104 protein-coding genes and 3 pseudogenes (2 of these 107 only partly in view) are annotated in these 114,112 nt (G+C 72.2%); 41 read left to right on the top strand and 66 right to left on the bottom strand.

Annotation, left to right across the window (positions count from 1 at the left end):
- The 4 genes in view from NYF13_RS04020 to NYF13_RS04035 are tightly spaced (at most 43 nt apart) and all read right to left on the bottom strand, a layout consistent with a single transcriptional unit that may run on beyond the window.
- Positions 1-415, bottom strand: partial view of a nucleotide disphospho-sugar-binding domain-containing protein gene (locus NYF13_RS04020; protein ID WP_315657192.1) — the start only. It extends 770 nt beyond the left edge of the window; the window shows 415 of its 1,185 coding nt (coding positions 1-415); the start codon lies at positions 413-415; its stop codon lies off the left edge, out of view.
- A complete protein-coding gene (locus NYF13_RS04025; protein ID WP_315654231.1) occupies positions 415-1,608 on the bottom strand; it encodes a nucleotide disphospho-sugar-binding domain-containing protein in 1,194 nt (397 codons plus the stop codon). Before NYF13_RS04025 ends, NYF13_RS04020 begins: the two co-directional genes overlap by 1 nt.
- 1 nt (position 1,609) lies before the next feature.
- Positions 1,610-2,728 (bottom strand): glycosyltransferase, encoded by a 1,119-nt coding sequence (locus NYF13_RS04030; RefSeq protein ID WP_315654232.1) that lies wholly within the window; start codon positions 2,726-2,728, stop codon positions 1,610-1,612.
- Between the two features lie 43 nt (positions 2,729-2,771).
- Positions 2,772-3,926 carry a nucleotide disphospho-sugar-binding domain-containing protein gene (locus NYF13_RS04035; protein ID WP_315654233.1) on the bottom strand — a complete coding sequence of 385 codons (1,155 nt, stop codon included), beginning with the start codon at positions 3,924-3,926 and terminating at the stop codon, positions 2,772-2,774.
- Positions 3,927-4,117: 191 nt separating this feature from the next.
- On the opposite strand from NYF13_RS04035, the gene NYF13_RS04040 reads away from it, so the two are divergent.
- Positions 4,118-5,251, top strand: coding sequence for a glycosyltransferase (locus NYF13_RS04040; protein ID WP_315654234.1), 1,134 nt, complete (start codon positions 4,118-4,120; stop codon positions 5,249-5,251).
- 71 nt (positions 5,252-5,322) lie between these two features.
- Here NYF13_RS04040 and NYF13_RS04045 read toward each other — a convergent pair whose 3' ends face one another.
- The 5 genes from NYF13_RS04045 to NYF13_RS04065 all read right to left on the bottom strand — a co-directional run bounded on the left by NYF13_RS04045 (position 5,323) and on the right by NYF13_RS04065 (position 10,376).
- Positions 5,323-6,132 carry an ABC transporter permease gene (locus tag NYF13_RS04045; RefSeq protein WP_315654235.1) on the bottom strand — a complete coding sequence of 270 codons (810 nt, stop codon included), beginning with the start codon at positions 6,130-6,132 and terminating at the stop codon, positions 5,323-5,325.
- Positions 6,129-7,049: an ABC transporter ATP-binding protein gene (locus NYF13_RS04050; RefSeq protein WP_315654236.1), complete on the bottom strand. Its 921-nt coding sequence runs from the start codon at positions 7,047-7,049 to the stop codon at positions 6,129-6,131. Before NYF13_RS04050 ends, NYF13_RS04045 begins: the two co-directional genes overlap by 4 nt.
- A 56-nt stretch (positions 7,050-7,105) precedes the next feature.
- On the bottom strand, positions 7,106-7,936 hold the full coding sequence (locus NYF13_RS04055; protein ID WP_315654237.1) for a methyltransferase domain-containing protein: 831 nt from the start codon (positions 7,934-7,936) through the stop codon (positions 7,106-7,108).
- Positions 7,937-7,946: 10 nt separating this feature from the next.
- Entirely contained in the window at positions 7,947-9,125 is a 1,179-nt protein-coding gene (locus NYF13_RS04060; RefSeq protein ID WP_315654238.1) for a nucleotide disphospho-sugar-binding domain-containing protein, read from the bottom strand.
- Between the two features lie 75 nt (positions 9,126-9,200).
- Positions 9,201-10,376, bottom strand: coding sequence for a nucleotide disphospho-sugar-binding domain-containing protein (locus tag NYF13_RS04065; protein WP_315654239.1), 1,176 nt, complete (start codon positions 10,374-10,376; stop codon positions 9,201-9,203).
- Between the two features lie 203 nt (positions 10,377-10,579).
- On the opposite strand from NYF13_RS04065, the gene rfbH reads away from it, so the two are divergent.
- Entirely contained in the window at positions 10,580-11,887 is a 1,308-nt protein-coding gene (rfbH, locus tag NYF13_RS04070) for a lipopolysaccharide biosynthesis protein RfbH (protein WP_315654240.1), read from the top strand.
- Between the two features lie 489 nt (positions 11,888-12,376).
- Positions 12,377-14,233, top strand: coding sequence for a BTAD domain-containing putative transcriptional regulator (locus NYF13_RS04075; RefSeq protein ID WP_315654241.1), 1,857 nt, complete (start codon positions 12,377-12,379; stop codon positions 14,231-14,233).
- 156 nt (positions 14,234-14,389) lie between these two features.
- Here the strand turns inward: NYF13_RS04075 and NYF13_RS04080 are convergent, their stop codons facing one another.
- The 18 genes from NYF13_RS04080 to NYF13_RS04165 all read right to left on the bottom strand — a co-directional run bounded on the left by NYF13_RS04080 (position 14,390) and on the right by NYF13_RS04165 (position 28,431).
- Positions 14,390-15,502 (bottom strand): nucleotide disphospho-sugar-binding domain-containing protein, encoded by a 1,113-nt coding sequence (locus NYF13_RS04080; protein ID WP_315654242.1) that lies wholly within the window; start codon positions 15,500-15,502, stop codon positions 14,390-14,392.
- A gap of 31 nt (positions 15,503-15,533) precedes the next feature.
- On the bottom strand, positions 15,534-17,888 hold the full coding sequence (locus tag NYF13_RS04085; RefSeq protein ID WP_315654243.1) for a PEP/pyruvate-binding domain-containing protein: 2,355 nt from the start codon (positions 17,886-17,888) through the stop codon (positions 15,534-15,536).
- Complete coding sequence (locus tag NYF13_RS04090; protein ID WP_315654245.1) at positions 17,885-18,754, bottom strand: NAD(P)-dependent oxidoreductase; 870 nt, start codon at positions 18,752-18,754, stop codon at positions 17,885-17,887. Before NYF13_RS04090 ends, NYF13_RS04085 begins: the two co-directional genes overlap by 4 nt.
- A gap of 5 nt (positions 18,755-18,759) precedes the next feature.
- Positions 18,760-19,143 (bottom strand): SchA/CurD-like domain-containing protein, encoded by a 384-nt coding sequence (locus tag NYF13_RS04095; protein ID WP_315654247.1) that lies wholly within the window; start codon positions 19,141-19,143, stop codon positions 18,760-18,762.
- An 18-nt stretch (positions 19,144-19,161) separates the two neighbouring features.
- Positions 19,162-19,881: an SDR family NAD(P)-dependent oxidoreductase gene (locus tag NYF13_RS04100; RefSeq protein WP_315654249.1), complete on the bottom strand. Its 720-nt coding sequence runs from the start codon at positions 19,879-19,881 to the stop codon at positions 19,162-19,164.
- 10 nt (positions 19,882-19,891) lie between these two features.
- The gene (locus NYF13_RS04105; RefSeq protein ID WP_315654251.1) at positions 19,892-20,329 is read right to left on the bottom strand and encodes a DUF1772 domain-containing protein; all 438 of its coding nucleotides are present in this window, start codon (positions 20,327-20,329) and stop codon (positions 19,892-19,894) included.
- Between the two features lie 9 nt (positions 20,330-20,338).
- A complete protein-coding gene (locus NYF13_RS04110) occupies positions 20,339-20,644 on the bottom strand; it encodes an antibiotic biosynthesis monooxygenase family protein (RefSeq protein WP_315654253.1) in 306 nt (101 codons plus the stop codon).
- Positions 20,641-20,967, bottom strand: coding sequence for an antibiotic biosynthesis monooxygenase family protein (locus NYF13_RS04115; protein WP_315654255.1), 327 nt, complete (start codon positions 20,965-20,967; stop codon positions 20,641-20,643). Before NYF13_RS04115 ends, NYF13_RS04110 begins: the two co-directional genes overlap by 4 nt.
- A gap of 10 nt (positions 20,968-20,977) precedes the next feature.
- Positions 20,978-21,712, bottom strand: coding sequence for an SDR family NAD(P)-dependent oxidoreductase (locus NYF13_RS04120; RefSeq protein ID WP_315654257.1), 735 nt, complete (start codon positions 21,710-21,712; stop codon positions 20,978-20,980).
- An 18-nt stretch (positions 21,713-21,730) separates the two neighbouring features.
- Positions 21,731-22,180 carry an anthrone oxygenase family protein gene (locus NYF13_RS04125; RefSeq protein ID WP_315654258.1) on the bottom strand — a complete coding sequence of 150 codons (450 nt, stop codon included), beginning with the start codon at positions 22,178-22,180 and terminating at the stop codon, positions 21,731-21,733.
- A 4-nt stretch (positions 22,181-22,184) separates the two neighbouring features.
- Positions 22,185-22,652: an SRPBCC family protein gene (locus NYF13_RS04130; RefSeq protein ID WP_315654259.1), complete on the bottom strand. Its 468-nt coding sequence runs from the start codon at positions 22,650-22,652 to the stop codon at positions 22,185-22,187.
- Position 22,653: 1 nt separating this feature from the next.
- Positions 22,654-22,899, bottom strand: a complete 246-nt coding sequence (locus NYF13_RS04135; protein ID WP_315654260.1) for an acyl carrier protein — start codon at positions 22,897-22,899, stop codon at positions 22,654-22,656.
- A 26-nt stretch (positions 22,900-22,925) separates the two neighbouring features.
- Positions 22,926-24,128 carry a ketosynthase chain-length factor gene (locus NYF13_RS04140; protein WP_315654261.1) on the bottom strand — a complete coding sequence of 401 codons (1,203 nt, stop codon included), beginning with the start codon at positions 24,126-24,128 and terminating at the stop codon, positions 22,926-22,928.
- Positions 24,125-25,384, bottom strand: a complete 1,260-nt coding sequence (locus NYF13_RS04145) for a beta-ketoacyl-[acyl-carrier-protein] synthase family protein (RefSeq protein ID WP_315654262.1) — start codon at positions 25,382-25,384, stop codon at positions 24,125-24,127. The genes NYF13_RS04140 and NYF13_RS04145 overlap by 4 nt, the downstream gene beginning before the upstream one ends.
- Positions 25,381-25,800, bottom strand: a complete 420-nt coding sequence (locus NYF13_RS04150) for a cupin domain-containing protein (RefSeq protein WP_315654263.1) — start codon at positions 25,798-25,800, stop codon at positions 25,381-25,383. Before NYF13_RS04150 ends, NYF13_RS04145 begins: the two co-directional genes overlap by 4 nt.
- Positions 25,800-26,096, bottom strand: a complete 297-nt coding sequence (locus tag NYF13_RS04155; protein WP_396286519.1) for a TcmI family type II polyketide cyclase — start codon at positions 26,094-26,096, stop codon at positions 25,800-25,802. Before NYF13_RS04155 ends, NYF13_RS04150 begins: the two co-directional genes overlap by 1 nt.
- A 177-nt stretch (positions 26,097-26,273) precedes the next feature.
- Positions 26,274-26,828: a PadR family transcriptional regulator gene (locus tag NYF13_RS04160; RefSeq protein WP_315654266.1), complete on the bottom strand. Its 555-nt coding sequence runs from the start codon at positions 26,826-26,828 to the stop codon at positions 26,274-26,276.
- 124 nt (positions 26,829-26,952) lie between these two features.
- Entirely contained in the window at positions 26,953-28,431 is a 1,479-nt protein-coding gene (locus tag NYF13_RS04165; RefSeq protein ID WP_315654267.1) for an oligopeptide:H+ symporter, read from the bottom strand.
- 175 nt (positions 28,432-28,606) lie between these two features.
- On the opposite strand from NYF13_RS04165, the gene NYF13_RS04170 reads away from it, so the two are divergent.
- On the top strand, positions 28,607-29,623 hold the full coding sequence (locus tag NYF13_RS04170; RefSeq protein ID WP_315654269.1) for a methyltransferase: 1,017 nt from the start codon (positions 28,607-28,609) through the stop codon (positions 29,621-29,623).
- On the top strand, positions 29,620-31,209 hold the full coding sequence (locus NYF13_RS04175; protein ID WP_315654270.1) for an FAD-dependent monooxygenase: 1,590 nt from the start codon (positions 29,620-29,622) through the stop codon (positions 31,207-31,209). Before NYF13_RS04170 ends, NYF13_RS04175 begins: the two co-directional genes overlap by 4 nt.
- A 114-nt stretch (positions 31,210-31,323) precedes the next feature.
- On the opposite strand, the gene NYF13_RS04180 is transcribed toward NYF13_RS04175, so the two are convergent.
- Both NYF13_RS04180 and NYF13_RS04185 read right to left on the bottom strand, forming a co-directional pair.
- Positions 31,324-32,889, bottom strand: a complete 1,566-nt coding sequence (locus NYF13_RS04180) for an FAD-dependent oxidoreductase (RefSeq protein ID WP_315654271.1) — start codon at positions 32,887-32,889, stop codon at positions 31,324-31,326.
- Positions 32,886-33,899: a tyrosine-protein phosphatase gene (locus NYF13_RS04185; protein WP_315654272.1), complete on the bottom strand. Its 1,014-nt coding sequence runs from the start codon at positions 33,897-33,899 to the stop codon at positions 32,886-32,888. Before NYF13_RS04185 ends, NYF13_RS04180 begins: the two co-directional genes overlap by 4 nt.
- Before the next feature lie 249 nt (positions 33,900-34,148).
- Here NYF13_RS04185 and NYF13_RS04190 point away from each other — a divergent pair, with 249 nt between their 5' ends.
- Genes NYF13_RS04190 through NYF13_RS04205 form a run of 4 tightly spaced genes read left to right on the top strand, consistent with a single transcriptional unit; the run spans position 34,149 to position 37,832 of the window.
- Entirely contained in the window at positions 34,149-35,015 is an 867-nt protein-coding gene (locus NYF13_RS04190) for an LLM class flavin-dependent oxidoreductase (protein WP_315654274.1), read from the top strand.
- Positions 35,012-35,668: an SDR family oxidoreductase gene (locus tag NYF13_RS04195; protein ID WP_315654275.1), complete on the top strand. Its 657-nt coding sequence runs from the start codon at positions 35,012-35,014 to the stop codon at positions 35,666-35,668. Before NYF13_RS04190 ends, NYF13_RS04195 begins: the two co-directional genes overlap by 4 nt.
- Positions 35,669-35,676: 8 nt before the next feature.
- The gene (locus NYF13_RS04200; RefSeq protein WP_315654277.1) at positions 35,677-36,885 is read left to right on the top strand and encodes a cytochrome P450; all 1,209 of its coding nucleotides are present in this window, start codon (positions 35,677-35,679) and stop codon (positions 36,883-36,885) included.
- The gene (locus NYF13_RS04205) at positions 36,882-37,832 is read left to right on the top strand and encodes a Gfo/Idh/MocA family oxidoreductase (RefSeq protein ID WP_315654278.1); all 951 of its coding nucleotides are present in this window, start codon (positions 36,882-36,884) and stop codon (positions 37,830-37,832) included. Before NYF13_RS04200 ends, NYF13_RS04205 begins: the two co-directional genes overlap by 4 nt.
- Before the next feature lie 60 nt (positions 37,833-37,892).
- Here the strand turns inward: NYF13_RS04205 and NYF13_RS04210 are convergent, their stop codons facing one another.
- Positions 37,893-38,618: a class I SAM-dependent methyltransferase gene (locus NYF13_RS04210; protein ID WP_315654279.1), complete on the bottom strand. Its 726-nt coding sequence runs from the start codon at positions 38,616-38,618 to the stop codon at positions 37,893-37,895.
- A gap of 55 nt (positions 38,619-38,673) precedes the next feature.
- Positions 38,674-39,624: an NAD-dependent epimerase/dehydratase family protein gene (locus NYF13_RS04215; RefSeq protein ID WP_315657194.1), complete on the bottom strand. Its 951-nt coding sequence runs from the start codon at positions 39,622-39,624 to the stop codon at positions 38,674-38,676.
- A gap of 138 nt (positions 39,625-39,762) precedes the next feature.
- Here NYF13_RS04215 and NYF13_RS04220 point away from each other — a divergent pair, with 138 nt between their 5' ends.
- The 5 genes from NYF13_RS04220 to NYF13_RS04240 all read left to right on the top strand — a co-directional run bounded on the left by NYF13_RS04220 (position 39,763) and on the right by NYF13_RS04240 (position 44,684).
- Positions 39,763-40,821, top strand: a complete 1,059-nt coding sequence (locus tag NYF13_RS04220; protein ID WP_315654280.1) for an NAD-dependent epimerase/dehydratase family protein — start codon at positions 39,763-39,765, stop codon at positions 40,819-40,821.
- A 1,196-nt stretch (positions 40,822-42,017) separates the two neighbouring features.
- Entirely contained in the window at positions 42,018-42,344 is a 327-nt protein-coding gene (locus tag NYF13_RS04225; protein ID WP_315654281.1) for a hypothetical protein, read from the top strand.
- A gap of 216 nt (positions 42,345-42,560) precedes the next feature.
- A complete protein-coding gene (locus tag NYF13_RS04230; RefSeq protein ID WP_315654282.1) occupies positions 42,561-42,788 on the top strand; it encodes a DUF397 domain-containing protein in 228 nt (75 codons plus the stop codon).
- Positions 42,789-42,831: 43 nt separating this feature from the next.
- The gene (locus NYF13_RS04235) at positions 42,832-43,707 is read left to right on the top strand and encodes a Scr1 family TA system antitoxin-like transcriptional regulator (protein ID WP_315654283.1); all 876 of its coding nucleotides are present in this window, start codon (positions 42,832-42,834) and stop codon (positions 43,705-43,707) included.
- Between the two features lie 92 nt (positions 43,708-43,799).
- Entirely contained in the window at positions 43,800-44,684 is an 885-nt protein-coding gene (locus NYF13_RS04240; RefSeq protein ID WP_315654284.1) for an SAM-dependent methyltransferase, read from the top strand.
- A gap of 69 nt (positions 44,685-44,753) precedes the next feature.
- On the opposite strand, the gene NYF13_RS04245 is transcribed toward NYF13_RS04240, so the two are convergent.
- Together NYF13_RS04245 and NYF13_RS04250 are read right to left on the bottom strand one after the other, a co-directional pair.
- On the bottom strand, positions 44,754-45,557 hold the full coding sequence (locus NYF13_RS04245) for a hypothetical protein (RefSeq protein WP_315654285.1): 804 nt from the start codon (positions 45,555-45,557) through the stop codon (positions 44,754-44,756).
- Positions 45,557-46,228 (bottom strand): papain-like cysteine protease family protein, encoded by a 672-nt coding sequence (locus NYF13_RS04250; RefSeq protein ID WP_315654286.1) that lies wholly within the window; start codon positions 46,226-46,228, stop codon positions 45,557-45,559. The genes NYF13_RS04245 and NYF13_RS04250 overlap by 1 nt, the downstream gene beginning before the upstream one ends.
- A 174-nt stretch (positions 46,229-46,402) precedes the next feature.
- Here NYF13_RS04250 and NYF13_RS04255 point away from each other — a divergent pair, with 174 nt between their 5' ends.
- Positions 46,403-49,003, top strand: coding sequence for a LuxR C-terminal-related transcriptional regulator (locus tag NYF13_RS04255; protein WP_315654287.1), 2,601 nt, complete (start codon positions 46,403-46,405; stop codon positions 49,001-49,003).
- A 364-nt stretch (positions 49,004-49,367) separates the two neighbouring features.
- On the opposite strand, the gene NYF13_RS04260 is transcribed toward NYF13_RS04255, so the two are convergent.
- The 4 genes from NYF13_RS04260 to NYF13_RS04275 form a co-directional block, all read right to left on the bottom strand.
- A complete protein-coding gene (locus NYF13_RS04260) occupies positions 49,368-50,048 on the bottom strand; it encodes an endonuclease V (RefSeq protein WP_315654288.1) in 681 nt (226 codons plus the stop codon).
- Positions 50,041-50,403 (bottom strand): hypothetical protein, encoded by a 363-nt coding sequence (locus tag NYF13_RS04265; RefSeq protein ID WP_315654289.1) that lies wholly within the window; start codon positions 50,401-50,403, stop codon positions 50,041-50,043. Before NYF13_RS04265 ends, NYF13_RS04260 begins: the two co-directional genes overlap by 8 nt.
- Complete coding sequence (locus NYF13_RS04270) at positions 50,396-55,117, bottom strand: RHS repeat-associated core domain-containing protein (RefSeq protein WP_315654290.1); 4,722 nt, start codon at positions 55,115-55,117, stop codon at positions 50,396-50,398. The genes NYF13_RS04265 and NYF13_RS04270 overlap by 8 nt, the downstream gene beginning before the upstream one ends.
- Positions 55,118-55,380: 263 nt before the next feature.
- Positions 55,381-56,325 (bottom strand): lysyl oxidase family protein, encoded by a 945-nt coding sequence (locus NYF13_RS04275; RefSeq protein ID WP_315654291.1) that lies wholly within the window; start codon positions 56,323-56,325, stop codon positions 55,381-55,383.
- A gap of 136 nt (positions 56,326-56,461) precedes the next feature.
- On the opposite strand from NYF13_RS04275, the gene wecB reads away from it, so the two are divergent.
- Entirely contained in the window at positions 56,462-57,601 is a 1,140-nt protein-coding gene (gene wecB / locus NYF13_RS04280; protein WP_315654292.1) for a non-hydrolyzing UDP-N-acetylglucosamine 2-epimerase, read from the top strand.
- An 11-nt stretch (positions 57,602-57,612) separates the two neighbouring features.
- On the opposite strand, the gene NYF13_RS04285 is transcribed toward wecB, so the two are convergent.
- Both NYF13_RS04285 and NYF13_RS04290 read right to left on the bottom strand, forming a co-directional pair.
- The gene (locus NYF13_RS04285; protein ID WP_315654293.1) at positions 57,613-58,932 is read right to left on the bottom strand and encodes an FAD-dependent oxidoreductase; all 1,320 of its coding nucleotides are present in this window, start codon (positions 58,930-58,932) and stop codon (positions 57,613-57,615) included.
- Between the two features lie 7 nt (positions 58,933-58,939).
- Complete coding sequence (locus NYF13_RS04290) at positions 58,940-59,755, bottom strand: glycosyltransferase (RefSeq protein ID WP_315654295.1); 816 nt, start codon at positions 59,753-59,755, stop codon at positions 58,940-58,942.
- Positions 59,756-60,078: 323 nt separating this feature from the next.
- Between NYF13_RS04290 and NYF13_RS04295 the strand changes: the two genes are divergently transcribed.
- Positions 60,079-61,506, top strand: coding sequence for an exopolysaccharide biosynthesis polyprenyl glycosylphosphotransferase (locus NYF13_RS04295; RefSeq protein ID WP_315654297.1), 1,428 nt, complete (start codon positions 60,079-60,081; stop codon positions 61,504-61,506).
- Positions 61,488-62,828 (top strand): putative glycoside hydrolase family 15 protein, encoded by a 1,341-nt coding sequence (locus NYF13_RS04300; RefSeq protein WP_315654298.1) that lies wholly within the window; start codon positions 61,488-61,490, stop codon positions 62,826-62,828. The genes NYF13_RS04295 and NYF13_RS04300 overlap by 19 nt, the downstream gene beginning before the upstream one ends.
- Here the strand turns inward: NYF13_RS04300 and NYF13_RS04305 are convergent.
- The 12 genes from NYF13_RS04305 to NYF13_RS04360 all read right to left on the bottom strand — a co-directional run bounded on the left by NYF13_RS04305 (position 62,815) and on the right by NYF13_RS04360 (position 75,663).
- Complete coding sequence (locus NYF13_RS04305) at positions 62,815-63,942, bottom strand: glycosyltransferase family 4 protein (RefSeq protein ID WP_315654299.1); 1,128 nt, start codon at positions 63,940-63,942, stop codon at positions 62,815-62,817. The genes NYF13_RS04300 and NYF13_RS04305 overlap by 14 nt on opposite strands.
- Positions 63,939-65,033 (bottom strand): glycosyltransferase, encoded by a 1,095-nt coding sequence (locus NYF13_RS04310; protein WP_315654300.1) that lies wholly within the window; start codon positions 65,031-65,033, stop codon positions 63,939-63,941. The genes NYF13_RS04305 and NYF13_RS04310 overlap by 4 nt, the downstream gene beginning before the upstream one ends.
- An 11-nt stretch (positions 65,034-65,044) precedes the next feature.
- A complete protein-coding gene (locus tag NYF13_RS04315) occupies positions 65,045-66,481 on the bottom strand; it encodes an oligosaccharide flippase family protein (RefSeq protein ID WP_315654301.1) in 1,437 nt (478 codons plus the stop codon).
- Positions 66,478-67,788, bottom strand: coding sequence for a glycosyltransferase 87 family protein (locus NYF13_RS04320; protein ID WP_315654302.1), 1,311 nt, complete (start codon positions 67,786-67,788; stop codon positions 66,478-66,480). The genes NYF13_RS04315 and NYF13_RS04320 overlap by 4 nt, the downstream gene beginning before the upstream one ends.
- The gene (locus NYF13_RS04325) at positions 67,785-68,663 is read right to left on the bottom strand and encodes a hypothetical protein (RefSeq protein ID WP_315654303.1); all 879 of its coding nucleotides are present in this window, start codon (positions 68,661-68,663) and stop codon (positions 67,785-67,787) included. Before NYF13_RS04325 ends, NYF13_RS04320 begins: the two co-directional genes overlap by 4 nt.
- A complete protein-coding gene (locus NYF13_RS04330; protein WP_315654304.1) occupies positions 68,660-69,727 on the bottom strand; it encodes a glycosyltransferase in 1,068 nt (355 codons plus the stop codon). Before NYF13_RS04330 ends, NYF13_RS04325 begins: the two co-directional genes overlap by 4 nt.
- Entirely contained in the window at positions 69,702-70,937 is a 1,236-nt protein-coding gene (locus NYF13_RS04335; protein ID WP_315654305.1) for an O-antigen ligase family protein, read from the bottom strand. The genes NYF13_RS04330 and NYF13_RS04335 overlap by 26 nt, the downstream gene beginning before the upstream one ends.
- On the bottom strand, positions 70,934-71,920 hold the full coding sequence (locus NYF13_RS04340) for a polysaccharide deacetylase family protein (RefSeq protein ID WP_315654307.1): 987 nt from the start codon (positions 71,918-71,920) through the stop codon (positions 70,934-70,936). Before NYF13_RS04340 ends, NYF13_RS04335 begins: the two co-directional genes overlap by 4 nt.
- Positions 71,917-72,756, bottom strand: a complete 840-nt coding sequence (locus NYF13_RS04345; RefSeq protein WP_315654308.1) for a hypothetical protein — start codon at positions 72,754-72,756, stop codon at positions 71,917-71,919. The genes NYF13_RS04340 and NYF13_RS04345 overlap by 4 nt, the downstream gene beginning before the upstream one ends.
- Positions 72,757-73,085: 329 nt before the next feature.
- Positions 73,086-73,436, bottom strand: coding sequence for a hypothetical protein (locus NYF13_RS04350; protein ID WP_315654309.1), 351 nt, complete (start codon positions 73,434-73,436; stop codon positions 73,086-73,088).
- 293 nt (positions 73,437-73,729) lie between these two features.
- Complete coding sequence (locus NYF13_RS04355) at positions 73,730-74,650, bottom strand: hypothetical protein (protein WP_315654310.1); 921 nt, start codon at positions 74,648-74,650, stop codon at positions 73,730-73,732.
- A gap of 167 nt (positions 74,651-74,817) precedes the next feature.
- Positions 74,818-75,663, bottom strand: a complete 846-nt coding sequence (locus NYF13_RS04360; protein WP_315654311.1) for a hypothetical protein — start codon at positions 75,661-75,663, stop codon at positions 74,818-74,820.
- 375 nt (positions 75,664-76,038) lie between these two features.
- On the opposite strand from NYF13_RS04360, the gene NYF13_RS04365 reads away from it, so the two are divergent.
- Together NYF13_RS04365 and NYF13_RS04370 are read left to right on the top strand one after the other, a co-directional pair.
- The gene (locus tag NYF13_RS04365) at positions 76,039-76,815 is read left to right on the top strand and encodes an N-acyl homoserine lactonase family protein (RefSeq protein WP_315654312.1); all 777 of its coding nucleotides are present in this window, start codon (positions 76,039-76,041) and stop codon (positions 76,813-76,815) included.
- A 27-nt stretch (positions 76,816-76,842) separates the two neighbouring features.
- Positions 76,843-77,463 carry a TetR/AcrR family transcriptional regulator gene (locus NYF13_RS04370; RefSeq protein ID WP_315654313.1) on the top strand — a complete coding sequence of 207 codons (621 nt, stop codon included), beginning with the start codon at positions 76,843-76,845 and terminating at the stop codon, positions 77,461-77,463.
- 2 nt (positions 77,464-77,465) lie between these two features.
- On the opposite strand, the gene NYF13_RS04375 is transcribed toward NYF13_RS04370, so the two are convergent.
- The 3 genes from NYF13_RS04375 to NYF13_RS04385 form a co-directional block, all read right to left on the bottom strand.
- Positions 77,466-78,743: a GGDEF domain-containing protein gene (locus NYF13_RS04375; protein ID WP_315654314.1), complete on the bottom strand. Its 1,278-nt coding sequence runs from the start codon at positions 78,741-78,743 to the stop codon at positions 77,466-77,468.
- A 188-nt stretch (positions 78,744-78,931) separates the two neighbouring features.
- Positions 78,932-80,146, bottom strand: a complete 1,215-nt coding sequence (locus tag NYF13_RS04380; protein WP_315654315.1) for an MFS transporter — start codon at positions 80,144-80,146, stop codon at positions 78,932-78,934.
- A gap of 70 nt (positions 80,147-80,216) precedes the next feature.
- On the bottom strand, positions 80,217-80,654 hold the full coding sequence (locus NYF13_RS04385) for a VOC family protein (RefSeq protein ID WP_315654317.1): 438 nt from the start codon (positions 80,652-80,654) through the stop codon (positions 80,217-80,219).
- Between the two features lie 150 nt (positions 80,655-80,804).
- Between NYF13_RS04385 and NYF13_RS04390 the strand changes: the two genes are divergently transcribed.
- The 8 genes and pseudogenes from NYF13_RS04390 (at position 80,805) to NYF13_RS04425 (ending at position 86,514) form a co-directional block, all read left to right on the top strand.
- Entirely contained in the window at positions 80,805-81,995 is a 1,191-nt protein-coding gene (locus NYF13_RS04390) for a lipid-transfer protein (protein WP_315654318.1), read from the top strand.
- An 18-nt stretch (positions 81,996-82,013) separates the two neighbouring features.
- Complete coding sequence (locus NYF13_RS04395; RefSeq protein WP_315654319.1) at positions 82,014-82,448, top strand: SRPBCC family protein; 435 nt, start codon at positions 82,014-82,016, stop codon at positions 82,446-82,448.
- The gene (locus NYF13_RS04400) at positions 82,441-83,286 is read left to right on the top strand and encodes a MaoC/PaaZ C-terminal domain-containing protein (RefSeq protein WP_315654320.1); all 846 of its coding nucleotides are present in this window, start codon (positions 82,441-82,443) and stop codon (positions 83,284-83,286) included. Before NYF13_RS04395 ends, NYF13_RS04400 begins: the two co-directional genes overlap by 8 nt.
- 13 nt (positions 83,287-83,299) lie before the next feature.
- Positions 83,300-84,169 (top strand): SDR family oxidoreductase, encoded by an 870-nt coding sequence (locus tag NYF13_RS04405; protein ID WP_315654322.1) that lies wholly within the window; start codon positions 83,300-83,302, stop codon positions 84,167-84,169.
- A 103-nt stretch (positions 84,170-84,272) separates the two neighbouring features.
- Positions 84,273-84,437, top strand: a pseudogene (locus NYF13_RS04410) (acyl-CoA dehydrogenase family protein); the annotation flags it as partial.
- A 110-nt stretch (positions 84,438-84,547) separates the two neighbouring features.
- Positions 84,548-85,021, top strand: a complete 474-nt coding sequence (locus tag NYF13_RS04415) for a hypothetical protein (protein ID WP_315657353.1) — start codon at positions 84,548-84,550, stop codon at positions 85,019-85,021.
- Between the two features lie 46 nt (positions 85,022-85,067).
- Positions 85,068-85,850: pseudogene (locus NYF13_RS04420) on the top strand (alpha/beta fold hydrolase); the annotation flags it as partial.
- Positions 85,851-86,019: 169 nt separating this feature from the next.
- Positions 86,020-86,514, top strand: coding sequence for an alpha/beta hydrolase (locus tag NYF13_RS04425; protein WP_315654323.1), 495 nt, complete (start codon positions 86,020-86,022; stop codon positions 86,512-86,514).
- Here the strand turns inward: NYF13_RS04425 and NYF13_RS04430 are convergent.
- On the bottom strand, positions 86,503-86,712 hold the full coding sequence (locus NYF13_RS04430) for a helix-turn-helix domain-containing protein (RefSeq protein ID WP_315654325.1): 210 nt from the start codon (positions 86,710-86,712) through the stop codon (positions 86,503-86,505). The two genes, NYF13_RS04425 and NYF13_RS04430, sit on opposite strands and share 12 nt — an antisense overlap.
- A gap of 53 nt (positions 86,713-86,765) precedes the next feature.
- Between NYF13_RS04430 and NYF13_RS04435 the strand changes: the two genes are divergently transcribed.
- Positions 86,766-87,890, top strand: a complete 1,125-nt coding sequence (locus NYF13_RS04435; RefSeq protein ID WP_315654326.1) for an FAD-dependent monooxygenase — start codon at positions 86,766-86,768, stop codon at positions 87,888-87,890.
- Positions 87,891-87,894: 4 nt separating this feature from the next.
- Here NYF13_RS04435 and NYF13_RS04440 read toward each other — a convergent pair whose 3' ends face one another.
- Entirely contained in the window at positions 87,895-89,376 is a 1,482-nt protein-coding gene (locus NYF13_RS04440) for an alpha/beta hydrolase (RefSeq protein ID WP_315654327.1), read from the bottom strand.
- A 273-nt stretch (positions 89,377-89,649) separates the two neighbouring features.
- Between NYF13_RS04440 and NYF13_RS04445 the strand changes: the two genes are divergently transcribed.
- Entirely contained in the window at positions 89,650-91,239 is a 1,590-nt protein-coding gene (locus NYF13_RS04445; protein ID WP_315654328.1) for an alpha/beta hydrolase, read from the top strand.
- Between the two features lie 792 nt (positions 91,240-92,031).
- Here the strand turns inward: NYF13_RS04445 and NYF13_RS04450 are convergent.
- The 3 genes from NYF13_RS04450 to NYF13_RS04460 form a co-directional block, all read right to left on the bottom strand.
- Entirely contained in the window at positions 92,032-92,430 is a 399-nt protein-coding gene (locus NYF13_RS04450; protein WP_315654329.1) for a DUF427 domain-containing protein, read from the bottom strand.
- Positions 92,431-92,574: 144 nt separating this feature from the next.
- On the bottom strand, positions 92,575-92,985 hold the full coding sequence (locus NYF13_RS04455; RefSeq protein WP_315654330.1) for a hypothetical protein: 411 nt from the start codon (positions 92,983-92,985) through the stop codon (positions 92,575-92,577).
- A complete protein-coding gene (locus NYF13_RS04460) occupies positions 92,969-93,334 on the bottom strand; it encodes a hypothetical protein (protein WP_315654332.1) in 366 nt (121 codons plus the stop codon). Before NYF13_RS04460 ends, NYF13_RS04455 begins: the two co-directional genes overlap by 17 nt.
- Positions 93,335-93,782: 448 nt before the next feature.
- Between NYF13_RS04460 and lanKC the strand changes: the two genes are divergently transcribed.
- Positions 93,783-96,326 (top strand): class III lanthionine synthetase LanKC, encoded by a 2,544-nt coding sequence (gene lanKC, locus NYF13_RS04465; protein ID WP_315654334.1) that lies wholly within the window; start codon positions 93,783-93,785, stop codon positions 96,324-96,326.
- Between the two features lie 281 nt (positions 96,327-96,607).
- Here lanKC and NYF13_RS04470 read toward each other — a convergent pair whose 3' ends face one another.
- On the bottom strand, positions 96,608-96,865 hold the full coding sequence (locus NYF13_RS04470; protein ID WP_315654335.1) for a DUF2695 domain-containing protein: 258 nt from the start codon (positions 96,863-96,865) through the stop codon (positions 96,608-96,610).
- A gap of 286 nt (positions 96,866-97,151) precedes the next feature.
- Here NYF13_RS04470 and NYF13_RS04475 point away from each other — a divergent pair, with 286 nt between their 5' ends.
- Positions 97,152-97,691, top strand: coding sequence for a DinB family protein (locus NYF13_RS04475; RefSeq protein ID WP_315654336.1), 540 nt, complete (start codon positions 97,152-97,154; stop codon positions 97,689-97,691).
- 222 nt (positions 97,692-97,913) lie between these two features.
- Positions 97,914-99,590 (top strand): lyase family protein, encoded by a 1,677-nt coding sequence (locus NYF13_RS04480; RefSeq protein WP_315654337.1) that lies wholly within the window; start codon positions 97,914-97,916, stop codon positions 99,588-99,590.
- A 153-nt stretch (positions 99,591-99,743) separates the two neighbouring features.
- Here NYF13_RS04480 and NYF13_RS04485 read toward each other — a convergent pair whose 3' ends face one another.
- The 3 genes from NYF13_RS04485 to NYF13_RS04495 form a co-directional block, all read right to left on the bottom strand.
- Entirely contained in the window at positions 99,744-100,490 is a 747-nt protein-coding gene (locus tag NYF13_RS04485; protein WP_315654338.1) for a DUF4383 domain-containing protein, read from the bottom strand.
- 642 nt (positions 100,491-101,132) lie between these two features.
- Positions 101,133-102,344, bottom strand: a complete 1,212-nt coding sequence (locus NYF13_RS04490) for an alpha/beta hydrolase-fold protein (protein WP_315654339.1) — start codon at positions 102,342-102,344, stop codon at positions 101,133-101,135.
- 138 nt (positions 102,345-102,482) lie between these two features.
- Entirely contained in the window at positions 102,483-103,445 is a 963-nt protein-coding gene (locus tag NYF13_RS04495; RefSeq protein WP_315654340.1) for an alpha/beta hydrolase, read from the bottom strand.
- Between the two features lie 154 nt (positions 103,446-103,599).
- Here NYF13_RS04495 and NYF13_RS04500 point away from each other — a divergent pair, with 154 nt between their 5' ends.
- Together NYF13_RS04500 and NYF13_RS04505 are read left to right on the top strand one after the other, a co-directional pair.
- On the top strand, positions 103,600-104,073 hold the full coding sequence (locus tag NYF13_RS04500) for a MarR family transcriptional regulator (protein WP_315654341.1): 474 nt from the start codon (positions 103,600-103,602) through the stop codon (positions 104,071-104,073).
- Between the two features lie 57 nt (positions 104,074-104,130).
- Entirely contained in the window at positions 104,131-104,979 is an 849-nt protein-coding gene (locus tag NYF13_RS04505; RefSeq protein WP_315654342.1) for an SAM-dependent methyltransferase, read from the top strand.
- 27 nt (positions 104,980-105,006) lie between these two features.
- Here NYF13_RS04505 and NYF13_RS04510 read toward each other — a convergent pair.
- Both NYF13_RS04510 and NYF13_RS04515 read right to left on the bottom strand, forming a co-directional pair.
- A pseudogene (locus tag NYF13_RS04510) lies at positions 105,007-105,847 on the bottom strand (IS5 family transposase).
- Between the two features lie 44 nt (positions 105,848-105,891).
- A complete protein-coding gene (locus tag NYF13_RS04515) occupies positions 105,892-106,821 on the bottom strand; it encodes a patatin family protein (protein WP_315654343.1) in 930 nt (309 codons plus the stop codon).
- Positions 106,822-106,934: 113 nt separating this feature from the next.
- Between NYF13_RS04515 and NYF13_RS04520 the strand changes: the two genes are divergently transcribed.
- The 4 genes from NYF13_RS04520 to NYF13_RS04535 all read left to right on the top strand — a co-directional run bounded on the left by NYF13_RS04520 (position 106,935) and on the right by NYF13_RS04535 (position 110,872).
- The gene (locus NYF13_RS04520) at positions 106,935-107,537 is read left to right on the top strand and encodes a PadR family transcriptional regulator (RefSeq protein WP_315654344.1); all 603 of its coding nucleotides are present in this window, start codon (positions 106,935-106,937) and stop codon (positions 107,535-107,537) included.
- Complete coding sequence (locus tag NYF13_RS04525) at positions 107,534-109,540, top strand: NADPH-dependent 2,4-dienoyl-CoA reductase (protein WP_315654346.1); 2,007 nt, start codon at positions 107,534-107,536, stop codon at positions 109,538-109,540. The genes NYF13_RS04520 and NYF13_RS04525 overlap by 4 nt, the downstream gene beginning before the upstream one ends.
- Before the next feature lie 22 nt (positions 109,541-109,562).
- A complete protein-coding gene (locus NYF13_RS04530) occupies positions 109,563-110,546 on the top strand; it encodes a prephenate dehydrogenase (protein ID WP_315654347.1) in 984 nt (327 codons plus the stop codon).
- An 80-nt stretch (positions 110,547-110,626) separates the two neighbouring features.
- Positions 110,627-110,872: an antitoxin gene (locus NYF13_RS04535; protein ID WP_315654348.1), complete on the top strand. Its 246-nt coding sequence runs from the start codon at positions 110,627-110,629 to the stop codon at positions 110,870-110,872.
- A 133-nt stretch (positions 110,873-111,005) separates the two neighbouring features.
- Here NYF13_RS04535 and NYF13_RS04540 read toward each other — a convergent pair whose 3' ends face one another.
- Positions 111,006-112,970 carry an FUSC family protein gene (locus tag NYF13_RS04540; protein ID WP_315654349.1) on the bottom strand — a complete coding sequence of 655 codons (1,965 nt, stop codon included), beginning with the start codon at positions 112,968-112,970 and terminating at the stop codon, positions 111,006-111,008.
- 74 nt (positions 112,971-113,044) lie between these two features.
- Between NYF13_RS04540 and NYF13_RS04545 the strand changes: the two genes are divergently transcribed.
- Both NYF13_RS04545 and NYF13_RS04550 read left to right on the top strand, forming a co-directional pair.
- A complete protein-coding gene (locus tag NYF13_RS04545; RefSeq protein ID WP_315654350.1) occupies positions 113,045-113,497 on the top strand; it encodes an SRPBCC family protein in 453 nt (150 codons plus the stop codon).
- A gap of 81 nt (positions 113,498-113,578) precedes the next feature.
- Positions 113,579-114,112 carry the 5' portion of a polysaccharide deacetylase family protein gene (locus NYF13_RS04550; RefSeq protein ID WP_315654351.1) on the top strand. Its footprint extends 225 nt past the window's final position, so 534 of the gene's 759 nt are visible here — the first part of the coding sequence; its start codon is at positions 113,579-113,581; the stop codon falls past the right edge of the window.

The following is a 114,112-nucleotide window of genomic DNA, read 5'->3' on the forward strand; positions in this document are numbered from 1 at the left end:
AGGTGTGCCGGAGGGCGGGCACACCGAGCAGGCGTGCCACGATCGGCCCGGCGTACGTCGTCGCCTCGAACACCACCAGGTCCGGCCGCCAGGCGCGGGCGAAGTCGTGGAGCCCGCCGGTCATCGCCTCGGCCGCCGCGACCCCGAGCCAGCAGTTGCGCGGACCGAACCGGCGCAGCTGCGCCCATTCCACGAGCTGGGCGTCGTGCCGCCGCGCGCGCTGCACGTACTGCCCCATCATCGCGGCGGTTTCGACGTCGGCGCCGACCGCCACCACGGGCAGCCCGGTGCGCCGCACTTCGGGCACCAGCCCCGGCTGGGTCGCCACGACCACCTCGTGCCCCGCCGCGCGCAACGACCACGCCAGCGGCACCATCGGGTAGAGGTGGGTGGTCCAGTTCCACAAGGTGAACATCACTCGCACAGGTCGCTCCCCTTCACCCCGGCCAGTTCCGGCAGTCTGGTGACCACTTCGGACAGGGACGGCTGGGCGGCGGCTTCCCCGGCCAGTCCCGCCGCGGCCCGTTCGTGCGAAGCCGAACCGAGCACCCGTTCGACGGCGGCCCGGACGGACTCCGCGGTCGCGGCGTCGAGCGGGACCAGCTCTCCCGCGCCGGCGTCGGCGATCGCCCGGCTGTTGAGCACGTGCTCGCCGAAGTGCGGCACGCACACCTGCGGCACCCCCGCCGTGACGGCCGACGCGACCGCACCGGCGCCCCCCTGGGAGACGATCAGGTCGCAGCGGGGCAGCAGCAGGTGCAGCGGCAGGTTCTCGGCCACCCGGACGTTCGCCGGGAGCGCGCCGAGCCGCGCTCGGTCCCGGGGTGACACCGCGCAGACGACCTCGGCGTCGACCCCGGCGAAGGCGCCCAGCACCCGGTCCACCCCGAACGCGCGCTCGCCGAGCACGTGCGCGATCGTGCCCCAGGTGACGCAGATCCGCTTGCGGCGCTTGGGTTCGAGCACCCAGCGCGGCACCACGCCGGAACCGTTGTAGGGCAGGTGGCGGGCGAAGACCCGGTGCACTTCGTCGCGGCGCTGCACGCTCGGTGGGCACGGGTCCAGCGTCGCCACCCCGAGCACGTCGACCTCGCCGAGGCCGAGTGCGGCCCGGTGCCCGGCCAGCGCCCGCGGCGCGAACCCGGTGAGGTACGAGCTGTAGTCGGCCCCCCAGATCTGGCGCACCGCGGGCACCCCGGCCGCGGCCGCGGCGAGCGGACCGGCGTAGGTGACCGCGTCGAACACCAGGAGGTCGGGTTTCCACCGGCGGACGAGCGCGACCAGGTCGTCCTGCATGACCTTCGCGATGAGCGCGTAGACCGCCAGCGGCTGCTCGCCCGCGGCGCGCGCGGCCGCCCAGTCGGTCAGCTCGCCCGCCGCGGCCTGCTCGGCCAGCGGCGAGGCCCAGTAGTACTTCTCGATGATCGGCAGCACGTCGAAGTCGGCGCCGACCGCCACGGCCGGCAGCCCGCCCCGGGTCACCCCGGGCACCGCGCCGGGCGGCACCGCGACGAGCACTTCGTGCCCGGCGGCCCGCAGGGACCAGGCGATCGGCGTGAGCCAGAAGTAGTGCGTGGGCCAGGCCCACGACGTCAGCAGGACGCGCACGTCAGCCCCCCACCGCGGCGAGCAGCCCGGCGCCGGGGTCGGGCAGCGCGCGCGACTGCTCGCGCAGCGCGGCCGCGGCGGCGGCGAACGACGGGTCGTCCAGGAGCTCGGTGAGCGCGTCCCGGATCTGCCCGGTGCTCGCGCCGGCCGCGCCGACCCGCGCCCCCGCGCCCGCCCGGACCAGCTGGGCCGCGTTCGTCTCCTGGTCCGGGATGAGCGGCAGGCACACCTGCGGCAGTCCGGCGAGCACGGTGGTCAGGGCGCTGCCCGAACCCCCCGGGTGGACCACCAGGTCGCAGTCCGGCAGCACCAGGTTGAGCGGCTGCATCACCACGGTCTGCCAGTTCGGCGGGTACCGCGGGCCGAACGCCTCGGCCCCCGAGGTCGCGAACACGAGGTCGAGCCCGAGGTCGGCGGCGGCGGCGAAGACGAGCTCGGGCAGCGAACCGGCCGCGCCGAACTTCCCGCTGGTCGTCCCCCAGGTCACGCACAGCCGGGGGGCGTCGCCGCGGCCGCGGAGCCCGCGTTCGCAGACCCCGGTGCCGTTGTAGGGCCGGTAAGCCGTCCGCACCGGGGTGTAGTCCACCGGCAGTTGCAGGCCCGGCGGGCACGGGTCGAGCGTCGGAGTGGACCCGCTGACCACGCACGCGCCGGCGCCGAGGCGGTCGTAGAGCTCGGTGAAGGCCGCCTCCTCGAACACCCGCAGCGGGTAGGTGAAGTCGATCCCCCACAGGTGCCGCACCGAAGGCACCCCGAGCGCGGCGGCGACGGCGGGGGCGGCGTAGGTCGTCGGGTCGTGCACGATGACGTCCGGGCGCCAGTCGCGGGCGAACCGGAGCAGGTCGCCGGCCATCGCGTCGGCGACCGGGACGAACAGGTCGAGCGGCGTCCGCCGCTCACGGCGGGGCCGGGCACCGTCCATGAAGGACTTCATCCGCGGCGTGAGGTCGACGTCGGTGCCGACCCGGGCCACCGGCAGCCCCGTGCGGCCGGCCACCGGCGCCAGCGACGGCGGGCAGGCGAGCACCACCTCGTGCCCGGCGAGCCGGAGCCCCCACGCCGTCGGGACCATCGGGAACAGGTGCGAGGGCCAGGCCCACGACACGAACAGCAAGCGCATGCGGTCTCCTCGGCCGGCCACGGCCCTCGGGTGGGTCACGGGGTCACCGGCTGCCCGCCAGCGAAAGCAGCTCGCCGACCGTCTCGTCGAGCGAAGCCTGCGCGGCCACTTCGGACCGCAGCCGCCGGGCGGCCGCGGCGGCCGCCTCGTCGGCGAGGAGCAGGTCCAGCGCGGCCCGTACCGGCTCCGGTTCGTCGTCGGCGACGAGCACGCCCGCGCCGGTGGCGGCCAGCCGTTCGGCCGGCACGACGTCCGAGAAGTACTCGGGCACCACGACCTGCGGGACCCCGGCGCTCACCCCGGTCATCATGGTTCCGGCGCCCCCACGGGAGATCATCGCCGCGCAGCCCGGGAGCACCAGGTGCAGCGGCAGGTTCTCGACCACGCGGACCCCGGCGGGCCGGTCCTCGCCGAGCCGCAGGGCGCCCGGCACCGCGACCACGAGGTCGAGGTCCGGCCGGGCGATCGCGGCGACGAGCTCCCGCATCCGCCCGGCCCCGGCCGCCCATTCCCCCGGCCCCTTGAACCGGGGCGAGACACCCCAGGTGAGCAGCACCCGGGGCCGCCGCGGCTCGGTCCACAGCCAGTCCGGCACGGCGCCGGTCCCGTTGTAGGGCACGTACCTCGTGCGCAGCACCCGGCCGGGCACGTCGACCTGCAACGACGGCGGGCACGGGTCCACGGTCAGCGTGCCGGCCGAGTCGAAGCCGTCGATCCCGAGCTGCCGGCACAGCTCGGCGAAGGCCACGCCTTCGAAGGCCCGGGCCGGGGAGTGGAAGTCGATCCCCCACAGCACCCGCACGTGGGGCAGGCCGAGTTTGGTGGCCACCAAGGGCGCGGCGTAGGTCGTCGGTTCGTAGAGCACCAGGTCGGGGGCCCAGCCGCGGCAGAGCGCTTCGAGGTCGCCGGCCATGTCCTCGGCGAGCGCGACCGACAGGCCGAGCCGCTTCCCGTTGCCGCGGGCCGGGGCCGGACCGGGACCCGGCCGGATCGGGCGCGTGGCGTGGGCCACCAGCGCGGTGTGGTCAGCGCGGCCGCCCACCGACACCGCGGGCAGCCCCGCGCCGAGCACCGCGCCGGCCAGCCGGGGCTGCGTGGCGAACCGGACGTCGTGGCCCGCCGCGCGGAAGGCCCACCCGATCGGGACCAGCGGCCGCACGTGCGACGGCCAAGCCCACGAGACCAGCAGCACCCGCACGCCGGTTCACCTCCGCCCCGTCCCCGATCCGGCCACGACCCGGCCGACGTGGCCGTGGCCGCGGCCGGATCGGCGGCGATCGACCCAGTAGTCCGGTCACCGTCGCGAGACCGGGTGGAGTCCGGGTCCAGGATCGGTGGGCCGGAAGCGGGTTCGAGCCGTTCCCGAGGCGGGGAAGGGACCCTGCGGGCATGCGCATTCTGTTCTGCACGTGGGCGTGGCCGACGCACTACCAGCCCATGGTGACCCTGGGTTGGGCTTTCCGCGCCGCGGGCCACGACGTCCGGATCGCGAGCCAGCCGTCCCTCGGGCCGGTCATCCGGGCTTCCGGGCTGCCCGCGGTGGCCGTCGGGCGGGACGAGGAGATCGAACCGGTGGTGGCGGGCCTGCTGGCGGTGGACCCCCGGGTGCGCGGCTCGGGCCGGGAGTCCCGCACGGTGTCCGCCTACGCCGGGATCGCCGGGAAGATGGCCGGCCCGCTGCGGGCGCTGATGCGGTCCTGGCGACCGGATCTGGTGGTGTTCGAGGAAAGCACCTACGCCGCGGCCCTGGTCGCGGCCGCGCTGGGCATCCCCGCCGTGCGCCACCTGTGGGGCGTGGACATCCTCTCCTACGTCCGGTCCTTCGAACCCGCCGCGCTCTCGGCGACCGCGGCCGGCCTCGGACTGTCCACAGTGGATGTTTCGGGCGCGGTGACGGTGGACCACTGCCCGCCCGCCCTGCAGGTGCCCGGCGACTTCCCCCGCCGTCCCATGCGGTACGTCCCGTTCAACGGCGCGACCGTGCTGCCCGCGTGGGCGGCCCGGCCGCGGACCCGGCCGCGGATCTGCGTCACCTACGGCACGACCAGCTCCCAGCTCGCGTTCTACGAATGCGTCGTCGACCGGCTCGTCCACGCGGCGGCGGCCCTGCCGGTCGAGGTGGTGGCCACGGTGGCCGGGGACGACCTGGCCGCGCTCGGCCGGGTGCCGGACAACGTCCGGATCGTCGAGCGGATCCCGCTGCACACCCTGCTGCCCAGCTGCGACCTGCTGATCTCGCAGGCCGGTCCGAGCACCGCGCTGACCGCGGTGTCCTGCGGGACACCCCAGCTGATGATCCCGCAGCTACCGGACCAGCGGCTCATCTCGACCCTGGTGGCGGCGGCCGGGGCGGGGACCAAGCTGGAGCTCGGCGAGGCGGACCCCGACGCGATCCGGACCGCAGCGGCCACGATCCTCGGCGACGTCGCCTACCGCGAGGCCGCGGCCGCGCTGGCGCGGGAGAGCCGCGCCCAGCCCAGCCCGGCCGAGGTCGTCGAAGGGCTCGTCGCCCTGGCGGCCTGAAGCACCCGGCGTCGCAGGGCACCTTCCGCCCGGTTCCGGGGGAAGGTGCCCTGCGGTCGCACGGGGCCGGCTCAGCCCACCACCGCCCGCTGGAACGCCCGCAGCCCGAACCAGCCCACACCGGCCGTGCCGCCCAGGAGCACCACCAGCACCACCCAGGCCGACAGGTGCGGCACGTCCGGGGTCAGCGCCGCCCGCAGCGCCTCGCTCAGGTACACCACCGGGTTGGCCAGGACCGCGATCTGCAACCAGCGCACCGAGCCCAGCGCCGCCCACGGGTAGTACACGCAGCCGAGCATCATCAGCGGGATCATGATGATGCTGAACAGCACGTTCACCTGGGCGGCTTCCACCACCGAGCCGAGCAGCAGGCCGAGGGCGGCGGAGAACACCGAGCCGAGCAGCAGCATCAGCACCAGCAGCGGCCAGTGCGCGTAGGACAGGTCCGGGGCCCGGCCCGGCGCGTGCAGGAACGTCACGATCGGCAGCACCAGCACCGCCGCGAACAGCGACTGCACCGCGCCGCTGACGACCCGCTCCACCCCCACCGCCCACACCGGGACCGGGGTGAGCAGCCGGTCCTGGATGGACTTGGGGTAGGAGAGCTCGGTGATCAGCGGCACGGTCACGCCGAGCAACCCGGCGAACAGCATCGAGTTGGCGAGGATGCCCGGGGCCAGCACGGTGCCCGAGGTCCCGCCGATCCCCCCGGAGATCGAGGGCAGCACGTAGGAGAACACGAACACCGTCAGCAGCGGCTGCACCAGCACCCGCCCGAGCAGCCCACCGAGCTGCTTGCGGAACACGACGTGGACGTCCCGCGCGAGGAAGGCGAGGAACACCCGGGCCGGGGACACCGCCGGCGTCCTGAACGTGGTCATGCCCGGTACGCCCTTCCGGTCAGGGTGAGGAACGCGCTTTCCAGGCTGGGCCGGGCCGTGCTCACGTCCAGCAGCCGGCGGCCCGCCGCGGCGCCCAGGGAGACCAGTTCCGCGATCAGCCCGTCGGTCGCCGCGGTGGACACCCGCACCGAGGCGTCGTCCCGCACCACCGGCAGCGGGCCGAAGTCGATTTCGGCCACCGGCCCGTCGTAGGTCGCCGTCACCACCGAAACCCCGCCCGCGGAAGCGATCAGCGCCGACACCTCGTCGCACACGAGCACCCGCCCGCCGTCGATGATCGCCGCCCGGCGGCAGAACCGCTCGGCCTCCTCGATGTTGTGCGTGGTGAGCACGATGGTCTGGCCCGAGGCGTGCAGCTCGCCGAGCACGTCCCAGACGTTGACCCGGCTGTGCGGATCGATGCCCGCGGTGGGTTCGTCGAGGAACAGGATCTCCGGACGCTGCACCAGCGCCCGCGCGATCATCATCCGGCGCAGCTGCCCGCCGGAGAGCTGGTAGAACAGCGCGCCCCGGCGGTCGCCGAGGCCGAACTGCTCCAGCAGCTCGTCCGCGCGCCGCCGCGCCGCCGCACGGGTGCCGCCCCAGTACCGGGCCCGGTAGCGCAGGTTCTCCTCGACGGTCAGCTCCCGGTCGACGGAGTTGGTCTGGCTCACCAGGCTGATCCGCCGGCGCACCTGGACCGGCTCGCGCGCGGTGTCGAAACCGGCGATGCGCACGCGGCCGGAGGTGGGCCGCACCAGCGTCGTCAGCATGCCGATCGTGGTCGACTTCCCGGCGCCGTTCGGGCCGAGCAGACCGAAGAACTCCCCGGCGCGGACGTCGAGGTCGATCCCGGCAACCGCCTCGACCGGGCCCCGTTTCGCCGGGTAGACCTTCCGCAGCCCGGTCGCCGTCACGACGGACTCCGTCCGCCCGGCCACGACGGGCCGGGCGGGGGTTCGCAGTCCCGCCATCACACGGGCTTGCGCAGCACGAGGGACTGGCTCATCACCGGGTACATCCCGGAGACCAGCACCTCCGGCAGCGACTTCACCACGTGCTCGAAGTCGAACTCCGGGGTGCCGAGCAGTTCCCGCGGGTCGCCGGCCGCCAGCTCCAGCCCGCTCGCCTCGATCAGCGCGCCGACGTCCTGGTTGATGCCCCACATGTTCTTCTCCAGCACGCCGAACGGCCGGAGGTCGAGGAAGGCGTCCACCGTCAGGACCAGCTTGCCGCCCGGCTTCAGCAGCCGCGTGCTCGCCCGCACGATGTCGGCCCCCTCGGCGAGGTCCACGTGCTCCAGGACGGACAGGCACAGCACCCGGTCGAACGACTCCGGCTCGAGGTCCGCGTCCTGCAGCCGGTCCGCGACCAGCTCCACGTCGGTCCCGAAGGTGGTGTTGAGCAGCTGGTGCTCGCGCGGCGACAGCGGCAGGTAGCCCGGGTCGGTCCAGACGTTGTAGTCCTCGCGGGCCGACGGGTCGACGTTGACCACCGAGCAGCCTTCGAGCGCGGCGACGAACTGCAGGCCGCTCAGCCCGCTGCCGACGTCGAGCACCCGCAGGCCCGGGGCGAACTCCGCGACGGCGAACGCCCACGGGTACTCGTGCACCCGCGTGCCGCTCGCGTACTGGAAGGCGAACGGGCCGTAGTCCGGGTTCGCCGGATCGGCCAGCGCCTCCAGCGGCCGCTGCATCGGCCGCTTGCCCTCGGCGAGCCGCCGCGCGGACCGGTGTCCGTAGGGCGCGCCCCACTTCTCGTTCCAGGTCTCGAACTCGGCGGGAAGATCCTTGCGTGCCAGCATGGTGCACCTCTCAGACGGGGGCGGGCTCGCGTGCGGCCAGACGTTCCAGCACCGGCACGATCTCGGTCGGCGCGGGCTGGGCGTTGGCCTCGTCGGCCAGCCGCCGGGCGTCGGCGCGCCACTGGGGGTTCTCGAGCAGGTCGGTGACCAGCCCGCGGACGGTGTCGGGACCGGCGTCCTCGGGCAGCAGCACCGCGGCCGCCCCGGTCGGCGCCAGCTGGTTGGCCACGAACGCCTGGTCGGGGAACTGCGGCACGATGAGCTGCGGGACGCCGTTGACGACCCCGGTCATCGTGGTGCCGTTGCCGCCCTGGTGGATCATCAGTTCGCAGGTCGGCAGCAGCAGGTGCAGCGGCAGCGCGTCGACCACCCGGATGCCCTCGGGGATCGGGCCGAGGTGTTCGCGGTGCGAGGGCGCGACGGTGACGACGACCTCGGCGTCGATCCCGGCGACCGCCTCCAGCATCTGCCCGGCCAGCACCAGGTTCGGGTTCACCTTGGCCAGGGTGGTGCCCCAGGTGATGCAGACCCGGCGCCGGGACGGCGGCTCCAGCAGCCACGGCGGCACCTCGGCCGGACCGTTGTAGGCGATGTAGCGCATGAGCTGCTTGGGGTAGTCGGTCGGGAGCTGGATGCTCGGCGGGCACGGGTCGACCGTGAGCGTCCCTTGTGGACTGAACTCGGTGACGCCGAAGCGCTCGGCCAGCGGGCGCAGGAGCACCGGCTCGATGTCCCGGCCGCGGTGGGCGATGTCCGGCGCCATCAGCACCCGCACGTTCGGCACCCCGACCGCGGCGGCGGCGATCGGGCCGGCGTAGGTGGTCGGGCCGTGCACGACGAGGTCCGGCTGCCAGGCGCGGGCGAACTCGACCAGTCCGTCGACCATGGTCTCGGCGATGTCGGCGAACATCCGCAGCGCGCGTTCGCCCTTGGGCTTGCGCAGCTGCTTCCACAGCTCCACCGTCGCCGGCGCGTCCCGGTCGAGGTGCATCGTGTCGCGGGTCAGCTGGCTGAAGTCGCAGTCCTCACCGACTTCGACGGCGGGCTGTCCGGACATGGTGATCGCCTCGGCGAGCGCGGGCGGACCGGCCACCCGGATCTCGTGCCCCGCGTTGCGCAGCGCCCAGGCCAGCGGAACCATCGGGTAGTAGTGCGGGGGCCACGCCCACGCGGAGAACAGCACGCGCATTCGCGTACTTCCTTTCTGAGACGCCGGATGGGGCTGAACCTGACAGCCGGGCCTGGGGCACTGCTGGAGGATCGGTCACCTCCCGGCGAGCAACCGCAGCGATCCCACGAGGTCGGCCGGGGCCGGCCGGTCTTCGTTCTCCAGCCGGGCCCGGCGGGCCACCGCGGCGAAACCGTCCCGCTGCACCACGTCGAACACCGCACCGGCGACCGCGGCCGGGCTGAACTCCGCCGCCGCCAGCGCCCGGCCCGCCCCCGCGGCCTCGAGCCGCCGCGCGATCGCCAGGTGGTCCGGTAGCTGCCCGATGGCGACCTGGGGCAGCCCGGCGGCGAGCCCGGTGAGCACGCTGCCGGCGCCGCCCTGGGACACCAGCACGTCGCAGTGCGCGAGGACCTGGTCGAGCGGCGGGTCGACGAACACCGACACGTTGGGCGGCAGCGTGCCGAGCAGCGCGCGCTGCCGCGCCGAGATCGCCAGCACGACGTTGACGTCCAGTTCGGCCACCGCGCGGGCGGTCTCGCCCGCGAGGAAGTACTGCGGGCCGAGCAGTTCCATCGTGTGTCCCCAGGTGACGCAGACCCGGGGCCGCGGGGCCGGGCCCAGGATCACCTCGGCCCGCTCCGGACCCGAGCACGGCAGGTAGCGCACCAGCCGCCGGGGCAGGCTGCCCGGCGCGTGCAGGCACGACGGGGTCGGGTCGATCGTGGTGCCGCCGAGCGGGTCGACCGGACCGACCCCGAGCCGTCCCCCGATCGGCTCCAGGAGGGCGGGCAGGAAGCGGGCGGCGCCCGCCACCAGGTCGGGCCCGTAGAGGTGGCGGACCGACGGGATCCCGAGCGCGGCCGCCACCAGCGGTCCGGCGAACGCCGTCGGTTCGGCGACCACCAGGTCGGGCCGCCAGGACTGGGCGAACCGGACGGCGTCGGCGGCCATCTCGCCGGCCAGCCGGGCGAACAGCTTCAGCGCCCGCGGCACCCCGTCGGCCGGTGGCCGCGGCGCGGGCCGGCCCTCGACGGGCAGGACGAACTTCCGGAACTCGGGCAGCACGTCGAGGTCGGGGCCGGCCGCGACCGCGGTCAGCCCGAGCTCGGTGATCGCCGGTCCGAGCCCGGGCTGCCCGAGCACTCTGACCTCGTGCCCGGCTCCGCGCAGCGCCCACGCGAGCGGGGCGACCGGATGCAGGTGGGAGCGCCAGCCCCACATGACGAACAGCACGCGCAGCGGCTTCGGCCGCCGGCCGCCAGTGCTCACGCTTCCTCCCGCAGGTCACGTCCGCGGCGTCCTGGCCCGCGGAAGCGATCGATCATGACCACACCGGACCAAGCCGCCGTCGGGCCGCACTGGATTCGCCGTCCAGCCACCCCCCGCGAGCCGGGGTCGAGCGGGTCTATAGGCGCCACCGAGACACTTCGGCCGCTTCTCGACAACCCGCTCTCGAGCGCAGGGGATACGAAATGGTCGACTCAGCGAGATCGCTCCTGCTGGAGCAGGTCCGCGGCTACCACGACGAACAGCTCCCCGGGCCGGCGAAGTTCGTCCCCGGCGAGACGCCGATCCTGTCCTCGGGCGCGGTGCTGGACGCCGAGGACCGGGTGGCCCTGGTGGCGGCGGCGCTGGACCTCCGGATCGCCTCCGGCGGCCTCGCGGCGAAGTTCGAGTCGTCGTTCGCCCGGACCCTCCAGCGGCGCAAGGCGCTGCTGACCAACTCGGGCTCCTCGGCGAACCTGCTGGCGATCAGCGCGCTGTGCGCCCCCCAGCTCGGCGACGCCCGGCTCCGGCCCGGGGACGAGGTGATCACCGTCGCGGCCGGGTTCCCGACCACGGTGAACCCGATCCTGCAACACGGCCTGGTGCCGGTGTTCGTCGACATCGAGCTGGGCACCTACAACACGACGGCCGAACGGGTCGAGGCCGCGTTCTCGCCGCGCACCCGGGCGATCATGATCGCGCACACCCTCGGCAACCCCTTCCCGGTCGCGGAGATCGCCGAGCTCGCCGAGCGCCACGACTGCTACCTGATCGAGGACAACTGCGACGCCGTCGGCTCGACCTACGCCGGGCGGCCGACCGGGACGTTCGGCCAGTTCGCCACCGTGTCCTTCTACCCGGCGCACCACCTGACCATGGGCGAGGGCGGCTGCCTGCTGACCTCGGACCTGAAACTGGCCCGGCTGGCCAGGTCCCTGCGCGACTGGGGCCGCGACTGCTGGTGCGAGCCCGGCGAGGACGACCGCTGCCTCAAGCGGTTCGGCTTCTCCCTGGGCACGCTGCCCCCCGGTTACGACCACAAGTACGTGTTCTCCCAGCTCGGGTACAACCTCAAGAGCACGGACCTGCAGGCCGCGCTGGGGCTGAGCCAGCTGGCGAAGCTGCCCGCCTTCGTCGAGGCGAGGAAGCAGAACTGGCGGCAGTTGCGAGACGGCCTGGACGGCCTGCCCGGTTTCCTGCTGCCCGAGCCGACCCCGGGCAGCGACCCGAGCTGGTTCGGGTTCGTGATCACGGTGCGGCCCGACGCGGGCTTCACCGCCGGCCAGGTCATCGCCCACCTGGAGGGCCACGCGATCCGGACGCGGCGGCTGTTCGCCGGCAACCTCACCCGGCACCCGGCCTACCTCGACCGGCCCCACCGCATCTCCGGCGAGCTGACCAACAGCGACGTCGCCGCCGAGCAGACGTTCTGGATCGGCGTGTACCCGGGCATCACCCCGGAAATGATCGAGTTCGTCATCGGCACGCTCAAGGAGTTCGTCGCCACGCACTGATCGCACCACCCCCGGCGCCTCTCGGAACACCGCGGTGTTCCGAGAGGCGCTTTTCGTTTTTCACCACGGAGAGAAAACTTAAGATAGAATTGATATTCGCAGCAATGGCCTCACCTGAACACTCCCAGTGCATTTCCCTTCGCCACTCACCACCCGGCCGATATTCGGATAAATCGGATCTATCGGTGATCGAGGTTGAATGCGCGCGAACCCGCCAGGAGCCTTTCGTCGCTGCTCACCGGGCTGCCCCGGGACCCGGCGCCGATCATCGGACGCCCCCCGACCACCGCTTGGGCCTCCTCGGGAAATCTTGACACCGCCACAAGTGCGGAATAGTGTCAACCCCACGGTGCAAGAGCACGATATCTGGGGTGGGTGCCGCCTTTTGCGCCAAACTGGGGATGTAGATCGGCTATTTCGCCGTCGCGCGCGACAGTCCATTCACCATCCGCGGTTCGCCCGTTCTTATGCCTACCGCTGGGGGAAGTCATGAGATTCAATACCCTGGGCACCTTCGAGGTGACCCATGAAGACCGCGTGCTCACACCGACCGCGCCGAAGCAGCGCAGCGTCCTGGCGCTGCTCGTCCTCTGCCACGGCGGCCTGGTGCCGGTGACCTCGCTGATCGAGGAGATCTGGCCGGAGAACCCGCCGGCGAGCGCGCTGACCACGTTGCAGACCTACATCTACCAACTGCGCAAGCTGTTCTGCGCCGCGGGCAACAGCCACGACGGCGTGCTCGTCACCAAGCCGCTCGGCTACCTGGCCCGGATCGCCCCGGGCAGCGTCGACTCCGACGAGTTCGACCAGATCGCCGGCGACGCCAAGCACGCGCTGGAGACGGCCGACCCGCTCCGCGCCTCGCAACTGCTCCACCGGGCGACCGCGCTGTGGCGGGGTGACGCCCTGTGCGATGTCCAACGTGGACCGCTGCTCGACGCGCACGCCGCGAAGCTCAACGAGGCCCTGCTGCAGGCGCTGGCCATGCGGGTCGAGGCCGACCTGCAGATCGGGCGGCACCACGAGCTGGTCGGCGAACTGCGCGGGCTGATCGCGAAGTACCCGCTGCACGAGGACCTGTACGCGAAGCTGATGCTCGCGCTGTACCGCTGCGACCGGCGGTCGCAGGCGCTGCAGGTCTACCACGAGGTCCGGCGCTGCCTCGACGACGAGCTGGGCATCGACCCGTCGCCGACCCTGCAGCGGCTGCACCAGAACGTCCTGTCGGACTCCCCCTCGCTGCGCCGGGTGGCCCCGGCGGTGCGCGCGGGGGCCGCGGCGGCCCCGGGGCCGAACCTCGTCCAGGCGCAGTTGCCCGCCGACCTGTCGGACTTCACCGGCCGGACCGCCGAGCTGGCCGAGCTGGACCGGCTCCTCACCCCCGAGGGGGCGGCCGGACGGACGTTCGCGGTGACCGGGATGACCGGGGTGGGCAAGACGGTGCTCGCGGTGCGGGCCGCGCACGCGGCGCGGTCCCGGTTCCCGGACGGCCAGCTGTTCGCCGAGTTCGACCGGTTCACCGAGCCGGCCGAGGTGCTCGGCGGGTTCCTCACCGACCTGGGCGTGCGCGCGGCGGACCTGCCCGAGGGCGAGGCCGAGCGGGCCAAGCTCTTCCGCACCAGGACCGCCGGCGGCTGCGGGCTGATCCTGCTCGACGGCGTCTCGTCGGCCGCGCAGGTCCGGCCCCTGCTGCCCGGTGGTCACTGGGTGGTGCTGGCCACCGGCCGCCGGCTCACCGGCTCGCTGCCGGGGGTGGTGCCGATGCGGCTGGAGCCGATGTCCACCGAGGACGGGGTCACGCTCATGTCCAAAGTGGTCACTTCCCGCAACATCCTGCACGAGCGCGGCACGGTGGCCGCGGTGGTCCACCGCTGCGGCGGCCTCCCGGTGGCCCTGCGCGCACTGGGCGAGCGCCTGTCGGTCAACCGCCACTGGCCGGTGACCAAGCTGGCGGCCCGCGTCACCGACCACGACGGTCTCCGCCCGGAGCTGCAGGCCGCGGGCGTCGACCTGGACGGCCCGTTCCGCGAGGACCTGGCCGCCCTCGAACCGCGGGACCGGCTGGTCCTGGCCCGGCTGTGCGAGTCCGGATTGGACTGCTTCACCGCGAAGAACGCGGTCGCGGTGGTCGAGGTGAGCGAACGCGAGGCCGAGGACGCCCTCGACCGGCTGGTGGCCGCGAACATGCTGCGGGTTCGCGGGCCGGCCGACGGTCCGGAGTTCCACTACTGCCTGCCGCCGCTGTTCATGGACTTCTTCGACCGGGCCGAGCGGCCGTCGGGCCTGCTGCAGATGGTCGCCCCCATCCCACGAGAAGCGGAGGCGGGGCTCGCCGTCCCCGGCTGAACCGCGGTCACCCGGGCCCGGCCGGGCGGTCCTCGACGGGCCGCTCGGCCGGGCCCGGTGCTTCGAGGATTCCCGCTGCGGCAACGCAAATCCCGCTCCGGCATTTACGCCGGATCCTGATCCACTGGGGGCCGCCTCCCGGGCGGCCACCCGGGCTCACCGCGTCAGGGATTCCAGCCGCCGCACCAGTTCCACCGGAGCCGGACGTGCGCGGTTCTCCGCCGCGACACCCGCCGCCCGCCGGGCGTAACCCGCGTCGCCGAGCACCTCGAGCGCCGCCGAGGCGACCGCCTCCGGGGTCAGCTCCGCCGCCGGGAGCAGAACGCCCGCACCCGCCGCCGCCACCCGGCCCGCGTGGGTCAGCTGGTCCCCCTTGAACGGGACCACCACCTGCGGCACCCCGCAGGCCGCCGCGGTGAGGGTCGTGCCCGCGCCGCCCTGGTGCACCACCAGCGCGCACCCGGGCAGGATCGTGTGCAGCGGCACCGATTCCAGCACCCGGACGCCGGCGGGCAGCTCACCCAGCAGCTCCCGCTGGCCGCGCGCGACCGCGACGACCACCTCCACCTCGACCCGCCCGAGACCCGCCAGCGCCACCCGGACCGGGTCCAGGTGGCCCGCGGTGCCGCCGAACGAGGCGCCCCAGGTCAGGCCCACCCGGGCCCGGCCGGACGGGCCCGCGAGGGCGGGGAGCAGGGCCGAGCCGTTGTAGGGGATGGTCCGCAGCGGCCACGACGCCGCCGGGGTCTCGAGCTGCAGGGCCGCCGGGCAGGGGTCGATGGTCACCGTGCCCACCGGGTCCGGCTCGCCGAGACCCCACTCGTCCCACAGCGGGGCCAGCAACGGCCACTCCGCCGCGCGCTCGGCGTAGGTGTGGTCGACCCCGTAGAGCACCCGCGCCGACGGGATGCCCGCCACCGCGGCCGCGACCGGGCCCGCGTACTCCCGCGGATCGAACAGGACGACGTCCGCCCAGTCACGGGCGAGCGCCACCAGCGCGGCGGCCCGGCCCTGCGCGGTCAGCCGGAACATCCGCATGGTCCGGGCGGTGCGGTCGCCGGCGCGGGGGTCGAACCCCGCCCAGGCCACCGTTGCGTCGACGTCCTCGCCCCGGGGCAGCACCGGGAGCCCGGTCCGGCCCGCGGCGGTCGCGAACGACGGCGCCGCCGCCACCCGGACCTCGTGCCCGGCGGTCCGCAGCGCCCAGGCCAGCGGCACCATCGGGTAGAGGTGGGAGACGGCGGGATAACTGCTCACCAGTATTCGCATGTCCACTCCGGAGACAGGAAGGGCGGGCCGGTCACGACGCGTCGAGGACTTCGACCGCGCCGGTCGTCCCGTCCACGGTGACGAGCTGGCCGTCGTGCAGGACCTCGGTCGCGTTGCCGGTGGCCACCACCGCCGGGATGCCGTGCTCGCGCGCGAGGATCGACGGGTGCGAGAGCAGCCCGCCGGTGTCGGTGACCAGCGCGCCGATGCCGCCGAAGAGCACCGACCACTGGGGGGTGGTCTCCGGGCAGACCAGCACGTCGCCGGGGCGCAGCTTCGCGAACTCGCGTTCGCTGATCACCACGCGCACGACGCCGGTGTACCGGCCCGCCGACGCCGCCGTGCCGCGCAGCAGCCGGTCCCCCGCCGACGCCCGGTGCCCGGCGCCCAGCTCGGACACCGAGTCGATCCACAGCATCGGCTCCAGCACGCCGCGGTCGGCCGGGCTGAGCTCGGCCAGCACCGGCTCGCGGTCGGGTCCGGCCTGGTGCTCGCCGTAGGTCAGCGGGCCGAGGTGGGCCTGCGACCACGCCTGCTGTCCCGCGCGCAGCCGCACCAGCTCGTGCTGCGCCGCGCCGTCGGTGAAGGCGGCCCGCGCCTCGTCCAAGGTGAGCAGGAAGACGTCGTCGACCGCGGTCAGCCACCCGCTCGAAACCAGGCGGGCGGCCAGTTCCCGGAGAGCGTACCGGACCTGCGCCCAGGCGACGTGCGCCTCGAAACCGGTGTCGTCGCGCAACGGGAACGCCCGCTGCGCACGGACCAGCGCGCGGTCGAACCGGGCGAGATCCGCTCCGGACAGCTTCGCGCGGGCTTTCGCGACGGTCTCCTCGCGCTCGGCGACCGCTGCCACCGACGCGGCCGCCGGGTCGGTGCCTGCGTCGAGCTGGTCCGAGATCAGGCTCAGCACCAGCCGGGGCTGCTCCGCCAGCGACGGCTCGGCGAGGTCCGCGCCGAGGCAGCGCTGGCCGTACTCGACGAGGTAGGTCTCGAACGCTTCGGCGAAGTCGCCGGCCGGCTCGCGGAGCACGCCGGGGTCGCGCGCGGCGAGGCGGGCCAGGCGGGCCAGCTCACGCGCGGGTTCGGCCGCCTTGCCCGGGAGCCCGGTCAGCATCGGCAGGATCCCGGCGGCGTCCCAGCCGAGCCGGTCCCGGCAGACGACGCCCAGCTCGCCCCAGACCATGCTGGACACCCCGCCGACGAGGAAGTGCAGCCGCTGCGCCTCGTGGGCCAGCTCGACCCGCCGGTCCAGCTCCGCGACCAGCTCCGGACCGGACAGCGCGCCGAGCGCCACCGCCCGGACTTCGGCCACGGCGGCGCGCAGGCCCGGGAGCCATTCGGCGTACCAGCGGTCGACGATCTCGCCGGGCCGGTCGGCCCGGGCGGCCTCGACCACCTTCCGGGCCCGCGCGCGCACCTCCGCCACCGAGGCCAGCGGCACGATCCGCACGTAGGACCAGCCGCCGAGGTTCAGCACCTCGACCCGCTCGCCGAACGCGTAGGTGAACAGGTTCGAGCTGGTCCGGTTGACCGCCCGGATCAGGGTCGAGGTGTTCATCGGCGACAGCGGCTTGAGCGTGTAACCGCCGCGGAGCCAGAACCCCGGCGGCACCTCGAACTCCACCGGCACCGGCGCCGGGCCGGCGGCGGGCAGGGCCGTGATCGGGCGCGCCTGCAGCAGGACGACTTCGCCGGTCCACGCCCATTCGATGTCCTGCGGCGAACCGGCTTCCGCCGCCACCCGCCGCGCCAGCTCGGCCACGCGGGCGGCCTGCTCCGCGCTCAGCACCCGGTGCGGACCGCGGACCAGGACGGGCGCGTCGCCCACCGCCCACTCGTCCGGCGCGACGCGGCCGGAGACCAGCTCATCGCCGAGCCCCGGCACCGCGTCGACGCGGACCGTGTCACGCGCACCGGTGACCGGGTCGGCGCTGAACGCCACCCCGGCGGCGACGGCCGGGACCAGGGGCTGGACCAACACGGCCAGCCCCGGCCGGTCCGCGCCACCGCGGTATTCGCGCAGCCGGGCCCCGTCGGCCGAGCGCCAGCAGGTGCGCACGGCCTCGACCAGGGCGTCGAAACCGGACACCCCGAGCACGGTCTCGTACTGACCGGCGTGGGAGCGCTCGTCGCCGTCCTCGGCGACACCGGAAGACCGCACCGCCAGCGCGACGGCACCGAAGTGGTCCGCCACGAACCGCAGCGCGGCCAGCACGCCGGCCGAGAGCTCCCCCGCTTCGAACGCGGCGACGGTGAGCACCAGCCCCGGCGGCACCGGGAACCCGGCTTGGCGCAGCTCGGCCAGCCGGGCGGCCTTGCGCCCGGCCTCGGCCACCTCGAGGCCCGGCTCGTCCAGCGACCGGACGAGTGCGGGCTGGGTGAGCGTCACGCGGGGCCTCCCGGGGTGTCGATGAGGACCGCCGCGTCGGCGTCGCCCGCACCGGCCTCGACCACGGCCTGGTAGGCCCGCGCGGCCGCCGTCAGCACCGGCGTCGCGACCCCCGCTTCGGCCGCCGCCCCGGTGCCCAGCCTCAGGTCCTTCGCCATCAGCGCCGACCGGAACGCGGCCGGCTCGTACCGGCGCGACCGCATGAGGTCCGCCCGGAACGACAGCACCTTCGAGCTGAAGCCGCTGGCGCCGATCGCCGTCAGCAACCGGTCGCGGTCGAGTCCCGCCGCCACGCCGTAGTTCACGGCCTCGGCCAGCGCCGCGACCTGGCCGCCCAGCAGGAGGTTGAACACCAGCTTCGTGGTGGCCGCGTTGCCGACCGGGCCGAGGTAGGACACCTCCCGGCCGATCGCCGCCAGCACGTCGCCGGCCGACTCGACCGCCGGCCGGGCCCCGGCGGCGAGCACCCGCAGCTGCCCGGACGCGGCCTGCGCCGGGTTGCCCAGCACGCACGCCTCGATCCGGGTGACGCCCGCGCTCGCGAGCCGGGCGGTCAGCGCCCGGGAGTACTCCGCCGAAACCGTCGACGTGTCCACGATGACCAGCCCGGCCCGGAGCGCGGGCCCGGCCGCGGCCAGCACCGCGTCCACCGCCGGCTCGTCGGCCAGGCTCAGCAGCACGCGGTCGGCGCCGGCCACCGCGGCCTCGGCCGAGGCGGCGAGTTCGGCGCCCCGCTCGAGCAGCGGTGCCGCCTTCCCGGCGGTGCGGTTGTGCACCAGCACCCGGTACCCGTGGCCGAGCAGGCTCGTCGCCAGGCCCGAGCCCATCACGCCGAGGCCGAGAACGGCGATCGTCTTGGTCTCCACCGGCCTCAGCTCGCGGCGAACGCGGCGGGCGGCACGGAGATCTGCGAGATGCACCGCATGACGCTCTGGGCGAAGTGCTGCCGGAAGCCGTCGGCGGTCCGGGTGTTGCGCTCCGAAGCGAGGTAGGGCTTCAGCGCCTCCTCGATCAAGTGCACCCCCTCCTGACGGGCCATGTGCCGGCCGATCTGCGAGAAGTCGCCTTCGTAGTGGATGAACCGGACCAGTTGCGCGTCGCGGATGAACACGGCGGTGCCGAGGAGCCGGCCGACTTCGGCGCCGCTCTCGTCCCGCACGATCGGCGAGTCCGCCCGCTTGAAGTTCGCGAAGACCTCGGCGATCTCGTCCTCGAAGCCGGGTTTGACGTCGTAGGTGATGGCTGCGTAGGGCATGGCAAAAACCTCCTGGGTTCACATTCCGCCGTCGACGGCGAGCAGTGCGCCGGTGACGTAGGTCGACAGGTCGCCGGCGAGGAACAGCACCGCGCCGGCCACCTCTTCCGGGGTGCCCAGCCGGCCCAGCGCGGTCATCCGCTTGACCCGCTCGGCGACCGGCGGCGGGAGCTCGTCACCGGTGTCGATCACGCCCGGGGCGATCGTGTTGACCCTGATCCCCCCGAACTCCTTGCACAGCGACCGGGTCAGGCCGACCACGCCCGCCTTCGCCGCGGTGTAGTGCGCCGTGCCCGCCATCCCGCGGAACGCCGCCGAAGCACCCACGTTGACCACGCTCGCGCCTTCGGCCAGCAGCGGGACGCACGCCTGGGTGACCAGGAACATCGACGTCAGGTCGGTGTCGATCAGCCGGGTCCACTCGGCCAGGTCCAGCTCGGCCAGCGGGGTGTGCCCGTGCACCCCCGCGTTGTTCACCAGCACGTCGAGCCCGCCCAGCTCCGTCCGGCAGGTCTCGGCGAGGCGCGCCACGTCGGCCGCGACGGTCACGTCCGCGTGCGCCACGGTGCCGCCGAGGCCGGACAGCTCCTTCCGCAGCGATTCCGCGTCTTCGTTGTCCTCCCGGTTCACCGCGACCACGGTCGCGCCGGCCGACGCCAGCCCGAGGGCGACCGCCCGGCCGATCCCGCGGGTGCCCCCGGTGACCAGCGCCCGCTTGCCCTTGAATCCCAGCTCCACGATGTGCCTCCTATCCGGCCGCGACCACGGCGACCGCGTTGACCAGCAGCGCGGCGATCGCGAGACCGGTCCGCAGCAGGTTCCAGTTGCGCCACCGCGGGCGCGGGTCGTCCCAGGTGGACGGAATGGTGTCGAGTGACTTGACCAGCCGGTTGATCGGCACGTTGGCCAGGTGTGAAACCGCGGACACGCCCAACAGCAGCCCCGCCGCGAGTCCGAAGAGGACGGACGAACGGAGGACCGCCAGCGCGGCGTCGGCCACCACGGTCCCCAGCACGGTCAGCGGCATCACCGGGTCGTAGTTCTTCCCGATCAGCCGGTGGGCCGCCACGTACTGCGCGGGCTCCATGCCCAGGAACGCGGGCACCACGCTGAGCGCCACGCAGAACAGCACGCCGGCCGCGATCCCGCTGCCCGCCAGCACGAGCACGTCGAGTACGGCGACCACGATGGACTCCTAGTAGTTGGCCACGACCTGGTAGAGACCGAACGGGCTGCCCCGCGAAGCGTCCTGGTAGGGCCGCAACGGCGAGGTCGTGGCGCGGTGGTCCGGCCCGGTCTCCCACGTCCGGAAGGCGTCCAGGTCGGCCCACTCGCTCATCACCACGAACGAGCGGGACTCGCCCAGCGACTGCATCAGCTCGTTGCCGAGCAGTCCCGGCGTGCCGGACAGCTCGGCGCTGATGCGGTGGTAGGCCTCGGTGACCCCGTCGGTGTCGCTCTCCGGCGCCGCCGCGTAGATCAGCACCCGGACCCGGCTCACGCGGGCGCCCCGGCGCCGGCCAGGTTGTGCACCACCCGCATCGTCTGCATGGAGCCCTTGCTGCGGTACGGGTGCAGCTTGCCGCGGTGCACGACGTGCTCCTCGCTGCGCTCGTACTCGCGGAACAGCTCCTCGTTGACCCAGTCGCTGACGATGTAGTAGACGCCCTCCGCCTCGTCGCCGCGGGAGAGCCACTGGCCGAGGTTGGCGCGCTGGCCGGTGATCGTGCCGGCGCTTTCGTACCAGACCTTCTCGAACTCCGCGCCCTTGCCGGGCCGGACTTCCATCCGCAGCATGACGCGGAATACTTCGGTGCCGGACATGGTGTTCCTCTCAGATTCCGCCGTCGACGTGGACGGTTTCGCCGGTGATGTAGGACGACAGGTCGCTGGCCAGGAACAGCACCGTGTTGGCGATCTCGCCCGGGTGGCCGAGCCGGCCGATCGCGGTGAGCTGGTGGTAGCGCTGCCGGACTTCCTCGGGCAGCGGGCGCTCCGGCGTTTCGATCACGCCGGGCGCCACCACGTTGACCCGGATGCGGCGCCCGCCCAGCTCCTTGGCCAGCGAGCGCGCGAGCCCGATCAGCGCCGACTTCGACGCGGTGTAGTGCGCTCGCAACGGGATCCCGACGGTCGCCACCCGCGAGCCGATGAGCACGATGGACGCGCCGTCGGACAGCAGCGGCAGCGCCTTCGAGATCAGCAGGTAGGCCGAGGTCAGGTTGGTGTCGAGGACGCGTTTCCACTCCGCCAGCGGAAGCTCGCCGAACGGGATGTGGCTGATCGCCCCGGCGTTGCCGACCAGCACGTCCAGTCCGCCCAGCCGGGTCCGGCACTCGTCCAGGAGCGTTTCGACCTGGTCGGGCTCGGTGACGTCGGCGAGCACGACGTGGTGCTCCCCGCCGATCTCCTCGAGCTCGCGGGACATCGTTTCGGCGGCCTCTTCGTTCGACCGCCCACAGGTGACGAGGCTGGCGCCGGACCGGGCGAACGCGTGGGACAGGCCGCGGCCGATCCCCCCGGTGCCGCCGGTGACCAGCACCCGCTTGCCGTCGAGCTCGATGCTCATGTCTCTCCTTCGAAGGTTTCAGTACAGGACGGCGACACCGTCGGCGAGCAGCGCGCCCGCCATCAGGACCGTGCGGACGGTGTTCCACGCCTTCCAGCGCGCCCGCGGGTCCCGGCTGGGCCAGTCCGGGGGTTCGGCCGCCGGATCGAGCTCCAGCACGAACCGGTTGATCGGCACGGCCTTGGCCACCGACACCGCGATCACCGACGCGACCAGCACCGCGGCGACCACGAACCAGGCACCCGAAGGCGCGGTGACCGCGGCCACGACGTTCGCCAGCAGGGCGATCGCGTTGATGATCGGCATCGCCGGGTCGTACCGCGGCTGCAGGTACTGCACCATCTCGACGTAACGCCGGTAGGACAGCACCCGCATCATCGGCGCGAGCCCGACCGCGGTGCAGAACATGTCGCCCGCGGCGATCCCGCCGCAGACCAGCGCCGGCAGCGCGGCGATCCGGTAGTCCACGCGCTCAGACCGGGAGTTCCGCGTCGCGCGCGGCCTGTTCGAGGATCTTCTTGATCCTCGCCTGCTGCCGCACGCTGCTCCCGTTGATCCGGGCGGCCATCGCCGGGTCGTCGACCGGGGCGCCGGGCTTCATCTCGAAGTCCTGCACCCAGCGCAGCCGCACGCCGCCGGCGACCTCGGTGTACTCCCAGAACAGGCTCATGTACTTGAACGGGCCGGTCTCGACGCGGTGCGACAGCGTGGTGCGGGCCGCCTCGTCGAGACGGCGTTCGGACACCCACGCCCACACCTTGCCGTTCTCGTCCGGGTGCAGGGCGAGCCGGAAGGTGATCCGGCCGTCCTCGCGGTCGAGCACCGTGGCCTCGGCGTACTCGTCGAACAGCTCCGTCCACGACTCGACGTCGTTGGTGCGCCGCCAGACCAGCTCCATCGGCGCCTCGATGAACACGCTGTTGTCCGTGTGCGCGGCCATGTCAGGCGATCCCGACGGGGTTGTTGATGTAGCCCAGCAGCTGCCGCAGGGTCAGCGACTCGGCCGTGACGTCCTCCGGGATCTCGCGCCCGGAGCGCTGCTGCAGGCGGGCCGATATCTCGAGCACCGCCAGCGAGTCGTAGCCCAGTTCGGCCATCTCGACGTCGAGGATGTCGCCGTCCAGGTCGACGGACTCGTCGGTCCCGCAGGTGCGCAGGACCTGTTTGAGATCTTCGAGCGTGAGCACGTTGTCCTCCTTCGGTGGGTCAGGGGTCAGCGGGTGAGCACGAGCGCGGAGTTGAAGCCGCCGAACCCGCGCGCCAGCACCAGCGCGGTCCGCGCCGGCCCGGTCCGGGGCTCGAGGACCAGGTCGAGTTCGTGGGCCGGTTCGGTGACACCGGGGGTCGGCGGCAGCACCCCGTCGCGCAGGGCCAGCAGCGCGCACGCGACATCCAGCGGGGCACCCCCGGCGGCCAGCCGCCCGGTCATCGTCTTCGGCACCGTGACCGGCACCCCGCGGGCGCCGAACACCCCGGTCAGGGCCGCGGCCTCCTCGGCGTCGCCCGCCGGGGTGCCCGCGCCGTCGGCGAACACGACGTCCACATCGGACGGTCGCAGTCCGGCGTCCCGCAGCGCGCCGGTGATCGCGCGGGGCAGCCCGCCGGGTCGGCCGGAGCCCGGCCGGGGGTCGAACGTCGCCGCGTACCCCGCGACCCGCCCGTACCCCCCGGACACCCCGCGGGCGCGGGCGGAGCCCTCGTCCTCCAGCACCAGGATCGCGCCGCCCTCGCCCGGTACGCAGCCGCAGGCCCGCGTGTCGAAAGGCCGGTACTCGCCGCGGGTGAACCGCCCACCGGTGCTCTGGCACACCAGCGCGTACGGCGACAGCGCCGCCTCGGTGCCGCCGGTGACCACGGCCTTGGTGCCGGTGCGCAGCATCCGCCGGCCCTGGGCCAGCGCGTCCAGCCCGCCCGCCTGCTCGGCGACGACGACCCCGCAGGGCCCGCGCATCCCGTGCCGGATGGACAGTTGCCCGGTGGTCGCCGCGTAGAACCACGCGATCGACTGGTACACCGACACGTACTCCGGTCCGGCACGCCAGAGCTGCTCGATCTCCCGCTGGCCGAACTCGTTGCCCCCGGAGGAGCTGGCGGTGATCACGGCGAGGTCGTAGTCGTCGAAGTCGCGCTCGCCGCCGGGGCCGATGCCGGCGGTGCGCAGCGCCTCCTCGGTCGCGGTCATCGCGAACCGGGTCCAGCGGTCGGTCTGCACGGTGATCCGGTTCGGCCGGGCGTCCGGCTCGTCGGGCACCGCGCCGACGCGGGAAACCGGGTAACCCGCGGCGTCGAACCGGGTCACCGGTGCGAGCCCGCTGCGCCCGGCCAGCACGTTCGCCCAGAACTCTTCGACGCCGACGCCGTTGGGCGCGACCACGCCGATCCCGGTGACCACCGGGGCCGCCTCCGCCGTCGTCACACCGGCTCCCGGGTCAGGACCACGGCGGTCTGGAAGCCGCCGAAGCCGCTGCCGACGGTGAGCACGGTGTCCAGCCCGATCTCCCGGGCGACGTTCGGCACGTAGTCGAGGTCGCACTCCGGGTCGCGCTCGTGCAGGTTCGCCGTCGGCGGCACGACCTGGTGCTCCAGCGCCAGCGCGCAGGCCGCGACCTCGAGCGAGCCGATCGCGCCGAGCGAGTGCCCGATCATCGACTTGATCGAGCTGACCGGCACCCGGTAGGCGTGCGCGCCCAGGCTGCGCTTGACCGCGGCGGTCTCGTGCCGGTCGTTCTGCTTGGTGCCCGAACCGTGGGCGTTGACGTAGCCGACGCGGTCGGCGGTCCGGCCGGACCGCCGGAGGGCGACGTCGATGGCCTCGGCCAGCTCACGGCCGTCCGGTTTCAGCCCCGTCATGTGGTAGGCGTTGGCCCGGGTGGCGAACCCGGAGACCGCGCAGTAGACGTGCGCGCCGCGCCGCCGGGCGCTCTCGGCTTCCTCGACGACGAACACCGCGGCGCCTTCACCGAGCACGAAACCGTTGCGGGTGCGGTCGAACGGCCGGGACGCGTGCTCGGCGTCGTCGTTGTCGGGGGAAGTGGCCTTGATCGCGTCGAAGCAGGCGACGGTGATCGGCGAGATCGGCGCGTCCGTGGCGCCGGCCAGCACCACGTCGGCCTCGCCGGACCCGATGAGCCCGGCGGCGTGGCCGATCGCGTCGAGGCCGGAGGTGCAGCCGGTGGAGATGGTGGCGACCGGGCCCTGCGCGCCGCAGCGCCAGGCGACTTCGGCCGCGAAGCTGCTCGGCACGAGGTACTCGTAGAGCTGCGGGGCGGCCTTGGCGGGGTCGACGACCCAGTCACGGGCGCCGGAGGAGACGGTGAGGTACTCGTTCTCCAGCCCGGTGGTGGCGCCGACGGCGCTGCCGATCGCGACACCGAGCCGGTACGGGTCGAGCGCGCCCGGGTCCAGTCCGCTGTCGGCCGCGGCCTCGTCGGTGCAGACGAGCGCGAACTGCGCCGCGCGGTCGAGCCGCGAGGACTGCTCGCGGGTCAGGCCGTTGAGCTCACCTTCGAAGTCGCACTCGGCCGCGATGCGCGAGCGGAACCGCGAGGCGTCGAACCTCGTGATCGGCCGGGTCGCGGTGCGGCCTTCGGTGAGCAGCGACCAGAAGGCCTTGGTGCCGATCCCGCCCGGCGCGACCACGCCGATGCCGGTGATGACCGCGGTCCTCGTCACGGTGCCCCCACCGACGGCTGGGCCTCGGCCGGCGCCGGCAGCGCCTCGGTGTCGACGTGGCCGAGCTCCGGGCGCGGGGCCAGCGGGCACAGGTGGAACACCGCCTCGGCGAGCTCACCGGCGTGGTTCTCCACCCGGTGCCGGGCGTTCTTCGGCACGACGAGGCCCTCACCCTCGTACAGGACGTAGGCCGCGCCGTCGACGTGGGTGGTCAGTTCGCCGCGCGTGACGTAGAGGAACTCCTCCGAGTAGGGGTGGTAGTGCTCCGAGACGGACTCGCCCGGCTGGAGCGTCAGCACGCCCAGGAAGCCCGTCGTGGCCCCGGCGGTCTTGGGTCCGAGCACGACCCGAAGCTCGCCGCCGCGGCGGCGGTTGGGCTCGGCGTCGGCGTAGGAGGCGATCTTCAGCTCCCCCATCAGACGGCTCGCCAGCTGTAGAAGCGGTGCGCCATCGCATCGGCCGGACCGCGCCAGGTCCGCGGGTCGTACGGGGTGATGAACTCGTCGAGCTTGGTGTTGATGTCGGTCCACAGGGGACTCTTGCGGGCCTCGGCGAGCCCTTCGGCCAGCGGCCGCTCGGCTTCGATGAGGTGGAAGTACAAGCCCTGGTAGGAGAACAGCGACCGCGCCGTCACACCCACGGTCGCCGGGAGCGGACCGGCGTCGGACTCGCCGAATATCCCGGCCACCGATTCCGCCGAATCCGGATTCATGCGTGCCACGATGAGTGTGCGTTCCACCCGTGCCGCCCTTCCCTGAAGCGAGATCCCGATGTTTTCGCGGGCCGGACGATATTCTGCGACCGCATTCGAGAACGGTTCGAAAACCGGTCGCACTTTGTCCGATCACCTCGCGCGGCCCGGGGCCGAGCGAGAATTTCACGGCGAGGTTCAGCCCGCGCGGAGAGGCTCGTCCCGCAGGGTGGCCAGCACCCGGCGCAGCCAGTCCAGCTCGGCGTGCCCGACGGCGCACAGGTAGTCCAGCTCCATGACCCGCTTGTACTCCAGGTGCGGACCGGCCGCGGCCAGCTGGGCGGCGCACTCGGCCAGCCGGCCCTCCAGCCGGATCCGGCGCTGCCGCAGCGCCGACACCTGCAGCTCGGCCTCCAGGTTCCCGAGCAGCGACAACGCCGCACCGAAGGCCGGGATCTCCTCCGGCGTGGTGACCAGGCGCGAGAGCTGGGTGACCATCTCCTCGGAGCCGTCGGGGGTGATGCGGTACACCGTCCGCTCCGGACGACGCCCCTCGCGGGTGGTCTCGACCGGCTCGATCAGCCCGTCGGCCTGCAGCCGCTCGATGGCGCGGTAGATGCTGCGCGGCAACCCCGGGATGATGTTGTCCTTGTGCCGCTGGCGGACCAGCCGCAGCATCTCGTACGGGTGCCGGTCGCCCTCGTTGAGAAAGCAGAGCACGGTCAATGCGGCGAAATCCCGGGGACGGTTCACGGCACTTCCTTCCGACGTATTTCGTTCCGCACTATTTCTCCGTCCATTTTTTGAGATATCGGGGGCACCGGTGATGGGAGCAGCGCCGATTTCCGGTGGGAATCGGCGCTGCTCGATCGGGAAATCAGCGAACCGCGACGGCCGCGACCGGCGGCACCGGGTCTTCCGCGGCGGGCCCGGCGAGCCGGGACGACAGCGACCGCCGGGCGAACACGAGCGCGAGCCCGGAACCGAGGCCGGTGCCCGCCAGCACGAGGTAGTACACCGGCCGCGGCAGCACGTCGGCCAGGTGCACGATCTGGCTGCCGATCCCGGCACCGAAGGCCGAGCACATCCAGTACAGCCCCATCGTGCGCCCGGCGAAGGTCGAAGGCGCGACGTCCACCGAAGCGCTGAGGCCGACCGGCGCGAGCACCACCTCGCCGAGGGCGAGCAGCAGGTAGACCAGGATCAGCCACCAGGGCGAGACCAGGCCGCCGGCGGCGAACCCCGAAGCGGCGCTCATCAGCAGCATCGACCCCGCCGCGGCGGCCAGCCCGGCCGCGATCTTCACCGGGAGCGAGATGCGCTCGCCCACGCGGGTCCACAGCACCGCGAGCGCCGGCGCCAGCAGGAGCATGAACAACGGGGTCGTGGAGGCGAACCAGCCGGCGGGGATGGTGAAGCCGCCGAGCCGCCGGTCGGTCGAGTGCGCGGCGAACAGGCTGAGCAGGGAGTTGCCCTGGATGACGAACATCCAGAACAGCGCGGTCGAGGCCAGCACCCAGCCGAACGCCGACACCCGGCGCCGCTGCGGGGCGCTCAGCGCGGGGCTGCGGCGGAGGATCAGGAAGTAGGCCACCGGGGCGAGCAGGGAAAGCAGCCCCATGGCGATCACCACGTGCATGAGGGTGAAGGTGCCGGCCAGCCCGTCGGCCGCCGCCAGGGCCGCGACGACGATCGTGGACCCACCGGCGACCAGCGCGGCCTTGCGGCGCTCGGCGGCCGAAGCGGGATGTCCGGGCTCGCGTCCCAGTTCGCCGAAGGACCGGCGGCCCAGCACGAACTGCACCACCCCGAAGGTCATGCCGACCCCGGCGGCGGCGAACCCGAGGTGCCAGTTGACCCGCTCCCCCAGGAACCCGGTCACCAGCGGCGCGACGAGGGCGGACACCTGGATGCTGACGTAGAACAGCGAGAGCGTGGACTCGCGCTGCGCGCTCTGGCCGGGGCCGTGGAACCGGCCGAGCAGCGCGAGCATATTCGGCTTGAGCAGCCCGGTGCCCGCGGCGATCAGCCCGAGGCCGGCCCACGTCGCGGCGGCGGCCGGGACGAGCATGGTGAAGTGCCCGAGCGCGATGCCCGAACCGCCGATCACCACCGCCCGGCGCTCGCCGAGCACCCGGTCGCCGAGCCAGCCGCCGGGCATGGCGGCCATGAAGACCACACCGACGTACGCGCCGAAGAGCGCGGCCGCGGTTCCCATCGGCAGGCCGAGCCCGCCGCGCGCGGGTGAAGCCGCGGCGTAGAGCGCGAGTATCGCGATCATGCCGAAGAAGCTGAAGCGCTCCCACACATCCGTGAGGAACAACGTGACGAACCAGCGTGGGCGACCTAGGACCATGGCGGGGAGCATGCGGCGGCCGGTTCGAGCGCGGCTGGAGGAGGACTCGCGGCCTCGCGCGCGCGGCCGGCCACGCGCGCGAGGACGGCGGCAGGACTCGTCCGGCACGAGAACCCGAGTCTTCTTCGAGCGCCCGGTGGTGTCCTTCCCGGCGACGCCTCGAAAGGAGACCGATGTGAGCGGTCCGTCCACTTTGAACGACATCAACCGGCTGGGTATCGCGTTCGCCGAAGCGAAGGTCGTGCTGGCCGCCGTCGAGCTCGGCCTCTTCACCCGGCTGGCCGCCGGTCCCGCGACCCAGGACGAGCTGTGCGCCGACCTCGGGCTGCACCCCCGGGCCGCCCGGGACTTCCTGACCGCGCTGGCCTGCACCGGTCTCGTGCACCACGAGGACGGGAAGTACACCGCCGGCGCGGCCGCCGAAACCTACCTCGACCAGGCCAAGCCGACCTACGGCGGCGCGTTCCTCGAACGCGCGAACCGGATGATGTACCCGGCGTGGCAGAACCTCTCGGGGCTGCTGCGCACCGGCGAACCGCAGCTGGCCGGTCGCGAAGACCAGACCGCCGCCTTCGAGAAGATGATGGGCAACCCCGGCCACCTGCGGAACTTCCTGCGGATGATGGACGCCGTCTCCGGCCCGCTGGCGCCGGAGCTGGCGGCGAAGTTCGACTGGTCCGCCCACCGCACGGTGCTCGACGTCGGCGGGGCGCGCGGCAACCTGCTCGCGCAGGTGCTCGAGGCCCACCCGCACCTGAGCGGGACCGTGTTCGACCTGCCCCCGATCGAGCCCATGTTCGACGAGCACATCGCCGGCTTCGGGCTGACCGGGCGGGCGCGGTTCGCCGGCGGCGACGCGTTCGCCACCGAGCTGCCCGCGGCCGACGTCGTGGTCACCGGGCACGTCCTGCACGACTGGGGCCCCGCCGAGCGGACCGAGCTGGTGCGGCGGATGGCGCGGGCGGTGAACCCGGGTGGTGCGCTGCTGATCTACGACATGCTGCTGGAGCCGGCGTCGTCCGACCCGTGGAACACGCTGATCAGCCTCAACATGCAGTTGCTCTCCCCCGGCGGTTCCGAGTACACCCTCGCCGAGTGCCAGGAGTACCTCGCCGCGGCCGGTCTGTCCGATGTGGACACCATACGCCTCGGCGACCACGACACCCTCGTCATCGCCCGGAAGCCCGCATGAGCTCCGCCCGGGTGCCCGTCCTCGTCGTCGGCGGCGGCCCGGTCGGCCTGTCCACCGCGCTGTTCTTGACCCGGCACGGCCTCGCGCCGACCCTGGTGGAGCGCCGCGACTCCACGTCGTGGCTGCCGCGCGCACCGGGCATCCAGGCCCGGACGCTGGAGATCTTCGCCGCGGCGGGCCTCGAACCGGAGATCCGCGCGCTCGAGATGGGGGACTCCCACCCGTACTTCGAGGGCGGCATCCTCCGCACCCCGACCCTGGCCGAGATCGACACCGCCGAGATCGTCGAATCACCGTCCCTGGACGGCGCGGAGATCAGCCCGCAGCGGGTGATGGGCTGCGGCCAGGACCGCTACGAGCGCGTGCTGGCCGAGCGGGCCCGCGCGGGCGGCGCGACGCTGGAGTTCGGCACCAAGCTCGTGTCCTTCACCGCCGGCGAGGACGGGGTGACCGCCGAGCTGGAGTCGGTCGCCGACGGCACGCGGCGGACGGTCGAGGCCGATTACCTCGTCGCCGCCGACGGCGCGAGCAGCTTCGTCCGGCGCACGCTCGGGATCCCCCAGGAGGGCCGGGGCACGGTCTTCCACGCCCTGAGCATCTACTTCCGGGCCCCGCGCCTGGAAAGCGTCATGCACGACCGCAAGTTCATCCTCTGCTACGCCACCAAGGGCCCGACGGTGATGACGTTGTCCCGGCTGCACGGTTGCGACCCGTGGGCCGGCGCCGCGCTCTACGACCCGGCCGAGGAGTCCCCGGCCGATTTCACCGAGCAGCGCTGCGTCCAGGTGGTGCGGGACGCCGCCGGGGTGCCCGACCTCGAGGTCGAGATCGTGGGCACCGTGCCGTGGGAGGGCGCCCAGCGGGTGGCCACCACGTTCCGGTCCGGGCGGGTGCTGCTCGCCGGGGACGCCGCGCACGTGCACCCGCCCGCGGGCGGGTTCGGCGCCAACACGGGCATCCACGACGCGCACAACCTGGCGTGGAAGCTCGCGGCCGTCCTGCGCGGCTGGGGCGGGCAGCGGCTGCTCGACAGCTACGACGCCGAGCGGCGTCCGCTGGGTTCGGCCATGGCCGACCAGGCGTTGCTGCGCAACCGGATCCGGCACGGCCACGCCTCGGAGGCCGACCGGGCCCGGATGGTCGACGACATCATCGTCACCCTCGGCTACCGGTACGCGTCCTCCGCGATCGACGGCGCGGACGACGGACCGGTGCTCACGCCCCGCCTGGAGCTGACCGGCCAGCCCGGCACCCGGGCCCCGCACGTCTGGCTCCGCCGAGACGGGGAGCGCGTTTCGACGGTCGAGCTGTTCTTCGGCTCGTACGTGCTGCTGGCCGGACCCGAGGGCGAGAAGTGGCACGACGCCGCCACGGTGGTCGCCACCGAGACCGCGGTGCCGTTGCGCTCGTTCCGAATCGGCCGTGAGCTGGTGGAGGACGAGGGCGCCGACTGGGCGAAGGCCTACGGCGTCGCACCGGACGGCGCGGTGCTGGTGCGGCCGGACGGGTTCGTCGCGTGGCGCACGACGGCGTCCGGGCCGGACCCGAAGGCCACCCTGCACGCGCTGCTGGAATCCCTGGTCTGACCGCTGCCCAGATGACCCGCTGCCCAGATGACCCGCTGTCCTACTGACCCACTGTCCTGCCAACGCTGAAGCGCCTTCGCCGGAATCACCCCGGCGAAGGCGCTTCAGCGTGGTTCAGGCCGTCACCGGGGTCCGGCAGTCCAGCTCCGCGAGCACGGCGGCCAGCTCCTCCGGGGTGAAGCCGGTTTCCGTGCGCCAGGCCACGAACCCGTCCGGGCGCACCAGCAGCGCGCCGGTGGCCGTGATGCCGTGCCGGGCGAGCTGGGTGTCGTCGAGCACGTGCGACGGCAGCCCGGTGTCCACTTCGGTGCCGGTGAGCAGCACGTAGTCCCGGCCGTAGCGGTCGAGGGTGGACCCGCGGCCGAGCGGCAGGTGCGGCGCCCGCGTGCCCGGCCGGCCGGTCAACTCCGCGGGCTCCAGCGCCACCGGTCCGTCACCGTCGGCGAACGGGCCCGGGTAGCGGTACCCGAACACCGCGGCGTCGTAGGGCACCAGCGAGTGCCCGGCGGGCGTGGGCACCTCGGTCCCGCCCCGCGCGTTCATCAGCAGCAGCGCCTGTCCCAGGGTGAACTCCGCGACCGGACGCCGCTCGGCGTCGTAGGTGTCCAGCAGCGCCTCCCCGGCCCGGCCGCTCAGCACGTGCGCGAGCTTCCAGCTCAGGTTGTGCGCGTCCTGGATCCCGGTGCCGGCACCGAACGCGCCGGTCGGCGGCATGACGTGCGCGGCGTCGCCGACCAGGAACACCCGCCCGGCGCGGTAGGTGTCCGCGACCAGCGCGCCGATTTCGTAGCCGAGCACCCGCACGCCGTTCTCCAGTTGCGGCACGAGGGAGACCGGCAGGTCCGGTACCCCGGTCGCGGCCCGGATCGCGGCCACGCAGCGCTCGTCGTCGAAGTCTTCGACGCACTCGCCGCGCTCGGGGTGGTACGGCGTGTTGAACACCCAGCGGCGGTCGTCGCCGTGCGGGAACAGCACCGTGCCCTCGGCGGGCGTGGTGAGGTGGCACGAGGCGACGAACCGCCCGTTCGCCGGATCGTGGCGGCCGCGCATCGGCCCGGACAGGTCCGCGTCGAAGACCATGCTCGCGACGTGGCTGAGCCGGCCGGGCCCGTGCCGGCCGATGCCGAGCAGCGACCGCACCGTGCTGCCGTGGCCGTCGGCGCCGATCACGTAGGCGGCGCGGATCCGGCGGTCTCCATCCACAGTGGACACCGTCGCGGTGACCCCGGTGCCGTCCGGCTCGAGGCCGACGAGCCGCTGCCCGAACCGCACGTCCGCGCCGAGCGCTTCGGCCCGCTCCCGCAGCACGCGTTCGAGCCGGTCCTGGTCGATCATCCCCCAGCCGGACGGGCTGACTTCGGCGCCGCCCCCCGCGTCGGCGGGCGGGCGCTGTTCGGTGCGGCTGAGCTCCTCGCCGGCCAGCGTCACCGCGCGCAGCAGGTACACCGACGGGAGTTCGCTCACGTAGCCGCCGCTGTCGGTGACCGCGGAAGCGAGACCGACCTGGCGCAGGAGTTCGGCGGTGCGGGGGTTGATGCTGCGGGCCCGGGGGTGGATCAGCGTCCCGGAGTGCCGCTCCACCACGGCGGTGGACACGCCGAGCCAGGAGAGGAAGGTGGCGGCGGCCAGCCCGGACAGCCCGCCGCCGGCCACCAGCACGTCCACGGTGGTCGTGCTCACCGGGGGGCCTCCAGCAGCGCGTGCCGCAGCTGCCGGGTCAGCTGGTCGGTGACCCCGAGCGCGGTGAGGTAGTTCGGGAACGAACCGTAGTCGAGGCCGACCTGGTCGTAGGCCGCGTCGAGGTAGGCGCCCGTGGTGCCGGAGGACAGCAGGTAGTCCTGGCGGATCACGTCGTCGGGCACGCCGAGCACCTTGAGCAGGATCACCGTCATCCAGCCGGTGCGGTGGTTGCCGCCGGTGCAGTGGTAGAGCACCGGCCGCTGGGGGGCGTCGGCGATGTGGGTCAGCGCGTCGAAGAACTGGTGCCCCAGGTTCGGGTTCGACACCAGCAGCCGGTAGTTGTCCATGATCAGGTCCCCGGTGGACGGCGGCGTCTTCGGGTCCGGCGGCACCGCCTGTCCGGGGTCGCCGACCGGTTCCGCGACGTGGGTGACCCCGGCCGGGATCGGGTCCGCCCCCTCGCTGGTCGCCTCCGCGGTCGAACGGAAGTCGACGTCGTCCTTGATGCCCAGGCCGGCGATCTCCGCGCGGCCGGTCGTGGTGGCGGGGGTCAGCCGCGCGGACCGGAAGACCGTGCCCCAGCGGATGCGCAGGCCGTTGGCGGCCGGGTAGCCGCCCAGATCGCGGGCGTTGTTGACGCCTTCGAGGTCGACCAGCTTCGCGGCCACCTCCTCGCCGAGCTTCGCCGGGCCGGGCACGATCGTGAAGTACCAGCGGGACGTGGGCGCCAGCCCGGTCACCGTCGCCGCTCCCGTGGCGTCCTTCGCCACCAGCTTCCCGTCCTGCGCCCGTTCGATCGGGTGCGTGGCGGCGTACACCGACGCCGAGCGGACCCCGTTCGCGGGCACCCAGCTCAGCTGGTAGCTGCCGTCGGTGGCGCGCACCGCCGTGGCCCCGGCGATCGGCCGGGCCGGGGAGTCGCAGGCGAATGCGGTGGTACCGCCGGCCAGGGCGGTGGTGGTGGCGATGGCGGCGGCCACCACGCCCCGCCGCAGGGACAAGCTCACCATAACGGGCTTCTTCCTCTGGATCGGATGCTGAGTCGATCGTTGCCGGTCCGGCCCCAGCCACGGCCGGATGACCTGCGCGGCAACACGAGCGGGACGCGCGCGCCGCCCCAGGCTGGTCGCCACCGGTCGAAACGCGCTGCAGTCCGGCTCGACCCCCCGGCCACCGTCCCAGCCGCCTCCCACCGAGGTTCGAGTCCGCCCGCCGAGCATGCGACGCGAAAGCTGCCGCCGGAAGTCTGGAGACCCTGCATGCGGATCGGTGTCGGCCTGCCCGCGATGGTTCCGGGGGCCAGCGGCGCGGACGTCCTCGGCTGGGCCGCGGCCGCCGAGGCGAGCGGCTTCTCGACGCTCGGGGTGCTCGACCGGATCGTCTACCCGAACCACGAGCCGTTGACCACGCTCGCGGTCGCGGCCGGAGCCACCCGCCGGATCCGCCTGAGCACGACGGTGCTGCTCGGTGCGACCCGCTCCCCCGCCGTGCTGGCCAAGCAGGCGGCGACCCTGCACGAGCTGTCCGGCGGCCGGCTGGAGCTCGGGCTCGCCGCGGGCGGGCGGCGCGACGACTTCGACGTCACCGGCACGGCGTTCACCCGGCGGGGCCGGAACCTGGACGAGCTGGTCACGACCCTGCGCCGGACCTGGCGCGCCGGCGAGATCGGCCCCACCCCGGCGGCACCCCCGCCGGTGCTGATCGGCGGCCACTCCGACGCGGCGATGCGGCGGGCCGCCGGCCTCGCGGACGGGTGGATCTCCGGAAGCGGCTCGGCCGAGCCCTACGCCGACCGGCTCACCCGGCTGCGCCGGGCCTGGGCCGAAGCCGGACGCACGGACGAGCCCCGGCTCGTCGCCCTGGCGTACTTCGCCCTCGGCCCGGACGGGAGCACGCTGGCCCGCGACTACCTCGGCGGCTGCTACCGCGGGATGGGCCGCTACGCCGAGCGGGTCATCGGCGAAACGCTGCTCACGCCGGACGCGCTCGCCCGCACCGCCGCCGAGTACGCCGGGGCCGGGTGCCAGGAGCTGGTGCTCTTCCCGTGTTCGGCCGGCCTCGGCCAGCTCGACCGGCTCACCGACGCCCTGCACGGGGCGGGTCTGCTCGGGGCGGGGCCGTCGTGAGGGCACTGGTCACCGGCGCGGGGCGGGGTATCGGGCTCGCCGTCTGCCGGCACCTCACCGCCGCCGGGTTCGAGGTCGTCGCGTCCGCGCGGCGGCTGGCCGACGCCGAAGCCGCCGGGACCGGCCGGGCCGTGCGGCTCGACGTCACCGACGCCGGCTCGGTGTCCGCCGCGCTCGACCGGGCCGGGCCGATCGACATCCTGGTGAACAACGCCGGGGTGCTCCTCGACGAGGGCGCTCCCCCCGAGTCCGTCCCGCCCGAGCTCGTCGCCGAGACCCTCGCGGTCAACGCGCTCGGCGCGCTGCGGGTGTCCCAGGCCGTGTTGCCGGGGATGTTCGAACGGGGCTGGGGCCGGATCGTCATGGTGTCGAGCGGCACCGGCGCGTTCAGCCACGGACTGTTCGCCGGAGCCCCGGCGTATTCGCTGTCCAAGACCGCGCTGAACGCCGTGACCGTGCTGCTCGCGGACAGCGCCCGAGGCCGCGGGGTGCTGGTCAACGCGGTCAACCCCGGCCGGGTGCGCACCCGCATGATGCCCCGGGCCGAAGGGGACGCCGCCACCGCGGCCGCCGACATCGCCTGGGCCGCCACGCTGCCCGGCGACGGGCCGACCGGCACGTTCTTCCGCTCCCGCGAACCGATCGAATGGTGAGGAACCCGATGACCGAAGCCGTGACGAAACTGCCCGAGTTCCCCTTCCGGGTGCGCACTCCCGGGGCAGCGCTCGACGAGTGCTCGAAGCTGCGCGCACAGTCGGCGGTGACCCGGGTGCGGCTGCCGGGCGGCCACGAAGGATGGCTCGTCCTGCGGCACGCCGAGGTCCGGGCGGTCCTGACCGATCTGCGGTTCAGCAAGGAGGCGATGACCCGGCCGGACGCGCCGAGGCTGATCCCGGTGCACCGCGGCTCGCGCTCGCTGGTGAACCTGGACCCGCCGGACCACACCCGGCTGCGCAAGCTGGCCTCGCGCGAGTTCACCCAGCGGCGGGTCGAGGCGCTGCGGCCGCGGATCGAGGAGATCACGGCGGGCCTTCTCGACGCGATGCTCGCGGCCGGGACCAGCGCCGACGCGGTGACTGCGCTGGCCCTGCCGCTGCCGATCACGGTGATCTGCGAACTGCTCGGGGTCGAACCCGGGGAGCAGGCCCGGTTCCGGCAGTGGGGCGACAAGGTGCTGACCGTCGGCGGCCCGGGCGCGGACGCCGACGCGGCGCGCGAGGCCGCCGGCGCACTGATGGGCTACCTCGCCGGGCTGATCGAGCGCAAGCGCGCCCGGCCGGGCGAGGATCTGCTGACCCGGCTGCTGCAGGCCCAGGAGGACGGCGACTCGCTCGACGCCGAGGAGCTGCGCACGCTCGCGATGACCATCCTGATCGCCGGGTACCACACGACGGTCAGCGCGGTCTCGCACCTGCTGGTGCACCTGCTGGAAGACCCGGCGCGCTACCAGTCCCTCGTGGACGGTCCGGAGCTCATCGGCCCGGCCGTGGAAGAGGCCCTGCGCTACAGCCAGGTCGCCGGCGGGTTCGGCTCGCTGCGGATCGCGCTCGAAGACGTCGAGCTCGGCGGGGTGAGGATCCGGGCCGGCGAGCCGGTGATCCCGCTGATCAACTCGGCCAACCGCGACGAGTCCGTGTTCGCCGAGGCGGACCGGGTGCGGCTGGACCGCGCCGACCACCCGCACCTGGCCTTCGGCGCGGGCATCCACTTCTGCCTCGGCGCCGCCCTCGCCCGGCTGGAACTGCGGGTGCTGCTGGAAACCCTGGTGGCCCGGCGGATCCCGCTCACGCTGGGCACCCCGGTGGACGAGCTGCGGTGGCACCTCGCGACCGCGTTCCCCCGGCCGGCCGAGTTGCCGATCCAGTGGTGACCGGACCCAGGTTCGGCGTCCTGGGCTGCGCCGACATCGCGGCCCGCAAGACGGTCCCGGCGATGGCCGCCGCGGGTCTGCGGGTCACGGCGGTGGCGAGCCGGTCGGCGGCGAAGGCGGCGGCCTTCACCGGCCGGTTCGGCGGCGAGGCCGTGACCGGCTACGCGGCGCTGCTGGAGCGGCCGGACGTCGACGCGGTGTACATCCCGCTGCCGATCGCGCTGCACCAGGAATGGGCGGAGGCGGCCCTGGAAGCGGGCAAGCACGTGCTGGTGGAGAAGACGGCGGCGATGGGGACGGCCGCGGCGGCGCGGCTGGTCGAGCTCGCGACCGCGCGCGGGCTGGTGGTGATGGAGAACTTCGCGTTCCCCCACCACTCCCAGCACGCCGAGGTGGCGGAGCTGGTGAGCAAGGGCGTGGTCGGCGAGCCCCGCCTGATCACCGCCGACTTCGGCATCCCGCCGACGGCGCCGTCCGGGATCAAGTACTCCTCCGCCCTCGGCGGCGGCGCGCTGCGCGAGACCGGGTGCTACCCGATCCGGGCGTCCTGGCCCTACCTCCGCACCCCCGAGGTGGCCGGGGCGGTGCTCGTGCGCTCCGGGGAGGTGGACGTGTCCGGCAGCGCGCTGCTGAGCGACGGGAAGGTGGCGGCCCAGTGCTCGTTCGGGTTCGTGCACACCTACCGGAGCACGATGTCGGTGTGGGGCAGCGAAGGCCGGCTGACGCTGGACTGGGCGTTCACCCCGCCGGCCGCGACGCGCCCGGTGCTGCGCCTGGAGTCCCAGGACGTGCGGGAGGAGCGGACGCTCCCGGCGGACGACCAGTTCCGCAACGTCTTGCTGCACTTCGCGAGCCTGATCGGCGACCCGGCCGGACGGGCCCTCGAACACGAAACGCTGCTCACCCAGGCCCGGCTGCTCGAAGCGGTCTTCGCGCGGGCGTCCTGAACCGCCGGCGCACCGGCGCCGTGGGCGGCGAGCCGACGCCCGCCACCCACGGCCCCGGCCTCAGGCCGTGGCCACGAACGACATGAAGTGCGGGTGCACGTCCAGTTCCAGCACCTCGCCGAACACCTCGTTCAGGATGGCGGTGCCTTCCGAGCTGGTCAGCAGTTGCGTCCGGTACGCGCCGGTCTTCATCCGGCCGCGCGAGGCGCGGATGACCACCGCCGTGCTGAAGAACGCCGCCGTGCGGCGGAGGTGGTTGAGCGTGCCGTAGCGCTGGCGTTCGAAGTCGTGGAAGTTGTCGCCGGTCCAGAGGTTGCCGACGAAGATCCCGCCCGGCTCCAGGAACGTCTTGAGCCGCTCCAGCACTTCGCGGACGTCGCCGAGGTGGTGGATCGCGTCCACGCACATCACCAGGTCCGCCGGGCCGAAGTCGTGCTCGGCCCAGAAATCGCCCAGCACGAGTTCGAGGTCCTCGTGGTGCACTCGGCCGCGCACGATTTCGAGCCCCTGCTGGGAGATGTCGAGCGCGGTGATGCTCTTCGCGGCGGTGCGGGTCGCCGCGAGCCCGGTGAACTCACCGGTGCCGCAGGCGAATTCGAGCAGCCGCCCGGTGTCGGCACCGTACTTCTCGAGGTACTTGCCGATGGTCTCCTTCTGGCTGAGGAAGTGCTCGCGCAGCAGCGGGTGCCGCTCCGCCGCCGCCCGGTCCCAGAACCGCGCCGCCCAGTACTTCCGGCCGTCCGGCGGCACGTTGTCGAGCAGTACCTTGCCGGAACGGGCGAGCATTTCAGCTAACATTCGATCCCTCGCTCTGCAGTCGGGTCACTCCGGAACAGCCTGGTCAGATCGTCTCGAAAATCGTTTGGAGCTCGTTGACCCCGGCGGTGACCGCCGCGCCCGCGAGCCACGACCGCCAGGTCGCCGCCACGCCCTCGGCCAGCGAAGTATCGGGCCGCCAGCCCAGCACCCGCTCGGCCTCGCCGACGTCGAGCCAGACGTCCTGCCGGTCGAACAGCCGGCTCGGCTGGAACTCCACCCGCAGGTCGAGCGCCACGACCGAGCGCACCACGTCCAGCAGCCCCGAAAGCGAGGTGCGCACTCCGGAGCCGATGTTGAGGATCAGCGGTTCCGCGGGCCCGGCGCCCCGCAGCCGCCGCATCACGTCGACCACGTCGTCGACGTAGACGTAGTCGCGGGTCGCGGTCACGTCGCCGATCAGCCGCAGCGGCCGGGAGTCCAGCGCGGCGGACAGCCAGTGGGCGAGCACGCCCTGGCCCCGCCCGGTCGGCTGGCCCGGACCGTACACATTGGACATCCGGAGGATCACCACCGGCAGTTCGCCCGCGTGGCTCAGCAGCTCCTCTTCGAGGGCGATCTTCGCCCGGCCGTAGGCCCCCGAGGGCTTCAGCGGCGAGGTCTCCCCGTAGGGCGGGGCGAACGCGGGGTCGTACACGGTGCCCCCGGAGCTGGTCAGCACCACCGTCGGCGGGTTGTCCCGGCGGCGCAGCCGATCGAGCAGGGTGCGGAACAGCGCGTGGTCGGCCCGGGCCAGCTCGGGGTGGCTCTCCCCGAGCGCCGGGTTGATGCTGGAGGCGAGGTAGAACACGGTCCCGGCGCCGGCGATCGGGGCGGCCAGTTCGCCGTCGCGCAGGAACCGGGACTGCCGGGTGAAGCACGCCGTCCGCACCCGCGCGAGGTCGAGCGTCGCCGAAAGCCGGCGTCCGATGAACCCCGCGCTCCCGATCACCACCGCCGTGTCGGGAGCGCCGTCCGCGACCAGCCGACCAGACATGAGCACCACAGCCTCTCCCCGCGTCCGCGCCTTCGCGTCCGGACGGCCACGACCGTAGGGCGCGTGGGTCCAGCCGCATTCGAGTCCGGGCCGAGCACGGCCGAGGACCGTGGGAGGCCACGAGACGCGGGAGGCGGAATGCGGGTTCTGGTCACGGGCGGCGCCGGGTTCATCGGCCGCAACGTCGTCGAAGCACTGGTGGCCGGTGGGCACGAGGTCCGGGTCCTGGACGCGCTGCTGCCCCACGTGCACCCGGCCGGATCGCCGCCGCGGCTGCCCGACGGCGTCGAGTTCCGGCACGGCGACCTGCGCGACGAGTCCACAGTGGTCTCGGCGCTGCGCGGGATCGACGCGGTGTGCCACCAGGCCGCGATGGTCGGCCGGGGCAAGGAGATCCGCGACGCGGCGCGGTACGTGACGTGCAACGACCTCGCCACCGCGCGGCTCGTCACCGCGATGACCGAGCTGGGCCTCGGCCGGCTGGTGCTCGGGAGCTCGGTGGTGATCTACGGCGACAGCCGGTACGACTGCCCGGAGCACGGCCGGGTCCGGCCCGGGCGCCGTCCGAAGGAAGCCCTCGAAGCGGGCCGGTTCGAGGTGACCTGCCCGGAGTGCGGCACGGCCGTCGTGGACAGCCCGGTCGAAGAGGACGACCCGCTCGACCCGCCCCGCAACGTCTACGCGGTCACCAAACTGGCCCAGGAACACCTGGCCGGCGCCTGGGCCCGGGAGACCGGCGGCCAAGTGGTCGCCTTGCGCTACCACAACGTCTACGGGCCCGAGATGCCTCCCGGAAGCCCGTATTCCGGCGTGACGGCCGTCTTCCGCACGGCCGTGGAGCGCGGCACCGCGGCCCGCGTCTTCGAGGACGGCAAACCCCGCCGGGACTTCATCCACGTCCGCGACATCGCCACGGCCAACGTGGCCGCCCTGACCGCGGCCGACACCGGCTTCCGCGCCTTCAACGTGGCCACCGGCGACCCCCGCAGCATCGCCGAGGTGGCGTCCGCCCTGGCCACCGCCGCCGGAACCCCCCAACCGGTGATCACCGGCGAGTACCGCATCGGCGACGTGCGCCACATCGTGGCCTCACCGAGCCGCATCAAGGCCGAACTGGGCTGGCTACCCTCCCTCGGATTCGACGAGAACATGGCGGACTTCGCCAACTCCCCGATGCGCGCCCCCGTACCGGCTTAACCCGTTGCGGGGCGCCGGCCGGCGAATACGGAGTCAGGAACGATCGCCGCGCCGGAGACGATACAGTCCTATCCCCGCTAGCGCGAGCAAGATAACCGCTGTCGCAATTCGGAATATATTCACGGCAACGATTTCACTGGGGAAAAACATCACCCAGGACAGGTCTGTCAGTCCCACCAGCAGGGCTGCGACGGGTATCAGATACACCATCTTCGAACGCAAAAGCAACTCCTGGTATTCGTGAGGGATCGTGCCGGACCGCCAGAACTCAGCGCGAAGGCGATCGGCGTAGCCGGAGCCACCACGGTCCGAACGATGACGAGGCCGCGGTCGATGTCGTCGGCGACAGCGTCCACCCCAGGTGATCGCCCTGTTTGCTGGTTTCGTTACCGGCGTGGACGTGGTGGTCGGCTCGCTGTCCATCGGGCCAGGGGCGGTGAAGCGGCCCAGCACCAGCGGTAGCCCAGCACCAGGTCAACACCGTGCTCGTGGTCCAGGCCGTCAGCGCGCCCTGGACGAGAGGCCGACCGAGCCCCGGGCAACTCCATCCTCGAGCTGGACCCGCCTTCGGTCACAGACGCATTCCGTGCCCAGTTCTGCACGGCACCTCGTTCGTGATGGGTGCGGCCGAACAGCGGCGCCGGACCCCCTCGACCGCTTGTCGCAAAATTGCGACCTTTGACCGCCGGGGACTTCTGGAGCCTTGCGCGGGGAAATAGATTTCCCAGGCGAACCGCATGACTCTTGGCCGGGAAGAAGGTTCGAAGATGTCGAATATGCGCAGGACCGGAGGGCGTGGGGTATACCGAAAAACCGACCCCAGCGGGGACGCGAAACAATGCATTCACCATATCGTGTCACCTGGTCGCATATTCGACATTGCGAACGCGAAGAACCGCTGAGGAAATGCCCGGTCCGGGTTGGCGGGCGAGATCGACTCTGTGCCAGACTTACCACAGCAAAGGAAGCTCTTCGCATATGCGACGCAGCCGAAATAACTAAAATTGTTTCGGCGCGACCCCCTGGGAAAGAGAGGGCCGCGCCATCATTGCCCACTTGCTGCTTTACCCGAAGGCTGCTTTACCCGAAGGGACAATAAGGTGATCCTAGACCCCGAATGTTTCCCCACGCCAGCAGAACCTGCCCATGATCACCCCACTGTGGGGTCGTCCGTCGACTGTCGCCATCCGGCGACAGTGGTCATCGAATTCGGCGAGGACGGGCCGTCGCTGAAGCGGATCCAGATCGTGGACGTGACCTTTCCCCCGGTGCGCTCGCGGCGTCGCCGCCGTCAGCGGGCGGCCCGGCAGCCGGGTTCGTGGCCGGCGGTGGCCGGACTGGTCGTCTGCGGGTGGCCGGAGGCGGCGCGGGCGGCCGTGGTCGCGCTGGCCCTGGGAGTGAGTACGTCGTTGACGCCGTCCGGAGTCGGCGCGGTGGGCACGGCGGTGTCCGGGATGCTGTGCGTGCTGGCCCTGCGCGGGTCCCGCACCGCTCCCGGCCCGGTGGCGCACCAGGTGCCGTAGCCGGTGCGGGCCGCCGCCGACGACGGCGGTCGGCCCCACCACGGGGGTCCGGGCCACGGGCCGGGGCCCGGACCCCACCCACGGGCGGTGCGGCACAGTCAGTTGATCTCGATGGAGTGACGATGGGCACGATCGAATTGCGGGGGGCTTGTGTGTCGCATATTCGACACTCACTCTGGGTGCAGGAGAGCAGCGCACGGAGCCCAAGGGGGAGCGATGCAGTTCGAGGGCAGGTCGCCGGATTCGGCCGGGTTCGACGGGCGGGGCTGGCACCGCTCGAGCTTCAGCGGCCCCGACGGCGGCACGTGCGTGGAGGTCAACCTCTCCACGCCCGGGGCCGTGGGTGTCCGCGACAGCAAGCTGGCCCGGTCACCGGTGCTGACCTTCTCCCCGCGGAGCTGGTGCGCCTTCGTCGAGCTGGTGCGCGCGGAGCCGACCGGCTGAGCCGGACCCGCCGCGGTGGGGCCGGCTCGGGGACGTGGTCCGCGTGACGACTCCGGACCCCAGGACCGAAACGGACGAGGCGCTGTGGAACGACCTCGGCCGCGACTTGCGGGCCGCACGCGACGCCGCCGGTTGCGACCAGCACGAAGCCGCCCAGGCGCTCGGCAAGCACCAGACGACGGTCAGCAAGCTGGAAAACGGGATGACCTCGATTTCCCGTGAGGAACTGATCGTCCTGCTGGACCTCTACGCGGCGGCGCCCGAGGCGCGGGAAGCGATGCTGCGGAACTGGGACCTGATCAAATCGCCGACGCGGCAGCGGGGTGACGACCGCGTGGTCACCCCGCAGTGGTTTCAGCTGGTCGAGAAGAGAGAAGCGCAGGCCACCGCGATTCACGCCTGGAGCGGCGAGAACTTCCACGGACTGATCCAGTCCGAGTCCTTCATGATCCTGGTGTTCGACGGGGCCCGGCGCGGCACCGTCATGGGTGACCGGATGCTGAAACGCCTGAAACGCCAGCGCCAATTCGACCGCATCGACAAGCAATTCGTTTTTCTCATCAGCACGGCTTCGCTGCGCAATGTGGACGCATTGCCGGCCGACATCGCCGCGGACCAGCTCGAGCACCTCATCGAACTCGCGCAGCGGGACAACATCACCATTCGGCTCATCCCGCCTCCACCGAACGGGTACAGCGAGCACAACTTCGTGATCATGCGCTTTTCCTCCGGCGAGCGCGAGCGGGCCTACAGCGAGTACCTCGACGGCGTGTCCTGGGCCGCCCAGCGTCGCCTGCGCAAATACCGCACGGCCTGGGCGGCGCTGCAATCCATCGCGTTCAGCGCCGAGGACACCCTGGCCGAGCTACACCGTCGGTATGACCTCATCGACGGCCGCAACCCGGACAGGGGGACCTAGGTTCCTCCTTGTGCCGTCTATTTCGCAGCGTAACCGGTGAATTACCCTTGGTTGAGGACGTGGTTTTGCTCCATATGGGGAAGGAGACGCCAGTGGCGGGCGAGGACCGGGATTCCGACGCTTACCCACCGCCCGGAATCGACTTGCAACGGCCCAGCGTCGCGCGGGTCTACGACTATTATCTCGAAGGCGATGCCTCCTGGACCGTCGATCGCAAGTTCGGTGACACCGTGCTCGGCGAGTTCCCGCAACTGAGGCAGATCGCGAAGGCCAACCGGGTGTTCCTGCACCGCGTGGTACGTCACCTCATGGGGCTGGGCGTCACCCAGTTCATCGACATCGGCTCCGGTCTGCCCACCATGCGCCACGCCCACCAGATCGCCGACGAGGTCGCCTACGGCCGCTCCCGCGTGGTCTACGCCGATTACGACCCGATCGCGGTGGCCCATTCCCAGGACCTGCTCGAACAGCACGGGGACAGCAGCCGGCACGCGGCCATCCACGCCGACCTGCGCGCCCCCGACCGGCTGTGGGAGCAGGCGGCGGCCACCGGCATCCTCGACCTCGACCAGCCGCTGGCGATCCTGCTCATCGCCGTCCTGCACGTCCAGCAACCGGCCTCGGCCCGCAGCGGCGACACCGGAGACGTCGGCCCCGCCGCGGTCGCCCGCTACCGCGAGCTGGCGCCCGCCGGCTCCTACCTCGCCATCTCCCACATCACCGACGAGGGCGTGCCCCCGGTCTACCAGGACCAGCTGGCCAAGCTGAAGCACCTCTACGACACGAAGAGCAGTCCCGTCGTCTGGCGCACGCACGACGAGGTTCGGGAGCTGTTCGGGACCTTCGACCTCATCCCGCCCGGCCTGACCTGGACCACCCAATGGCACCTCGACGAGGCGCCCCCCGACGAGCCCGCCGTCACCTTCACCTCCCCCAACGAGTCCGCCGTCATCGCCGGAGTCGCCAAGAAGCGATGAAGCCACGACCGGCCGCGCCGCCGGGTTCCACGAGCGGTCCGACCGGATCGACCGCGGGTCACCCCGCGCTCAGCCCTTGCGCACCAAGCTGTTTTCCCGCGCCGGAGCCGGTTCCCGGGATCGTCGGCGCCACCAGAGCACCGCACCCGCGAGGAGCAGGACCGCGGCGCCGATCGGGAGGAGCCAGAGCGGGGGGCGGGCCGGGGCGGGCGGGGAGGTCGGCTGCTGGCGGAAGCCGATCCCGCCGTTGCGCTGGTAGGTCGAGCCCGGCATCTTGTCGGCGTAGCGCTCGTGGACCTGCTGCTGGTAGAGGGCGAGGGGGATCTCCGCCCCGACCGGGTTCTGCGGGAGGCTCGCCTGCAGCAGCCGCACACCGCTGCCGGTCAGCGCGTACCAGCCGTTGATCTGCGGCTCCCGCAGCAGCACCGCGTCCGGCGGCAGGGTGTGGGCGAGCCGCTGCTCGTCGTCGCCGGACAGCGCCGCGCCCACCGTCCAGCCCGTGGGGCCCGGCTCCACCTCCATCGTGGTCCGCTCGCCGCCGGGCGCGGTCGCGACGACGGCGACGTAGGCGAGGAGCCCGGGTGGCGCACCGGGGTCTCCGCGGACGAAACCGGGGTCGAGGGTGTAGGCGGGGACACCGGAGGCGGCCACGTCGAGGTGTTCGGACGCGGGGGGCCCGCCCCGCCGGAGGTTCGCGACGGCGATCCGTTCGGCCGCCGGGGTGTGCGCGGCGGCCACGGCGTCCGCCAGCTCGGCCGCGGTGACCGGGCGTACCTCCGCCCGCCCGGGATCGGCGGAGGCAGGGGCCGGGCCGAAACCGAGCAGCGCGGCCGCGACCAGCGCGAAACCGGCTCCGGCGGAGCGGGCGGCCATCACGGCCTCGCAATCCCGTCCACGGTGTCGGTCCAGGTGAAGTTACTGTTCTGCAGGTAGCTGTTGTAGGTGTAGGTCTGGTAGCGCTGGTAGGCTGGCCACGGGTCCCCGGTGCTGATCGTGCCGCTCGAAGCGTCGTAGCCGTAGATGGTCTGCGCGTGCGCCCCGCCGGAGGACCAGGAGATCACCGTCATCGCCGGGCGGCCGGCGTCGATCTCGGACCGCACGGTGTTCCAGTACAGCGCGCCACCGGTTTCGTTCGCGCTGAACCCGGTCTGCCGGAAGCCGTTGACGATCTGGTCCAGCGCACCGGTCTCGTTCGGGCAGTAACCGACGGCGGTGCCCTTGGCCGCCGCGCAGAACTGGTCCTGGGAGATCCCGTAGCCGTAGTAGTTCTCGATGCTGGATCCGTCGGCGGCCCAGCACCACTCGTCGTACTTCTGGGTCTGCTGGGTGTAACGGAGGTACTGGGCCGACGCGCGGTTCACCGAGTCGGCCTGGGCGGCGGCGGGAACGCGGATGCGGAGCGCACTGTTGTCGGGGGCCGGGTGCGACACGACCACGCCGTCGGGATGCGTGGGGTGACCGGGGGTGGCGGCCTGCGCTGGGGCCGCGGCCAGCGCGGCGAGGAGCGGGACCGCGACGACACCGGCGCGGAAGAGGGGTTTCATGGCTTTCTCCAGAATTCGGTGGGGACCTGCGGTGCTGAGGTGAGCACCGTCGAATCAGCGTGAGCGCGCGGTGGTCACCCCACCATGGGGACCGGGCGGACTACGGATACCCATAAAAATCGATACCGGGGAAATGCCTGTTCAGAGCGCTGCCGGCGGATCTAGACTCCGTCGATGACCCAGGACGAGGCCCAGGCTCGAGCCCGCCGGGTCCTCGGCGGAGCCGAATCGCGGCCCCTGCTGGTCACGATCGCCGGCTCGGCCGGCACCGGTAAGAGCCACTGGGTGGCGGGGCTGGTCCGGGAGGCCGCCGCGCTGGGGGTGGCGCACCTGTGGGCCGGGTTCACCGGGTGCGAAGCGCTGTTCGTGCACGCGTCCTCGGCTCCGCTGCGGCCCGGGGAGCTTCGCGTGGTCTCCGTCGAGGAGGTGGACCGCTGGTGGTCGGCGCAGACCGGCCCGGCGCTGCTGGCCGTCGAAGACCTTCACGACGCCTCGGGGGAAGCGCTGGCGGCGGTGCGCGCCTGGACCGCGGCGATGCCCGGCCGGGCGGTGCTCGTGCTCACGGCGCGTCGGGAGGAACTGGCCGAACCCGAGTTGATCGCCGGACCGGGGCTGCGGATCCCGGCGCGGGTGTCGGTCCGGCAGGTGGTGCCGACGAGCTGGGGGCCGGACCGGATCCGGGCGGTGGCGCACGCGCGGCTCGGTCCGCAGCGGTGCCCGGGACAGCTGCTCACGCGGCTGCACCACCTCTCCGGGGGAAACCCCCAGGTCGTGGTCGACCTGCTGGAGCTGCTCGAAACGACCCCGGACGCCGAACCTCGGGTGCCCGCCCGGCTCGCTCACCAGACCGCGGCGCACCTGGCGCGGATCGGGGCCGCCGCCCGGGAACTGGTGATCGCGGCGGCCATGCTCGACGGTCCGGCCACGGAGGCCGAACTGGGCACCGTGGCCGGGCGGGAGGAGGCGGCCGAGCCGTTGGCGGAAGCCCTGCGCTCCAGCCTGCTCGCCGAAACCGACGACCTGCGTTACGGCTTCACGATCCCGCTCGCCGCCGAGGCGGTGCGGGCAGCGCTGCCCGCGCCGATCCGCCGGGGGCTCCACCGGCGGGTGGCCGACGTGCTCACGGCCCGCACGCCGGTGCCGTGGGTGCACGTGGCCGGGCACCTGCGGCACACCGGACCGGCTCCCGACTGGATCGAAGCGGTGGAACAGGCCGCGAGCGACCCGGCCGCGCTGGAGAACCACGACGCCGTCCTCGATCTCCTGCGGCCGTTGCTCGCCTCGCCCGAGGTCTCGGAGGAGGTGCGCGGCCGGCTGGCCCTGCGGCTCGCGCGCAACGCCCTGATCACCCTGCCTTCACCCCGCACGGTCGCCATGCTGCGCCAGATCGCCGGACTGCCCGGACTGTCCACGGCCGTGCGCGGCGAGATCCGCCTGGAACTCGGACTGCTGCTGCACCACCAGTTCAACCAACGGGAAGGCCGCGCGGAGCTGGAGCGGGCCGTGCCGGAAGTGACCGGGCGGCCGGACCTGCTGGTCCGCGCCCTGGCCGCGCTGGCCAACCCGTTCCCCGTCGGGGGCACGCTCGCCGAGCACCACGCGTGGCAGCGCAGCGCGGCGGCGGTGTCCACGGATCCCTGGGTCGTGGTCGCGGCGGAAACGGCGGCGACCACCCTGGCCGTGACCAGCGGCGCGCCGGGAACAGCCCGGCTGCTGCGGCGGCTGCGCGCCCCCCAGGCGGAGTTCCCCCCGCGCCACAACGAGCACCTCGCCCGCGGTCTGACCAACGCCGCCGTCGGCGCGGTGTTCGCCGGGCAGGTGCGTGGCGCCCGCCTGGTGCTGGCCCGCGCCGGAGAGCGGGCCGCGATCGTGCAAGCTCCCTTCCTCGAACACTGCAACACCGGCACCCACCTGCTGCTGGACTTCGTCCGGGGAGAGTGGGCGGGGCTGGCCGAACGCTGCCGCCAGGGGCTGTCGGATGCGGGGGTCCAGGTCGATGCCCGGCTCGTCCTGCTGTGGCTGGCCCTGTCCCGAGGGGAGTGGAGCGAGTTCGAGAACGGCTGGGCCCAGCGCGGCGAGGCCGGAGACGGGTTCCGGCTGGTGCCCTACGAGCTCGCCGCGGCCGGGGCGTACGTGCGGCACCAGTGCGCCCGGGACCGCCGGGACGAGGCGGTGGCCGCAGCCGAGGCGGCTTGGCGGCTGGTGCGGGAAAAGGGGATCTGGGTGTGGGCCGCCCAGCTCGTGCCGTGGGCGGTGCAGGCCTGGCTGCCCGACCGGGACCGGGCCGAGCGGGCGGTGGCGGAGTTCGCCCGCGGCCTGCGCGGCACCCGCAGTCCCGCGGCCGCGGCCGCGCTGCTGTGGTGCCGGGCCCTGCTCGCCCCGGCGGGCGACGCGGAACGGCTGTACACCGTCGCGGCCGGTCTCTTCGCCGGAATCCCGTTCCCCTACGCCGAAGCGCTCACCAGGTCCGCGGCCGGCGACCACGAAGACGCCCTGCGGATCTTCACCCGGCTCGGCGCGAGCTGGGACTGCGCACGAGAACGCAGTGCTCTCCGCGCGCTCACCACCCGCCAACCGCCGCGCCGGAAGCAGGGCCGCCCGGCCTACGGGGACGAGCTCTCCCCCCGCGAACGCGAAGTGGCCACGCTCGCCGGGGGCGGCATGACCAATCGCGACATCGCCAGGACCCTGCACCTGTCCCCCCGCACCGTGGAGCACCACATCGCCCGGGCCATGCAGAAAACCGGAGTGCCGTCCCGGAAAGCCCTCTGCTGAACCCTCGGACCAAGGCACCCGCCGGCGAGGCGCCCGGTCAGCGCCGGAAACCGATCCCGCACCGTCCCACCGACACCGCGGCGATCACCGGGCCCGGGCAGAACGGAGACGCTCCGATGTTCCCGCAGCCGGTGCGGCGACCACCGCAGCACGCTGGTGCGTGGCCATCCGGTCGAACCGGCCGGCCAGTGTTCGTCACGGCGCGCACTTCTGCCAGCGCCGCGGGGCTGCGATCGGACAACGTTCGATTTGAGCCGCGCCACCCGGCAGGTGCGGGTGACACGGCCCCCAGGGGTGTTCGTGGGGCCGGTGGAGCCCGCCAATGCATCCTGGCCGAACCGGATCGAAGGTAAGGCGGAACGCCTTACCGGGACGGCGATTCGCGAAGCACGCGGCGGGACAGCTGGTCGGCGAGGCGGGTGGTTTGCGGCAGGCGATAGGTCCGGCTGAGATCGAGGACGTATCGGCAAGCCGTGGGCAAGTCCATGCGGTGGCCAATCGAGACGAACACCGGTTTCACGCCGGTCTGGGTGCGCAGGACCGCGCCCACCTCTTCGTCGCCGTCCAGGAGCGGGGCGGAGGCACCGCGTTCCGCGGCGGGCGGTTCATAGGGGCCGATCGGGGTCTTCGCGACGCCGATCGCCGGTGTTCCGGTGAGCACGCCGAGGTGCGACGCCAGTCCGAGCCGACGGGGGTGGGCGATTCCGTTGCCATCCACGATCAGCAGTTCCGGCGCGGTGGTGAGCCGGGTAAGAGCGGCCAGCAGGATGGGCAGTTCGCGAAACGCGAACAGCCCACTGATGTAGGGGAACTCGGTCCGGCCCGTTGCCGTCGCCGACTCGATCTCGGCCCCGGTCGCCAGGTCGACGGTCACCGCTGCGGCGGCGACCACGCTCGCCTCGTCCGGTGAACCGTATGCGACGTCCAGCCCGGTCGCAGTGGTCGGCGCGAACCCACTCGGAGGGAATCGTTCGACCTGGGATGCGAGCTGTTCCTGGAGCTGGACGGCATCTTCGACATTCTCCGGGACGATCAGTTCAGGCATTTTTTCCCGGAGCCGTGTACTCCTCGGTCGGAGTTCCGTCCTCCGCCCAGGCACGCCGACGAAGCAGATTACCGTGATCGTCGAACTCGGACTCGGACTGAACGGCGCCGCCGGGGTACCAGTGCCGCCAGACTCCCACGGGCTTGCCGTTCTTGCTGGCGCCTTCGGCGGTCAACGTCCCGGCTGGCGACCAGTGTTTGAACGGGCCGTCCGCGACGCCGTCCTCATAGGTGACGAGAGACACCAGTGCGCCACTGGACATGCTCTCCACGCATTCACCGGTAAAAGGCTGATCGTGGTAGTAGGGCAGGTTGTCGTCAGACCACTCGAGATCGGACTCGTCGATCCTAAGCATTTCCAATTCCACTCTCGTCGATGATTCGGCCGGTTGCCGGGTCGTAGTGCCGCCGGCCGGAGACGCTGGGAACATCGTGGAGGATGCCATCGCAGTTGGCGCAGTACGGCGCCTCCTTGACTCCCGTGGCCCGCAGGAACGACGGATCGGCCATCATATCACTGAAGTTCGCGTCAGGTCGCTTGTTGAGCAGGGCATTGACGCCCTTGACTTCCGCGTGCCGAAGTGGCGTGTCCGGATGCGGAGTGGCATTCGGACGGTCGTCACCGATCGGGTTTCCCTGCTTGTCGAACTTCGGGTACGGACCATCGTTGTAGAGCGAGTCCACCCGTTCCTGCAGCTTCGGATTCACATCCGTGATGACGTTGTCGCCCGGTCCGTTGGTCGTCTCGAAGACTTCACCAGTCTTGCGATCGATGACATGGGCCACGCAGTTCCCGGTGTTGCCGCCGCTGACCCCGTCCTTGTTGTTCTTCATGGTCTGGTACTGCTCGGCCCGCTCGCGGGAGATCTCACGCAGCTTCTTCTCGACCGGGACTCCGTCGATTTTGACGATCCGGCCTTCGCCGTCGAAATCGCACCGGCTCTTGTCGAACTTGCCCAGGCTGCCGGCTCCGTTCGGCTCGGGCTTCGAGTGACCCCCACCGTCGGGCTGGCCGGTTCGATCGGGCACCGGCTCCTGACCTTTGCCCTTGTCCGAGCTGGAGGCAGGGGTGTCACCGCTGTCGTCCGGCGGATTGTGGCGTTCGGCCGGCGCCGGTTCCGGTTCGGTGCGCGCGGGCGCTTGGCCGGTGTCGTCCGGCAGCCGGCTGGTGGGGTTGCTGCTCTGCACCCTGGTGGCCTCACCGGAAGGGCCGGTGTGGGGACGGGCGGCGGGGTCGCCGTTGCCTTCCACCTTGCTCCCACCGCAGCCGAGGCCGAGCGGGTCGGCCTGCAGCAGGGGATTGCTCACGTAGCCGCCGGGGTCGGGCGCGGGTGCGAGGCCGAGGGGGTCCTGGCTGAGGTAGCGGCCGGTGGCCGGGTCGTAGTAGCGGAAGACGTTGTAGTGCAGGCCGGTTTCCTCGTCGGCGTACTGGCCGGGGAAACGCAGCGGAGTGGACGCGCCGGTGGGAGGCTGTGGTTTCGCCTTGCCCCACAGTGTGCTGGTGCCGTGCCAGGCGAGCCCGCCGCTGCTGTCGATCAGGTCGACCGGGGTGCCGATGGGGTCGGTGACGAAGGAGAAGAACCGGACGCCCTCGCCGAGGTGCTCGGTCTGGGTGACCGGGCGCGTGGTGCCCGGGTGGTTGTCCCAGGTGAGGACCAGCACACGGCCCTGCCCGTCGCGGTGGACCTGCTCGACCAGGTGCTGCCCGCTCCAGGTGAAGGTGACCTCCTCGGCGACGACCGGACCGGCCACTCCCGCGGTGAGTCGCTGTTTCGCGACGCGGCGGCCGAGCGGGTCGTAGTGGTAACGCCAGGTGGCGCCGTCCGGGGTGCGCACGCCGGACAACCGGTCGAGCGGGTCCCAGTCGTAGGCCCAGGTTCCCCGGGCGTCTTGCCGTCCGACGAGCCGGCCTTGCCGATCGTAGGTGCAGATGCCGCCGAGAGGAGCGGCGAACCGTTGGGCGTCCCGGAAACGGCCACCGGCCACCGCCGGACCGGCGGCTGGCTGGTGGGCTTCACTGGTGATGGTGCCGTCCGGGCCGTAGCGGTACGCCTCGGTGCCGTCGGCCGCGGCGACGTCGGTGACCCGGCCGGCGGCGTCGACCTGGTACCGAACGGGACCGGAGACTGCGTCCTCGACGACGGTGAGCTGCCCGTCGGGCTGGTAGTGGTAGCGGCGTTGCTGCACCACCCGGTGCTCGGGGCTGGTGACGATCTGGCCGGTGAGCTGGTGTTCGGCGTTGAAGGCCTGGGTGAGCGCGACGCCGTGGTCGGTGGTTCGCTCGACCTCCCGGCCAGCCGGGTCGTAGCGGAAGGACACGACGTGCCCGGCGACGGCGAGGGAAACGGCGTTTCCACTGTCGTCGAACGTCCACGAACTGTCCACTCCGGACGGTGTGCGGCGGTGCAGGGTGCGGGATTCGTGGCTGTAGGTGACCGCGCGGCCGTTGACCGATTCGCGCACGACCCGGCCCCGCTCGTCGCGCTCGATCTCGAGCACGCACCCGGGGCCGGCGGCGCGAGTGAGCAGGCCGACCGGGTCGTAGGCGTAGGTGGTGGTTCCGGCGGCGCTGGCGCGTTCGACCAGGTTGCCGAGCGGGTCGTAGGCGTAGGTGACGACTTCGCCGAAGCCGTTGACGGTGCGCACGAGCTGTCCGGCCGCGTCATAACCGAACCGCAGCACCCGGCCGTCGAAGTCGGTCTCTTCGATCAGCCGCCCGGCCGCGTCGTAGGTGTAGTGCCAGGACCGCCCGGTCGGTTCGGTGATCCGGGTCGTGCGCAGCTCCGTGTCGTACTCGTAGGCGGTTCGGTCGCCGGTCGAGTCGACCTTGACCCTCGGCAGGCCGAACGGGCCGAACTCGAACCGGGTGTGCCGCTGCGGGGAACTGCTCTGTCCGACCCGGTTGCCCTCGGCGTCGTAACGCCATTCCTCCCGTCGTCCGAGCGGCCCGGTCCGCCCGGCGAGCTGACCCTCGACGGTCCAGTCCAGCCGAGTCCGGCCCCCGGCCCGGTCGGTCACGACCCGCGGGCGCCCGAACAGGTCGCGCTCGAGCACGCTCCCGGTCAAGTCCGGCGCGACGTCGGGCAGCGGAACCGCCGCGGGCTGAGGCGCGGGCTGCGAACCCAGCTGGGCGTTCTGGTCGAAGGACGGCGCCGCCATCGCAGCGGTCAGGTCCGGCGCCGTGCCGGGTGGATAGACCCTCTGCCAGCTCCGCTCCTGGCCGGCGACGGTGACCGTGACGGTGCCATCGGATTCGGTGGCGATCCGGGCCCGGCTGCCGTCCGGACGGATGACCGTGCTCAGCGCCCCCTCGGCGGTGTACTCGAAACGGTTGGTGCGCCCGAGCGGGTCGGTCCGCGACCGCAGGTGGTCGTCGCCGTCCCACTCGAAGGCGGTGACGTGCCCCAGCTGGTCGACCTCCCGGACGAGCTGGCCGGCCTCGGAGAAGTGGAACTCGCTCGGATGCCCCAGCGAATCGGTGAAGACGGTGATCCGCCGCTCGGTGTCGTAGGTGAACTCGCCGTCGTAGAAACCACGGTCGCCCACGGTGCGGACGCAGCGGCCGTCGGCGTCGTAGACGTAGCGGTACCAGGTGCCGTTGCGATCCTGCCAGCCGGTGACCCGGCCGGCGTCGTCGTAGTGGTAGACCTGAGGCAGGCCGGAAGCATTGATCTCGCTGGTCAGATGTCCTTCCGGACTGTAGCCGAACCGCCGCACCAGCACCCGGGCCTCGCTGCCGGGATCCGCCACGTGGATAGCCGTGACCCGCTCGCCCTCGGTCTCGAACTCGACCCGGTACCCGGCCGAATGCCGCAGCGCCACCGGCACGCCCCGGGAATCGTAGTCGGCCTCGACCCGGGCCCCCTGGGCGTCGGTGATCGTCAGAAGGGCGAATTCCGCCGAACCACGGCCCGGTAGCGCGCCGAAACGCAGTTCTCGCCCCCGGATCGGGTCCGTTTGCGTGTAGGTGCCGTCAGCGTGCCGGGTCAGCGGACGCCGGGGACCGTTCAGCGGCGACACCGGTACCTCAGGCGCGGCCAGCGGGTAGAGCTGGGTCGTGCCGTCCGGGGAGAAACAGCGCACGCGCTCACCGGAGACGGTCAAGCGCTGATCCACAGTGGACACCCACGTCGGACCGAACCACCGGCCCGCCCGGTAGGAGGACACGTGCAGCCGCTCCAGCACCAGCGGCGACGGCAGCTCCAGATCGACCTGGTCGATGACCACGTTCCCCCGGGCCACGTCCACCGGGTCGGTTTTGCAGACCCAGGTGTCCTTGCCGCCGCCACCGATCTCCCCGTCGCCGTCGACGTGATCTTTCGGCGTCTTCTCGACCTTGGGCGCCTTGGGCCCGTCGACCTTGCCCGTCAGCTTCTTCAACGCCTTGCCGGCGTCCTCGAACAAGGTCCCGGCCTTCTTCAGCAACGGCACCAGCGCCTTGAGCGCCTTCACCAGCCTCGTGGTGACCTGGCTGATCTTCGACGCGGTCTTGGCCACGGCGGTGACCACCTGCGGGACCACCCAGGCCATGCCGATCCCGAGCGTGAACACCACTTGCAACGCCCACGAGATCAGATGGCCCACCAGATCCGCGATCGTGTCCCGCACCAGCGTGCGAACCGCGGCCACCACCTCGCCCGCGGTCTTCACCCCACTGGCCGCACCCTCGGAACCCTTCTGCGCACTGGCGATCAGCGCCGCGGTGTCGTCGGACTGCTTGCGGTACGCATCCGCCGCGTCACCCTTCCAGCTCTCCAGGTCATTCTTGACCAGGTTCACCAGGTCCCCGGAGACGCTTTCCAGTTCCTTGGCCACATTGGTCCAGGTCTGCGACTGCGCCGCGATCTGATCCGCGTCCCCGGTCAGTGCGTTCAGCGCCTCCTTCAGCGGCCCGACGTGCTCGATCAGCCACCCGACCCCGGCCGCGAAGATCGCGCCGAACGGATCCATCACCGCGGTCAGCACGTCCAGCGCGGTCCCCACCGCACCGATGGCGACCGCCGCCCAGTTCTTGCTCTCGATCGCGTCCTTCAACCCCGTGGCGTCCTCCAGCAGCGGAACACCCGACATAGCGGTCGTCGAATCCTGCACTGGCGCCACCAACGGATTGCTCACGCTGCTCCCCACCACACGTCCGCCTCAAGCGGACGAAGTTCCGGAACAACTGTATATCCCCTGCGACCGGCCGCTCTCAACAAACCGGGCGAAGCCTGCCCGTTGTACTCATCCGGCTGGGCGGGCGGAACCCGCCCAGGGGCCGATCCGCGGACCCACCACGAGGGGCAAGACCGCACGGTCGACTTCGGATCACCGGGCCGAGCGCCCGTTCCCGCTCACGAACACCGAGCCGCCCCCGGGCAACTGCGGAGGATCTTCACCACCGGGGCCTTCCCGACCGGCTGGCCCGCCGCCGGCCGTCCCTGCGGCCATTCGATGGAAAGGCTCACCGAGGAGGAATTGTTGTCGTAGTTCGTCTCGGCCAGGGTCCGGTCGTCGTTGACCGTGTTCACCAGGTCGTAGGTGCCCGAGGGGATCTGGGTGATGTCCAGCCACTGGTAGTCGACCTGGTAGGTGTAGTCGTCGCCGGAGCCGACGGAAATGCCTTCGACCACGTTCAGGGCGTCCGGTTCGTGGTGGCGGCAGTTGTTCGCGCGCAGGCTCCGGGCCAGTTCGGCGTCGGGGCCGTCCGGTGCCTCATGGGGGGCGGAGACGTCGGGCAGGGAGTAGCGGTCACCGAGGCAGAAGCCGGTTTTCCGGTCGGTGACCACGGTTGCGCCTGATTTCGAGACCAGGGCGAAGTGGTCGAAGTCCATCAGGTGCCAGTGCTGGTGGGCCATCGCCGTCTCGTAGTACGTGTACGCCCGGGTGGGCCGCTGGGCCGCGGCGTAGTCCGGCGGGATCCACCCGCCCGAAGTGCGCAGGGCCTGGCGCACGGACATGGTCTTGTCCTCCGTGCTGTTGCGGACGCCGTACAGCAGCAGCGGCCCGTCGCCGATGTTCTCCTCCGAGCTGGTGAACCGCAGCCGCACCGCCCGGGCGACGGTCGCGCCGACGCACCGGCCGTTGGGGGAACCGGGATCGATCACCGGGCACACGTCCCAGTCGCCGCACTGCGCGGGATCGCCCGCGTAGCCGCCGGGGCAGCCCGGGGGTGCCTGCCGCAGATCCGGGAGGAGCAGCGTCGACGCCGCGTTCACCCCCGGGGCGGAAACGGTGGCGGCGGTCGCCAGCAGCACCGCGGCCAGGGTCACGCATTTCGTGAACAAAGAGGATCGCACCCGATTATCCTAAATAGACTTACATCGATCGCCCGCGAGCCACGCGGGAGAGTGCACCCGATGGGCTGAGTGGGCTCCACTGCGTGAGGCTTCGCGGTAACGTGCGGCGACTCACCCGTGGAAAGGAACCCGCCGGATGTCGACCACCGCAGAAACCCGCCCCGTCGGGGAAAAGAGGCCCGTGCCGGATTCCGGCATCGTCCTGGTCTGCGGGACCCGGCCGGAGCTGATCAAGCTGGCCCCCCTGGCGCGGTTCTACGGCGAAGCCTGCGAGGTCGTTTACACGGGACAGCACTACGACCCTTCGCTCTACGCCCAGCTGCGCGCGGGCATCCCCGGTTCGAGCCGGTTCCACGAGCTGAAGATCGGCAGTGCCCGGCGCGGGACCCAGCTCGGCCGGTCGGTCAGCGCCGTGGACGAAGTGCTGGCCGCGTCCGGCGATCGGGTGGTGCTGGTGCAGGGGGACACCACCTCCGCGCTGGCCGGGGCGCTGGCGGCGAACGCGCAGGGACTGCCGCTGGTCCACATCGAGGCCGGTCTGCGCAGCCACGACCGGTCGATGCCCGAGGAGCACAACCGGGTGCTGATCGACCACCTCGCCGACCTCTGCTGCGCGCCCACCGAGCTCAACCGGCAGAACCTGCGGAACGAGAACATCGCCCCCGAGCGGATCGCCGTCACGGGCAACACCGTCGTGGAAGCCCTGCAGACCGCGATCCCGGACGCGGCGGACCAGGCCGCGGTCCTGGCCCCCCTGGGCCTCCACCGTGACGGGTACGCGCTCGCCACCATCCACCGGCCGGAGAACGTCGACGAACCGCTCCGGCTGACCACGATCCTGCGGGAACTCGCGCGGCTGCCGGTGCCGGTGGTCCTGCCGCTGCACCCGCGCACGAGCCAAAGCGTCCGCCGGTTCGGCCTGACCCGGCTCCTGCAGCCGCTTCGGGTGCTCGAACCCCAGTCCTACCCGGCTTTCCTCGCGCTGGCCGCCGCCGCCGCGCTGATCGTCTCGGATTCCGGTGGCATCCAGGAGGAAGTGAGTGTCCTCAAGCGACCGGTGGTCGTCGTCCGGCGGAGCACCGAGCGGCCGGAGGTCTTCGGCACCTTCGGCGTGCTGGTCCCCCCGGGCCCCCGGATCAGCGCGGAAGCCGAGCGGTGGCTGGACGACGTCCCCGGTCACCGTGAGCGCCTTCGCGCGCTGCCCTCGCCCTACGGGGACGGGACGGCCTGTCGCCGGATCGCCGACGCGATCGAGGAACTGACCCGGGCCGGGTGAGCCCGCCCGGGTCAGCCGGCCGGTACGCCGGCCTCCCGTCGTTCCCCGGCGTCGATGCGGTCGGTCACGTCGTTCGCGAGCGCGACGCTGGAATTCCAGCTCGTCACGTTCGGGTAGACGTGCGCGGTGGTCGCGAGCAGGACGTTCGTGCCCGCCACGACCACGGGTGGCCGCTGGGTCAGGTAACCCCGCGGGTAGACCGGTTCGACGAACGGGGCCTTGAACACCCGCACGTCCTCGATGTCGTCGGCCCGCAGCCCCGGGTGCACCTTCAGCAGCTGGGCCGTCCAGCGCTCGGCGATGACCTCGTCCGGCTCACGGTAGAGCTCCGACTCGCGGTCGGTGTAGTGCATGACGTACACCAGGTGCGAACCGCCCGGGCAGCCCGCCAGCGCGGACATCTCGATCACCCCGTCGAACTCCGTGCCCGAGCGCAGCACCGGCGACCAGTAGTGGCCGGTGAGCGGGCGGCGGAGGAACAACGCCGCGGTGACCACCCCCTGGTAGGCCAGGGTGGTCCGGGGCAGCCGGGCCGCGAGGTCTTCGTCGGCGAGCCCGCGCAGCAGGGGCAGCGGCACGGTGGAGACGACCTGGTCGACGTCGAGCGTTTCGCCGCCGGCCAAGGTCAGGCCGCAACCGCCCGGGATCTGGCGCACCCCCTCGACCGGGGTGGACAGGCGAACGGTCCCGCCCGCGTTCTCGATCGACGCGCGCAACGCGTCGATGATCGTCTTGTACCCGCCCTCGGGATACCCACGGGTGGCGACGTTGCGTTCCCGGCCGAGCCGCTGCCACAGGTACAGCGCGGGCACGTCACCGAAGGCGGGGCCGAACTTCGAGCCGAACATCGGGGCGAAGAGGTCTTCCCACACGCGTCGGCCGTACAGCCCTCGCAGCCAGTCCTCGGTGCGCAGCGTGTCGAGGTCCCGCCCACGTCCGAGGTGGCGCAGCAGCAGGGAAACCACGCCGAAGCGCACCCGGTCGCGCAGCCGCAGCGGGGTGAACCGCACCAGGTCGAGCGCGGAGTTGAACTGGTGCCGCCGGCCTTCGACCAGCATTCCCATCGTGGTCTTGCGCCACCGCACGGAGTCCTTCAGGCCCAGTTCGTCCAGCAACCCGAGCAGGGCGTCGTCGGACGGCATCACGCAGTGGTAGAACCGCTCCACCCACCGGTCCCCGTGCTGGAAGAAGGTGCCCAAGCCGCCGAGCTGGTCACTGGCCTCGATCAGGGTGACGCGGGCGCCGCGGCGGGCGAGGCGGTGAGCGGCGGCGAGACCGCCGATCCCGCCGCCGAGCACCGCGACGTGGGGCGGGGAAGGTGTGGTCGTCACCGGTGGTTCACAGCTTTCGGTAGGGCGCCGGGCTGAGCCGGTCGCGGGCGAGCAGCTTCAGGTACTGCACGATCGTGCGTCGGAGCTTCAGCTTGCTCGGTCCCTGCTTGCGGTCGTAGCGCAGGGCCAGCGGGACCTCGGTGATCACCGGCCGGCAGTGGCGGAGCTTGAGCAGCAGCTCGACCATGCAGGCGAAGCCCTGCTCCTCGACCAGCCGCTCGCCCCAGTGCGCGGACGCTCGCGCGAGCAGGCTGACGCGGTAGGCGCGGTACCCGCTGGTGAAGTCGCGGACCCCTTCGACGGCGAGCGCGCGGTGGAACAGCTGCGCCGCCCCGCGGGAGAGCAGGCGTCGCCCGAACGGGGCGGTCCGGTCGTCGCCGCCGGGGACGAACCGCGAGCAGATGGCGACGTCCGAGCCGGCGGCGATCTCCGCGCGCAGCAAGCGGATCAGGCCGGGGTCGTGGGTGTCGTCGGCGTCCATGACCACCACGAGGTCGGCGGGGTCGGCCACCTCCAGCACCGCGCGGAGCCCGGACTGCACCGCGCGGCCCAGCCCGAGGTTGATCAGGTGCCGCACGATCCGCACGTCCAGATCACCGAAGCCGGACTCGGCCACGGCCACGGTGTCGTCGGCCGAGCCGTCGTCGACCACCCACACGGTGAGCTGCTCGGTCAGCGAAACGTCGGAGAGCCGGCGCAGCAGGGCGGGCAACGACCCTTCTTCGTTGAAGGCGGGCAGAACGACGTGCGCGCGCCCCGTGGTCCGGCCCGTGGCCCGGTCGGTCTTCGCTCTCGTGACCAGGCTGGTGTCTTCGGCTGTCACAGATCCCCAATCAGCGGCTCGGCGTCGTGCCGGGCGTCAACCTTCGTTCGGCCGTCAGCTCATATTCGGCTATGTTGGTTCTCTTCTTGAGGGGTCCGCGAAAATTGCCGTGCGAGGGAGTTCCCGGTCGATGCACGCGCCGTTTCCAACCTTCACCGTAATGGGTTTTACCCACCACTCGATCGAGCGAAAGAACAGTTTCACCAGCAAATGTGCACTCGATAGAACCGAATATTCCCCTGTCCGATGGATTGCAGTGAAGGTGGAAAGGCGATGGTGATGAGGCAGTCCAGCGACCGCGCTCCCGGAAGAGGACACCGCCGGTGACCGAGCTGAAGGCGCCGGTCTTCGCGCGGCTCCCGCTGCCGCGCCGGGGCCGGCCGGCGAGCCGGCTGCCCGGCGTGGCCCCGAGCCGTCCGTTGCTCTCGCGGGTGAACGCCGTCGCGGTGCTGCTGGTCGCGGTCGACCTCGGCGCGCTGCTGGTGGCCGTCCCGGTCGTCGGCGCCGGGGTGCTCGACGCGGTGGTGGCCGGTCTGGCGCTGTGGGGGGCGCGGACCGCCGCCCGGGTGCACCGCCGGCGGCTGTGGCTGTCCTGGTTGCAGGACCTCCCGCGGTCCACGGTCGCCTCGGGGGCGGCGTTCGCGCTCGTCACCGGCTTGGATCTGGTGACCGGCCACCGGGAGCCGGGGCCGAGCGCGGCGCAGTCGCTGGTCCTGGTCTTCGCCGTGCTGAGCGAGTGCGCCCGGCCCTGGGTGTTCGCGTTCGGGCGGTGGGGCCGCCGGCGGCTGCGGCGCGGCGACCGGGCCATCGTGGTGGGCGCGCCCGACTGCGGCGGCGAACTGATCAGCACCATGCTCCGGCACCCGGAGTTCGGGCTCGTACCGGTGGGCTTCGCCCCCTCCGAGCCGGAAGTCCACCCCGGCGACATCCCGGTCGAGCGGATCGCCGAGGACCTCCCCGAGGCCATCACCCGGTTGCGGGCGGGCACGGTCGTGCTCGCCCACTCCCGCGACAGCGACAGCTCGGCGGTCGAGGCGGCCATCGCCGCGCACCGGCTCGGCTGCGTCATCCTGGTGCTGCCCCGGCTGTTCCCGCTGCAGCCGGACGGCACCGGCACGGACCGGCTCCGCAGCTACCCGCTCACGTGGCTGGCCGGACCGCCGACCCGGCGGCCGAGCTGGCGGGTCAAGCGGGCCGTCGAGGCCACCCTGGCCGCCCTCGCGCTCACCGCGCTGGCGCCGATCATCGCCCTGTGCGGGCTCGCCGTCGCGATCGAGAGCGGGTTCCCGGTCGTCTTCCGGCAGACCCGGGTCGGGGTCGACGGCCGGACCTTCGTGCTCTACAAGATCCGCAGCGTCCGCCCGGCCAGTGTCGATGATTCGGCGACCTGCTGGTCGGTGGCCGGCGATCGGCGGGTCGGGCCGATCGGCCGGCTGCTGCGCCGGACCTCGCTGGACGAGCTGCCGCAGCTGTGGAACGTCGTGCGCGGGGACATGGCGCTGATCGGGCCGCGGCCGGAGCGGCCGGTGTTCGTGGACGAGTTCTCCACGGTGCACGACCTCTACTGGGCGCGGCACCGGGTGCCGACCGGGCTGACCGGGCTCGCGCAGGTCCACGGCCTGCGCGGGGACACCTCGATCGCGGAGCGGGCCCGCTACGACAACTACTACATCGCCAACTGGTCGCTCTGGCTGGACCTCAAGATCGCCGTCCTGACCGTAGGAGAACTGCTGTGCCGAAGGCAACGCTGAACCCTGCCCGTCGCCGGCCGCTGGCCTGGGCCGCCGTGTTGGTGCTCGCCGCGGGCTGCGTGACCGGGTGCGCCGCGAGCAACGCCCAGATGGCCTCGGCGCCGCCGCCGCAACCGCTGGCGCCCTGCGCGTGGTGGTACGGCATCGGTCAGCCCCCCTCGCCGAACGACCTGCAACTGGCCGCCCAGCGCTATTCGGTGGTGGTGCTCAACGCCGACCAGGGCGCGGCGATGCGGAAGCTGCACGCGCTCAACCCGAAGATCAAGGTGCTGGCCTACAAGGACCTGTCCAGCACCCGCGACTACCCGGGCGCCGTGGTCGACGGCAAGGACGCGCAGTTCCTCCCCACCGGCATCGGTTACGTCGCGGCGCAGCAGCAGCACCCGGACTGGTTCGCGACCGACACCGGCGGCAGGCGCATCGAATGGCAGGGCTACCCGCAGCACTGGCAGATGACCGTCTGGGACCCGGCCTACCAGCAGGCCTGGAGCTCCGCGGTGGTCACCGAGATCTCCCAGCAGGGCTGGGACGGGGTGCTGGCGGACAACGACTTCAACTCGCTGAGCCACTACTCCCGCGCCGTACTGGCCGGCACCGCGAACGCGAGCGAGACCGACCGGAAGCTGCGGGACGGCCTCGACGCCTTCCTCTCGCTGGTCGGGGACGCCTTCCGGAAGGCGGGCAAGGCGTTCGTCCCGAACGTGTCGGAGACCCACCTGGTCCCGGGGCGCTGGACCGCGCACTCCCGGTTCGGGGGCGCGATGGAGGAGAACTTCGGCTTCCGCGAGGACGCGGGCACCGGCGGGCTGCTCACCTTCCAGGGCAACGAGTTCCAGGAGATGCGCGCCCAGGCCGCACTCGGTGAGTCGCTGCTGCTGCTGATCACCCGGACCCGGTCGGAGCAGCAGGACCGGGCGGGTTACGCCAGCGCCGCCCTGCTGGCGGGACCCCAGACCTGCTGGACCCCGGCCACCACGGACGACTACCGGAACCCCGAGTGGTCCGACCTGCAGGGCAGTGGCCTCGGCGAGGCGATCGACGCCGCCGGCCGGCAGGCCAACGGGATCTGGACCCGGACGTTCACCAACGGCTGGGTCGCGGTGAACCCGACCTCGGCCACGCAGAGCGTCACCCCACCCCCCGGGCTCGTCTCCGCGGACGGGCGGAAGCGGACGGCCCCCGCTCCGTCGGCACCGTCTTCGGCCCCGTCCTCGGCACCGTCTTCGGCCCCGTCGTCGGATTCGCCCGCTCCGTCCTCGGTGGCCCCCGAACCGGTGCAGTTGTCGGCCGCCGACGGGCTGGTGCTGGTCAAACCGAAGTAGCGCTCGTCCGTTCGGCCAGCGCGGCGTACAGCTCGAGGTGCCGCCGCGCGCACACCCGCGGGTCGTGCTGCTGCCGGGCCCGGTCCGCGAGCCGGGCGCCGAGCCGTCCCGGATCCGGGTCGGTGAACAGCTCGCGAAGGCGTTGCGCCAGTGCGGGAACGTTCGCCGGCGGCACGAGGTAGGGGCGCCCATCCGGTCCGAGCAGTTCGGCGACCCCGCCGGTGTCGGTGGCCACCACGGGCTTGCCCGCGGCCATGGCCTCCGCCACGACCAGCGGCTGCTGCTCCATGGTGGACGGCAGCACCAGCGCGTCCGCGTCCGCCACCAGGTCCGTGACGTCCGGGCGGAAGCCGAGGAAGGCGACCCGGCCCCGCAACGGCGGCGACTGCGCGGCCCGCTCGGCCGCCTCGCGCTGCGGGCCGTCGCCCACCACGGTCAGCCGGGCCCCCTCGGGCAGCACGCCGGGTTCGGCGAGCGCGCCGAGCAGGTCGAGGATTCCCTTGCGCGGCACCAGCAGCCCGACGAAGATGAGCTGCCGCACCGGCCCCGCCGGCGGGCTCGGCTCGGCGAGCTCGACGCAGTTGCCGACCGGGCTCAGCCGACCGGCCGGCACCCGCAGCCGGCGACGCAGGAACCGGCCCATCGCCTCGGCCGGCACGATCGTGTGATCGAGCACCCGGGCGACCGCCGCGTCTCCCGCCAGCACCGCGCGGGTGTACGCGGACGGCCCGGCGCTGCCCCGCTCGCCGCGGAACCACGGTTCGGCCACGTCGTCGGGAACCCCGTGGTAGGTCTGGACCAGGACCGGCCCTCCGCGGCGGCGGCCCGGGCGCAGACCGGCGATCACGAGCCCCGCGCGCCGGTCCTGCGCGTGCACGACGTCGGGCGCCCATTCCCGGATCGCCGCCCGGGCCCGCGCCGCGGCGGCGAGGTTCCCCTTGTCCGCCACCAGGAGGTGCTCGTGGTGCTCGCCCAGCGACTCGGCGCCCCGGGCCGGGACCGGGCCGAAGACCCGCACTTCGGCCCGCTCGGCCAGCAAGGTCGCGGCGAGCCGGACGGTGACGTCCACCGGGCCGCCCCGGTCCTGGGTCAGCAGGTAGGCGATGCGGGTCATCGGGTTCGCTCCGTGGGGGTGAGTTTGTCGACGAGGGCGGAGATCTGGTCGGTCATCCGGTGGCGGTCGAAGGACAGCTCCGCCCGACGCCGTCCGCGCCGGCCTTCCCGCCGGGCCAAATCCGGATCGGCGAGGCGGGTGGCCACGGCGTCGGCGAGCCGCGCGAGGTCGCCGGGCGGCAGCACGACGCCCGCGTCGGCCACGCTCTGGCGCATCCCGCCGACGTCGAAGGCGACCACCGGCCGGGCGCAGGCCATGGCCTCCAGCGGCACCAGGGCCATGCCTTCGGCGCGGGAGGGGAGCACGACCACGTCACCGGCCGTGTAGAACGCCGCCGGGTCTTCGGTGTGGCCCAGCCAGCGCACCGATCCGTGGCCGGCGACCGGGTGCTGCTCCCTCCACACTAGACCCATCGGGCCGTCGCCGACCAGGACGAGCGTCGCCTCCGGCACCCGCCGGAGCACTTCCGGCCAGGCCGACAACAGCAGGTCCTGGCCCTTGAGCTCGGCGAGCCGGCCGAGGCAGACGGCGATCGGCGCGTGCTCGGGCAGGCCCAGCCCCCGCCGGGCCGCGGACCGGTCCCCGGGGGCGAACCGGGCCGTGTCGACGCCGTTGCAGACCACTTCGGCGGCGGCCGTGACCCCGGCGGCCTGGCCGGCTGCGAGTTCGTCGTCGCTGACGCACACCACGAGGTCGGTCCAGCGGGAGGAGACCCGCTCCCAGGCCGCCGACATCCGCCGCAGCGAACCCCGGGCGGTCTCGAAGGACCACAGGTGCGGTTGGAACACCGTCGGGCGGCGGCCCCGCAGGGCCAGCCGGCCCGCCAGCCCGGCCTTAGAGCTGTGCAGGTGCACCACCTCGGGATCCAGCTCGGCCAGCAGGCGGCGCAGGCGCAGCGTTTCGGTCACCACCCGCGGACCGGGCGAGCGGGTGGCGGTCCAGCCACGCACCCCGATCCCCAGCTCCCGCGCGCGTTCGGCGAGCCAGCCCTCCGGCGGGCACACCACCGTCACTGACCAGCCCCGGTTCCGTTGCGCCACGGCGAGTTCCAGCACCACCACCGCGACCCCGGCCGATACCGGCTGGGACACGTGCACCACCCTCACCGGAGCCCGCCCCGGCGCAGGGCGGCCAGCTCACCGCGTTGCAGGGCCAGCGTCGCCCCGGCGTAACCGAGGACCAGCAGCAAGCCCTCGGCGACGGCGCCGGCCGGCGAGTCGGCGGCGCCGAACACACCGGCGTGGTCCAGCACCGAGACGGGCACCGCGGCGGCGACGCCCGCGGCCAGCACCCGCAGCGTCATCCCCGCCAGCTCGGCCGGCGGCGGCGCGACCCCGTGCCGGCGCAGCGCGAACCAGGCGAGCGGCACGACCAGCCAGACCGCGCCGAACTGGACCGCCGCGACAGCGCCGATCCCCCGGTGGACCACCAGCAGCAGCCCGAGGCCCAGCACCAGCAAATGGGTGCTCTCCAGGGCCAGGTACCGCCGGGCCTGCCCGGTGGCCTTCACCCCCTGGTACCAGATCTGCAGGAGGCAGAGGCCCATCCCGTAACCGGACAGCAGCACGAGCGGTCCGGTCGCGCCGCTCCAGCGCGCGCCCAGCAGCACGATCCGATCGGCGAGCACGGCGAGCCCGAGGTACAGGCCACCGGTGGCCACGAGCACGGCGCGGGTGAACCGCGTGACGGTCTCGGCCAGCGGGCGGTCCTCGCGCCACGACCGGGCCAGCAACGGGAAGGCCACCGCCCCCAGCACCACCGCGACCATGATGTACGGCACCCAGGCCAGCCGGTAGGCCAGTGAGTAGACCCCGACCGCGGCCGGGCCGAGCACGTGCCCGACCGCCAGGTAGTCCAGGTTCACCAGCAGGGTCCCCACCACCGCGGCCGGCCCCACCACGGCCGTCCAGGCCAGGGCCTCCGCGGCCGCCCCGGGGTCCCAGCACGGACGGACGGCGCCGCCGGCCAGCGCGCCGAGCAGCGGCTGGGTCACCGCGGTGCACACCAGGCCGATCACCAGCGCGCCGGGACCGGCGCCGAAGAGGGCGAGCACCACCGTGACGACCGCGCCCAGCACCGCGCTGCCCCCGTCGGGCAGCAGCCGGCGGCGGAAGTCCAGCTCGCGGTGCATCAGTCCCATCTGGACCCCGCCGACGGCGGTGAACGGCAGGCCGAGCGCGGCCAGCCGGACCAGCCCGGCGGCGTCCGGGGTGCCGAGCAGTGCGGTGATCGGGCCGGCCGCGGCCGCGAGCAGCCCGGCCAGGAGCACACCGGCCCCCGCGCTCATCGTCAGCACGGTCCCGGCCATCCGCCTCGGGTCCCGCGAGGTGCGGCCGATCACGTCGTACACGCCGATCGACTGCACCACCTGGCCGAGGTTGACCAGCGACACCGCCAGCGCGACGGTGCCGAGCTGGTCCTGGGCCAGCAGGGCGGCCAGCACCAGCGTGACCAGCATCTGGCTGCTCTTGCTGACCAGGTTCGCCGCCCCGAGCCACAGCGAGCCCCGGACCGCCCGGGTGCCGAGCCCGCTGCTCATCCGGTGACCCCGGCCGTGGCCCGGGCGCCCGTCGCGCGGACGGCGGCGAACGTCACCAGGCCCCAGGCCAGGACCACGGCGACCCCGTCGAGGGTGACCGCGGCCCGGGCCCCGAGCGCGGCCGTGACGGCCGAGTCCACGAAGTGCAGGTGCGCGAACGGCACCAGCAGGGCGAGGACCCCGAACCAGGCCGGCCCCCGTTCCCGCCGCATCGCCACCAGCACCACCGTCATCGCGGGCACGGCGATCAGCACGTCACCGGGCTGGTGCACCACGCAGACCACCACCGCGAGGCCGGTGAGCAGATCGGCCAGCGGCCCGGCGCCCGCGAGGTCGAGCCGGCGCACGAGCAGCGCGCTGAGCACCAGCACCGCGGCCAGCACGACCAGTTCCGCGCCCGGCGGGATCCAGCCGCTGACCCGGAACACCACGGCGGCCACGTCGATCCGTTGCGCGGTGAGGGAATCCACCGCGCCGTAGTCGGTGGCCCGGGCGTGGGTCAGGTTCCTCGAAACCACGTCGAGGAACGCGCCGATCCCCCCGCTGCGGACCGTCAGCAGGACCACGGCCGGCAGGCTCGCGGCCGCGGCCACCGCGGTGCCGGTCAGCGCCACCCGCCGGGAACCCCGCGCGTAGACCAGGACGGCCAGCGGGAAGCCGTACTGCGGTTTCAGCCAGGCCAGCGCGAGGGCGGCCGAGGCCCAGCCCGGCCGGTCCTCGCGCAGCAGGAGCACCCCGGCCGCGCCGAGCGCGATCAGCGGGTTCACCTGGCCGACGTAGAGCTGGGCCTTGCCGACCTGGCTGGTCACCAGCAGCGCGGCGACCACCGCCACGGTGACCACGAACGGAACCCGGGTGAACCGCCGGACGGCGTGGGCGGCCAGCGCCGCGAGCGCGACCAGCAGCAGCAGGCCGGACACGGTGAAGGCGACCGCGCCCGTCCGGTAGCCGAACACCGCGAACGGCGTGCCCAGCACCAGGTGGTACGGCTGGTAGAGGTTGAAGTCCTGGCGCACCGGCCAGTGCGCGAACATGGCGGCGGGGTCGTAGGGGTTGCCGCCGGAGAGGAATTCCCGGACGGGGAAGTAGAGCGCGTCACGGAAGTCCTGGAGCCGCTCCTCGGCCAGGTTCGTCGCCGTGGGCAGCGGAACCTGCCAGGACGGTGCGAGCGCGTGCCAGGTGCTGACCCCGCCGAGCACCGTCGCGGCGATCAGGACGACCCGGTGCGCCGGGCTCAGCGTGGCCGCCAGTTCGCGGACGCGCCGGGCCCTCGTCCCGGCGGGCGGGAAGGTGGGTCTCGCGCTCACGCCAGCACCACCGCCACCAGGATGGCGTCGGCCGGCAGCAGTCCGGCGCTGGCCGTGAGCTGGTCGCACCGCTGACGATCCGCAACCAGCGCCACCGAAGCCCCTTCGCCGGTCTGCTCCTCGGGCAGCCCGGCTTCGAGTTTGGCGGCCGCCTCGGCGAGTTCGGGCGCGACCGGCACCACCCGCAGCGGGCGCCCGGCCACCCGGCCCAGCACCGCCAGCTGGTCGGCCGTGGCCGGATCGGCGCCGCGCAGCACGGCCACCGGCCGGCGCACGCCCGCGGCTCCGAGCGAACGGCGGACGAAACCGGTGCCGGCGCGCAGCCGCTCCGGCACCAGCCGGCGGGAGACCAGGACCGCGAGCCCGGCCGCGATGGCCGCGACCAGCGCCAGCCCGGCCGCCAGCGGCACGTCCGGGTCCACCGTGATCACCTCGGGCCGCGGATCCAGCAACCGCAGCCGGCCCACGGGCGCGAGCAGGTCGGCGTCGACCATCGCCTGGCCCAGCGCCGAAGCGGTGGTGGCCGCCTGCTCCGCCGTGCCGGTCCGGACCGACAGGCGCGCCAGCCCGGACGCCGGCACCAGCTCGACCGAAACCTCGGCGCCGAGCTCGTCCGGGGTGTAACCGGAGCCCGGCGCGACCGACCGCAACACCGAAGGGCTGCGGGCCAGCTCCACCACCGCGGGCAGCGTCAGGGAGACGACTTCGCCGTACTGCGGGGCCGTCTGCGAGGTCGGCTGGTTCACCGGTTCGGCCAGCAGGCTCACCCGGCCCTGGTAGGTCGAGCCGCGCAGCAGGCTGACCAGCAGCACGGCCAGCCCCACGACCAGGGCGACCGCGACGGCGATCGTGGTGGGGCGGGAAATCCTGGTCATCGCGGCCCTCCGAGGGTGGTGCGCAGCAGCTCGTCGTAGGCCTTCATCAGGGTGTGCGGGTCGTAGTCGCGCTGGACGGTGCGCAGCGCCTCGGCCGCAGCCAGCTCCCGGGCGCCGGGGTCGAACAGCAGCGCGCCGAGCGCCTCCGCCGTGGCCACCGGGTCGCCGGGCGGCACCACCAGCCCGCCTCCGCCGGAGAGCACGCCGCGGACGCCGCCGACGTCGGTCGCGACGACCGGCCGCGCGGCCGCCATCGATTCCAGGACGGCCAGCGGCAGTCCCTCCCAGTCGCTGGTCAGCACCGTCAGGTCGGCGGCCGCGAGGAGATCGGGACCGTCCTCGCGGGTGCCGAGGAAGCGGACCCGGCCGTCGAACGCCTCGGCGCGGCGCTCGAGTTCGCCGCGCAGGCTCCCGTCGCCAGCCAGCCACAGGACCGCGTCACCATCGAGGCGGGCCCAGGCGTCCAGCAGCACGTCGTGCCGTTTCTGCGGTTCCAGCCGGGCCAGGCAGACCGCGACCGGCGTCTCCCCGGAGACCCCGAGCGACGCACGGATCTCCGCGCGCCCGAAAACCGGGGGCTGGGCGAAGACCGCGTTGTGGATTTCCGCCGGCGCCTTCAGGCCCGCTTCGGCGAGCCGGGCGGCCGTGGCCGGTGAGACGGCGACGACCCGGTCGGCGGTGTGCCGCAGGATCCGGGCGGCCGCGGGGAAGTCTTCGTCGGCGACCCCGTGGAAGACGGTCAGCAGGGGCCGCCGCCGGGGCAGCAGGGCCAGACGGGAGACCAGGCTCGCCCCGACGTTGTGGGCCAGCACGACGTCCGGGCGGAACCGGGCCGAGGCCCGGCGCACCGCGGCGGCCGACCGCAGCACCCCCAGCTTGCTGCGGCGCGCGAGCGGAACGGGAAACGTCGCCACGTCGGCCGCGGCCAGTCCGTCGGCCCGGAACCCGCCGCCGCTGGCCACCGCCGAGACCCAGCCGTACTCCTGGCCCCGGGCCGCCATGCCCGCGACGAGCGTCTCGGCCCCACCGGACCCCATCTCACTGATCACGTGCAGCACACGCATCGGCACCAGCCTTTCGGATTCGGGTTTCGGCCGCGACGCCGAGCGCGGCGAGCGACCACAACGGCAGGTAGTACTGCTCGGACAGGAAGGCCGAGGTCACCAGCACGGCCAGCAGGGAGGCCTGGATCACGATCGCCTCCACCCGGGCCGGGCTCGACGGCCCGGCCCGCCGGACCGTCCGCTCGCTCGTCAGCGCGGCGACCCCGATCACCCCGGCGAACAACGCGAATCCGGGCAGCCCCAGCTCGGCGGCCACTTCGAGGTACATGTTGTGCGCCACCGGGGTCTGCTCGTCGATCTCGGCGTTGTGCGATTCGGCGGCGTAGTGCGTCCGGAAGGAGCCGGGTCCGACCCCGAGCACCGGGTGCGCGGCCACCATCCGGGCCGCGGCCTGCCAGCGCAGCTCGCGGGTGTCCACATTGGTCCCGGCGATGAACGTCTTCTCCTGCACCGCCCGCGCGAGCTGCGGCCCGGTCAGCAGCAGCGCGCCCAGCCCCAGCACGGCGACCGAAGCGGCGGCCGCGACGAGCACCCGCCACGGCAGCACGCGCCGCGCCAGCAGCCAGGCCAGCGCGGCGGCCAGCCCCAGCGCGCCGCCGCGGGAGAAGGTCGCCAGCGCGCCGCCCACCAGCACGGTGCCGGCGGTGGTGATCACCAGGAAGCGCCACCGCGCGTCACGGTGGGACACGAACAGCGGCGGAACCGCGGCCACCAGGAAGTAGGCCAGGTCGTTCGGATCCGCCTGCGGTCCGCTGGCTCGCGCGTCACCGCCGATGACCAGGCTGTACAGCGCCCCGGCCCCGGCCACGGTCGCCCCCGCGGCCATGGCCAGCAGCAGCCCGCGGATCGGGACCTCCCGCCCGGCGACGTCCGCGAGCACCACGGTGACCAGCAGGAACGGCAGCCAGCGCACGGTGTACTCGGCGGTGAACGGCTCGGCCGAGTGGACCGCCGCGGTGGCCGCCACCACCGTGGCGAGCAGGGCGAGCACCAGGTGCAGCGGGGTCGGCCGGGGAAGCTGCCGCTGCCGGATCCGCACGACCAGCCACACCGCGATCAGCAACGCGGGGGCGAGCTTGCCCAGTTGCGCGTGCACGGCTGTCAGATAGCCCTCGACCGGAGCCAGCGCCACCGTGGCGTAGGCGAGGACTCGAAGCGCCGAACCGGGCGAGACGCGGTCAACGGGCCGGACGACCGTGAACGCGTTCACCTTCTCGCGTCCAGCCGGGCCACCGGCCGCTCCCGCCGCACCGGGCTCCGGCGGACGTACTCGCCGGTGCCGACCACGTCGAACTGCTCGCACAACGTCCGCAGCGCCCAGCTCACCAGCGCGGCCTTCCCGCTCCGGGCGCCCATGCCGGGGAAGAACTCCATCCCCGGAGCCTCGGTGCCTTCGAGGACGTCGGTCGGGTGCAGCAGCAAGGACGGGGTGACGCCGAGACCGAGGCAGAGTCGCAGCGCCGTGCGGAAGTACCCGCGGGCCAGCCGGGGTGAGACCGCGTTGAGCTGCACCAGGTAGGAGCCGTGGATCGGGGTGCGCAGCAGGGGCATGGTCGTCACCGGGAGCTCGACCAGCCTCGCGCCCGTGTCGGTGCGCCAGCGGTAGGGGTGCACCGGCGCGAAGACCCGGGAGAACCCGCCGAACAGCTCGTCGCGGCCCTCTTCGGCGGTATCGGTGGCTTCGGCGGCCGCCGCAGACGTCCCGCGGTTGTGGTAGGCACGGGCCAGCGGGCCGATCCAGGTCGGCCAGGTGCTGGCGTCGTAGCGGTAGCCGCGTTCCACCAGCAGCTCGACGAGTTCGCGCGTGACGCTGTACCCAGGCCCGCGGAAGCCGGACGGCACCGGTGCGCCGGCCGCGACGATCGCGTCCTCGGTCCGGCTCAGCTCCTCGTCGAGCCGGTCCCGGGAGTAGCGGTGCAGCCAGGGCTCGTGGCCGAAGGAGTGGTTGGCGACCTCGTGCCCGGCCGCGGCGATCTCGTTGACCGCCTTGGCCCCGTCCTCGCGGACGGCGTCGGCGCCGACCACGAACACCGTGGCCCGCAGGTGCTGCCCGCCGAGCACGTCCAGCAGCCGGGGCACGGCCGCGGGCAGGAAGCTGGGGTGGTCCCGCCAGCCCGGGTCCCCGTGCGTCTTGAGGTACGCCCAGAGGTTGTCGAGGTCCACCGAGACGATCGCCGGGGGCCGGCCGGTCATGCCGCCTCCCCCGCGACTTCACCGGTCCGGGCGCCGGCCCGGCTCCGGGAGCCCAGCAGCAGCACCCCGCCCACCACCGTGACGAGGCCCAGCGTGACCCAGGGCCCGCCGCCGTCGACCACGCGGTCGCCCAGCACGGCGATGCCCGCGACCGCGGACAGCACGATCGTGGTCGCGTCCGCAGTGGCCACGACCGCCGCGGCCTGGCCGCGCTGCAGCGCGACGGCCATCGACGCCTGGCCGAGGAAGGCGCCGACGAGGACCAGCCAGGTCAGGGGGTTCAGCGGCAGCGACAGCAGGTCGCGGTCCGCCAGCGCGCGGCTGGCCACCGCGACCACGGCGAACGACACCCCGGAGAGCACCGCCGGCGCCGTGAAGGTGCCGGTGCGGCCCGCCGGGATCATCGCCAGCCCGGTGGCCGCGAGCACGGCGGTGAGCACGACGATCCCGCCCGTCCCGAGGTCACCGGCCACGGAGGGAGCCGAAACCCCGGCCAGCAGGACCAGTCCCGCGGCCAGCAGCACCAGCGTCAGCACCTCCGCGGGCCGGATCCGCCACCCGAGGACCAGGACGCCGAACACGATGGCCAGCCCGATCGCCGAGGACGACGCCGCCTGCACCAGGTAGAGCGGGAGCGAAGCACGGGCGAAGAAGGCGAACACGAACCCGCCGGCCTGACCGGCGAACCCCACCAGGTAGAGCCGGTCGGTCGCCAGCCGCACGAGCAGGCCGACCCCGGCCCCGGAGGACCCGGTGGCCCGCCGGGCCGCGACGCTCTGCGCGACGATCCCCACCGCGTACAGCACGGCCGAGGCCACCAGCAACTCAGAACCCACTGGACATGACTCCTTCTCCGCGTACCGAAATTCCGGGCCGGTGAGCGTGAGGCCGGGAAGCAGATCCTAGGAGCAGCCGAGATTGGCCACGTTCGCAGGAACGAGACTGGCTGTGCGTCACGAAAAGAACCGGTCACACGGGGTTGTTAACCCTTAAGCGTGTCACCGGTTCGATATTTCGCTAGCTGTAAGAAGTCTTTCGTTGGCCGTAACGGCAGGCCCGGACCGGGACCAGGGCCGAATCAAGTCCCGGTCCAGAGCTGCCGTAGGTACGAAAGTCAACTCACCACACCGGTCGTTCCGCCCACCACGGAACCGACCGAGCGAGATCAGCCGTGCTGCGCGCTGCCGCCGTCGACCACGCTGCCGGAGGCGCAGTTGTACGGGGCGTCGCCCTCAGCGGTGTGCTTGCCCGGCGACAGGACCGGCACGCCGATTCCGTCGAGCGAGCTGCGGACCGGGACCTGCACGCCGAGCACGTTGACGTCGTTGCCGCAGAGGCCGACGACCGCGTTGACGTTGTGCAGCACGTCGGTGTTGCTCAGGTTGGCCAGGCCGACCTGGCCGTGCTGGTCCCCACCCTGGTAGTAGTCGCCCGGGGTTCCGGCCGAGGCGATCCCGCCGAACAGCAGGGCGCCGGCCGCGAGGGCGGTGGTCAGGAAACCGATCTTCTTCAGCATGGGAAATACTCCTGGGAAGCGTTGTTGTGAGAAAATTATGAGGTGTTCTGATGAGCGTTCCGGAACGCTGCGCGCAATGAGAACATTACCGCGGATCGGCCTCGAATTCCATTCCATAACACTATCGTGTCAAGGAAATTTTGAGAGCCCGGATCCGGCCCGGAAAAACGCATGAAGACATGACAAAAAGCCCTGTGCACCAGGGCAATGTTCAACGAAAGACAATAATTGAAACAGCGGGAAGGGGGCCGGATAAATCGCTTTCCGGCCCCGCTCCCGGCGTTAGTGAAAGGTCACTTGCGGAGCAGTCCGGTCAACCGCGCGACGAGCTTCTGCGCCGCCGACTGCGGCGACACCTCGCTCCCGGTGAAGGGAGAGGTGCCCCCGTCGAGCGGCAGGCGCTGCAGCTGCGGCACCAGCGGCAGGTCGGCGGTCGTCGGCTGGCTCAGCGTCGGGATGGGCAGCGTCGAGTGGCCGATCGGCAGCTGCTGCAGCACCGGGGCCCCGGGCAGCGGCAGGCTCTGGACCGGGATGTCCGCCCGCTCGGGCGCCATGGCGGTGTCCGGCGTCTGCGGCATGACGGGCATCTGCGGCATGGCCGGCACGACCGGCTTGGCGGGCATCGTCGTCATCGCGGGCATCGTCATCGCGGGCATGGTCGACATGGCGGGCATCTGCGGCACGGCGGGCGTGGCCGGGGCCGGCCGCGGGATCTCGGGCATCGCCGGCTGCGTCGACGCGGCGGGGCTGTTGTGCAGGTTCGCCAGGCCACCGCCATCGGGCCGGGTGCTCAGGTTCCCGTGCAGCGGCAGCGGCACGGCCGGGAGGTCACCGTTGACCGGGGTGATCGGGGTGCTCCTCAGCAGCGGCATGGTGTGCTGCACGTCGCCCAGCAGGGGCAGGGCGTGCTGCCCGTTCCCCAGCAGCGGCAGGCTGTGCTGCACGTCGCCCAGCAGCGGCAGCGCCGGCAGGTCGGTGGCATCCAGCTGCGGGCCGAGCGGAAGGTCGAACTGCGGGTCGTCGAATTCCGCCGTGGCCTTCGGCAGCTGCCCCATCAGCTTCCCGACGTCGGGGGTGCCGGCGTGCACGTCCAGCGGCGAAGCGGGCGAATCCGGGCTGACGCTTTCGGCCGCCGACGCGATTCCGGTGCCCAGCATCATCAGGCCACCGGCGACCAGGGCCGCACGCACGACGAACTTCGTCCCATTACGCATGAGAAATACTCCTAGAAATAAGGGTGAACAGCAGGGAAAATGTGCTTCAGCACGTCACGGCATCAACCGCGCACAGCGCGAAAGAAGAGACCGGAGGACGCGAAACCCGCAGGGCGCGAGAGGCCGTGCGGGATCACCGCATCAGGATGCGGTGATGGGGAACTGGCTCAGTCGGGCGTGATGCCGGGCTGGCAGGCGGTGTCCACCGCGGCTCGACGCGCCGCGGTCCGACGGGTTTCCCCGATGACCGGCCGGCGCGCCGCGGTGTTCGACAGGATGACGCCACAGCCGTCGTTGCCACCGTGCCCGGTGATCAGCGCGGTGGTCGAGCCGACGTTCGGCGACGGGGGCAGGGGCGCCGGGAGCGGCCCGGGCCGCTTGCCGGTGGCGTGTCCGACGTCCGTGGCCGACCACACCTCACCGTGGACGGCCGGGCCGTCCACGAAAGCGGGGTGCTTGGGTGCGGCGGTGCGGTTCTCCACACCAGGACGGCCGGGTTCGACGGCGGGCTCCGCGCTTACGGCGGATTGTTCGCCGGCGGAAGGAGGGGCGACCGGCACCACGGCCGGTGCCGGGACCGGCGCCCGCCGCTTCGAGCCGACCACGCTGCCGAGCAGTTCTTCGCCGCTTTCCTTCAGCCCGCCCCGCGAGGTGAGAACCTGGCCGAGAAGGCCACGGGAGGCCCGGGAACTCTGCCCCACGGCCTTGAGCAGGCCGTGCACCGGCTGGGTCACTTCCTGGAGCCGGGGCAGGTCACGGACCTGGGTCACCTCGTGGACCGTGCCCTCGATCCGGTCGAGCCCGGCCACCGGCAGCACCGGAGCGACCACCGGCAGCACAGCGTCGGTGGCCGTGTCGACGACCGAGGCGGTGTCGAGGACCGACGGCTTGACCAGGTCGGGCGGAAGCAGGGTGTCCGCGCCGGCTGTCCCGCCGGCCACGATCCAGACCGCCACGGTGGCCGCGAAGGCCCCGCCGACGACGGCGAGCACGCGCAACAAGAAGCGACTCACGCCGCGCTCCTGCTTCTGCACTCTCTCCACCGCCTCGATCTGGTCGACACCCGTTTCCACCGGACACCGGATAATAACCACACCCGGTTCCCGAGAACGCACCCGGCAGGCCCATTTTTCGGCCATTACCCCTTCGGATTCAAAACTCCGAAGGGTTCGATTCACCCAATGTGCTTACCAATAACCCGGAACTGCGAGGAGCGGTCGACACGAAAGGATGAACCGCGACGGTCGGCGACCGTAGAAATGCCAGCAGGCCTGCTGTCGGCCTCCCGGCGTCGGCCAAGCCGGTCAACGTGGTGTCGATTTTAGTGGACATCGTGTAGCTTCAACCAGGACTTCGCCGAAGGACAACGGATCGGAGCGAAACCGGACATGGCGGGTACAGCCGAGCGGATGTGGGCGATACCGGGGGCGACCCTGACCATGGCCCGGGCCGATCTGGTGGCCGGCGGCTCCGGCGTCGTCCGGATACCGGTGCCGACCTTCCTGGTCCAGCACGCCGAGGGCCTGCTGCTGCTCGACACCGGGCTGGCCCCCGCAGCCGCCGGTGATCCGGGCGGCCACTACGCCGACCTCGGCGAGCTGCTGCTCATCGACTACCCGCCCGAGCGGACGGTGGAAGCGGGCCTGTCGGCGCTGGGTTTCCGCTGCCGCGACGTCACCCACGTCGTGCTGTCGCACGGGCACTTCGACCACACCGGCGGGCTGAGCCTCTTCGCGCACGCCAAGCTCTACCGCGGCGAAGGCGAAATCCAGCACGTCGAGGCGCATGCGAACGATCCGGTGCGGGCCTACCGCATCGACGACTTCGCCGGGCTGGAAACCGCGGACTGGACCGAGTTCGGCGACGACCTCGACGTCTTCGGCGACGGTGCCGTGCGCATCCTGTCCGCGCCCGGGCACACCCCCGGCAACGCCGCGCTCCTGGTGCGGCTGCCGAACCGGGCGATCCTGCTCACCGCGGACACCGCGCACCTGCGCCAGGCCTGGCGCGACGAGCTGGCCATGCCCATGGACCCCGACCACCCGCGCGCCCGGGCGTCCATCCGCCGGTTGAAGGAGGTCGCCGCGGCCGAAGGAGCCGAGGTCTGGATCCCGCACGACCCGGACGACTGGCGTGCGTTCGGCGCGCCCGGCAGCTACCGCTGAGCGGTCGTGGTGGGGAAAGGGGTGCTCGTGCCGGAAGCGGCGAACGCGGTCCGCAGGCGGTCCGCGGCTCCGACGAAGGGCGACCGGCGGGAGCGGCGGATCCTCGAAACCCTGGCGGAACTGTTGGCCGTCCAGGGTTTCGACGCCCTCACCATCGGGGACATCGCCGCCGGCGCGGGGATTTCCCGGGCCTCGCTGTACTTCTACTTCGGCTCGAAGCAGGACGCGCTGGTGGCCCTGTTCGCCACCACGGTCGAATCGCTGCGGGAGAAGTCCCGCGCGGCGGCGGAAGACCCGGCGGCACCGGGGGAAGCGATCGCGACGGTGCTGGCCCGCACCCGTGACCGCTGGCTGGAGCACGGCCTGGTCCTGCGGGTCGCCATCGACCAGTCTTCGGCCATCCCCGAGCTGGGCGCCCTGTGGACGGAGACCGCGGAGATCTTCATCGCGGCGATCACCGCGATCCTGGTGCGCGCCGGCGCCCCCGCCGAACCGGGGCCGAGCGGGGCCGAAGCCCTGGCCCGCGTGTTGTGCTGGATGGTCGAGCGGTCCTTCTACCACGCCTCGGCCGCATCACCGGAAGCGCTGCGCGAGGCCGCCGAGACCTGCGCCGAGGTGTGGCTGCGGGTGGCGGGCCTCGGCCGCTGACTTCAGCCGCCACCGCGGCCGGTGGTCCGCACCTGGTCCCGGCCGTGTCGCTTGGCCTGCATCAGAGCGCTGTCGGCGGCGGTCAGGAGCTGGTCGGCGGACGCGCCGTCCCCGGGGTAGGCCGCGACGCCGATCGAGCAGCCCAGCCCCGGCAGGGTGTGCGGCCGTCCGTCGGTGGTGGCGCTCAGCACGAGCGGGGTGTGCGCGAGGCGCGAACGGATCCGCTCGGCCACGCTCAGCAGCTCCTCGGGTCCGAGGTCGGGCAGCAGGATCGCCAGCTCGTCCCCGCCGTAGCGGGCGACCAGGTCCCGCGCGCGGACCTCCGACCGGACCAGGTCGGCGACGGCCCGGATCGCCTGGTCGCCGGCGGGGTGGCCGAACGTGTCGTTGATCTGCTTGAACCGGTCGAGGTCCAGGAACAGCACCCCCGCGCCGGTCCCGGCCAGGTTCGCGCGGTCGAGCTCGGCGGTGACGACGTCGGCCCAGTACACCGAGGTGACCAGGCCGGTCTTCTGGTCGGTGCGGGCCGCGCGCAGGTACTGGGGCAGCAGCAGGTCCCGGTGCACGCAGAGCACGGCGATCAACGGCGCCGGCAACGCCCAGGGCACGTGCACCAGCAGCACCGCCACGGTGACGCCGAGGCCCAGCGCCGAGGCGACGACCAGCTGGTCCCCGGGGTGCCCCAGGGCCTGGCGGGCCGTCAGCTCCTCGTCCGAGGCCAGCACGATCGCCCCGACGACCAGCGCGTAGTTGACCAGCCACCAGGTCGCCGCCGCGGCCACCACGATCAGCAGCGACCGGGCGTCGTGCGGCAGCCGGGCGCCGAAGCCGGCCGGCAAGCCGTTCAGCACCGCGGTCGCCGCAGCCGAGGCGATCACGAAGGTCGAGCAGGAGTAGATCTTCCGGAACAGCACCGCGGGCCCGTAGACCCGGAACCAGCAGTACGCGTACGAGACCACGGTCAGCGCGATGACCAGCGGCAACGGCAGCACCAGCAGCCCGCCGAACACCCACAACGACTTGAGGTTGGTGTACGGCGCCTTCTTCGACGCCTGCTCGCGGCGGCGTTCGATCGTCCGCGCGGCTTCGAGGTGCGCCACCGCGGCGGCGGTGAGGACGGCGAACCACGCCCACTCACGGCCCGTGACCGCCATCGGGACCGACGCGAGCACCGCGATCGCGACGGCGAAGGCGTTGACGGCGAACACCAGGCGCAGCGCGGGACGGGGCAGGGCCCACAGCCCCCGCCTCGACATGCGTTCGAGATCCGCACCCGTCACGCTGGTAACCGTCCTTGTCGACAACGAGTAATCACCGTAACCGCGCGACAACCGGCTGTCGATCGTCCGGCCGGGTCACCGACCTGCGAGGAAGGCACACCATGAGCAACCGACTCGGTAACGTTTGGACCCAGGCCCGGACCGGCAACGAGTGGGGCCGCACCGGTAACGAGTGGGGCCGCTAGAAGCTAGAGCGGATCCGGAGTGCGCCGGGCGCGGTTCCAGGCCGCGCCCGCCGCCCAGGCCGTCAGCACGCCGAGCCCGCCGGCCGCGGCGAGGACCGTGCTCGCGCTCACCGCCGTCGCCGCGAGGCCGGCCAGCGCGATGCCGCCGCCCTGGCTGGTCGTGAGCGCGGTGGCGGCCAGCCCGTAGGCCTGGGCCCGCCGGTGGTCGGGCACCGCCAGCGTGAACGCCGCCGAGGCCGGCAGGTGGTAGGCGCTGGCCATCCCGGACAGTCCCCACAGGACCGTCGTCACGACCGGACCCGGGCGCGCCGCGCACAGCACCAGCGGGACGCTCGCGGCGATCGCCAGCGGGCCGAGCAGCCGCATCCGGACCGGCGGCGGCAACCGGGCGAGAAGCACCATCCCCAGCACCGTCCCGGCCGGGCTCGCCGCGAGCAGCACCCCCACCGCCTGCGGGGATCCGCCGATCGACGCCGCGTACGGCGCGGCGAGGCCCTCCACCGTGACGTAGCACCCGGCCACGCACGCCAGCCCGACCAGCGACCGCAGCTCCGGGGTCCGCGCCACCAGCACGGTGCCGGCCCGCAGGTCGCCCCACCACCGCCCCAGCCGCGTCCCGGCCGAGAGATCCGACGCGGCCGGCTCCGGCCTCGCCCGGATCCCGGCCCGCACCACCGCGGCCGACACGACGAACGAGGCCGCGTCGGCGATCAGGGCCGGGCCGGTGCCCAGCGTCGCCACCAGGGTGCCGCCGGTGGCGAACCCGATCACCTGGGCGAGCTGGACCACCACGTCCAGCACCCCCTTGCCCAGCACGAACTCGTCCCCGGGCAGGACCGCCGCGGCGGTCGCGGCCCGGGCGGCGTTGCCGGGCGCCCCGGCCGCCTGGACGGACACCAGCAACGCGGCCACCCACCCCAGGGGCAGCCCGGGGACCGCCATCACCGCGACCAGCACCGCCCGCAGCAGGTCGGCGGCCACCATCACCCGCCGCCGCGGCCACCGGTCGGCCAGCCCGGACAGCAGCGGCCCGGCCAGGATCGAGGGCAGGTAGGTCAGCGCGTAGACCCCGGCGGTCCACCCGGGCGAGCTCGTCCGGTCGAAGACCAGCAGCGACAGGGCCACGCGCGCGACCTGGTCCCCCGCCACCGAGACCACCACGCCCGCGAACAGCGCCCGGAACTCCGCTCGGCCGAACACCAGCCGGTAGGTCGCCACCACCCCAGCTTGACCGGCCGGTACCACCGGGCACAGCCGCCGAAGGCGTCACCTCCGGCGATTTCCCGGATCAGCCGAGTTCTTCGACCAGGCCGAGGACGACGCCCGCCGGGCCGCGCACGTAGGCGTACCGGCACTGGTCCTGGTACTGCGCAACCTCGCCCACCAGTTCGGCGCCGTGCGGGCGCAGGCGGGTGAGGACGTCGTCCAGCGCGTCGACGACGAACGTCAGGCGCGGGATCCCCGGCACGTTCACCGGGGCCCCGGGCCGGGCGGCGAGCGGCGCCGGCGAACGGAAGGCCGACAACTCGACCCGGCTGCGACCGTCCGGGGTCCGCATCATGGCGATGTCCGCTTCCACGCCCTCCAGGCCGAGCAGCCGGTCCGCCCAGTCGCCCCCGACCGCGGCTTCGCCCTCCGGCTCCAGGCCCAGTTCGGCGAAGAACGCGACCGCGGCCGCCAGGTCTTCGACCACCAGGCCGGCGTGGTCCATCCGCAGCACTGTCATGTTCTGTCCTCCCGAGCCGGGCGGCCGCTGATGGCCGCTGGTGAACCTGGGACGGAGCACCGGCTCGGATCTCGACCTCCGTCGGCCCGCTTGATAAATACATTCAGGTCTGTATCTTAATTTGGAGGACTTCAACGGCGAGGAGCTGCGGTGGCGAAGAAGGCGTACGTCGTCGGTGTCGGGATGACCAAGTTCGAGAAGCCCGGCCGCCGCGAAGGCTGGGACTACCCGGAGATGGCCAAGGAGTCCGGCACCTCGGCGCTGGCGGACGCCGGAATCGCCTACGACGAGGTCGAACAGGCCTACGTCGGCTACGTCTACGGCGAGTCGACCTCCGGCCAGCGCGCGGTCTACGAGCTGGGCCTGACCGGCATCCCGGTGGTCAACGTCAACAACAACTGCTCCACCGGCTCCACCGCGCTCTACCTCGCGGCGCAGGCGGTCCGGAGCGGCCAGGCCCGCTGCGCGCTGGCGCTGGGCTTCGAGAAGATGAAACCCGGCTCGCTCGGCTCGACCTTCGACGACCGCGAGCAGCCGATGGCCCACCACCTGCAGGCGCTCGCCGAGATCTCCGAGGTGCTGTTCCCGCCCGCGCCGTGGATGTTCGGCGCCGCCGGTCGCGAGCACATGAAGGCGCACGGCACCACGGCCGAGCAGTTCGCGAAGATCGGCGAGAAGAACCACCGGCATTCGGCGAACAACCCGTACGCGCAGTTCCAGGACGTCTACTCGCTCGAGGAGGTCCTGGGCTCACGGATGATCTACGAACCGCTGACCAAGCTCCAGTGCTCGCCGACCTCCGACGGTTCGGGCGCGGCCGTCCTGGCCGACGAGGACTTCGTCGACGAGCACGGGCTCGCCGGGCAGGCGGTGGAGATCGTCGGGCAGGCGATGACCACCGACTTCCGGTCCACTTTCGACGGCAGCGCCAAGAACATCGTCGGCTACGACATGAGCCGGCAAGCGGCGCTCGAGGTGTACGGGCAGTCCGGCCTCGGGCCCGAGGACTTCCAGGTGATCGAGCTGCACGACTGCTTCTCCGCCAACGAACTGCTCACCTACGAAGCACTCGGCCTCTGCGCCGAGGGCGAGGGCGGGAAGCTCGTCGACGACAACGAAACGACCTACGGCGGCCGGTGGGTGGTGAACCCGTCCGGCGGACTGATCTCCAAGGGCCACCCGCTCGGCGCGACCGGGCTCGCCCAGTGCGCCGAGCTGAGCTGGCAGCTGCGCGGGAGCGCCGGCGAACGCCAGGTCGGCGACGTCACCGCGGCCCTGCAACACAACATCGGCCTCGGCGGCGCCGCCGTGGTCACCGCCTACCAGCGCGCCGAGCGCTGAACCAGCCGAGGAGCCGTCATGGGTCAGATCAACGCTTCCGTCGAGCTCGCCGCCGCACCGGACCGGGTGTGGTCGGAGTTCTCCAACCCCGGCAACTTCGAGAAGTGGCTCACCATCCACACCCGGTGGAAGGGTGCGGTGCCGGCCGAGTTCGCCCGGGGGGCCCAGGTGTCCGAGGTGGTCACCATGCTGGGCCTGCCGAACACGATCACCTGGACCGTGGACGAGTTCGAGGCGCCGGCGAAGCTGGCCATCTCGGGCACCGGCATGGCCGGGGTGAAGGTCCGTTTCGCGCTCTCGGTGGAAGCGGCCGGTGAGGGTTCCCAGGCCACCATCGACGCGGAGTTCACCGGCCAGATGATCGTCGGCGCGCTGGGCAAGGCGGTCGAGAAGGACGGCAAGAAGAACCTCGACGAGTCGCTGGCCAAGTTCAAGGACCTGATCGGTGGCTGAGGCGAGGTTCGACCCGTCCGGCCTGGACCAGTGGACCGAGTGGAGCCGGTTCGAAGTCACCCGCGAGCGGCTCGCCCAGTACGCGGCCGCGACCAACGACCCGATCCCGGCGCACCGGTCCGGGGACGTGGCGAACCCGGTGTTCGCGATCGTGCCGGTGTTCGCCTCGCTGCTGGAACCGGCCCCGGAGGTCGTACCGGTCGCGCTGTTCGGCCGGATCCTGCACGGGATGCAGGACTTCCGGTTCCACCGCCCGATCCGGCCCGGGGACGAGCTGGTCTCGCGCGGCCGGATGACCGGTTACCGGGGCCGGCCCAGCGGTACGCGGGCCGCGGTCTACCTGGAGAGCCGCACCGAGGACGGCGAGTTGGTCAACGAGCAGTACGTGACGTTCTTCGTCCGCGGCTTCGACACCGGCGAGACCCGCGGCGAACTGGCCCCCGAGCACCGGTTCGACGAATCGTCGCGCGCGCGGCCACCGGTGGCGAAGACCAGCCAGCACGTCGACGAGGACCAGACCTACCGCTACAGCCCGGCCGCGGGCGACCCGATGCCGATCCACCTCGACCCGGAAGTCGCGAAGGACTCCGGGCTGCCCGGGATCATCGCGCACGGGCTGTGCGTCATGGCCATCACCTCGTGGGCCCTGCTGAACCAGGTCGGCGGGTCCGAGGTGGACCGGCTGAAGCGCCTCGCCGTGCGGTTCGCCAAACCGGTGCTGCCCGGCCAGGACCTCACCACCGAGATCCGGCGCGCCGGTGACACCGGCTACGCGTTCGAAACCACCGTCGGCGACACCGTCGTCCTCAAGGACGGCCTCGCCGAGTTCGCGAGCTGAGGAGCCGAAGACCATGGGAGCACTCGACGGGCGGATAGCCGTCGTCACCGGGGCCGGGCGCGGGATCGGCCGGGAGCACGCACTGCTGTTCGCGAAAGAGGGCGCGAGCGTGGTGGTCAACGACCTCGGCGGCGGTGGCGACGGCAGCGGCGCGGACGCCGGGCCGGCGCAGGAGGTGGCCGACGAGATCGTGGCGGCCGGCGGCCGGGCCGTGGCGAACACCGGCGACGTCGCCGGCTGGGCGGGCGCGGCCGGGCTGATCGCGCAGGCGGTCGAGACCTTCGGGCGGCTCGACGTGGTGGTGAACAACGCGGGCATCCTGCGGGACGCGTTCATCGCGAGCCTGCAGGAGTCGCAGTGGGACTCGGTGCTGAACGTGCACCTCAAGGGACACGCCGCGGTGCTGCACCACGCCGCGGTGCACTGGAAGGCCCGCAGCAAGGCCGGCGAGCCGGTCGCGGGCGCGGTGATCAACACCGCTTCGGCCTCCGGGGTCACCGTGCCCAACGCCGGCCAGGCCGGCTACGGCGCCGCGAAGGCCGGCATCGCCGCGCTGACCCTCGTCGCCGCGCAGGAGCTCGAACGCTACGGCGTGCGGGTGAACGCGATCGCGCCGATCGCCCGCACCCGGCTGACCCTGGGCACCCCGGGCCTGGGCACCCTCTTCGCCCAGGAGGTCGAAGAGGGCGAGTTCGACGCGTTCTCCCCGGCCAACATCTCCCCGCTGGTGGCCTACCTGGCGACCGAGAAGTGCGCGCTGACCGGCAAGGTGTTCGCGGTGCAGGGCGGCGCCATCTCCGAACTCGGCGGCTGGCACGACGTGAAGGTCATCGAGACCGAGGGGCCGTGGACCATCGCGGACATCGCCGGGCGGCTGCCGTGATCGAGTGGTCCAGGAGCGCTGGCTGCCCGGGCTGGCGACGTTCGAGAAGGTGGGCGCCTGGGCGACCACCGAGCCGGACTCGGGCTCGGACGCGTTCGGCGGGATGAAGCTGTACTCGGCCGAGGTGGCCACCGAGGTCGCGGTGGAGGCCGTGCAGTTGTTCGGCGGCAACGGCTACATGGCCGGATACCGCGTCGAGCAGCTCGCGCGCGACGCGAAGTCGCTGATGATCCACGCGGGCAGCAACGAGATCCAGGTGCCCCACATCGCGAAGGGGCTGACCGCCGGCGTGGATTCCGGCCGCGCCGGGGTCGTGCCCCCGACGGGCCATGACAGATGGCAGGGGTACCCCGGGTCCGGCGGTGGTGTCCTGGAACCATGTTGCAGGCGAAGCGGTCCAGCTTGCTGGGCCACGACTACGAAATCAGCCGGGACGACCAGCCGTTCACCCGGCTCGAGCTCAAGCGGCACAGTGCGCGCTTCAGCGTCGACCGAGCCGAGTACCAGGTCAAGGGCCACCGGTTCCGCCGGACCTACGAGCTGCTCGCCGCCGACGGGTCGGTGGTGGCGAGCACCGGCCGGGTCAGCCGCACCTGGACGCTGGAGGCCGCCGGGCGCGCGGTCCGGTTCGAACGGCCTTCACCGCTGAGCCGCGAAACCTCGATGCTCGGCGAAGACGGGCAGCCGGCCGGTTCGATCCGCCGGCAAGGCGCGGCGGACTCGGGCGCGACCGCGGACCTGCCCGGGCTGGAACCCAGGTTGGAGCTCTTCGCGCTGGCCGTGGTGCTCATGCGCCAGCGCAGCAAGCGCACCGCCGCCGGAGCCCGGGGAGCCGCCCTCTCCGGTGGCTGAGCGGCCCCCGGTTTCGCAAAACCCCGTCGACGCAAGGAAGAGTCCGATGCACAGAATCCTGGTCACGGTGCTGGCCGCGGTGGCTCTCACGGCGGTGGCCCCGGGAGTGTCACCGGCGGCCCCGGCGGCCCCGGCGTCATTGTCCTGGGGCGCCTGCCCCGACCCGGCAACCGAAGCCGCTTTGCAGTGCGCGCGGCTGGCGGTCCCGCTGGACTACCGCCACCCGGACGGCCGCAAGATCGAGATCGAGGTTTCCCGGCGGGCCAGCCGGAACCCGGACAAAAGGCGCGGGGTTCTGCTGCTCAACCCGGGCGGGCCGGGCCTGCCCGGGGTGAAGGTGCCCCTGGCGCTGCCCTTCCCCCGGTCGCTCCTGGACAGCTACGACCTCATCGGTTTCGACCCGCGCGGTGTCGGGCAGAGCACCGCACCGACCTGCGGGCTGAACCGTGAGCAGGGCGACGTGGCGGTGAATCCGCCCTACCCGCACAACTCGGCCGACGTGGCGAAGCAGGCCGTCGCCGCGAAGACCATCGCCGACCGGTGCGCCACCTCGAAGACCGCGGACCTGCTGCCGCACCTCACCACGGCCAACACCGCGCGGGACATGGACCGGATCCGGGCCGCGCTCGGCGCGCCGAAGATCTCCTACTACGGCACGTCGTACGGCACCTACCTGGGCGCGGTCTACACCACGCTGTTCCCGGACCGCAGCGACCGGATCGTGCTGGACAGCAGTCTGCCGCCGGAGGGCTACACCGCCGACGCGTTGCGCGACCAGGCCCTCGGCTTCCAGATCCGGTTCCCGGACTTCGCCCGGTTCGCGGCGGCCGACCCGGGGTCCTACGGGCTGGGCCGCACCCCGGCCGCGGTGACCGCGAAGTACTTCCAGCTGGCCGCGCGGGCTGGACCGGTCCCCGAGCCAGGGGTACGACGGCACCAAGTTCCGCACCGCCACCTCCGGCGGGCTCCGTGCGGACAGCTCGTTCCCGGCGCTCGCCGTGCTCTGGCACGAACTCGACACCGACCAGCCGACCGGCGAACCGGTGGACACCGGACCCTACGTCGACCGGTTCCCCGCCGCCTACCTCGCGGTGGCCTGCGGCGACTCCTCCTGGCCCTCGTCGGTGCGGACCTACCAGCGCAACGTCGCCGTCGATCGGATCCGCTACCCGATGTACGGCGCCTTCACCGCCGACATCCGGCCGTGCGCGTTCTGGCCGGCCCCGGTGGAGCCCCGGGTGCGGATCACCGGGCACGGGCCGTCCGACGTGCTCATGGTGCAGAACCTGCGGGACCCGGCCACGCCGATGCCCGGCGCCCTGCGCCTGCGCGGCGCGCTGGGTGACCGGGCCCGGATGGTCACCATCGACCAGGGCGGGCACACCGCCTACCTCGAGGGCGCGAACCAGTGCGGCAACACCACGGTGACCGATTACCTGGTCACCGGTCGACGGTCCGCGCACGACACCTTCTGCCCGGCGTCACCCTCCTGATCCGCGAGGCACTTCCCCGAGAACCGACCGAGGTGGGCGCCCCCAGCGGCGGGCCACCTCGCCGGTCGAGTCCTTTGTGGACATAATCTCGGCCCGGATCCGGTCCAGCCGCAGGTCACGCCCGTAGGCCGTGGGTGAGGTGCCGAGCCTGTCCCGGAAGGCGTAGCCGATGGTCCGCGCGCCGCACCCGGCGGACAACCAGCCCGTCGTTCTAACCTGCGCTGGGCACCAAGGCGTACGGGAGGAAGATCATGGGCACGGTTGACCGAGGGCGTTCGGCGCTGGTCGTCGGCGCCGGTATCGGCGGTCTGGTGGCGGCGAACGCGCTGGCGCGACGCGGCTGGGCGGTCGAGGTCGTCGAAATCGGCGCGGTGGGCCGCACGGCCGGGTGGGGGCTGACCCTGACCGGCCCGTCGCTGCGGGCGCTGGACACCCTGGGCCTGGCCGGGCGCTGCCTCGACGGCGGTTACGGGATGAGCGTGACCACCCACGTCGACGCTGCGGGCGTCGAGAGCCCGATGCCCCTGCCCCGGTTGCTGGGCCCGGACCGCCCGGCCATGGCGGGCATCGCGCGCCCGGACCTCCACCGCATCCTGCTCGACGCGGCCCGAGCGCGCGGAGTGGTGGTGCGCAACGAAACCAGCGTCTCCTCGGTGCACCAGGAGAACGAGCGGACCCGGGTCGGACTGACCGACGCCACCACCCGCGTCGTCGACCTCCTGGTCGGGGCCGACGGTCTCCGCTCGGCCGTGCGCGGGCTGATCGACCGGCCCAGCCCGATCCGCTACCACGGTCAGATGGTCTGGCGGGCGCTGATCTCCCGCCCGGACTGGGCCACGGGCATCTTCACCTTCTTCGGCGCGGTCCGGCAGTGCGGGATCGTGCCGATCGCCCCGGACCGGGCGTACGTGTTCCTGGTCGAGTCCAAGGCGGAGCCGGACGTGCTGCCCGACGCCGAGCTTCCCGCGCGCATGCTGGAGCTCCTGCCGCCGGGGCCGGGTCGCGTCGCCGAAGTGCGCCGCCTGGTCGCGGCGTCGACCTCCGTGGTCCGGCGGCCGGTGCAGACCACGCTGGTGGAAGCGCCCTGGTCGAGGGGCAGCAGCGTGCTGATCGGCGACGCCGCGCACGCCCCGTCGCCGCAGATGGCCAGCGGCGCCGCCCTGGCCATCGAGGACGGCGTCGTCCTGGCCGAGGAGCTGGACGGCCACGACCGCACGGACCGGGCCCTGGAAGCTTTCGTCTCCCGCCGGCGCGAGCGGTGCGCGACCCTGGTGAACACCTCGGTCACCATCGCCGAACTGGAACAGCAGCAGCGGTACCGCGAAACGCACCCGCTCATGGCGTCCTGCCACGAGCTGATGGCCTCGCCGCTGTGAGCGGTCAGGGAGCCGGCCGGGGCGCCGCGCCCGGGGCCGGCGGGGCCGGGGCCGCGCACCGCACGTCGGCGGCGGGCAACCGGCCGGTCAGCAGGTAATCGGTGACCGGCTGGTCCACGCAGGCGTTCTGGTCGAACAGGAACTGCCCGTGGTTGCCGCTCGCGGAGAGGACCAGCCGGGAACCGCGCAACGCCTGCTGCATGTGCCGGGCCCCTCCGGCCGGGGTGGCCGCGTCGTCCTCGGCCTGCACCAGCAGCACGGCCGGCGCCTGGCCCGAACCGATCTTCAGCGGCGGCGCGGTCGGCGCCTTCCAGAACGCGCACGGGGCCGAGTACCAGGTGTTCTGCCAGGCGAACAGCGGCGCCTGGCGATCGGCCTTCGCCGTGTCGTCGTGCCAGGTCCGCCAGTCCGCGGGCCACTCGTCGTCGGCGCAGTTGTACGCGAGCTGGGCCCCGTTCACCGGGTCCAGGGCCAGTTGTCCGCCGATCGCGATGAGCGAGCCGGGGTCGCCGCCGTGGTACCGCGAAAGCGCGTCCGCGAGGGCCGGCCAGGAGGCGTCGACGTACGTGGTCGAGGCCAGCATGTCGTCCAGCTCGGCGCTGCCGACCTTGTCGCCGGCCGGGTGGGCCGCGAGCGTGGCCCGGGTGGTGTCCCAGAACCGGCCGACCGCCGCGCCGGTGGAGCCGAGGTGGTACTTCGCGTCGTTCGCCCCGGCCCAGTCGAAGAACTGGCGGGCCCGCTTCTGCAACGCCGGGTCCTGCTGGAAACCCTGCTGGTAGCCGGTGCGCGTCGGGTCGACCACGCTGTCGAGCACGATCCGGCCGCTGGTCCGGGGGAACATCGTGGCGTACGTGGCGCCGAGCTTCGTGCCGTAGGAGTAGCCCAGGTAGTCGAGCTTGTCCTTGCCGAGCGCGAGCCGGATCCGGTCCAGGTCGCGCGCGGCGTTCTGCGTGGTGATGTACGGCAGCAGGTCGCCCGCGTGCTGCGCGCACGCGTCGGCGATCTTGCGCGCGATGCCCTGGCGCTGTTCTTCCTGTGCCGCGGTCGAAGGCCGGTACGGCGGCATCGGGGTCGGGATGATGCCCTTCGTGTCGCCGCAGTCCACCGGCGAGCTGGCGCCGACCCCTCGCGGGTCGAAGCTGACCACCAGGTACTCATCCGCCAGCTCGCGCGGCAGCGAGGCCCAGACCAGCTGGGCCGTGCCGATACCGGACTCGCCGGGGCCGCCCGGGTTGACCACCAGGACGTTCGGCGCGTCGCCCACCCCGGCCGCGGACAGCGTGAGGCTGATCTGCCGGCCGGACGGCTGCCGGTAGTCCAGCGGCACGTCGAGCTGGGCGCAGCCGGTCCCCCGCGGCGCGCCCAGGTCCGGCGGGCACGCGGACCACTTGATCCCGGCCGCCGGGGCCGCGGAAACCGGTCCCGCGGCCAGCAACGCGGCCCCCACAGCGGCTGCGACGGCCAGGCCGGCCCCTCGGGCAGTCATGGTTTCCCCTTCCGCGACGGCGGTGCACCACCAAGATCGGCAACCCATCAGTAACACGCGCGCGCAGCACCGGCCAGCCCGTGCACCAGGTCTGACCGAAAGTTTTCCCGCACCCGCAACGCGGCCGGAGTACGCCGCGCACTGCGTTTCCGAGGCCGCTCCGCCCGGTCATCCCCCAGGCCCATTCCGCGTGCGACCTGCGGCTGATGTGCCCGCTGACCAGCGCGTCCTAGCGTGCTTTCCGCGTTCACGAAAACTGAAGAAAGGGAGAACATGAGGAGATTGCGCTTCGGTTTGGCCGTCCCGTTGGCCCTGGGCGGGCTGCTCGCCGGGATGACCCCGGCGCTGGCCGCCCCGGCCCCGCTGAACACCACGAACATCCCGGACCGCTACACCGGGCAGTCGCTCGGCTGGCACCCCTGCGCCGCCGACGAGCTGACCGATCTACCACCCGGTATCGATATCGGCGAACTCGAGTGCGGCGCGTTCCGCACCCCCCGCGACTGGGACCGCCCGGGCGAGCGGCAGGACCTGACCATCGCGGTGAGCCGGCTGAAGTCCACCGGTGCCACCACGGATTCGGTGCTGACCAACCCGGGCGGCCCCGGCGGGCCCGGGCGCTGGTTCCCGGTCACGCTGAGCGGGCAGAGCCGGCTGCGCGAGCACCAGGAGATCATCGGCATCGACACCCGCGGCACCGGCAAGAGCACCAACGTCACCTGCGGCGGCGCGGGCACCACCGGCGAGGACCTCGACCCGCGCGACCGCGATCCGCGCAACCTCAACCTGATCGTCGACGCGGTGCAGTACGTCGCGAACTCCTGCCTCCAGGCCTCCGGTGAGCTGAGCTCGTTGATCAGCACCTTCCAGAACGTCCGGGACCTGGACCTGCTGCGGGTGCTGCTCGGCCGGGAAAAGGTCAACTGGGTCGGCTATTCGGCCGGCACCTGGCTGGGCGCGCACTACGCCCAGCAGTTCCCGCAGCGCACCGGCCGGTTCGTGCTGGACTCCTCGACCGAGTTCACCTCCAGCTGGCAGAGCTCGTTCGACTTCCAGCCCGCGGGCTACGAACGCCGCTGGCGCCAGGACTTCCTGCCCTGGCTGGCCCGCTACGACGCCCAGTACCACTTCGGCCCCAGCGGCGAAGCCGCCCGGCAGACCTACGAAAACCTCCGGTACGCGCTGAGCCGCAACCCGCTCGACGTCAACGGAACCCGGGTCGGACCGACCACAATGGACAATTATCTGATCGGCTCGCTGAAGGCCAAGTCCACCTTTCCCAAGATGGCCGAGACACTGGTGCGGTTGAAGGCGCTGGCCGACGACCGCGGGTCGGAGCAGGCGAAGACCGCGGCCCGCACAGCGGTCAAGGCCGAGCTGGCCAGGACCGCGGACCCGGCCGACGCCGCCGACTCGATGCTGGCCACCCTGGTCGACACCCTGTGCAACGACGGCCCGTGGACGGGCAACCGGCAGTCGCTGATCCGCCGTTCGCAGCAACTGCTCGACCACGGTGTGACCCTGTACAGCACGGGCTGGATGCCGCTGCAGATCTGCGCCTTCTGGAAGGGCCAGACCCGCCCGGTCCCGGTACTGGACGGCAAGGGCGTCCCGCCGGTGCTGATGGTCCAGTCGGAGCACGACCCGGCCACCCCGATCGAAGGCGCGCGCAAGGCCCACGCAGCGTTCGCGAACTCACGAATGATCACCGTCACCGGCGAAGGCGACCACGGCATCTACGCCCTCGGCGGCAACCACGCAGTGGACCAGATCGTGACCGACTACTTGGTCGACGGCGTCGTCCCACCGGACCAAAGCGTGCCGGGCCTGCCCTTGCCGGTGCCCACCACGCCCACCCCGTGACCCCGTGACCCCGTGACTCGGTGATGTTGCGACTCAGTGATGCTGCGACTCGATGATGCTGCGACTCGATGATGTTGCGACTCGATGATGTTGCGGCTGGGTGATCTTGCGCTTCTGTGACCCCGCGGGCCCGCCGGTTCCCCACCCGGCGGGCCCGTCCCAGCCCGGGGTAACCAGCTCACACCCCCTGGACGAGCGCCACGGCCTCCCGCGCCTGCCTGCCTCTCGCTCCAGCCGCCCGCCTTCCCCCTCCAGCCAGCCGCCTTCCCCCTCCAGTCGGCCGCCTCCCACTACACGGCCGCCCACCTTCCACTCCAGCCGCCCGCGCCGCTCAACCCGGCCCACCGCGCGTGCAACTGACCTGGCCGTACGACCGAGCCGTCCGCACAATCCAGCCGGCCACGCCGCCCAGCCAGTCACACATCCCCACCAGGTCGCAAAGCCTCAGCCGGTCGCACAGCCCAACCGGCCACAAGGCCCCCAAAGGCCACGCAACTTCAGGCGGCCGCTCAGCCCAGCCGGCCCCATAGTGTCAGCCGATTGCACTGCGTCAGCCGGTCGAAACCAGGCGGCCAAAGACCGGCCGAGGCGCCCGACAGCAGCGGTGCCCGCCACCCGCGGTGCCCCACCACCCGTGGTGCCCACCCAGCCGAGGCACCCAGATGACCGCGCCGCCGACCGGCTCATCCGGCCACCCGGACCAGCCGAGTCCTCGTCTCGGTCACCCAGCCCGACCAGCCGAGCCACTACCCAGCCAACTCAGCCCCATCCCGACCGCCCGATGAACGGCCGTCAGCCGGCGGCTACCTCCTCGACAGTCACTCGGTTCGGGTAAAACGCGAGGTGGTCCTTGATCTCCGCGACCGCGTCGTACGGTTCCTCGTACGTCCACACCGCGTTGTCACCGTCCGCTCCGAGCGCGGTGATGCTGTAGTACGACGCGCTCCCCTTGTACGGGCAGTACGTCTCGTGCTCGGTACGGGCGAGCCCCGTCAGGTCGACATCCTCGCGCGGGATGTACAGGACCGCCGGGTAGCCGGCCTCGCTCAGGGCCTGGGCGCGGGTGCTGTCCGCGACGACCTGGCCGCCGACCTTCACCACCACCCGTGACGGGTTCGGCTCGACCGTGATCGGGTGGTCCGGGCCAGGGATCTTCTTCGGCCTCGCCTGGGACTGTTCTGCCTGGGACATGGTCTCCTCCTCCGCGAACTACGCGAACGTCCAGCGCCGGTGGTCTGCCGCCGACACCGCTACCAACCCGCGAACGCCGCCGTCTCTTCCCACCGTAATCGCGACCACCGACAAAAACCGGGCCCGAGACGTCCGGCCACCAGTTCAGTCGGGCGCAACCCGCCGAGGCGCCGTGCGCCGGAGCCAGTACAGGCCGATCACCGGCAGCACCAGCGGGATGAACAGGTAGCCCTCGCCGTACACCGACCACACCGTGGCGTCCGGGAACGCCGCCTTGTCGAAGATGCTGAGCGTCCCGACCGTCAGCACGCCGAGCAGTTCGACCGAGCACGCGACCAGCGCGACCCGCCACCACCGTCCGCCGCGGGCGAGCGCGAAGGTCGCCAGGAGGTAGACCACGGCCGCGAACGCCGACAGCGTGTAGGCCAGGGGTGCTTCGTGGAACTTCGTCCCGATCTGGACGCCGGCGCGCGAAGTCGCAGCCAGCGCGAAGATGGCGTACACCGCGACCAGAACCCGTCCGGGCCCCGTGGCCGTCCTACGCGCTTGCTCCACTCCACACCTCGTTCAGTCGCAGCACCATCACCGGGATGGCCAGGCAGGCGATGCCGAGCACCACCGTGCTCGACCGGCTCCGCTCGGCCAGCGCCCACATGGCACCGACCGGCAGCACCACCAGACAGCCGATCAGATAGGCCAGGTAGGTGGCGACGCTGCCCGGCTTCTCCCCGCTCGCGAGCAGCACGATGCCGACCACCAGCTGGGCGACGAGCAGCAGTTCCACCCCACCGAGCGCAACGAGCAGGAGGGTGTCGGGGAGCCGGTTGCGCACCGACTGCACGAAGCTCCACAGCGCGACCAGCAGCGCAGCCCCCGCCACCACGACCGCGAACCCGAAGATCACCCGTTCCTCCTGTCCCGCCGGGCTCAAACTACCCGCCGGTCCCCTTGGCCCTGTCCGCCGGAGGGCCGCCGACGTGGCCGGGACCACCAACCAGGTGTCCCGTGTGGACTCCACCGCACCCCGCCCGGCCCGGAACGGGCGAAGGGACCACCGGATCCACCTGGTGGCAATCCGCCGATTCCGGGGTACATTTCGGGGACCGGACGAGCTACCTGCACGGGCGGCATATCAGCCCCGCGTTACCGCCCGTCCGAGTGGTTTTCCACTCGGGAAGAGTTACGCAAGGTCCCCGACACCGGAGGCTACCGGCGGTTTTCCCACCCCTGATCAGCCCAGTCGAACCCCCAGGTTGGCGGATTGGCCGTGACCCCCCCGGCGTGCGGAAATATTTCTTGTCACCGACAACGAGCCGCGCGTCCGCAAAAGGAGCGCGTAAGGGGCCAGTTCCATGGACATCCGGTATGAAGCGTTCTGCTTCGCCGATCCACTGTTCTTCGACGAACAGCGGGAAACTGGTGAGCCCGACGACGATTTCGCCACCGAGCTGCCTGCCCCCGGCCCGGGGTGGCGGACCAGTACCCGCGAGGGCTGGCACGTACTGCACCCCCGAACCGTCGAGATTCCCGACCAGGGCTGGAAAATCCACGTCTCTTCCGCGATTTCCAACGCCGACCGCGTGCTGGCCAAGGTGCACGAGTACTGCCTCGGCCACCGCGTCCCCTACGAGCACCTGCGCTCCCGCACCATCTTCTTGAGCCGCAACTCGAAATACGCACCGCACCGAGGAGCCGGCCAGCTCGCCACTATTTATCCCATTGACAACAACCAGCTCACCCGAGTGCTCGAAGATCTTCACCAGCAGCTCCGAGGGGAACCCGGTGCGAGCATTACCGGCGATCTCCGCTACGGCGACGGGCCACTTTACACACGTTACGGCAGCTTCACCGAGCAGTGGGTCGAGCATGAGGGACGCCGGGTGCCGGCGATCCGCAAACCCGATGGAACCCTGGTGCCAGACCGGTGGGACACCACCTTCTCCATACCAAAATGGGTGAATATTCCAGTCTGCCTGGACAAAAGTCTCGCAGCCCACAAGGCGGGGGGTCCGGGCGAGTTCCCATACCGCGTGACCAGATCCCTGCGCCGGTCCAACGGCGGTGGCGTCCACCTGGCGGAACGCGAGTCGGACGGCGAGACCGTCGTGCTGAAGGAGGCCCGGTCGCACGCCGGACTGGATTGCGCGCTGGTCGACGCGGTCGCCCGGCTGGGGCGAGAGCACGAGGTGCTGAAGCGGTTAGCGGGCATTCCCGGCGTTCCGGACGTCTACCACCATTTCACCTTCGGGGAGCACCACTACCTGGCCATGCGCCGGATGCCGGGCACCTCGCTCTACAACTGGCTCGCGCTGAACCACCCGCTCACGCGTCGCGACAGCACCGAAGCCGAGCTGCGCGCCTACCGCGACCGCGCGCTGGCCGTGCTCGCCCAGATCGAGCGGATCGTCGATGACCTGCACGGGCGGGAAATCGTGTTCGGCGACCTGCACGCGTCGAACATCCTGGTGGACGAGGAGGACCGGGTCTCGCTGATCGGCTTCGAGATGGCCGCCGACGTCGAGTCCGGCGAGTGGACCGCGCCCGGCTTCCGCGCCCCGAGCGACCGGCACGGCTTCGACATCGACCACCACGCGATGACCGCGCTGAAACTGTGGATCTTCCTGCCGCTCTCGATGCTGCTGGCGCAAGCAAAGCTGCGCAGCGCGGCGGAGTTCGTCGAGCACCGCTTCGCGCTGCCCACCGGGTACGCCAACGAGCTGCTCGACGACCTCGGCCTGCGGGAGAAGCCGCTGCCACCGGCGTCGACGCACACCGAACTCGACGAGGAACGGCCCGACTGGTCGCTGGTCCGCAAACAGATCGCCGAGGCCGTGCTGGCCACGGCGACGCCGGAGCGCACCGACCGCCTGTTCCCCGGCGACATCGAGCAGTTCCGGTGGGGTGGCGCCTGCTTCGGAGTGGGGGCGGCAGGGGTGCTGCACGCGCTCGACGTCGCCGGCGCCGGCCGTCACCCCGAGTACGAGCAGTGGCTGCTCGATGCGGTGCGCCGCGAGCCACCCAGGCGACCCGGGTTCTACGACGGCAGTCACGGAATCGCATACGTGCTGGAAAACTTCGGCCACCACGAGGCGGCGACGAAGCTGCTCACGGCGTCGCGCCGGCTGGTCGAGCAGACCACGGACCATGCGCTCGAAGGCGGACTGGCCGGGATCGGGCTGACGCAGCTGCACTTCGCCACCCGCCGCGGTGACAACGAGTTCGGCCGCCAGGCCCTGACCACCGCCGTCCGCCTGAGCGAGGGTTTGGAGACGGCGGCGTCTCCCGGCCAGTTCGCGCGGGCGGGCCTGCTCAAGGGGTGGTCGGGCCCGGCGCTGCTGTTCATCCGGCTGTTCGAGCGGACGGGCGAACGCGCGTGGCTCTCGTTCGCCGACCAGGCCCTGCAGCGTGACCTCGAGGAATGCGTACTGACCGACGACGCCTCCCTCCAGGTCCGCGACGGCGAACGGAGCACACTGCCGTACGCCGGCATCGGTAGCGCGGGCATCCTGATGGTCGCGGAGCAGCTCGTGCGCCACGAACCAGACGCGCGAACCGCCGAGAGCCTCCCCGGCCTGCGCGAAACGTGCCGCGGCGAGTTCGTCCTCCACCCTGGCCTGCTCCACGGCCGCTGCGGCCTGGCTGCGGCGCTGTCCTTCAGCGCCGACCCGGGCCCGGGAATCCGCGAAGCCATCGACCTGCACCTGGCCTGCCTGTCCTGGCACGCGATCCCGTTCCGTGGCGGCCTCGCCTTCCCCGGGAACCGGCTGCTGCGGCTGTCGATGGACGTCACCACCGGCGGCGCGGGCATCCTGCTCGCCCTGGCCGCCCTGCTGGATGGCAAAGAGGTGCTGCCGTTCCTCGGCGCCACCCCGTCCCCGCACACCCCCGGCTCCTGAGACCGGCGGAACACCATGGAACCTTCCTCGGAGCTTCAGGTCCTCCAAGCCCTCGATGGCCAAGCCATGGCGGTGCGCCGAACAACTCGAGCCGGCCGCCCCGTACACCGGCAGCCCACTCAGCCTGCGGACCTGCCACTGAGGCACCCGCGCTCGATCAGGTGGAGAGGCGCGGGAGCAGCAAAGGCCGAAAACGCTCCCCTTCGGCCACAGCCCTCCGGCGGGGCCGCGAAACTGGCGCAGATCTGGGCGGAGCGGGTGTCCCAGAGCTGATCGGCTCCTCATGCCGCATCGAAGGGCCGGGCGCCTCGCGCCAAGATTTCGCAGTCGCAGGAGATCCCGGATCCGGTCAGTCCGACCAAAAGCTGTGACCAGCCGACGTCGTTGGCCTCGGCCCAACGCTCGGTGCTTATCACGGTGCCGTCACACCCCTCTGCGCAGATTCGCGCGTCGAGGAACTTCAGCAACGACTTCAGCTCGCCTGGGACGATCCCGAAGGCGGCGGGCGGTCTGTTGGGGTCAGAGGAGGCTTCCGGCATGGCACTGCCCTTTCGGAGACGAACGGGAACCGTCTTCGATTCTCACCGCATCCGGTCCTCGAGCGCCAGTTTTTCCTGTCGCGAACGGTCATCTCGCGACCTTCGGTCTTTCGACCCGAGGATCCGTCGTCCCCGCCACAGGCCCGTGACCAGCAGTTCACCAAGGTATCCACAGAACCTTCCACAATTGCCAAACCTGTGGACAACTCGGCGAGCCGACCGTCCCTTATGGACAGATCAGATCGTGATTCCGAAATTGTCGGTGCCGGATGAGAGGGTGCTGAGCATGACCAACGCACCCGCTCATTCCCCGACTGTCACCCCCGGCGATCGGGAGCCCATCCCCCGGCTGGCCGGGGAACGCGAATCATTGGAGGCCTTCTTGGACTGGCACCGCCGGACGTTCGAGTTGAAGTGCGAAGGGCTCGGGCAAGACGAGTTGTCGTCGCGCGCCGTTGCGCCATCCACCCTTTCGCTGCACGGCCTGGCGCGGCACCTGGCCGGGTGTGAACGGTGGTGGTTCAGACAGCAGTTCGCCGGTGAGGACGTCCCGATCCTGTACTACTCCGACGAAGACCCCGACCAGGACATGGATTCGCTCGACGGCGACGCCCAGGAAGCACTGGCGGTCTGGCGCTCGGAATGCGCTCGTTCGCGCGAAATCGTGGCGTCGGCGCAGTCACTGGACCAACGCGGCACGTCGCTGCGCACCGGTGATCCGTTCACGCTCCGCTGGATGTTGATGTCACTGATCGCGGAGTACGCCCGCCACAACGGTCACGCCGACCTTCTCCGCGAGGCGATCGACGGGGCGGTGGGCCAGTGAAGTAGTGCGGATTGCCTTCGGCGGCAGGATGCGCGAGTGACGTGCAGAGGACCGGACCTCGCCGGTTCGCCGGCATGTCGGCTGGTGCGCCTTTCGTCTAGGCGCCGAGGCTTGCTGAGTCCGCTTCGGAGGGTGCTTCGAGTCGGGAGACGGAGGTGATCGTGGCGAGGGCTGATCGCGCGGGTCTGGGCTGGTCCGGTGGACGCGTGCGATGCTGGGCGGATGACCGCCGATCCTGATTCCGGGTTGTTGTCACCGGTACGGGCCGGGACGCCGGCCGAGGCGAGTACCGGAGACCGCGCTTGGCTGCGAGCCATGCTGGATGCCGAAGCCGCGCTCGCCCGGGCCCAGGCCCGGTTGGGCACCGTCCCGGCGGGGGCAGCGGAGGTGATCACCGCGGTTGCCCGGCAACTCGGCGAACCGACGATGGCCTCGCCGAACATCGGTGGCCGCACATCGAGCGCGGCGGAAATCGGCAGCCAGGTGCCGCCCACGACGGAAGTGGGCGCGGAAGCGTCAACTGAGACGGAAGTCGGCCGGCAGGCAGCGGTCGAAGTCGAAATCGAGGTTGGGAGCGAGGCAGTAGGAAGGGATGAGCATGAGGTAGAGGAGGAGGTCGACACGCCCGTATCTGGTGCGGCCGAGGTTCAACGACCGGAATCTGCTGAGGCCGACGAGCCGGGACCTGCCGCGGTCGAGCGGGGAACTGGCGCGGAGTCGCTTCGAGGAGCAGCGAGTGTCGACGTCACGGCGTTGGCGCGGGAAGCGCGAGCGACCGGCAATCCGGTGGTCGGGCTGGTCAAGGTGCTGGCTGAGGCAGTCGGCCGGGTGGACGTGGCCGCGGCGGATCACGTGCATCGCGGGTCTACCAGTCAGGACATCGTCGACACCGCCATGATGCTGGTCGCGCAGCGGACGTTGCGGGTGCTGGCTGACGACCTCGACGAGGCGGGGCGCACGCTCGGCGAGCTGGCGCGGGTGCATCGCGATACGACGATGGCCGGGCGCACGCTCACCGCGCACGCGGTGCCCACCACGTTCGGGCTCAAGGCCGCGACCTGGCGGCAAGGAGTGCTCGATGCCGCCGGCCACGTGCGGCGGGTGCTCGACACGGGTCTTCCCGTCTCGCTCGGTGGCGCGGCTGGGACGCTTGCGGCGTACGGCGACGGGTCCGACGACTACGCCGAGCGGCTGGTCAACGCGTTCGCCGAAGAGACCGGTCTCGCCGTACCGGCGCTGCCGTGGCACGCGAACCGGACGGTGGTTGCCGACCTCGCCGCAGTACTGGCCAGGGCAGCGGTCGCTCTGGGCAAAATCGCGGTCGACGTCCTCACACTCACGCGTACCGAGCTGGGAGAGGTCACCGAGCCGGGCGGCGGCTCGTCTGCCATGCCGCACAAGCGCAATCCGGTGCGGTCCGCGCTGATCCGCTCGGCTGCGCTGCAGGTGCCGGTGCTGGCCGCGGGCGTGACGCAGGCCGGGCTGACCGAGGACGAGCGGTCCGCCGGCGTCTGGCAGGCCGAATGGCAACTGCTACGTGAATGCCTGCGCCTGACCGGTGGCGCGGCGCACACGGCCGTCGAACTGGTGCGCGGCCTCGTCGTGCACCCGGACCGCATGGCGGCGAATCTCGAACTCACGCACGGGCTGATCCTGTCCGAGCGGCTTTCCGCCACGCTTGCACCGTTGCTCGGCCAGGCGCGCGCGAAGGAGGTACTCGGTGAAGCGTCCGCGCGAACGATCGAGGAAAACCGTCCGCTGGGTGCCGTCATCGCCGAATTGCCCGAGGTGACCGCCGTGTTGGACGCCTCGAAGCTCACCGATCTGCTCGACCCCGCGCAGTACACCGGCGCGGCCGGGCGAATGGTTGATCGTGCCCTCGAAGGTGACGGAAGGTAGCTGCCGCGGATGATCCTTCAGGTGTGATGCGGTCGAAATCCTTCTGAAGGCGGGGCTGCCATCTCGGGGAGGCGAAGACGAAAAAAGGTCCGGCAACCGAAACGGTTGCCGGACCTCGAAGACCTGAGACGAAAAGGCTTCGTGCGAAAAAGCCTAGTGCGCCAATCCCGGGCCACGCTTTTCCCGCGGCGCGGGAGCGGCGACGGGGTTGTCGAGCGGTGCAGCGGCCGGCTCGCGGACTCCCGCGCCGGTCTCCTGGGTCGCGCGCGGACCGCGGACCGCACCGGAGTCGTGGACCACCGGGTCGCCAGTGCGGACGGTCGGGTCCGCGGCGGTGTCGACCGGGCCGACGGTGTCAGCCGAGCGCACGGTGTCAGCCGAGCCGATAGTGTCAGCCGAATGCACGGTGTCAGCGCGGGTGGGCACACCCGGGTCGACCGGCTCCTCCGGGATCCGGACCCGGCGGCGAGCCGGCAGAACGGCGATGAACAGGCCGAGAGCCGCGATGCCGAGGTGGAGCCAGTTGTCCGCGGCGGTCAGGTCGAGGGGGTTGCCCGCGTTGGCGAACGGGTTGGTGGTGATCGTGCCGGTGATCATCAGGCCCCAGACGAACAGCACGCCGTAGCCGAGGAACAGCAGCCAGCCGAAAACGCGCGCACGGCCGGAGCCGAACGCCAGGGCCAGACCGAGCAGACCGGTCACCACGTGCACCAGGTTGTTCATCGGGTTGGCGGAGAACCGCCAGAAGCCCGCGTCGTGGTGGCCGGCGAAGTCACCGAAACCGGTTTTGGTGAACCCGATGATGCCGAAGACCAGGAACACCACAGCCACGAGGCCGGCCAGAACCTGCGCCGGCTGCAGGCCCTCCACCCGGATCCGGGCTCCGTTCGCACGATCCATGACTTCTCGTCCTTCCCGATGATGAGGTGACGGCAGCAGCCGCGCCCGAGGGATACCCCGCCGTCACCCAGCGCGAAACCCCGGACTCGGGCCGGTCCTCGGCCACGGGCAAAAGCCCGGGTAGAACGCCGATGCCCGCCCACAGAAGCTCATAGACCAACACCAAAACCGCCTGCCGCGACCCGCTGGCCGACGCTCAAGCCCGCCCGCGGAGCCCCGCCGGTCGGCACCGATACCGCGCGCCGCAACCCACCGGTCAACGCCCAAGGCCACCCGCAAAGGCCCACCAGCCGACGCCGACGCCGCCTGCAGTGACCCTCCAGTCAACGCCCAAGCCCCGCCCGCGAAGGCCCCCGGCCGACATCGACACCGCCCGAAAAGGCCCCCAGCCGACGCCGACACCGCCCGCAAAGGCCCCCCGGCCGACATCGACACCGCCTGCAAAGGCCAGCCAGGCGACACCGCCCGAAGAGGCAAGCCCGCCCACGCCGATAAAGGCCCGGATGCTCCACGCCTCCGGGCCCGATCGAGAAGAACCGCCACGTCGTCGTCGTGCTGAGCACCCGCGGCCGGTCGGCTACGACGCCGTGGAACGGCAGATCACGAAGGTGGTCGAGAATTCGCTACCCCGGACCGGCCGGCTCACTCCTGCGTCGCCGTCAGCCCGCCGCGTGCGCCCGCGGACGGCAGGGGCCACGGCTTCACCCCGCCGCTGATGTCCACGGGCCGCCCGACCGCGGTCGGCGCCGGGATGCGCTCGCCGATCCAGGCCAGCACGTCGGGCAGCTGGACCTTGAACGTGTTCATGTTGTGCCCCGCGTCCGGGATCTCCCACGAGTAGACCCGTACGGGCGACTGCGCGGCCGCGCGGATCCTCCCGATCGCGGCGGTCTCGGGGTGCTCCTGGCTCCCCGCGACCGCCAGGATGTCCACCGGCGAAGGGTGCAGGCGGACGTTGATGCTCACGTTGTTCGCGTCGTCGATGTCACGACGGCCGTGGAACAGGTCGTCGGTCTGGCCGTCGTTGCCCTGGGCCCGGTCGTACCCGCCGACGCTGACCGCCTGGCCGAACCACTGCGGGTGGCGCGTCACCATGTTCAACGCGCAGTACCCGCCCGACGACCAGCCCGCGATGGTCCACGCCCGCCGGTCCGGGTTGAGGCCGAGGCGCTGGATGGCCCACTCGCGCACGTCCGCGGAGAGGTAGGTGTCGTTGGGCGAGCCGTCGACCTCGTCGACGCATTCCGTGTCGTGCCCGACCTTCGGCGTCCCGGTGGGATCCGGGACGATCACGACGGTGGGGGGCATCGCGCGCTTCTTGATGGCCGCGTCGAGCCGGTCCGGCAGTCCGTAGATGTCGGCGATCTCGGGCCCCGACGGGTAGTTCGGGATCCACTCGATCGCCGGGAACCGCAGCGAGCGGTAGGCCGGCTCGAAGTACTGCGGCGGCAGGTACACCACGGAGTCCCGGGTCAGCCCGGTCCGGCGGCCGGTGACCTTCATGTGCACGACCGTGCCCTTGCCGTTCTTCGCCTTGGTCGCGCCGGCGTCGCGCAGCAGGTCGAGGTCCGCGCCGTTGTCGCCGCCCTCGGCGTCGGTGCCGTCGTTGGCGTACGCCCCGGTGCCGACCAGCGCGCCGAGCGTGGGGAAGAAGCCGCCGATGAGGTTGCCCGCCAGCCCCAGGCCGACCACCAGCAGCACCACGGCGGTCAGCACGGTGAAACTGCGCCCGGCCTGCTTGTGCTTCCTCCAGCGGTCCCAGAACCACGGCACGGCGATGATGGCCAGCACCGCCAGCACGGCGACCACGACCAGCTCGACCGGTGAGTCCAGCCGGATGCTGCTCAGATGCACGGGAAACCTCCACCAGGGCGCGTGTCCGGAGGACGGGACCCGCTGATTAATACACGTTTGAGGGACCCCCCTCGTTGTGATCAGGTGACTCGCGTCACAGGAAAACGAGAGGGGTCCACCCAGCGTTGGCCTGCGGTTTCAGTGCACGAAAGCCCGACGCAGCACGGTGATCGCCTGCGCGATGGCGGCCTCGGCGGCGTGCGTCTCGCGCAGCGCGTTGACCATCACGAAGTCGTGGATGATGCCCTGATAGCGAACCGCCGTCACCGCGACTCCGGCTTGACGCAACTTGGCCGCGTACGCCTCGCCCTCGTCGCGAAGCACGTCCGCCTGGCCGGTGATCACCAGCGCCGGCGGCAGGCCGGCGAGTTGCTCCAGCGAAGCCCGCAGCGGCGACGCGGTGATCTCCGCGCGCTGCGCCTCGTCGGTCGTGTACTGGTCCCAGAACCACTTCATGCCGTCGCGCGCCAGGAAGTAGCCCTCGGCGAATTCGCGGTACGACTCGGTGTCGAAGTTCGCGTCGGTGACCGGGTAGAACAACACCTGCTGCAGGAAGCGGACGTCCCCGCGCTCCTTGGCCATCAGGGTCAGGGCCGCCGTCATGTTCCCGCCGACCGAGTCCCCCGCGATCGCGATGCGCGTGGCGTCGAGTCCCTGGTCCGCGCCGTGCGCCACGACCCACTTGACCGCGGCGTAGCTCTCCTCGATGGCGACCGGGTAACGCGCCTCGGGCGAACGGCTGTACTCGGGGAAGACCACGGCCGCGCCGGTGCCGGCGGCGAGCTCGCGGACCAGCCGCTCGTGGGTGTGGAAGTCGCCGAAAACCCAGCCGGCACCGTGGATGTAGACCAGCACCGGCAGGTCTCCGGTCACCCCCTCGGGCTTCACGACGCGGACCTCCACGTCCCCGTTGGGTCCTCCTGGGACGGTCAGCACCTCGATCTCGGCCGGCGCCATGGCGACTTCGCCGTCCTGCACCCCGTCGACGGCGGCGCGGCCTTCGGCGGGCGGGAGCTGGAACAGGTACGGCGGCTGGTCGGTCGCTTCGGCGAACGTCTGCGCGGCCGGTTCCAGAGCGAGGTTCCTCGGGTTGGCGGTCATCTCTGCCTCCTCGGTACGGGTGATGTCGGGAACGTATCTCCCAGATTGATTGTGCACAACTTAAAATGACACGATGAGATCTAAGGCACTTGAGTTGCGCCGATAGGCCGAATTCGGGAACATGGAGCGTTACAGCAGGGAACGGAGGATCCCCATGACCGACCAGGACCACGGCGAAGCCGGTTCGCTGCTGCTCGACGACCAGCTCTGCTTCGGGCTGTACTCCGCGTCGCGGGCGGTCACCTCGCTCTATCGCGCGCTACTCGAACCGCTGGACCTCACCTACCCGCAGTACCTGGTCATGCTGGCGCTGTGGGAGCAGGACCAGCAGCAGGTCAAGGAACTCGGCGCCGCGCTGAACCTCGACTCCGGCACCCTCTCGCCACTGCTCAAGCGGCTGGAGAAAGCCGGCCTCGTGCGCCGTGACCGCCAGCCCGACGACGAGCGGTCCGTTCGCATCTCCCTCACCGAAGACGGAGTCGCTCTGCGCGCGAAGGCCGAGGCGATCCCCTCGCACATCGGTGCCGCGATGGGCTTCGACCCGCGGACGCTGGGCCGGATGCGCACTTCGATGGACCAGTTGACCGCCTCCGTGAACGCCTACCGGGAGTCGTTCAGCCCGGCCTGATTTCCCCCACGCGCGCCGTGGCTAGCATGAGCCGCGACGCGAATGGTGAGGACAGTCATGAGCGAACGAGACGAAGCCCTGCGCGCGGTGGACAGCAGCCTCGACCTGCCGTCGGCGGCCCGGGTCTACGACTACTTCATCGGCGGTACGACGAACTGGGCGATCGACCGCGCGTTCGCGGAGAAGGTGCGCGCGCGGCTGCCGCTGATGGGCGACTACTGCACGACCAGCCGCCAGTTCCTCGGCCGCGCCGTGCGCGAGTGCGTGCGGCTCGGCATCCGCCAGTTCGTCGACATCGGCTCCGGCCTGCCGACGGCCGGCAACGTGCACGAGATCGCCGACGACGAACGCCCGGAGCACGACGTGCACGTGCTCTACCTCGACAACGAGCCCGTCGCGCTGGCCCACTCCCAGATCCTGCTCGCCGACACCGCCGACCCGGAACGCCACGAGGCGATCGCCGCGGACCTGCTGCAGCCCGAACAGCTGTGGGACCGCGTGATGGACTCCGACGTGATCGACGTGCGCCGGCCGGTCGCGCTGATCGTCAACGCCGTGCTGCACTTCATCAAGGACGACCAGGACCCGGACGGTCTGCTGGAGTACTACCGCCACCGCCTCGCCCCCGGCTCCCTGCTGGTGCTCTCGCAGATGACCAACGAGAACCCGGTCGACGAGGACGAGCGCCAGGCCCTGAACGACCTGTTGGAGTACTACGAGTCCACCACCAACCCCGGGGTGCTGCGCACGCTGGCGGAGTTCGAGCGCTTCTTCGGCGGCTGGCCGCTGCTGAACCCCGGCCTCGTGTACGCGCCGGCTTGGCACCCGGACAAGGACACCGTGTTCGCGAAGACTCCTTCGGAGTCCCGCGTGATCGGCGGGGTGGCCCGCAAACCGTCGCTCTGACGCGGCCCGCGGCTAGGAAGCCTTGCTTCAAAGCCAGGTGAGCAGGGTGGCCAGGTCGATCATGCTCCGATGGGAGGTGGTGGTCTTGTCGACGCGAGTGGTGATGGCGCGGAACTGCGTGAGTCGGTTGACGCAGCGTTCGGCAACGTGTCGGCGTTGGCAGGCGACGCGGTCGAAGGTTGGTGGGTGTCCACCGGCCCGGCCCCGGCGCAGCCGGTTGGCTTGCTGATCCCGGCGTTCGGGGATGGTTGCCGGGATGTGGCGTCGGCGCAGGGAGGAGTGGATGGCCTGGCTGGAGTAGCCCTTGCCGGCCGACGGAACTCGACACCCGCCATCACTGCGATGAACTGGGTGCAGTCGTTGACGTTGCCGCCGGTCGGCACCACCGGCAGCGGCCGCCCGTGACCGTCGCAGGCCAGGTGGATCGTGGTGGTGAGCCCGCCGCGGGACCGGCCGATGGCATGATCACCTGGCTCGCTCTGCCCGCCGCAGGACCCGCTCGCCCCCTGGGTGGGGAACCGATGCACGGCGGGCACCGGCGGCGTGCTAATGCGCCCACACAATGCTGGAATCCACCGGCACTTCCCGGTCGGGTTCGTCGACCGCCTCGGCGGGAACGTGCACCTTCGCCACCAGCGCAGACAGGGTCCCGGTGCGTGACCAGCGCCAGAACCGGTGGCACACCGTCTTCCACGACCCGTACCGTCCCGGCAAGTCCCGCCACGCGACACCGGTCTTGGCCGTGAACAGCATCCCGTCGATCACCCGCCGGTCATCCACCCGCGGACACCCCTTCGCACCCCGATGCCGGCAGCAACGGCCCGATGACCTGCCACTGCTCGTCAGTCAGCTCACGCCTACACACCACGGCCGAAAATCACAGCAGATCACCCACCGCTTTGAGGACAGGCGCTAGGAAGCCTTGCGCAGCACTTCAAGCGCCTCGTACACGGCTTCGCGGCCCAACTCGACCGCGCGGCGCAATACGGCGGGGTCACGTTCCAGCGCGCCGACGTCCGGGGAGCCCGCCGGGGGGCGGACGCTCACCAGGCGCGGGTCCTCGCGCAGCAGCCGCTCGTCTTCGAGGTCGCGCTCGTACTGCTCGCGCCACGCGGTGATGGTGCCGGGGGCCTGACGCCGCAGGAACCGGGGCACGACCACGTCCTGAACGCGCGGGGGCGGCAGCGGGATCTCGTCCTCGCGGCGGGTCCGCAGCACCAGCACGTCGGTCGCGCCCTGGGCCAGTGCGGTCCGGAACGGCAGCGGCTCCGCGACCCCCGCGTCGACGAACCGGCGCCCGCCCATCACGATCGGCGGACCGGCCAGCACGGGCATGCAGGAGGACGCGGCGAGCGCCGTCTTGATCGCGTCGACGTCGTCGATGAACGGGTGCAGATCGGTGGACTCGCCGGTGTCCGCGTCGGTGGCCAGCGGGTGGAAGCCGACCGGGTTGGCCAGGATGGCCGGGAAGTCCATCGGCTCCAGCACCGAGTAGACCTGGTGCACGAGGTACTCCAGGTCGATCACCGCGCGCCCGCGCAGGGTGTGCAGCGGGTTGATGATCCGCCGCATGACGGTGGGGTTCCACCAGGTCCGCACCCCGGTCTGCGATCGGCCGCAGAGCAGCCAGGCGCCGTTGAGCGCGCCGGCGGAGGAGCCGTAGACCGCGTCGAACGCGGGGGTCGCGCCCAGTTCGTCGAGCGCCAGCACCATTCCGCTGGAGTAGGTGCCGCGGCTGCTGCCGCCCTCGATCGCGAGCACGAGGCGGCGCGAGTCCGTCCGCTGTCCCGGCCCACTGCCCGTCGCCAGTCGTTCGGTGATGAGTTCGAGTACCGGGTGCACCCTCCCATCCTGGTCGTTTCGCGCGGTTCGTCGACCCGATTTGCCCCACCCGGCCGGGTGACGTGGATTGCACTTGGTTGCACTGCAACTAGTTGCATATGATCCTGAACGGCATGGCCCTGGAGCACGCGATCCTCGTCTCGTTGTCCGAACGCTCGGGCTCGGGTTACGAGCTGGCGCGTCGGTTCGAGAAGTCCATCGGCCTGTTCTGGAGCGCCACCCACCAGCAGATCTACCGCGTGCTGAAGCGGATGGAGGAGGCCGGCTGGGTGGGTGTGGACGTCGTCGCGCAGGACGGGCGGCCGGACAAGAAGGTCTACACCGTCGGCTCGGCCGGGCAGTCCGAGCTGCGGCGCTGGCTGGCCGAGCCCGATCCGTCCTCGAGCCCGCAGGAGCTGGCCGTGAAGATCCGCGGAGCGTCCTTCGGCGACGCGCGCGCGGTCGCCGAAGAGATCGGCCGCCACCGAGACGGGCACGCCGAGCGCCTCGATGCGTACCGGCAGATCGAAAAGCGAGATTTCCCCGCGCCGGCCGAGTTGAGCGGGCAGGCGCTGCACCAGTACCTCGTGCTGCGCGGCGGGGTCCGCGCGGAGGAGGGGCAGGTGGAGTGGTTCGAGGAGGTCCTGGCCGCGTTGAACCCGGCCGGATCCGGGCGGGCCGCACCGGCGAAGCCAGCCGAAAAGACCGTGTCCCACCACGACAAGGACCCGTCATGACGCCGTACCCGCACCTGCTCGCCCCGCTCGACCTGGGCTTCACGACGTTGCGCAACCGCGTGCTCATGGGCTCGATGCACACCGGTCTGGAGGACCGCGCCAAGCACTTCCCCGAGCTGGCGGAGTACTACGCGGAACGCGCGCGGGGCGGGGTCGGGCTGATCGTCACCGGCGGGTTCGCGCCGAACCGGGCGGGATGGCTGCTGCCGTTCGCGTCGAAGCTGTCGACCCCGGCGGAAGCGCGGCAGCACCGTCAGCTCACCGCGCCCGTGCACGAGGCCGGGGGAAAGATCGCGTTGCAGATCCTGCACGCGGGGCGGTACTCCTACCACCCGCTGAGCGTTTCCGCGTCGAGCATCAAGGCGCCGATCAACCCGTTCCGGCCGCGTTCGCTGACCGGTTACGGCGTGCGGCGGCAGATCCGCGCCTTCGCCGACAGCGCCGCCCTCGCGCGTGAAGCCGGGTACGACGGCGTGGAGATCATGGGCAGCGAGGGTTACCTGATCAACCAGTTCCTGACCGAGCGGACCAACGAGCGCACCGACGGCTGGGGCGGCACACCGGAGAAGCGACGGCGGTTCGCGGTCGAGGTCGTGCGGCGCACGCGCCAGGCGGTCGGGCCGGACTTCATCATCATCTACCGGCTGTCCCTGCTCGACCTGGTGCCCGGCGGGCAGAGCTGGGACGACGTGGTCGCGCTGGCCCAGGCCGTCGAGACGGCGGGGGCCACGATCATCAACACCGGCATCGGCTGGCACGAGGCGCGGGTGCCGACCATCGTCACCTCGGTGCCGCGGGCGGCGTTCACCTGGGTGACCGGGAAGCTGAAGCCGCACGTGTCGATCCCGGTCGTCACCTCGAACCGGATCAACATGCCGCAGGTGGCCGAGGAGGCGCTGGCGAGCGGAGCCGCCGATCTGGTGTCGATGGCGCGGCCGTTCCTCGCCGACCCCGAGTGGCTCCGCAAGACCGAGACCGGGCGCGAGGACGAGATCAACACCTGCATCGCCTGCAACCAGGCCTGCCTGGACCACGCGTTCCGCCGCAAGGCCGTGTCCTGCACGGTCAACCCGCGGGCGGGCCACGAGACCACGCTGACGCTGGCGCCGACGCGACGGGTCAAGCACGTCGCGGTGGTCGGCGCCGGTCCGGCCGGGCTCGCGGCGGCGACCACGCTGGGCGAGCGGGGCCACCGCGTCGAACTGTTCGAGGCCGAGCCCGAGATCGGCGGCCAGTTCGGCATCGCGCGGCTGATCCCGGGCAAGGAGGAGTTCGCCGAGACCGTCCGCTACTACCGGCGGCGGCTGGAGGTCACCGGGGTGAAGGTGCACCTGGGCCGGCGGGTGACCGCGACGGAGCTGACCGGGTTCGACGAGGTGGTGCTCGCCACCGGCGTCACCCCGCGCGTGCCCGCGCTGCCGGGCATCGATCACCCGAAAGTGCTGTCCTACGTGGACGTCGTCCGGCACGGCAAGCCGGTCGGCGAGCGGGTCGCGGTGATCGGCGCGGGCGGCATCGGGGTGGACGTGAGCGAATTCCTCACGCACACCTCCTCCCCCGCCCTCGACCGCGAGGCGTGGATGGCCGAATGGGGCGTCACCGATCCGGAGCGGGCCGCCGGCGGGCTCGCGAAGGCCCGGCCCGCACCGTCGCCGCGGCAGGTCTACCTGCTGCAACGCAAGAAGGGACCGATCGGCGCGGGACTGGGCAAGACCTCCGGCTGGGTGCACCGGGCGGCGCTGAAGGCAAAGGGCGTCGAGCGGCTTTCCGGGGTCGCCTACGAGCGGATCGACGACGCCGGGCTGCACCTCACCGTCGACGGGGCGCCGCGGCTGCTGGAGGTGGACACCGTGGTCGTCTGCGCCGGTCAGGAGCCGGTGCGGGATCTGGTGGCCGGGCTGGACGGGATGCCCGTGCACCTGGTCGGCGGGGCCGGCGGGGCGGCCGAACTGGACGCGAAACGCGCCATCGACCAGGGGACACGGCTCGCGACCAGACTGTGACCGGGTTGCGCGCACTGGCAGGATGACCCCCGTGCGAGACGTATGCGTGATCGGGCTCGGGCTCATCGGCGGTTCGCTGCTGCGGGCCTCGGCGGCGAGCGGCAGGACGACGTGGGGCGCGGCGGCGTCCGAAGTGGACGCCGACGCCGCCAGCCGCGCCGGCTACGACGTGACCACCGACGCGGAGGCCGCGCTGCACCGGGCCGCGGCGGCCGACGCGCTGGTCGTGCTGGCCGTGCCCCTGCCCGCGGTCGAAAACCTGCTGCGGCTGGTCGCGCAGCACGCGGCGCACTGCCTGCTGACCGACGTGGTCAGCGTGAAGGGCCCGATGCTGGAGGCGGTCCGGCGGCGGGCGCCGTACACGCGGTACGTGGGCGGGCACCCGATGACCGGGACGGCCGAGTCGGGCTGGCTGGCCGGTGAGGAATCGCTGTTCCAGGACGCGGCCTGGGTGGTCTGCGTCGAGGAGGACACCGATCTCGAGGCCTGGGCGGAGGTCACCCGGCTGGTGCTGGACGTCGGCTCGTTCGCCGTGCCGCTGCCCGCGGACTCGCACGACGAGACCGTCGCGCGGATCTCGCACCTGCCGCACCTGTTAGCCGCGATCCTCGCGACGATCGGCGCGCAGGGCGGCCCGCTGGCGATGTCGCTGGCCGCGGGCTCCTACCGCGACGGCACCCGTGTGGCGGGCACGGCGCCCGAGCTGGTCCGAGCCATGACGGAGGGCAACCGCGAAGCCCTGCTCCCGATCGTCGACGAGGCCCTCGGCCGCCTCGGCGCGGCGCGCGGCTCACTGGCCTCCACCGGCGGACTGGCCGCGACGATCAACGCGGGCCACGAGGGCGCGCTGGCCCTGTCGGCCGCCCACGACGCCGCCCGCTCCGGCGTCCGCATCACCCTGTCCTCCAGCGGCGCCCGCGACGGTCTCATCGCCCTCGGCGAACGCGGCGGGCGCATCACGTCCCTGTCCCTGGAAGAGGGCATCGCCGTGGGCGAGGTCAACTGACCCACCCGCCGCCGACTTGCCTGGCGACGGGCCGGTGTGAAGGATGAGGATCCTTCTGGATCCGGATTGGGGAGCGAGTGATGGGCATCAACTTCGACGAGATCAAGAACAAGGCCCAGGACGCCCTGCGCGAGCACGGCGACAAGATCGAGGAGGGCCTCGACAAGGCCGCCGGCTTCGCGAAGTCCAAGGTCGACGGCCAGGACTCCAAGATCGACGGCGGGGTCCAGAAGGCCAAGGAGTTCCTGGACAAGTTCAGCGGCAAGCCCGAAGACGGCGGTGAGGGTGGCGGGCAGCCGCCGGCCGCTCCGCCGCGGCAGCCGTAGGTCCCCGTTCGGCCGAGCCCGGCCTCACCACTGCGGCGCGACCGGATGGGGCCGGGCGGGCCGCCGATCCGGTCGGCGGCAATCGAAGCGCCGTGCAAGACCGGCCGGATCCGGTGAGCGATCCCGTGCGGGTTCAGGTGCGCCGGTGGTAGGGCAGGAACCGCCGCACCAGCCGGGACGGGGTGCGTTCCACCAGGTCCGGGCCGCGCACCGCGTCGAAGGTCGCGCTCAGCTGGTCGACCACGCCGGAGAGCTGGTCACCGTCCGGTAGCGGCACCGAGGCCGGCTCGCGTTGCTCGCGGACGGCCGTGCCCAGCTCGGCCAGCGCGGCCGTGAGCAGCTCGACGTCCGCGGAGGACGGCGGCGCCACGCCCCGGCCCAGGGTCACCCCGACCTCGGTGACCGCGTCCGTCACCCGCTCCAGACCCGTGATCACCGGCCACCACGCCACAGCCTGCCGCCCGGCCGGCGAGGGCTCCACGATCACCTGCTGGAACGCCGTGCGCAGGTCCGAGAGCGCGCGGTAGGCGGACCGGCGGGCGCGCGAACGGGCCAGTCGCGCCTCCCCCGAAGACGCGACCACCAGCGCACAGCGGACGTAGGAGGCGACCGTGTCGAAGCTGTCCGCGAGCCGGCCGCCCACCTGCGGGCGTCGTGAGCCCGGCCAGAGCAGGTAGCCGAGCACGAGCACGATCAGGCAACCCGTGACCGTGTCGGCCAACCGGGCGAAGACCACGGCCCAGCTACCGGTGTGCGCGAGGTCCATCTGCAGGATGATCAACGGCGTCACGAAGGTGCCGAGCATGCCGTAGTTGCGCACCTTCCCCACCGCAGCGCCGCCCGCGAACAGCGCGATCAGCACCACCAGCAGCCAGCCGCGCGCACCGGCCGCGAGCACCACCGCCCCGAGGCCGACGCCCGCCACCGTGCCGAGCCCGCGCAGCACCGCGCGGCCGAAGACCGAGCCGAAGTCCGGCTTCAGGATCACGCCGACGGTCAGGGTGATCCAGTACGTCCGCTCGAACGGCACCACCAGCCCCACCACCTCGGCCACCGCCACGCACACCGTCAGCCGCAGGGCGGCGACCCAGGTCAGCGGACCGGAAATGAGCGAACCCGCCCACTCGCGCACCCGGCGGTACGGCGAAACGGTCTGGCCGCGCTGTCGGTCGTCACCCTTCTCGATGCGCTCGATACCCGCGTACAGGGCCTTCAGCACCGGGTCGGGGTCTTCTTCCTCCGGCGCGGGCGGCGGAGGCGGCAACGGCCGGCTCGCCAGCACCGACGCCGCCGCGCCCGTGAGGTACTCGATGACGTCGCCGGGCGGGCGGCGGCCCGCGTTGACCAGCGCGACCGAGGCTTCCACCGCGGGGGTGGCGGCGGACAGCCGGTTCAGCAACTGCCGGTACGCGGCGTCCCGGCCGGAGAGCCAGGAGCGGGCCGTCAGCAACCGGTCGTACGCCGTGTTCATGGCCGTGGTGAGCTGGTTGCGGGCGGCGCGCGAAGTCGGCTCGTCGGTGGCCGACAGCATGGCGGCGAGCTCGATGTAGACGTGCGCGACGGCCGTGCGCTCGGAGCTGGTGGCGCGCACCGTCCAGGTCACCAGCGCGACCAGCAGGCTCCACCCCGCGCCCGCGCAGAAGTAGCCGAACAGCACCTCGACGCGCAGGCCGGTCGCGTGCTGGCCGGTGCCCAGCACGCAGAAGACGAACATCTGCAGCGCCGCCACCGACGCGTTGCTGCCCGCCGCGCTGATCAGGGCCGAGCCGGCCGCGACCAGCACCACGGCCGGGATCGACCAGCCCGGCGAACCGCCCGTCACCAGTCCGATGAAGTAGCCCGCGGCGGCCGCGAGCGTCGCACCGCCCAGCCTCCGGGCGCGGTAGCGGTACGGGCCGGCAGCCTCGGACAGCACGGCCGGCAGGGCACCGGTCGAGATCAGCGCGCCGACGGCGATGTCCCCCGCCGCGTACGCGACGGCCAGCGGGGTGGCCAGGGCGATCACCGCGCGGACCACCATGTTCCAGGGGACGGGCACCGGTTTCGGGCGCAGGAGCTGGACCAGCCAGTGGGGAGCGGCGAAGTCGGGGCGCGTCACGCCCCCATCTTGACCTACGCTGAACGGAGCGATTAATTATCTTATCGCCAACAAGCTGTCGCTGGAGGTCGTCGATGCCGGGTCGCCGCTATTCGTTCGAGGTCAACCGGGTGAGCCGGGCCACCCCCGCCGCGCTGTTCCGGCTGGAGAGCGACGGCTCGCTGTGGTCGACCTGGGCCCGGCCGCTGATCGCCCGGTCACGCTGGGCCGATCGGGGCGAAGGGGACGCGGGCGGCGTCGGCGCGATCCGCGAGATCGGCCTGGGGCCGGTGCTGGTGCGCGAGCGGACGCTGGAGTACGAACCCGACCGGCGGCACGTCTACACCATGGCGAGCCCCGCGCCGTTCAAGGACTACCGCGCCGAAGTGCTCTTCACCCCGAACGCGGCGGGCGGCACGGACCTGCGCTGGAGCGGCTCGTTCACCGAGGGGGCGCCCGGCACCGGGCCGATCACGAAGGCCGCGCTGGGCGGGTTCATCCGGATGCTTTCGGGACAACTGGTCAAAGCGGCCGAGAACGGGCGGTGACGCGGGTGCGCTGAACCACAGTGGACAACCCGTGGCCAAGCCGGGCGTCTCCCGGATGTGGGCTACGGGAGGGGATCCGGGATGAAGCGGCGTTGTCTGGTTGTGGCGGCGGTGGGGCTTTTGGCGCTGACGGGCTGTTCTTCGCCGGCCGAACAACCGAGTCAGCCGAACCCCGCGCCGGGCGCGGCCCCGGCGACGGCGCCGAAACCCAGCGGCCCCTACCCGTTCGGCACCGTGCAGGCGAAGGCCCCGGCCATCAAGGACGGCAAGGTCGGCCAGGTCCGCCGCATCACCACGGACAAGCCGTACGTGTTCATCACCATGGACGACGGCGCGATCAAGGACCCGTCCGCGCTCGAGGAGATCAAGAACTCCGCCGGGCACCCGGTGCTGTTCCTCAACGAGCGGTACGTCAAGGGGCACGAGGACTACTTCAAGGCCATTTTGGACTCCACCGGCGCGGTGCTCGGCGACCACACGGTCAACCACCCGAACCTCAAGGGCAAGCCGCTCGCCTTCCAGCAGAAGGAGATCTGCGACGACGCCGACGAGCTCAAGGCCGGGCTCGGCACCCGCCCCACCCTCTTCCGCCCGCCGTTCGGCAACTTCGACCAG

It is taken from the genome of Amycolatopsis sp. PS_44_ISF1, assembly GCF_032335455.1.
Lineage (GTDB): Bacteria > Actinomycetota > Actinomycetes > Mycobacteriales > Pseudonocardiaceae > Amycolatopsis.

Excerpts from the sequence above, each read along its gene's own strand:
- NYF13_RS04245 (WP_315654285.1), bottom strand. The coding sequence starts at position 45,557 with ATGGCCGCCCGCTCCGCCGGAGCCGGTTTCGCGCTGGTCGCGGCCGCG.
- NYF13_RS04305 (WP_315654299.1), bottom strand. The coding sequence starts at position 63,942 with ATGACCCGCATCGCCTACCTGCTGACCCAGGACCGGGGCGGCCCGGTG.
- NYF13_RS04350 (WP_315654309.1), bottom strand. The coding sequence starts at position 73,436 with ATGCTGAAGAAGATCGGTTTCCTGACCACCGCCCTCGCGGCCGGCGCC.
- NYF13_RS04535 (WP_315654348.1), top strand. The coding sequence starts at position 110,627 with ATGGGCATCAACTTCGACGAGATCAAGAACAAGGCCCAGGACGCCCTG.
- NYF13_RS04520 (WP_315654344.1), top strand. The coding sequence starts at position 106,935 with ATGGCCCTGGAGCACGCGATCCTCGTCTCGTTGTCCGAACGCTCGGGC.
- NYF13_RS04115 (WP_315654255.1), bottom strand. The coding sequence starts at position 20,967 with ATGTCCGGCACCGAAGTATTCCGCGTCATGCTGCGGATGGAAGTCCGG.
- NYF13_RS04220 (WP_315654280.1), top strand. The coding sequence starts at position 39,763 with ATGCGGGTTCTGGTCACGGGCGGCGCCGGGTTCATCGGCCGCAACGTC.
- NYF13_RS04415 (WP_315657353.1), top strand. The coding sequence starts at position 84,548 with ATGTTGCAGGCGAAGCGGTCCAGCTTGCTGGGCCACGACTACGAAATC.
- NYF13_RS04270 (WP_315654290.1), bottom strand. The coding sequence starts at position 55,117 with ATGTCGGGTGTTCCGCTGCTGGAGGACGCCACGGGGTTGAAGGACGCG.
- NYF13_RS04385 (WP_315654317.1), bottom strand. The coding sequence starts at position 80,654 with ATGACAGTGCTGCGGATGGACCACGCCGGCCTGGTGGTCGAAGACCTG.
- NYF13_RS04505 (WP_315654342.1), top strand. The coding sequence starts at position 104,131 with ATGAGCGAACGAGACGAAGCCCTGCGCGCGGTGGACAGCAGCCTCGAC.
- NYF13_RS04080 (WP_315654242.1), bottom strand. The coding sequence starts at position 15,502 with ATGCGAATACTGGTGAGCAGTTATCCCGCCGTCTCCCACCTCTACCCG.
- NYF13_RS04190 (WP_315654274.1), top strand. The coding sequence starts at position 34,149 with ATGCGGATCGGTGTCGGCCTGCCCGCGATGGTTCCGGGGGCCAGCGGC.
- NYF13_RS04120 (WP_315654257.1), bottom strand. The coding sequence starts at position 21,712 with ATGAGCATCGAGCTCGACGGCAAGCGGGTGCTGGTCACCGGCGGCACC.
- NYF13_RS04150 (WP_315654263.1), bottom strand. The coding sequence starts at position 25,800 with ATGGGGGAGCTGAAGATCGCCTCCTACGCCGACGCCGAGCCCAACCGC.
- NYF13_RS04475 (WP_315654336.1), top strand. The coding sequence starts at position 97,152 with ATGACCAACGCACCCGCTCATTCCCCGACTGTCACCCCCGGCGATCGG.
- rfbH (WP_315654240.1), top strand. The coding sequence starts at position 10,580 with ATGGTCGACTCAGCGAGATCGCTCCTGCTGGAGCAGGTCCGCGGCTAC.
- NYF13_RS04470 (WP_315654335.1), bottom strand. The coding sequence starts at position 96,865 with ATGCCGGAAGCCTCCTCTGACCCCAACAGACCGCCCGCCGCCTTCGGG.
- NYF13_RS04435 (WP_315654326.1), top strand. The coding sequence starts at position 86,766 with ATGGGCACGGTTGACCGAGGGCGTTCGGCGCTGGTCGTCGGCGCCGGT.
- NYF13_RS04155 (WP_396286519.1), bottom strand. The coding sequence starts at position 26,096 with ATGAATCCGGATTCGGCGGAATCGGTGGCCGGGATATTCGGCGAGTCC.
- NYF13_RS04355 (WP_315654310.1), bottom strand. The coding sequence starts at position 74,650 with ATGCGTAATGGGACGAAGTTCGTCGTGCGTGCGGCCCTGGTCGCCGGT.
- NYF13_RS04075 (WP_315654241.1), top strand. The coding sequence starts at position 12,377 with ATGAGATTCAATACCCTGGGCACCTTCGAGGTGACCCATGAAGACCGC.
- NYF13_RS04405 (WP_315654322.1), top strand. The coding sequence starts at position 83,300 with ATGGGAGCACTCGACGGGCGGATAGCCGTCGTCACCGGGGCCGGGCGC.
- NYF13_RS04265 (WP_315654289.1), bottom strand. The coding sequence starts at position 50,403 with ATGCTTAGGATCGACGAGTCCGATCTCGAGTGGTCTGACGACAACCTG.
- NYF13_RS04230 (WP_315654282.1), top strand. The coding sequence starts at position 42,561 with ATGCAGTTCGAGGGCAGGTCGCCGGATTCGGCCGGGTTCGACGGGCGG.
- NYF13_RS04215 (WP_315657194.1), bottom strand. The coding sequence starts at position 39,624 with ATGTCTGGTCGGCTGGTCGCGGACGGCGCTCCCGACACGGCGGTGGTG.
- NYF13_RS04325 (WP_315654303.1), bottom strand. The coding sequence starts at position 68,663 with ATGACCAGGATTTCCCGCCCCACCACGATCGCCGTCGCGGTCGCCCTG.
- NYF13_RS04210 (WP_315654279.1), bottom strand. The coding sequence starts at position 38,618 with ATGCTCGCCCGTTCCGGCAAGGTACTGCTCGACAACGTGCCGCCGGAC.
- NYF13_RS04200 (WP_315654277.1), top strand. The coding sequence starts at position 35,677 with ATGACCGAAGCCGTGACGAAACTGCCCGAGTTCCCCTTCCGGGTGCGC.
- wecB (WP_315654292.1), top strand. The coding sequence starts at position 56,462 with ATGTCGACCACCGCAGAAACCCGCCCCGTCGGGGAAAAGAGGCCCGTG.
- NYF13_RS04250 (WP_315654286.1), bottom strand. The coding sequence starts at position 46,228 with ATGAAACCCCTCTTCCGCGCCGGTGTCGTCGCGGTCCCGCTCCTCGCC.
- NYF13_RS04060 (WP_315654238.1), bottom strand. The coding sequence starts at position 9,125 with ATGCGCGTGCTGTTCTCCGCGTGGGCGTGGCCCCCGCACTACTACCCG.
- NYF13_RS04525 (WP_315654346.1), top strand. The coding sequence starts at position 107,534 with ATGACGCCGTACCCGCACCTGCTCGCCCCGCTCGACCTGGGCTTCACG.
- NYF13_RS04330 (WP_315654304.1), bottom strand. The coding sequence starts at position 69,727 with ATGCGTGTGCTGCACGTGATCAGTGAGATGGGGTCCGGTGGGGCCGAG.
- NYF13_RS04175 (WP_315654270.1), top strand. The coding sequence starts at position 29,620 with ATGAGCTCCGCCCGGGTGCCCGTCCTCGTCGTCGGCGGCGGCCCGGTC.
- NYF13_RS04485 (WP_315654338.1), bottom strand. The coding sequence starts at position 100,490 with ATGGATCGTGCGAACGGAGCCCGGATCCGGGTGGAGGGCCTGCAGCCG.
- NYF13_RS04260 (WP_315654288.1), bottom strand. The coding sequence starts at position 50,048 with ATGCCTGAACTGATCGTCCCGGAGAATGTCGAAGATGCCGTCCAGCTC.
- NYF13_RS04315 (WP_315654301.1), bottom strand. The coding sequence starts at position 66,481 with ATGAGCAGCGGGCTCGGCACCCGGGCGGTCCGGGGCTCGCTGTGGCTC.
- NYF13_RS04530 (WP_315654347.1), top strand. The coding sequence starts at position 109,563 with ATGACCCCCGTGCGAGACGTATGCGTGATCGGGCTCGGGCTCATCGGC.
- NYF13_RS04365 (WP_315654312.1), top strand. The coding sequence starts at position 76,039 with ATGGCGGGTACAGCCGAGCGGATGTGGGCGATACCGGGGGCGACCCTG.
- NYF13_RS04255 (WP_315654287.1), top strand. The coding sequence starts at position 46,403 with ATGACCCAGGACGAGGCCCAGGCTCGAGCCCGCCGGGTCCTCGGCGGA.
- NYF13_RS04045 (WP_315654235.1), bottom strand. The coding sequence starts at position 6,132 with ATGACCACGTTCAGGACGCCGGCGGTGTCCCCGGCCCGGGTGTTCCTC.
- NYF13_RS04340 (WP_315654307.1), bottom strand. The coding sequence starts at position 71,920 with ATGACCGGCCGGCCCCCGGCGATCGTCTCGGTGGACCTCGACAACCTC.
- NYF13_RS04165 (WP_315654267.1), bottom strand. The coding sequence starts at position 28,431 with ATGGTCCTAGGTCGCCCACGCTGGTTCGTCACGTTGTTCCTCACGGAT.
- NYF13_RS04480 (WP_315654337.1), top strand. The coding sequence starts at position 97,914 with ATGACCGCCGATCCTGATTCCGGGTTGTTGTCACCGGTACGGGCCGGG.
- NYF13_RS04040 (WP_315654234.1), top strand. The coding sequence starts at position 4,118 with ATGCGCATTCTGTTCTGCACGTGGGCGTGGCCGACGCACTACCAGCCC.
- NYF13_RS04445 (WP_315654328.1), top strand. The coding sequence starts at position 89,650 with ATGAGGAGATTGCGCTTCGGTTTGGCCGTCCCGTTGGCCCTGGGCGGG.
- NYF13_RS04395 (WP_315654319.1), top strand. The coding sequence starts at position 82,014 with ATGGGTCAGATCAACGCTTCCGTCGAGCTCGCCGCCGCACCGGACCGG.
- NYF13_RS04095 (WP_315654247.1), bottom strand. The coding sequence starts at position 19,143 with ATGCCCTACGCAGCCATCACCTACGACGTCAAACCCGGCTTCGAGGAC.
- NYF13_RS04440 (WP_315654327.1), bottom strand. The coding sequence starts at position 89,376 with ATGACTGCCCGAGGGGCCGGCCTGGCCGTCGCAGCCGCTGTGGGGGCC.
- NYF13_RS04185 (WP_315654272.1), bottom strand. The coding sequence starts at position 33,899 with ATGGTGAGCTTGTCCCTGCGGCGGGGCGTGGTGGCCGCCGCCATCGCC.
- NYF13_RS04030 (WP_315654232.1), bottom strand. The coding sequence starts at position 2,728 with ATGCGCTTGCTGTTCGTGTCGTGGGCCTGGCCCTCGCACCTGTTCCCG.
- lanKC (WP_315654334.1), top strand. The coding sequence starts at position 93,783 with ATGGACATCCGGTATGAAGCGTTCTGCTTCGCCGATCCACTGTTCTTC.
- NYF13_RS04500 (WP_315654341.1), top strand. The coding sequence starts at position 103,600 with ATGACCGACCAGGACCACGGCGAAGCCGGTTCGCTGCTGCTCGACGAC.
- NYF13_RS04495 (WP_315654340.1), bottom strand. The coding sequence starts at position 103,445 with ATGACCGCCAACCCGAGGAACCTCGCTCTGGAACCGGCCGCGCAGACG.
- NYF13_RS04545 (WP_315654350.1), top strand. The coding sequence starts at position 113,045 with ATGCCGGGTCGCCGCTATTCGTTCGAGGTCAACCGGGTGAGCCGGGCC.
- NYF13_RS04130 (WP_315654259.1), bottom strand. The coding sequence starts at position 22,652 with ATGGCCGCGCACACGGACAACAGCGTGTTCATCGAGGCGCCGATGGAG.
- NYF13_RS04450 (WP_315654329.1), bottom strand. The coding sequence starts at position 92,430 with ATGTCCCAGGCAGAACAGTCCCAGGCGAGGCCGAAGAAGATCCCTGGC.
- NYF13_RS04055 (WP_315654237.1), bottom strand. The coding sequence starts at position 7,936 with ATGCTGGCACGCAAGGATCTTCCCGCCGAGTTCGAGACCTGGAACGAG.